The 102,903-nt window shown below is 71.4% G+C and carries 104 protein-coding genes and 1 pseudogene (1 of these 105 cut by a window edge); 36 read left to right on the top strand and 69 right to left on the bottom strand.

Translation table 11 applies throughout. From position 1 onward, the window contains the following. Nucleotides 1–161: 161 nt before the first annotated feature. From EFL26_RS08310 to EFL26_RS08235, 15 genes are all read right to left on the bottom strand, one after another. Nucleotides 162–932, bottom strand: a complete 771-nt coding sequence (locus tag EFL26_RS08310; RefSeq protein ID WP_123222387.1) for a glucose 1-dehydrogenase — start codon at nucleotides 930–932, stop codon at nucleotides 162–164. Between the two features lie 44 nt (nucleotides 933–976). Then, nucleotides 977–1,900, bottom strand: coding sequence for a 3-oxoacyl-ACP reductase (locus EFL26_RS08305; protein ID WP_123222386.1), 924 nt, complete (start codon nucleotides 1,898–1,900; stop codon nucleotides 977–979). Nucleotides 1,901–1,949: 49 nt separating this feature from the next. Then, nucleotides 1,950–2,147, bottom strand: a complete 198-nt coding sequence (locus tag EFL26_RS08300) for a ferredoxin (protein ID WP_123222385.1) — start codon at nucleotides 2,145–2,147, stop codon at nucleotides 1,950–1,952. Between the two features lie 41 nt (nucleotides 2,148–2,188). Then, the gene (locus tag EFL26_RS08295; RefSeq protein WP_123222384.1) at nucleotides 2,189–2,662 is read right to left on the bottom strand and encodes a pyridoxamine 5'-phosphate oxidase family protein; all 474 of its coding nucleotides are present in this window, start codon (nucleotides 2,660–2,662) and stop codon (nucleotides 2,189–2,191) included. Further along, the gene (locus EFL26_RS08290; RefSeq protein WP_246000084.1) at nucleotides 2,659–3,648 is read right to left on the bottom strand and encodes an NAD(P)/FAD-dependent oxidoreductase; all 990 of its coding nucleotides are present in this window, start codon (nucleotides 3,646–3,648) and stop codon (nucleotides 2,659–2,661) included. The genes EFL26_RS08295 and EFL26_RS08290 overlap by 4 nt, the downstream gene beginning before the upstream one ends. Nucleotides 3,649–3,687: 39 nt before the next feature. Further along, nucleotides 3,688–4,497, bottom strand: coding sequence for a hypothetical protein (locus EFL26_RS24145; protein ID WP_183408088.1), 810 nt, complete (start codon nucleotides 4,495–4,497; stop codon nucleotides 3,688–3,690). Further along, the gene (locus tag EFL26_RS08275) at nucleotides 4,494–5,078 is read right to left on the bottom strand and encodes a hypothetical protein (RefSeq protein WP_123222382.1); all 585 of its coding nucleotides are present in this window, start codon (nucleotides 5,076–5,078) and stop codon (nucleotides 4,494–4,496) included. The genes EFL26_RS24145 and EFL26_RS08275 overlap by 4 nt, the downstream gene beginning before the upstream one ends. Further along, nucleotides 5,075–6,310 (bottom strand): MCE family protein, encoded by a 1,236-nt coding sequence (locus tag EFL26_RS08270; protein WP_123222381.1) that lies wholly within the window; start codon nucleotides 6,308–6,310, stop codon nucleotides 5,075–5,077. Before EFL26_RS08270 ends, EFL26_RS08275 begins: the two co-directional genes overlap by 4 nt. After that, nucleotides 6,307–7,611, bottom strand: coding sequence for an MCE family protein (locus EFL26_RS08265; protein WP_123222380.1), 1,305 nt, complete (start codon nucleotides 7,609–7,611; stop codon nucleotides 6,307–6,309). The genes EFL26_RS08270 and EFL26_RS08265 overlap by 4 nt, the downstream gene beginning before the upstream one ends. Further along, nucleotides 7,608–8,816: an MCE family protein gene (locus EFL26_RS08260; protein WP_183408087.1), complete on the bottom strand. Its 1,209-nt coding sequence runs from the start codon at nucleotides 8,814–8,816 to the stop codon at nucleotides 7,608–7,610. Before EFL26_RS08260 ends, EFL26_RS08265 begins: the two co-directional genes overlap by 4 nt. Nucleotides 8,817–8,821: 5 nt before the next feature. After that, on the bottom strand, nucleotides 8,822–9,796 hold the full coding sequence (locus tag EFL26_RS08255) for an MCE family protein (protein WP_123222378.1): 975 nt from the start codon (nucleotides 9,794–9,796) through the stop codon (nucleotides 8,822–8,824). After that, nucleotides 9,796–10,923, bottom strand: a complete 1,128-nt coding sequence (locus tag EFL26_RS08250) for an MCE family protein (RefSeq protein ID WP_123222377.1) — start codon at nucleotides 10,921–10,923, stop codon at nucleotides 9,796–9,798. Before EFL26_RS08250 ends, EFL26_RS08255 begins: the two co-directional genes overlap by 1 nt. Before the next feature lie 2 nt (nucleotides 10,924–10,925). Then, on the bottom strand, nucleotides 10,926–12,053 hold the full coding sequence (locus EFL26_RS08245; RefSeq protein WP_123222376.1) for an MCE family protein: 1,128 nt from the start codon (nucleotides 12,051–12,053) through the stop codon (nucleotides 10,926–10,928). 170 nt (nucleotides 12,054–12,223) lie between these two features. Continuing rightward, nucleotides 12,224–13,063: an MlaE family ABC transporter permease gene (locus EFL26_RS08240; RefSeq protein WP_123222464.1), complete on the bottom strand. Its 840-nt coding sequence runs from the start codon at nucleotides 13,061–13,063 to the stop codon at nucleotides 12,224–12,226. Between the two features lie 5 nt (nucleotides 13,064–13,068). Further along, nucleotides 13,069–13,842, bottom strand: a complete 774-nt coding sequence (locus EFL26_RS08235; protein ID WP_246000083.1) for an MlaE family ABC transporter permease — start codon at nucleotides 13,840–13,842, stop codon at nucleotides 13,069–13,071. 187 nt (nucleotides 13,843–14,029) lie between these two features. Between EFL26_RS08235 and EFL26_RS08230 the strand changes: the two genes are divergently transcribed. Next, nucleotides 14,030–14,707 (top strand): ion channel, encoded by a 678-nt coding sequence (locus EFL26_RS08230; RefSeq protein WP_246000082.1) that lies wholly within the window; start codon nucleotides 14,030–14,032, stop codon nucleotides 14,705–14,707. Between the two features lie 15 nt (nucleotides 14,708–14,722). Here the strand turns inward: EFL26_RS08230 and EFL26_RS08225 are convergent, their stop codons facing one another. The 4 genes from EFL26_RS08225 to uvrB all read right to left on the bottom strand — a co-directional run bounded on the left by EFL26_RS08225 (nucleotide 14,723) and on the right by uvrB (nucleotide 18,183). Next, on the bottom strand, nucleotides 14,723–15,184 hold the full coding sequence (locus tag EFL26_RS08225; RefSeq protein WP_123222374.1) for a VOC family protein: 462 nt from the start codon (nucleotides 15,182–15,184) through the stop codon (nucleotides 14,723–14,725). Continuing rightward, a complete protein-coding gene (locus tag EFL26_RS08220) occupies nucleotides 15,181–15,585 on the bottom strand; it encodes an MmcQ/YjbR family DNA-binding protein (protein WP_123222373.1) in 405 nt (134 codons plus the stop codon). Before EFL26_RS08220 ends, EFL26_RS08225 begins: the two co-directional genes overlap by 4 nt. Further along, nucleotides 15,585–15,899, bottom strand: coding sequence for a DivIVA domain-containing protein (locus EFL26_RS08215; protein ID WP_123222372.1), 315 nt, complete (start codon nucleotides 15,897–15,899; stop codon nucleotides 15,585–15,587). Before EFL26_RS08215 ends, EFL26_RS08220 begins: the two co-directional genes overlap by 1 nt. Nucleotides 15,900–16,056: 157 nt before the next feature. Continuing rightward, nucleotides 16,057–18,183 carry an excinuclease ABC subunit UvrB gene (gene uvrB, locus EFL26_RS08210; protein ID WP_123222371.1) on the bottom strand — a complete coding sequence of 709 codons (2,127 nt, stop codon included), beginning with the start codon at nucleotides 18,181–18,183 and terminating at the stop codon, nucleotides 16,057–16,059. 86 nt (nucleotides 18,184–18,269) lie between these two features. Here uvrB and EFL26_RS08205 point away from each other — a divergent pair, with 86 nt between their 5' ends. Then, the gene (locus tag EFL26_RS08205; protein ID WP_246000081.1) at nucleotides 18,270–19,529 is read left to right on the top strand and encodes a phospholipase D-like domain-containing protein; all 1,260 of its coding nucleotides are present in this window, start codon (nucleotides 18,270–18,272) and stop codon (nucleotides 19,527–19,529) included. Here the strand turns inward: EFL26_RS08205 and EFL26_RS08200 are convergent. The 3 genes from EFL26_RS08200 to EFL26_RS08190 form a co-directional block, all read right to left on the bottom strand. After that, the gene (locus EFL26_RS08200; RefSeq protein WP_221176873.1) at nucleotides 19,489–21,579 is read right to left on the bottom strand and encodes a spermine/spermidine synthase domain-containing protein; all 2,091 of its coding nucleotides are present in this window, start codon (nucleotides 21,577–21,579) and stop codon (nucleotides 19,489–19,491) included. The genes EFL26_RS08205 and EFL26_RS08200 overlap by 41 nt on opposite strands. Nucleotides 21,580–21,732: 153 nt before the next feature. After that, nucleotides 21,733–22,215 (bottom strand): hypothetical protein, encoded by a 483-nt coding sequence (locus EFL26_RS08195; RefSeq protein WP_123222370.1) that lies wholly within the window; start codon nucleotides 22,213–22,215, stop codon nucleotides 21,733–21,735. Next, nucleotides 22,212–24,023, bottom strand: a complete 1,812-nt coding sequence (locus EFL26_RS08190; protein WP_123222369.1) for a sialidase family protein — start codon at nucleotides 24,021–24,023, stop codon at nucleotides 22,212–22,214. Before EFL26_RS08190 ends, EFL26_RS08195 begins: the two co-directional genes overlap by 4 nt. A 120-nt stretch (nucleotides 24,024–24,143) precedes the next feature. Between EFL26_RS08190 and EFL26_RS24655 the strand changes: the two genes are divergently transcribed. From EFL26_RS24655 to EFL26_RS08180, 3 genes are read left to right on the top strand one after another with little or no spacing between them, the layout of a single operon-like run. Next, nucleotides 24,144–24,704, top strand: a complete 561-nt coding sequence (locus EFL26_RS24655) for an SDR family NAD(P)-dependent oxidoreductase (RefSeq protein ID WP_246000080.1) — start codon at nucleotides 24,144–24,146, stop codon at nucleotides 24,702–24,704. Further along, a complete protein-coding gene (locus tag EFL26_RS24650; RefSeq protein ID WP_246000079.1) occupies nucleotides 24,665–25,024 on the top strand; it encodes a Rossmann-fold NAD(P)-binding domain-containing protein in 360 nt (119 codons plus the stop codon). Before EFL26_RS24655 ends, EFL26_RS24650 begins: the two co-directional genes overlap by 40 nt. Beyond that, the gene (locus EFL26_RS08180; protein ID WP_123222368.1) at nucleotides 25,021–25,569 is read left to right on the top strand and encodes a carboxymuconolactone decarboxylase family protein; all 549 of its coding nucleotides are present in this window, start codon (nucleotides 25,021–25,023) and stop codon (nucleotides 25,567–25,569) included. Before EFL26_RS24650 ends, EFL26_RS08180 begins: the two co-directional genes overlap by 4 nt. Nucleotides 25,570–25,583: 14 nt before the next feature. On the opposite strand, the gene EFL26_RS08175 is transcribed toward EFL26_RS08180, so the two are convergent. The 9 genes from EFL26_RS08175 to EFL26_RS08135 all read right to left on the bottom strand — a co-directional run bounded on the left by EFL26_RS08175 (nucleotide 25,584) and on the right by EFL26_RS08135 (nucleotide 34,899). Further along, the gene (locus tag EFL26_RS08175) at nucleotides 25,584–26,735 is read right to left on the bottom strand and encodes an MCE family protein (protein ID WP_123222367.1); all 1,152 of its coding nucleotides are present in this window, start codon (nucleotides 26,733–26,735) and stop codon (nucleotides 25,584–25,586) included. Beyond that, complete coding sequence (locus EFL26_RS08170; RefSeq protein ID WP_183408086.1) at nucleotides 26,732–27,883, bottom strand: MCE family protein; 1,152 nt, start codon at nucleotides 27,881–27,883, stop codon at nucleotides 26,732–26,734. Before EFL26_RS08170 ends, EFL26_RS08175 begins: the two co-directional genes overlap by 4 nt. Next, on the bottom strand, nucleotides 27,880–28,944 hold the full coding sequence (locus EFL26_RS08165) for an MCE family protein (protein ID WP_123222365.1): 1,065 nt from the start codon (nucleotides 28,942–28,944) through the stop codon (nucleotides 27,880–27,882). The genes EFL26_RS08170 and EFL26_RS08165 overlap by 4 nt, the downstream gene beginning before the upstream one ends. Further along, nucleotides 28,944–29,912 carry an MCE family protein gene (locus EFL26_RS08160; protein ID WP_123222364.1) on the bottom strand — a complete coding sequence of 323 codons (969 nt, stop codon included), beginning with the start codon at nucleotides 29,910–29,912 and terminating at the stop codon, nucleotides 28,944–28,946. The genes EFL26_RS08165 and EFL26_RS08160 overlap by 1 nt, the downstream gene beginning before the upstream one ends. Next, nucleotides 29,909–30,925, bottom strand: coding sequence for an MCE family protein (locus EFL26_RS08155; protein ID WP_123222363.1), 1,017 nt, complete (start codon nucleotides 30,923–30,925; stop codon nucleotides 29,909–29,911). The genes EFL26_RS08160 and EFL26_RS08155 overlap by 4 nt, the downstream gene beginning before the upstream one ends. Then, the gene (locus tag EFL26_RS08150) at nucleotides 30,922–32,025 is read right to left on the bottom strand and encodes an MCE family protein (RefSeq protein WP_123222362.1); all 1,104 of its coding nucleotides are present in this window, start codon (nucleotides 32,023–32,025) and stop codon (nucleotides 30,922–30,924) included. Before EFL26_RS08150 ends, EFL26_RS08155 begins: the two co-directional genes overlap by 4 nt. 7 nt (nucleotides 32,026–32,032) lie before the next feature. Continuing rightward, nucleotides 32,033–32,893 (bottom strand): MlaE family ABC transporter permease, encoded by an 861-nt coding sequence (locus tag EFL26_RS08145; RefSeq protein WP_123222361.1) that lies wholly within the window; start codon nucleotides 32,891–32,893, stop codon nucleotides 32,033–32,035. Next, nucleotides 32,893–33,726, bottom strand: coding sequence for an MlaE family ABC transporter permease (locus EFL26_RS08140; protein WP_123222360.1), 834 nt, complete (start codon nucleotides 33,724–33,726; stop codon nucleotides 32,893–32,895). Before EFL26_RS08140 ends, EFL26_RS08145 begins: the two co-directional genes overlap by 1 nt. Nucleotides 33,727–33,975: 249 nt before the next feature. After that, a complete protein-coding gene (locus EFL26_RS08135) occupies nucleotides 33,976–34,899 on the bottom strand; it encodes a DNA-3-methyladenine glycosylase family protein (RefSeq protein ID WP_123222460.1) in 924 nt (307 codons plus the stop codon). A 156-nt stretch (nucleotides 34,900–35,055) separates the two neighbouring features. Between EFL26_RS08135 and EFL26_RS08130 the strand changes: the two genes are divergently transcribed. Further along, the gene (locus tag EFL26_RS08130; protein WP_123222359.1) at nucleotides 35,056–36,576 is read left to right on the top strand and encodes an ATP-dependent DNA ligase; all 1,521 of its coding nucleotides are present in this window, start codon (nucleotides 35,056–35,058) and stop codon (nucleotides 36,574–36,576) included. A gap of 25 nt (nucleotides 36,577–36,601) precedes the next feature. Next, nucleotides 36,602–37,336 carry a TetR/AcrR family transcriptional regulator gene (locus EFL26_RS08125; RefSeq protein WP_123222358.1) on the top strand — a complete coding sequence of 245 codons (735 nt, stop codon included), beginning with the start codon at nucleotides 36,602–36,604 and terminating at the stop codon, nucleotides 37,334–37,336. A gap of 58 nt (nucleotides 37,337–37,394) precedes the next feature. Here EFL26_RS08125 and EFL26_RS24645 read toward each other — a convergent pair whose 3' ends face one another. The 3 genes and pseudogenes from EFL26_RS24645 to EFL26_RS08115 form a co-directional block, all read right to left on the bottom strand. Then, nucleotides 37,395–37,787 (bottom strand): hypothetical protein, encoded by a 393-nt coding sequence (locus EFL26_RS24645; protein ID WP_246000078.1) that lies wholly within the window; start codon nucleotides 37,785–37,787, stop codon nucleotides 37,395–37,397. A 414-nt stretch (nucleotides 37,788–38,201) separates the two neighbouring features. Continuing rightward, nucleotides 38,202–38,336, bottom strand: a pseudogene (locus tag EFL26_RS24970) (type IV toxin-antitoxin system AbiEi family antitoxin domain-containing protein); the annotation flags it as partial. 159 nt (nucleotides 38,337–38,495) lie between these two features. Continuing rightward, nucleotides 38,496–39,776: an acetyl-CoA C-acetyltransferase gene (locus tag EFL26_RS08115; RefSeq protein WP_123222356.1), complete on the bottom strand. Its 1,281-nt coding sequence runs from the start codon at nucleotides 39,774–39,776 to the stop codon at nucleotides 38,496–38,498. 218 nt (nucleotides 39,777–39,994) lie between these two features. On the opposite strand from EFL26_RS08115, the gene EFL26_RS08110 reads away from it, so the two are divergent. Beyond that, complete coding sequence (locus EFL26_RS08110; RefSeq protein ID WP_123222355.1) at nucleotides 39,995–41,332, top strand: 3-oxoacyl-ACP reductase; 1,338 nt, start codon at nucleotides 39,995–39,997, stop codon at nucleotides 41,330–41,332. Between the two features lie 22 nt (nucleotides 41,333–41,354). Continuing rightward, the gene (locus EFL26_RS08105; protein WP_183408085.1) at nucleotides 41,355–42,239 is read left to right on the top strand and encodes a MaoC family dehydratase; all 885 of its coding nucleotides are present in this window, start codon (nucleotides 41,355–41,357) and stop codon (nucleotides 42,237–42,239) included. A gap of 19 nt (nucleotides 42,240–42,258) precedes the next feature. Here EFL26_RS08105 and EFL26_RS08100 read toward each other — a convergent pair whose 3' ends face one another. The 8 genes from EFL26_RS08100 to EFL26_RS08065 form a co-directional block, all read right to left on the bottom strand. Next, nucleotides 42,259–42,711: a universal stress protein gene (locus EFL26_RS08100; RefSeq protein WP_123222354.1), complete on the bottom strand. Its 453-nt coding sequence runs from the start codon at nucleotides 42,709–42,711 to the stop codon at nucleotides 42,259–42,261. A gap of 89 nt (nucleotides 42,712–42,800) precedes the next feature. After that, nucleotides 42,801–43,664, bottom strand: coding sequence for an acyl-CoA thioesterase (locus tag EFL26_RS08095; RefSeq protein WP_123222353.1), 864 nt, complete (start codon nucleotides 43,662–43,664; stop codon nucleotides 42,801–42,803). Nucleotides 43,665–43,680: 16 nt separating this feature from the next. After that, nucleotides 43,681–44,631, bottom strand: coding sequence for a proteasome assembly chaperone family protein (locus EFL26_RS08090; RefSeq protein WP_221176872.1), 951 nt, complete (start codon nucleotides 44,629–44,631; stop codon nucleotides 43,681–43,683). A gap of 195 nt (nucleotides 44,632–44,826) precedes the next feature. After that, nucleotides 44,827–46,098, bottom strand: a complete 1,272-nt coding sequence (locus EFL26_RS08085; protein ID WP_123222352.1) for a hypothetical protein — start codon at nucleotides 46,096–46,098, stop codon at nucleotides 44,827–44,829. A 10-nt stretch (nucleotides 46,099–46,108) separates the two neighbouring features. Then, nucleotides 46,109–48,013 carry a 1-deoxy-D-xylulose-5-phosphate synthase gene (dxs, locus tag EFL26_RS08080; RefSeq protein WP_123222351.1) on the bottom strand — a complete coding sequence of 635 codons (1,905 nt, stop codon included), beginning with the start codon at nucleotides 48,011–48,013 and terminating at the stop codon, nucleotides 46,109–46,111. A 73-nt stretch (nucleotides 48,014–48,086) separates the two neighbouring features. Then, a complete protein-coding gene (locus EFL26_RS08075) occupies nucleotides 48,087–49,001 on the bottom strand; it encodes an SMP-30/gluconolactonase/LRE family protein (protein ID WP_246000077.1) in 915 nt (304 codons plus the stop codon). Further along, nucleotides 48,998–49,435, bottom strand: coding sequence for an NUDIX domain-containing protein (locus EFL26_RS08070; protein ID WP_123222350.1), 438 nt, complete (start codon nucleotides 49,433–49,435; stop codon nucleotides 48,998–49,000). Before EFL26_RS08070 ends, EFL26_RS08075 begins: the two co-directional genes overlap by 4 nt. 28 nt (nucleotides 49,436–49,463) lie before the next feature. After that, nucleotides 49,464–49,886 carry a hypothetical protein gene (locus tag EFL26_RS08065; protein ID WP_221176871.1) on the bottom strand — a complete coding sequence of 141 codons (423 nt, stop codon included), beginning with the start codon at nucleotides 49,884–49,886 and terminating at the stop codon, nucleotides 49,464–49,466. Between the two features lie 244 nt (nucleotides 49,887–50,130). Between EFL26_RS08065 and EFL26_RS08060 the strand changes: the two genes are divergently transcribed. Then, nucleotides 50,131–50,544, top strand: coding sequence for an SsgA family sporulation/cell division regulator (locus EFL26_RS08060; protein ID WP_123222348.1), 414 nt, complete (start codon nucleotides 50,131–50,133; stop codon nucleotides 50,542–50,544). A gap of 4 nt (nucleotides 50,545–50,548) precedes the next feature. Here EFL26_RS08060 and EFL26_RS08055 read toward each other — a convergent pair whose 3' ends face one another. The 5 genes from EFL26_RS08055 to EFL26_RS08035 all read right to left on the bottom strand — a co-directional run bounded on the left by EFL26_RS08055 (nucleotide 50,549) and on the right by EFL26_RS08035 (nucleotide 57,040). Then, the gene (locus tag EFL26_RS08055) at nucleotides 50,549–50,854 is read right to left on the bottom strand and encodes an MTH1187 family thiamine-binding protein (RefSeq protein ID WP_123222347.1); all 306 of its coding nucleotides are present in this window, start codon (nucleotides 50,852–50,854) and stop codon (nucleotides 50,549–50,551) included. A 98-nt stretch (nucleotides 50,855–50,952) separates the two neighbouring features. Beyond that, on the bottom strand, nucleotides 50,953–53,763 hold the full coding sequence (locus tag EFL26_RS08050) for an aconitate hydratase (protein ID WP_123222346.1): 2,811 nt from the start codon (nucleotides 53,761–53,763) through the stop codon (nucleotides 50,953–50,955). A 144-nt stretch (nucleotides 53,764–53,907) separates the two neighbouring features. Continuing rightward, complete coding sequence (locus tag EFL26_RS08045; protein WP_123222345.1) at nucleotides 53,908–54,795, bottom strand: LLM class flavin-dependent oxidoreductase; 888 nt, start codon at nucleotides 54,793–54,795, stop codon at nucleotides 53,908–53,910. Nucleotides 54,796–55,331: 536 nt separating this feature from the next. Then, complete coding sequence (locus tag EFL26_RS08040; RefSeq protein WP_123222344.1) at nucleotides 55,332–56,144, bottom strand: ABC-2 transporter permease; 813 nt, start codon at nucleotides 56,142–56,144, stop codon at nucleotides 55,332–55,334. Beyond that, on the bottom strand, nucleotides 56,141–57,040 hold the full coding sequence (locus EFL26_RS08035; protein ID WP_123222343.1) for an ABC transporter ATP-binding protein: 900 nt from the start codon (nucleotides 57,038–57,040) through the stop codon (nucleotides 56,141–56,143). Before EFL26_RS08035 ends, EFL26_RS08040 begins: the two co-directional genes overlap by 4 nt. Before the next feature lie 131 nt (nucleotides 57,041–57,171). Between EFL26_RS08035 and EFL26_RS08030 the strand changes: the two genes are divergently transcribed. Together EFL26_RS08030 and EFL26_RS08025 are read left to right on the top strand one after the other, a co-directional pair. Beyond that, entirely contained in the window at nucleotides 57,172–58,317 is a 1,146-nt protein-coding gene (locus EFL26_RS08030) for a sensor histidine kinase (protein WP_123222342.1), read from the top strand. Continuing rightward, on the top strand, nucleotides 58,314–58,970 hold the full coding sequence (locus EFL26_RS08025; protein ID WP_123222341.1) for a response regulator: 657 nt from the start codon (nucleotides 58,314–58,316) through the stop codon (nucleotides 58,968–58,970). The genes EFL26_RS08030 and EFL26_RS08025 overlap by 4 nt, the downstream gene beginning before the upstream one ends. Before the next feature lie 77 nt (nucleotides 58,971–59,047). Here EFL26_RS08025 and EFL26_RS08020 read toward each other — a convergent pair whose 3' ends face one another. Beyond that, entirely contained in the window at nucleotides 59,048–60,211 is a 1,164-nt protein-coding gene (locus tag EFL26_RS08020; protein WP_123222340.1) for a class I SAM-dependent RNA methyltransferase, read from the bottom strand. After that, nucleotides 60,208–62,229, bottom strand: coding sequence for an APC family permease (locus tag EFL26_RS08015; RefSeq protein ID WP_123222456.1), 2,022 nt, complete (start codon nucleotides 62,227–62,229; stop codon nucleotides 60,208–60,210). The genes EFL26_RS08020 and EFL26_RS08015 overlap by 4 nt, the downstream gene beginning before the upstream one ends. Before the next feature lie 107 nt (nucleotides 62,230–62,336). On the opposite strand from EFL26_RS08015, the gene EFL26_RS08010 reads away from it, so the two are divergent. Then, nucleotides 62,337–62,999 (top strand): potassium channel family protein, encoded by a 663-nt coding sequence (locus EFL26_RS08010; protein ID WP_123222339.1) that lies wholly within the window; start codon nucleotides 62,337–62,339, stop codon nucleotides 62,997–62,999. A 7-nt stretch (nucleotides 63,000–63,006) separates the two neighbouring features. After that, nucleotides 63,007–63,675, top strand: a complete 669-nt coding sequence (locus EFL26_RS08005; protein WP_123222338.1) for a potassium channel family protein — start codon at nucleotides 63,007–63,009, stop codon at nucleotides 63,673–63,675. A gap of 9 nt (nucleotides 63,676–63,684) precedes the next feature. Here EFL26_RS08005 and EFL26_RS08000 read toward each other — a convergent pair whose 3' ends face one another. Genes EFL26_RS08000 through dut form a run of 4 tightly spaced genes read right to left on the bottom strand, consistent with a single transcriptional unit; the run spans nucleotide 63,685 to nucleotide 65,923 of the window. Beyond that, nucleotides 63,685–64,383: a DUF3159 domain-containing protein gene (locus EFL26_RS08000; RefSeq protein ID WP_246000076.1), complete on the bottom strand. Its 699-nt coding sequence runs from the start codon at nucleotides 64,381–64,383 to the stop codon at nucleotides 63,685–63,687. Nucleotides 64,384–64,400: 17 nt separating this feature from the next. Beyond that, nucleotides 64,401–64,766 carry an OB-fold nucleic acid binding domain-containing protein gene (locus EFL26_RS07995; protein WP_123222337.1) on the bottom strand — a complete coding sequence of 122 codons (366 nt, stop codon included), beginning with the start codon at nucleotides 64,764–64,766 and terminating at the stop codon, nucleotides 64,401–64,403. Nucleotides 64,767–64,775: 9 nt separating this feature from the next. Continuing rightward, nucleotides 64,776–65,453, bottom strand: coding sequence for a DUF3710 domain-containing protein (locus tag EFL26_RS07990; protein ID WP_123222336.1), 678 nt, complete (start codon nucleotides 65,451–65,453; stop codon nucleotides 64,776–64,778). After that, nucleotides 65,450–65,923 (bottom strand): dUTP diphosphatase, encoded by a 474-nt coding sequence (gene dut, locus EFL26_RS07985; RefSeq protein WP_221176870.1) that lies wholly within the window; start codon nucleotides 65,921–65,923, stop codon nucleotides 65,450–65,452. Before dut ends, EFL26_RS07990 begins: the two co-directional genes overlap by 4 nt. A gap of 52 nt (nucleotides 65,924–65,975) precedes the next feature. On the opposite strand from dut, the gene EFL26_RS07980 reads away from it, so the two are divergent. After that, nucleotides 65,976–66,494, top strand: coding sequence for a DUF3093 domain-containing protein (locus EFL26_RS07980; protein WP_123222335.1), 519 nt, complete (start codon nucleotides 65,976–65,978; stop codon nucleotides 66,492–66,494). Nucleotides 66,495–66,576: 82 nt separating this feature from the next. Beyond that, entirely contained in the window at nucleotides 66,577–66,879 is a 303-nt protein-coding gene (locus tag EFL26_RS07975; protein WP_123222334.1) for a DUF4235 domain-containing protein, read from the top strand. Between the two features lie 107 nt (nucleotides 66,880–66,986). Here the strand turns inward: EFL26_RS07975 and EFL26_RS07970 are convergent, their stop codons facing one another. The 3 genes from EFL26_RS07970 to EFL26_RS07960 form a co-directional block, all read right to left on the bottom strand. Next, nucleotides 66,987–67,277, bottom strand: coding sequence for a DUF4193 domain-containing protein (locus EFL26_RS07970; RefSeq protein ID WP_123222333.1), 291 nt, complete (start codon nucleotides 67,275–67,277; stop codon nucleotides 66,987–66,989). Nucleotides 67,278–67,457: 180 nt separating this feature from the next. Then, on the bottom strand, nucleotides 67,458–68,312 hold the full coding sequence (locus EFL26_RS07965; RefSeq protein WP_246000075.1) for an inositol monophosphatase family protein: 855 nt from the start codon (nucleotides 68,310–68,312) through the stop codon (nucleotides 67,458–67,460). Then, the gene (locus tag EFL26_RS07960; RefSeq protein WP_123222332.1) at nucleotides 68,312–69,397 is read right to left on the bottom strand and encodes a ferrochelatase; all 1,086 of its coding nucleotides are present in this window, start codon (nucleotides 69,395–69,397) and stop codon (nucleotides 68,312–68,314) included. The genes EFL26_RS07965 and EFL26_RS07960 overlap by 1 nt, the downstream gene beginning before the upstream one ends. Before the next feature lie 70 nt (nucleotides 69,398–69,467). On the opposite strand from EFL26_RS07960, the gene EFL26_RS07955 reads away from it, so the two are divergent. Both EFL26_RS07955 and EFL26_RS07950 read left to right on the top strand, forming a co-directional pair. Further along, entirely contained in the window at nucleotides 69,468–70,673 is a 1,206-nt protein-coding gene (locus EFL26_RS07955) for an MFS transporter (protein ID WP_123222331.1), read from the top strand. After that, nucleotides 70,670–71,965: a D-arabinono-1,4-lactone oxidase gene (locus EFL26_RS07950; RefSeq protein WP_123222330.1), complete on the top strand. Its 1,296-nt coding sequence runs from the start codon at nucleotides 70,670–70,672 to the stop codon at nucleotides 71,963–71,965. Before EFL26_RS07955 ends, EFL26_RS07950 begins: the two co-directional genes overlap by 4 nt. A 35-nt stretch (nucleotides 71,966–72,000) precedes the next feature. On the opposite strand, the gene EFL26_RS07945 is transcribed toward EFL26_RS07950, so the two are convergent. Continuing rightward, nucleotides 72,001–72,630, bottom strand: coding sequence for a trimeric intracellular cation channel family protein (locus EFL26_RS07945; RefSeq protein ID WP_123222329.1), 630 nt, complete (start codon nucleotides 72,628–72,630; stop codon nucleotides 72,001–72,003). Nucleotides 72,631–72,742: 112 nt separating this feature from the next. Here EFL26_RS07945 and sepH point away from each other — a divergent pair, with 112 nt between their 5' ends. The 4 genes from sepH (at nucleotide 72,743) to EFL26_RS07925 (ending at nucleotide 76,484) form a co-directional block, all read left to right on the top strand. After that, nucleotides 72,743–73,756 carry a septation protein SepH gene (gene sepH, locus EFL26_RS07940; RefSeq protein WP_123222328.1) on the top strand — a complete coding sequence of 338 codons (1,014 nt, stop codon included), beginning with the start codon at nucleotides 72,743–72,745 and terminating at the stop codon, nucleotides 73,754–73,756. Between the two features lie 231 nt (nucleotides 73,757–73,987). Next, nucleotides 73,988–76,003 (top strand): SDR family oxidoreductase, encoded by a 2,016-nt coding sequence (locus EFL26_RS07935; protein WP_123222327.1) that lies wholly within the window; start codon nucleotides 73,988–73,990, stop codon nucleotides 76,001–76,003. A gap of 74 nt (nucleotides 76,004–76,077) precedes the next feature. Continuing rightward, nucleotides 76,078–76,263 carry a hypothetical protein gene (locus EFL26_RS07930; protein ID WP_123222326.1) on the top strand — a complete coding sequence of 62 codons (186 nt, stop codon included), beginning with the start codon at nucleotides 76,078–76,080 and terminating at the stop codon, nucleotides 76,261–76,263. A gap of 8 nt (nucleotides 76,264–76,271) precedes the next feature. Next, nucleotides 76,272–76,484 (top strand): hypothetical protein, encoded by a 213-nt coding sequence (locus tag EFL26_RS07925; protein WP_123222325.1) that lies wholly within the window; start codon nucleotides 76,272–76,274, stop codon nucleotides 76,482–76,484. 7 nt (nucleotides 76,485–76,491) lie between these two features. Here the strand turns inward: EFL26_RS07925 and EFL26_RS07920 are convergent, their stop codons facing one another. Beyond that, entirely contained in the window at nucleotides 76,492–77,307 is an 816-nt protein-coding gene (locus EFL26_RS07920) for a sulfurtransferase (protein WP_123222324.1), read from the bottom strand. A gap of 16 nt (nucleotides 77,308–77,323) precedes the next feature. On the opposite strand from EFL26_RS07920, the gene EFL26_RS07915 reads away from it, so the two are divergent. After that, entirely contained in the window at nucleotides 77,324–77,977 is a 654-nt protein-coding gene (locus EFL26_RS07915; protein WP_123222323.1) for a thymidine kinase, read from the top strand. Nucleotides 77,978–78,118: 141 nt separating this feature from the next. Here the strand turns inward: EFL26_RS07915 and EFL26_RS07910 are convergent, their stop codons facing one another. From EFL26_RS07910 to EFL26_RS07895, 4 genes are read right to left on the bottom strand one after another with little or no spacing between them, the layout of a single operon-like run. After that, nucleotides 78,119–79,258: an alkaline phosphatase family protein gene (locus EFL26_RS07910; RefSeq protein ID WP_123222322.1), complete on the bottom strand. Its 1,140-nt coding sequence runs from the start codon at nucleotides 79,256–79,258 to the stop codon at nucleotides 78,119–78,121. A gap of 10 nt (nucleotides 79,259–79,268) precedes the next feature. Continuing rightward, on the bottom strand, nucleotides 79,269–79,856 hold the full coding sequence (locus tag EFL26_RS07905; protein WP_123222321.1) for a DUF5998 family protein: 588 nt from the start codon (nucleotides 79,854–79,856) through the stop codon (nucleotides 79,269–79,271). 42 nt (nucleotides 79,857–79,898) lie between these two features. Further along, on the bottom strand, nucleotides 79,899–82,610 hold the full coding sequence (locus tag EFL26_RS07900) for a bifunctional acetate--CoA ligase family protein/GNAT family N-acetyltransferase (protein ID WP_123222320.1): 2,712 nt from the start codon (nucleotides 82,608–82,610) through the stop codon (nucleotides 79,899–79,901). Between the two features lie 48 nt (nucleotides 82,611–82,658). Further along, nucleotides 82,659–83,270, bottom strand: coding sequence for a dihydrofolate reductase family protein (locus tag EFL26_RS07895; RefSeq protein WP_123222319.1), 612 nt, complete (start codon nucleotides 83,268–83,270; stop codon nucleotides 82,659–82,661). A 149-nt stretch (nucleotides 83,271–83,419) separates the two neighbouring features. On the opposite strand from EFL26_RS07895, the gene EFL26_RS07890 reads away from it, so the two are divergent. The 5 genes from EFL26_RS07890 (at nucleotide 83,420) to EFL26_RS07870 (ending at nucleotide 89,933) form a co-directional block, all read left to right on the top strand. Further along, a complete protein-coding gene (locus tag EFL26_RS07890) occupies nucleotides 83,420–85,912 on the top strand; it encodes a DNA gyrase/topoisomerase IV subunit A (protein WP_123222318.1) in 2,493 nt (830 codons plus the stop codon). Nucleotides 85,913–85,943: 31 nt separating this feature from the next. Then, entirely contained in the window at nucleotides 85,944–87,722 is a 1,779-nt protein-coding gene (locus EFL26_RS07885) for an MFS transporter (RefSeq protein ID WP_123222452.1), read from the top strand. Nucleotides 87,723–87,756: 34 nt separating this feature from the next. Then, on the top strand, nucleotides 87,757–88,452 hold the full coding sequence (locus EFL26_RS07880; RefSeq protein ID WP_123222317.1) for an LppX_LprAFG lipoprotein: 696 nt from the start codon (nucleotides 87,757–87,759) through the stop codon (nucleotides 88,450–88,452). Between the two features lie 10 nt (nucleotides 88,453–88,462). Then, nucleotides 88,463–89,356: a ferredoxin family protein gene (locus EFL26_RS07875; protein ID WP_123222316.1), complete on the top strand. Its 894-nt coding sequence runs from the start codon at nucleotides 88,463–88,465 to the stop codon at nucleotides 89,354–89,356. Between the two features lie 79 nt (nucleotides 89,357–89,435). Next, nucleotides 89,436–89,933 (top strand): beta-class carbonic anhydrase, encoded by a 498-nt coding sequence (locus tag EFL26_RS07870; protein ID WP_123222315.1) that lies wholly within the window; start codon nucleotides 89,436–89,438, stop codon nucleotides 89,931–89,933. A gap of 23 nt (nucleotides 89,934–89,956) precedes the next feature. Here EFL26_RS07870 and EFL26_RS07865 read toward each other — a convergent pair whose 3' ends face one another. Both EFL26_RS07865 and EFL26_RS07860 read right to left on the bottom strand, forming a co-directional pair. Further along, complete coding sequence (locus EFL26_RS07865; RefSeq protein ID WP_123222314.1) at nucleotides 89,957–90,796, bottom strand: alpha/beta hydrolase; 840 nt, start codon at nucleotides 90,794–90,796, stop codon at nucleotides 89,957–89,959. After that, nucleotides 90,793–92,889 carry a DNA gyrase/topoisomerase IV subunit B gene (locus EFL26_RS07860; protein WP_123222451.1) on the bottom strand — a complete coding sequence of 699 codons (2,097 nt, stop codon included), beginning with the start codon at nucleotides 92,887–92,889 and terminating at the stop codon, nucleotides 90,793–90,795. The genes EFL26_RS07865 and EFL26_RS07860 overlap by 4 nt, the downstream gene beginning before the upstream one ends. 423 nt (nucleotides 92,890–93,312) lie before the next feature. Here EFL26_RS07860 and EFL26_RS07855 point away from each other — a divergent pair, with 423 nt between their 5' ends. From EFL26_RS07855 to EFL26_RS07835, 5 genes are all read left to right on the top strand, one after another. Continuing rightward, nucleotides 93,313–93,549, top strand: coding sequence for a DUF7455 domain-containing protein (locus EFL26_RS07855; protein ID WP_123222313.1), 237 nt, complete (start codon nucleotides 93,313–93,315; stop codon nucleotides 93,547–93,549). 105 nt (nucleotides 93,550–93,654) lie between these two features. Next, nucleotides 93,655–94,128 carry a DUF456 domain-containing protein gene (locus tag EFL26_RS07850; RefSeq protein ID WP_123222312.1) on the top strand — a complete coding sequence of 158 codons (474 nt, stop codon included), beginning with the start codon at nucleotides 93,655–93,657 and terminating at the stop codon, nucleotides 94,126–94,128. Beyond that, nucleotides 94,128–94,982, top strand: a complete 855-nt coding sequence (locus EFL26_RS07845) for an EamA family transporter (RefSeq protein WP_123222311.1) — start codon at nucleotides 94,128–94,130, stop codon at nucleotides 94,980–94,982. The genes EFL26_RS07850 and EFL26_RS07845 overlap by 1 nt, the downstream gene beginning before the upstream one ends. 83 nt (nucleotides 94,983–95,065) lie before the next feature. Further along, the gene (locus tag EFL26_RS07840) at nucleotides 95,066–95,851 is read left to right on the top strand and encodes an enoyl-CoA hydratase/isomerase family protein (RefSeq protein ID WP_123222310.1); all 786 of its coding nucleotides are present in this window, start codon (nucleotides 95,066–95,068) and stop codon (nucleotides 95,849–95,851) included. A 63-nt stretch (nucleotides 95,852–95,914) separates the two neighbouring features. After that, nucleotides 95,915–97,123: an MFS transporter gene (locus tag EFL26_RS07835; protein ID WP_123222309.1), complete on the top strand. Its 1,209-nt coding sequence runs from the start codon at nucleotides 95,915–95,917 to the stop codon at nucleotides 97,121–97,123. A gap of 24 nt (nucleotides 97,124–97,147) precedes the next feature. Here the strand turns inward: EFL26_RS07835 and EFL26_RS07830 are convergent, their stop codons facing one another. From EFL26_RS07830 to EFL26_RS07820, 3 genes are all read right to left on the bottom strand, one after another. Then, nucleotides 97,148–97,885 carry a hypothetical protein gene (locus EFL26_RS07830; RefSeq protein ID WP_148046663.1) on the bottom strand — a complete coding sequence of 246 codons (738 nt, stop codon included), beginning with the start codon at nucleotides 97,883–97,885 and terminating at the stop codon, nucleotides 97,148–97,150. A gap of 82 nt (nucleotides 97,886–97,967) precedes the next feature. Beyond that, complete coding sequence (locus EFL26_RS07825) at nucleotides 97,968–98,192, bottom strand: DUF2188 domain-containing protein (protein WP_123222307.1); 225 nt, start codon at nucleotides 98,190–98,192, stop codon at nucleotides 97,968–97,970. A 92-nt stretch (nucleotides 98,193–98,284) separates the two neighbouring features. Further along, nucleotides 98,285–99,568 (bottom strand): RNA polymerase sigma factor, encoded by a 1,284-nt coding sequence (locus EFL26_RS07820; protein WP_123222306.1) that lies wholly within the window; start codon nucleotides 99,566–99,568, stop codon nucleotides 98,285–98,287. A 343-nt stretch (nucleotides 99,569–99,911) separates the two neighbouring features. Here EFL26_RS07820 and EFL26_RS23865 point away from each other — a divergent pair, with 343 nt between their 5' ends. Next, the gene (locus EFL26_RS23865) at nucleotides 99,912–100,319 is read left to right on the top strand and encodes a hypothetical protein (protein ID WP_148046662.1); all 408 of its coding nucleotides are present in this window, start codon (nucleotides 99,912–99,914) and stop codon (nucleotides 100,317–100,319) included. Here EFL26_RS23865 and EFL26_RS07815 read toward each other — a convergent pair. After that, on the bottom strand, nucleotides 100,276–100,854 hold the full coding sequence (locus tag EFL26_RS07815; protein ID WP_123222305.1) for an HhH-GPD-type base excision DNA repair protein: 579 nt from the start codon (nucleotides 100,852–100,854) through the stop codon (nucleotides 100,276–100,278). The genes EFL26_RS23865 and EFL26_RS07815 overlap by 44 nt on opposite strands. Nucleotides 100,855–100,931: 77 nt before the next feature. On the opposite strand from EFL26_RS07815, the gene EFL26_RS07810 reads away from it, so the two are divergent. Together EFL26_RS07810 and EFL26_RS07805 are read left to right on the top strand one after the other, a co-directional pair. After that, a complete protein-coding gene (locus EFL26_RS07810; protein WP_123222304.1) occupies nucleotides 100,932–101,390 on the top strand; it encodes a hypothetical protein in 459 nt (152 codons plus the stop codon). A gap of 95 nt (nucleotides 101,391–101,485) precedes the next feature. After that, nucleotides 101,486–102,463 carry an IS481 family transposase gene (locus EFL26_RS07805; RefSeq protein ID WP_123222303.1) on the top strand — a complete coding sequence of 326 codons (978 nt, stop codon included), beginning with the start codon at nucleotides 101,486–101,488 and terminating at the stop codon, nucleotides 102,461–102,463. Nucleotides 102,464–102,472: 9 nt separating this feature from the next. On the opposite strand, the gene EFL26_RS07800 is transcribed toward EFL26_RS07805, so the two are convergent. Continuing rightward, a protein-coding gene (locus EFL26_RS07800; RefSeq protein WP_123222302.1) for a glutamate-cysteine ligase family protein crosses the window boundary here: on the bottom strand, nucleotides 102,473–102,903 show its 3' portion. It continues 1,051 nt past the right edge of the window; 431 of the gene's 1,482 nt are visible here — the last part of the coding sequence; the start codon falls outside the window, past its right edge; its stop codon occupies nucleotides 102,473–102,475.

Below are 102,903 nucleotides of genomic sequence, written 5' to 3'. Positions count from 1 at the left end.
CCGATGGTTGAGGTGCGAGCGCAAGCGAGCCTCGAAACCACCCGTCCACCGATGGTTGAGGTGCGAGCGCAAGCGAGCCTCGAAACCACCCGTCCACCGATGGTTGAGGTGCGAGCGCAAGCGAGCCTCGAAACCACTCGACCCCCGAGGTCGGCCGTCCGTCATCCCCCGAAGGCGTGGGTTGCCGTGACGCCGCCGTCGACGGCGAGCTCGGCGCCGTTCATGTAGCCGGACTCGTCGCTGGCCAGGAAGACGTAGACCGGGGCGATGTCCTCGGGGTGGCCCACGCGCCGCATCGGCACCTTAGACGCACCGAACTCCATCGCCACGTCACCGCCGTGCACCCGCGTCATCGGGGTGTCGATCATGCCGGGGTGCACGGAGTTGACCCGGATGCCCTGGCCGCCGAGCTCCATCGCCGCGCACTTGGTCATGCCGCGGATGGCCCACTTGGTCGCCGCGTACCCGGTGCAGTTCGCCATGCCCGCGAGTCCCTCGACCGAGGAGGCGTTGATGATCGAGCCGCCGCCGTTGGCCCGCATCGTGGGGACCACGGCGCGCATCCCCAGGAAGACGCCCATCTGGTTCACGCGCCACATCAGCTCGACGTCGTCGAGGCTGCCGGTCGCGATCTCGCCGAACCGCAGGATGCCGGCGTTGTTGGCCAGCACGCTGACCGGTCCGAACAGCTCGGCGGTCTCCGCGACCAGGGACGTCCAGGACGCCTCGTCGCTGACGTCGTGGTGCCGGAAGACGGCGTCGTCGCCCCCAGAGATCCGGCACAGCTCCTTGGCGAGGAGCTCGCCGGGCTCGACGGCGACGTCGGCGATGACGACCTTCGCGCCCTCCTCGACGAAGGCACGGCTGATGCCCGCCCCCTGTCCCTGGGCGCCGCCGGTGACGATCGCGACCTTGCCGGCCAGTCTGTTCATGGGTGGGTCCTTCTTTCCTGCGGTGACGAGAGGGCGGAGCGCGCTCAGACGCTCAGCTGCATGACGGAGTCGGCGGCGAAGCACCGGGACGGGTCCCGGTCGCCGAAGTAGGCGCCGACGGTCTTGTCCAGCTCGGCGAGGTCGAAGACGTCGCCGGCGGTGTCGAAGCGCTGCTCCACGACCGGGGCGCCCACGAGTGCGACCATGCCGCCGTACACCACGAAGAGCTGGCCGTTGATCCGGTCGGCGGCCGGGGAGGCCAGGTAGGCCACCAGCGGCGCCACGTGCTCGGCGGAGTACGGGTCGACGGCCTTGCCCGAGGTGTCCTCGCCGAAGACCGCGGCGGTCATCGCCGTGCGCGCCCGGGGGGCGATCGCGTTCGCCCGGACGCCCATCTTGCCCAGCCCTCGCGCCGTCGAGAGCGTCAGCGCGGTGATGCCGGCCTTCGCGGCGGCGTAGTTGGCCTGGCCCGGAGACCCGCCGAGGGACGCCTCGGACGCGGTGTTCACGACCCGGCCGTACACCTGCTCCCCGGTCTCCTTGTGCTTCGCCCGCCAGTACGCCGCGGCGTTGCGCGAGAGCAGGAAGTGGCCGCGGAGGTGGATCCGCACGACGAGGTCGAACTCCTCGTCGCTCATGTTGAACAGCATCTTGTCGCGGGTGACGCCGGCGTTGTTGACCACGATGTCGAGGCCGCCGAGCGCCAGCGCCGCCTCGGTCATCGCGTCGGCGGTCGCGCGCTCCCCCACGTCGCCGGCGACCACGGAGGCGGTGCCGCCGAGTCCTCGGATCTCCTCCGCGGTCTCCTCACCTGCTCCGGGCAGGTCGTTGACCACGACGGCGGCACCGGCCCGCGCCAGGGCGACGGCCTCGGCGCGGCCCAGGCCGGCTCCGGCACCGGTGACGATCGCGACCCGACCGTCGAGCGACAGCGGGTCGCCGAGGGACGCGGCGGTGTTCTCAGGCATGCGGAAACAGGGCTCCTCGTGAGGCGGTGAGACGTCGGGCGGCGGGCGGTCAGTCGTCGACGACGCTGATCGCCGACTTCGGGCAGGCCGCGACGGCCTGCATCACCGCGTCGCGGTTCTCGTCGGTGACGTTCTCGTCGAGGATCTGCAGGAAGTCGTCGTCGTCGACCTGGAAGTTCTGCGGCGCGAGCGCCTCGCACAGGGCATTCGATTCACACAGGTCGAAATCCACCACGATCTTTGCCACAGCGTTTCACCTTTCGTAAAGCAAGAAATGAGCTCGAACTGTCACTGACCGGGACCCAGCCCCGGCATTTTTCGGTGGTCCCAGGTCGCGATCTTGTCGGGCTCGACGATCACGCCGACCCGCTTGTGCGCCTGCTGGGAGACGATCTGGTCGCCGAGCTCACCGAGGTCGGCGCCACCGGCCATCCGGCGCGCGACCCGGCCACCGAGCTCGACGAGCTCGTCGTAGTCCTCGAGCAGGCGCGCCTTGCCGAAGATCGTGGCCCCGCGCAGCTCGAAGTAGTCGACGCCGTCCTCGACGAGGCAGGTGATCCGGGGGTCGCGACGGAGGTTCTGGATCTTCTGGGAGCGGCCGTAGGTCCAGAAGAACATCTGACCGTCGACCATCACGTAGAACAGCGTGGTCAGGTGCGGCTGGCCGTCGGGCCCGACGGTGGCGACCTGGACCTTCATGTTCGCGTCGAGGAACTCCGTGAGCTCCTCCTCGGTCATCTTGACTGCGTCGCGGCTGCTCATGAACCCTCGCTGGAGTGGCCGGGGAAGACGCCCTGGTCGGGGAAGACCAGGGGTGCGGCGTTGTTGATCGCGGTGGCGACCTCGCCGAAGCCGACCGCGATCAGCCGGACCTTGCCGTCGTACTCGGTGATGTCCCCGGCGGCGAACACGCGCGGCAGGTTCGTGCGCATCGCGGTGTCGACCTTGATCTGACGCTTCTCGAACTCCACGCCCCAGTCCTTCATCGCGCTGAGGTCGGCGATGAAGCCGAGCGCCGCGACGACGGCCTGGGCCGGACGGACGAGCACCTCGCCGTCGTTGGTGGTGATCTCGACCTTCTCGACCCGATCGTCGCCGAGGAGGGCGGTGACCTGCGCCTTGGTGATCACCTCGGTGCGGCCGGCGAGCACCGCGTCGACGGTCGCCTGGTGCGCACGGAAGGCGTCGCGGCGGTGGACCAGCGTGACGGAGGCCGCGATCGGCTCGAGGTGGTGCGCCCAGTCGAAGGCGCTGTCGCCGCCGCCGACGATCACGACGTCCTTGCCGACGTACGGGTCGAAGTCGGGCACGAAGAAGACCAGGCCCTTGTCCTCCCAGCCGTCGCCGGCCGGCAGCGGGCGCGGGGTGAACTTGCCGATGCCGGCAGTGATCACGACGACCTTCGCGTGCACCTCGGTGCCGTCGTCGAGCCCCATCACGACGCCGTCCTCGGTCGCCGTGAGCGCGTTCGCGGTCCGGTCCAGCAGGTACGTCGGGTTCGCGCTCGACGCCTGCTCGATCAGCGCGTGGACGAGCTCGCGCCCCTTGATCACGGGGAAGCCGGCGACGTCCAGGATCGCCTTCTCCGGGTACAGCGCGGAGATCTGCCCGCCGATCTCGGGCAGGGAGTCGACGAGGGTCACCGACATGCCTCGGAAGCCGGCGTAGTAGGCCCCGAAGAGCCCCGCGGGCCCGGCGCCGACGATGAGCACGTCCGTCTCGTGGACCACCTCAGTGGTTGGGGGCACCTCGTCGTCCTTCCGGGAACTGAAACCTGTTCTAGTTTATCAGAACGCATCCATCTTGGACACGGTCCAGTCGCCATCGTTGCGCGTCATGGTCAGCACCAGCCGGCTCTGCTGGAACTGCTGGTGCTGGGAGCCCTCCCGGGTCGTGCTGGTGTCGACGAACACCAGCAGCTTGGCCTCGTGCTCCTTCACCGAGATCGTCCCCACCGAGAGCACCGTGGCCTTGAGGGTGATCTTCGTGGACGCGACCTTGGCGGCCACCTCGTCCATCGCCTTCTTGTACTCGGTGGCGGCCTTGCCCGTGACCAGGCCCTCGCCGCGCTTCCGGTCGGCGTCGAAGGTCTGGTAGCTGTACGACAGGATCTTCGCGGCGTCCTCCGACGCCGCGCTCATCGCGGCGTTGCGGAACGAGCTCTGCGTGACCTGGCCGTTCGGCGCGGTCGCGAGGCGCGGGTGCTCCGCCCGGTGGACGAGGAACCACAGCGCCCCTCCGAGGAGCAGGCAGAGCACCAGGAGCGCGGCCAGCAGGCGCGTGCCGGTGCGGCCGCGACCGACGTCGTGCGAGCCGGACAGGAGCAGGCTCGGCTCGGGATGCGGCTCGGGATGCGGCTCGGAGTGCGGCTCGGAGCGCGGCTCGAGCTCCGGCTCCGGCTCACGCTCCGGCTCGGCCTTCTCCAGGACCACGGTCGTGTCGCGGTCCGGCCCCTCGGCCGGGCCGGCGTCCGGCTCACCCGTGAGGTCGGACTGGCAGTACCGGCACTTCACCGCGGCGGCCTTGATCGTCTCCGCGCAGTAGGGGCAGAGCTTCTCGTCGGGGGCGAGCCCGGCTCCGGCGTCGCGGCTGGTCACGAGATCCCCTGCAGGTCGCTGAGCAGCCAGCGATCACCGACCTTGGACATGGTCATCTGGAAGCGGTAGTAGCGGCGCCCGTCGGCGGTCTGGCCCTGCGCCTTCTCCTTCTCGATGGAGGTGTTGGAGACCTTGGAGTCCGCGGCGACGTACACGACCGCGGTGTCGGAGTCGATGTCGCCGACACCGACCCGCACGACCGCGCCGGTGGCCACGGTCCTGGCTGCCTGCACCTGGGACTTCAGGTCGGCGGCCGCGGTCTTGTACTGGTTCTTGAAGGCACCGGTGGACAGGCTCAGCACCTTGTTCACGCGCGGGTCCATGTTCTTGTAGTCGACGTCGAGGAACGCCTTCATCACCTGGGTGGCGGCGCTCTGCACGGCGACCGTGCGGTCGTCGGCCTTCTCCGCGGCGGACTTCCCGGGCACCGCCGTCGGCCAGATCAGCACGACCACGCAGGCGAGGGCGAGCAGCACGGACAGGACGCCCAGCACGACCACGGACAGCCGCTGGACGCGCCCGTGTCGACGCGCCGGAGCAGGACCGGGCACGTCCCCGGTCATCGTGTTCTCGATGGTCATTGCTGCTCGGTCGGACCCACCAGGATCGACTGCCAGCTGCTGTCACCGAACACCGTGTGCCTCCCCAGGGTCAGGTTGTCGTCGACCTGACCGGTGCGTGCATCGTACGGCGCGACCCGGTACGCCGTCCCGGACGCCGCTCCGACCGCCGGCGCGTACTTCGAGCCACGCTGGTTGATCGGCGGGCCGGACAGGCACTTCGCCGGGTAGGCGGGCGGATCGCTCATGTCGGTGCCGGGCAGCCACTGCGACGACGGCTTGTAGCCCGCCGTGCACGGGGGCGTCGTGTAGTCCATCTGCAGGTTGATGTGGCCGTAGCCGTCGCCCGGCGTGCCGGTGAAGCCCGACGAGATCACCCGCGGGAAGGTCACCAGGGTCTGCTCGACGGCAGGCAGGCGCGCGGTGAGCACCTGGTTCACCGTGACGAGGTTGCCGATGAAGACCGGCAGCGTGGGCTCCAGGCCCTCGAGCAGCGACTGGACCTCCTTCAGCGCCGGCGTGCCGCCCTGCAGCACGGTGCGCAGGTCGGCGTCGCTGCCCTTGAGGCCGGCGGTGAACGAGGCCAGCCCGTGGGCGAAGGTGCGGATGTTCTCGGCGTTCGCCTGCTGCGTGGCCAGCACGGTCTGGCCGCTGTGGAGCAGGTCGATCGTCTGCTGCTGGTTGGCCTTCGCAGCCTCGACGAACGTCGTGCCGGAGTCGACCAGGCGCGACAGCGGGTCGGCGGTGCCCCGGAACATGTTGCCCATCTCGGTGACGGCGGTGGAGAGCTGGTTGCGGTCCACCGAGCTGACCAGGGAGTTCATGCTGAGGATCAGGTCGTCGGTCGACTCGGGCAGGCTGGTGGCGTCGCCGCGGATGGTGTCGCCCGGGCCGGCGTACGGACCGGCCTTGGAGGCGGGCTCGAAGTCGAGGTACTGCTCCCCCACCGCGGACAGGTCGTGCACGTAGACCGACGACGACCGCGGGATCCTGGTGCCCTCCTGCAGCGCCAGGTCCACCCGTACGCCGCTCGGGATCACGTCCATCCGGGAGACCTTGCCGACCTTCACGCCGCGGTAGGTCACCTCGCTGCCGACGAAGAGGCCACCCGAGGCCGGCAGCGTCGCGTGGATGGTCAGGCCCCGGCCGAGCAGCCGGTCGACGAAGCCCAGGTAGCTGCCGGCGACGTAGACGATCCCGACCGCGCTCAGCACGAGGAACGCGATCAGCCGGGTCTTCACACCGCGCGTCATGACCCTCCTCCCAGGAGGCCGACCATGCCGCTGCTGGACGACCGCTGCGTCGAGGAGCCCGTGGTCGTACCGCCGCCGAGCAGACCGCCCAGCAGGTTGTTCAGGTTGCCGCCCAGCGTGCCGGGCAGGCCGGGGATCGTGCCACCGTTCCCGCTGTTGGGGCAGAGCGGGTTGGACGGCATCAGCGAGCACAGCTGCTTGATCAGGGTGTCGTTCAGGGTCTGGCAGACCGGCGCGAACGGCGTCGCCATGCAGATCTCGACCGGGTTCGGGATGTTGGAGCTGTTGCCGAAGCTGCCGGAGCCGAAGAGCTTGTTCAGGTCGAACTTCATGAAGAACAGGGCGTTGGCGTAGTCGCCCATGGCGAGGTTCGCCGCCTCCTTCGGGAAGGGGAAGCTCGCCAGGAGCCCCAGCCCGCGCGGGAGCGACATGCCGGCGTCGGAGAGCTCGCGCAGCGTCGGCTCCAGGTGCCGCAGCGTGGCGACCAGGTTCTCCCGGCTCCCCCGGATCACGCGCGTGCCAACCTGGCCCAGCTTGTCCAGCTCGGAGAGCATGGTCACCAGCGCCCGGTGCTGCTGGTTGAGCACCTTGACCGCGGGCCCGATCGCGTCGATGGCGGCGCCGACGCTCCGGCTCTCCTTGTTCAGCGTCGCGCTGAGCCGGTCGATCGCCGACATCGCGGTGATGATGTCGTCCTTCTGGCCGTCCAGGGTGCTGACCAGGGTGTTGATCCGGTCGAGCACGTTGCGCATCTCGTCGGTGCGCCCGTTCATCATCTTGTTCAGCTCGGTGCTGATCGTGTGCAGCTGCCCGATGCCGCCGCCGCTGAGCACGAAGGACAGCGCGCCGAGCACCTCCTCCACCTCGGGGTTCCGGGAGGTCGCGGACAGCGGGATGTCGGCACCGTTGGCGAGGCGGCCCGTGGGCGGCGTGCCGACGGGGTCGACGAGGGCGACGTACTTCTCCCCGAGCAGGCTGGTCTGCCGGATCTCCGCCGCGGTGTTGGCGGGCAGCACGAGGTCCTTGCGGATCTGCATGGTGATCTTCGCGTGCCAGCCGACGCGATCGACCTGCGAGACCTGCCCGACCGGCACGTCGTCGACCATCACCGCGGTCCGCGGCACGACGTTGAGCGCGTCGGTGAACTCGGCGGTGACCGTGATCGCGTCGCCCGACTTCACCGCCTTGCCGCCCGGGAGCGGGAGGTCGTAGGCGCCGTCGAAGCGGCACGACGACAGCACGAACGCCAGGGCGACGACCAGGAACAGGCCGACGGGTCGCCGGCGGAGCAGCGCGCTCATCCCTGACCACCTCCGAGGAGGCCGGCCAGCGAGGTGGACCGGCTGCTGGTCCCGATCTGCGGGCTCGAGGTCGCCGTGCGCTGCTGCCCCGCGGAAGCGCTCTTGCTGACCGCCAGCAGGTTCGTGATCTTCTTGAGCACGTCGCAGATCGCGGAGGCGTTGGCGGTGCCGGAGTTCACGACCACCTGGCAGAGCACGGTGCCGATCACCGGCGGGGTGGGCAGGCACGGCATGTGCTGGCCGCAGGCGTCGCCGAACTGCACCCGCGCGCCGATCGTCCCGGTCTTGATGTCGAAGGCGGTCGCGAGGTTGCCCAGGCCCAGCGGTCCGAGCTGCACCGCGGTGCCCAGGGCGTCCTTCTCCTTGGCCAGCGCTCCGAGGACCTGGGTCAGGTCCTCGATGTCGGAGGTGACCAGGGACTTGTTGTCGTGCACGAAGGACCGCACGGTGCCGACGGCTCGCGCCAGCGCGGCGAGCGCGGCCTGCAGGTCGTCGCGCTCGCCGGCGAGCTGGCTCGACGCCCCGGCCAGGTCGCCCATGAACTGGTTGACGAACTGGTCGTTGGCCGCGAGGACCTGGGTCAGCTGGGCGAGCTGGCGCACCGAGCTGAACAGCGCCCCGCTGTTGTTCCCGAAGACGTCCGCGGCGCCGGCCATGTTGTTGATCGTCTGGTTCGCGAGGTCGCCCTGGCCACGCAGCGCGTTGGCGCCCGACGAGATCAGCGCGTCCAGCGCGCCGGTCTTGTTGGCGCCGTTCGGGCCGAGCGCGTTGCTCAGGTCGGCCAGGCTCTTGTAGATCCGGTCGATCTCGACGGGGGACCCGGTCCGGTCGAGGGGGATGTCGGCGCCGTCGGCGAGCTGCCGCCCCTTGGTGTACGCCGGGGTGATCTGCACGAAGCGGTCGGCGACGAGGGTCGGGGTGATGATGACCGCCTTGGCTCCCGCCGGCAGCGGGTAGCGCGCGTCGTAGGTCATCTCGACCCGCACGCTGTCGCCCTCGGGCACGACCGCGTCGACCGTGCCGATCCGCACGCCCATCAGGCGCACCTCGGAACCCTTGTAGATCGCGACGGCGCGGGAGAAGTGGGCCGTGAGCGTGCGCTGCTGGTTGCCGCCGGTGAAGACGAAGAACGTGGCCGTGAGCAGCAGCGCGGCGACGACGGCCGCGAGGAGGCGACCGCTGAGCCGGTTGAGCAACGTGTTCACCCGGCTCACCTCTTCCCCGGGACGAACTCGCCGGTGGTCATGCCGACCAGGTTCGGGACGTAGGCGTCGAACCAGGGACCCGTGCCGATGACGTTGATCAGGACGGAGGCGTACGGACCGAGGTTGTGGATGGTCGCCTCGATCGCTGCCTTCTGCCGCCGCAGGTTGCTGGTCACCTCGTGCAGGTCGGCGAGCGCCGACCCGATCTCGCCCTGGTTGTCCTTGGCGATCCCCCTGAGCGTGTCGGCCAGCACGCGGGCGCTGACCAGCAGCCGGTGGATCGAGTCCTTGCGGGCCTGGAGCTCCTGGAAGACGAGGTCGGCCTGCTTCATGAGCGTGACCAGGTCGTCCTTCCGGTTGGCGAGCAGCTTGGTCACCTGGTCGGCGTGCTGGAGCAGCGCCGTGACCTCGCTGTTGCGGGAGGCGATCGACGCGCTGAGCCGCGAGATGCCCGTGAAGGTCTGGTGCACCTCGGGTGCCGAGGCGTCGATCGTGCCGGCCAGCGTCTTGAGCGCGGTGGCGAGCTGGTCGGTGTCGAGCTGCTCGGTGCTCGTGGTGAGCTGGGTGAGCGTGCTGACCACGTCGTACGTCGTGTGCGTGCGGTTCTCCGGGATCGTCGAACCGGCGTCCATCTGTCCCGGTCCGGCCGGGGTGAGGTTGAGGTACTTGGTGCCGAGCAGGTTGAGGACCTCGACGGACGCCCGGGTCTGGGTGCCGAACGCGGCACCGTGCACGTCGAAGTCGACCGTCACGTGGTCACGGTGGATCTCGATGTCGTTGACCCGGCCGACGCGCACGCCGCCGATCTGCACCATGTCACCGCGCGACAGGCCGTTGGCGTCGGTGAAGTCGGCGTGGTAGCCGGTGCCGCGGAATCCGGGGAACTTCTGCAGGTTGAACGCGGCGGCCATCACCAGCAGGAGGACGGCGAGCGAGATCGCCCCGTAGCGGAGGATCGTGTGGTCGGTACGGCGGGCCATCAGTCGCACCTCGCCGCGGTGCTGTGGAAGCTGAGGCTGTTCAGCTTGCTCTGGATCTGGTCGTAGAGCGCACGGGTGATCCCGAGCTTGTCGAGCGCCGCACCGACCGAGCTGACCCCGAGCACGCCGGTCAGCGTCGAGAGCTTCGGCAGGATGATCTGGCCGTCGAAGTCGCAGAGGTAGTAGTTGTACCAGGAGCCGTAGCTGCCGATCCGGACCTGCTTGCGGAACATGTCGGGCAGCCGGGCGAGGGCCTCGTTGACGATCGCCTTGGACTCGGGCTTCTTCATGATGGCGGCGAGCCGGTGGATCTGGTGCACGTCGCCCTTGATCGCGGGCCGGCTCTGGACCAGCAGCGTGGCCAGCTCGTCGGCGAGAGTCGAGACGTTCTGCACCGACTGCCCGATGACGTTGCGGTCGCGGGACAGGTTGGTCATCCAGTCCTTGAGCTGCACGACGAGCGTGTCGAGCTGCTGGTGGTGCGCGTCGACGGTCTGCAGCATGCCGGACAGGTTGGTGATCACCTGTCCGATCAGCTGGTCGCGGTCGGCCAGGCTGTTGGTCAGCGACGCCGTCCGGGCGAGCAGGCTCTGGATCGTGCCGCCCTCGCCCTGGAGCACCTTCACCAGGTTCAGCGAGAGGTCGTTGATCTCCTTGGGGTCGAGCGCGGTGAAGAGGGGCTGGAACCCGTTGAACAGCGCGGTGAGGTCGAGCGCGGGGGTCGTCCGCGACATCGGGATGGTCGCGTGCGCGGGGAGCCGGGCCGCGCCCGGTTCTCCCTGGGACAGCGCCAGGTAGCGGTCGCCGACCAGGTTGAGGAACCGGATGTCCGCGTGGCTCGCGGTCGTCAGCGGCACGTCGCTCTTGACCGCGAACGTCACCAGGGCGTGGTTGCGGTCGTGGATCTGGACGTTCTTCACCGAGCCCACGACCAGGCCGGCGACCCTGACGTCGTCACCCTTGCTGAGCAGGCTGGCACTGCTGAAGACCGCCTTGTACTGGGTGGTCGAGCCGAACCCGAAGTTGCCCATGATCATCGCCAGCACGGTGGTGACGACGACGGAGACCAGGGTGAAGATGCCGAGCTTGATGCCGGCCATCGTGGTGACGGTGTTCCGCGAGGACATGGTCAGTGCCTCCCCGGTTCGTCGAGGTGCGTGCCGTTGCGCAGCGGCAGGAATCCGGACGGGACCGCCGGGTTGGGGAGGCCCAGGCACCACGGTCCGTGGCCGATCTCGCCGTACTGCGGGCGATCGGCGGTCGTGTAGGCCCGGCGCTGGGCGGCGTCCCACGACATCGACTGCCGCACCCGGTTGCCCTTGAAGATCTCGGCCAGCCGGCCGGTGTACCGGTCGGCGCCCTGCAGCAGGCAGGTGTACTCCGGGGAGTAGGTGTCGAGCAGCTTCATCAGCGGCGCGGCGACCTGGCCCTCCTGGATGATCCCCTTCTCGTTCGTCGTGAGGATCCTGGTCGAGACCTGCGACAGACTGGTCATCGAGGAGAAGAACCCGCTGAGCACGTGCTGCTCCTGGACCACGGTGCGCGCGGTCGTGGTGGCGTTCTTGAGCAGGTCGACGAGGTCCGGAGCGGCGAGCGCGTAGGTCTGGCTCACGGAGGCCAGGGACTGGAGGTCCTTGCGCAGCGTCGGCAGCTGGACGTTCATCGCCGCGAGGTAGGAGTCGAGGTCGTCCACGGTCCGGCCGAGCTGGTCTCCACGGCCCTGCAGCGCCGTCGCGAGCGCGTAGAGCGTGGAGTTGATGTCACCGGGACGGATCGAGCGCAGCAGGGGGAACAGGGTCGCGAGGACGTGCTGCAGCTCGACGCTCGTCGTGACGCGGGACGCCGGGATCACCGCGCCGTCGCGCAGCGGCGTCGAGGACGGCTGCGGCGGATCCACGAAGGAGACGTACTTCTGCCCGAACAGCGTGGTCGGGCGGATCTCGACCGTGACGTTGTCGGGGATCCTGCGCGCCTCACTCGGGTCGAGGCCGAGCTTGATCACGGCCTGGTGGCCGTCCTGGCTGACCGAGCGCACCTGGCCGACGAGGACGCCGTGGATGCGGACGTCGCCGAACTTCGGCAGCTGGAGGCCGGCCCGGTCGGCCTTGACGGTGACCATGGTCACCGGGGTGAACACCTTCTGGTAGATCGCGATCGACCCGGCGATCAGGAGCGCGACGGCCGTCATGAACCCGATGCCGGCGTACACGAGCCGCCGGTGCTCGGCCCGTGTGTCGTGGTGGATGTTGACCAGCATCAGGTCATGCCTCCCACGTCGCTGCCGTCGCGAGCGTCGCGAGACGCGGTGCACGGCAAGGCGGACGAAGGGAGCGGCCCGGGGTTGGCCGCTGACTGAGGACAACGCAGCCAGGCGCCGTGTAGCGCGGCGCGTAGCAGGCAGTGGGCGTGGGAGTCATGGCCTGGCCCTCACCCGGTGATCCGCACGGTCGTGGTGGAGCCCCAGATCGCAAAGCTCAGGAAGAAGTCCGCGACCACGACGGTGACGATCGACGTACGGATCGCCTTGCCGACCGCGACGCCCACGCCGGCCGGCCCGCCGGACGCGGTGTAGCCGTAGTAGCAGTGGATGAGGATGATCGCGACGGCCAGGACGATCAGCTTCGCGAACGACCAGAGCATGTCGATCGGCGGCAGGAACTGGATGAAGTAGTGGTCGTAGGTGCCGGGCGACTGGTGGTAGATCAGCGTCGTGATCAGCCGCGGGGACAGGTACGACGCGCACAGGGCGACGATGTAGAGCGGGATCACCGCGAGGAAGCCGGCGATCATCCGGGTGGTCACCAGGAACGGCAGCGACGGCACGCCCATCACCTCGAGGGCGTCGATCTCCTCGGAGATCCGCATCGCCCCGAGCCGGGCGGTGTAGCCGCACCCGACCGTGGCCGCAAGGGCGATCGAGGACACCAGCGGAGCCACCTCGCGCGTGTTGAAGTACGCCGAGATGAACGCGGTGAACTTCGCGACGCCGATCTGGCTCAGGGACGCGTAGCCCTGGATGCCGACCTCGGTGCCGGCGAAGAAGGCCATGAAGGCGATCACGCCGACGGTGCCCGCGATCACGGACAGGCCACCCACCCCGAACGCGACCTCGGCCAGCGTGTTCATGATCTCGCGCTTGTAGCGACCCACGGCGCGGGGCGTCCAGGCGAGCGCCTTGACGTAGAACAGCAGCTGGTCGCCACGCTCCTCGACGCGCGCGCGGCGTTCGCGGAGGAACTCGGTGCCGATCTCGGCGAGCTGGGCCACCGCGATCACATCCCGTTCTGGGGGACGATCTGGAAGTAGATCGCCGTGATGATGGAGTTCAGCGCGAACAGCACCATGAACGCGATGATCACGGACTCGTTGACGGCTCGTCCGACGCCGCTCGGCCCGCCGCCGGCGTTCAGCCCCTTGTAGGCGCCGACGATCGAGGCGAGGTAGCCGAAGAGCACCGCCTTGACCATGCTGATGTAGAGGTCGGGCAGCGACGCGAGGGCCGTGAAGGAGGAGAGGAACGCGCCGGCGGAGCCGCCCTGGACGATCACGGTGAAGAAGTAGCCGCCGCCGATGCCGGTCGCGATGACGATGCCGTTGATCATCGCCGACACGAAGACGGTGGCCAGGACGCGGGGCACGACCAGTCGCTGGATCGGGTCGACGCCGAGGACCTCCATGGCGTCGATCTCCTCGCGGATCTTGCGTGCGCCCATGTCGGAGCAGATCGCCGACCCGGCGGCTCCGGCGATGATCAGCGCGGCCGCGATCGGGGCAGCCTCCCGGACGACCGCGAGCACGGCGCTGGCTCCGGCGAACGACTGGGCGCCCAGCTGGCCGGTCAGGTTGCCCACCTGGAGGGCGATCACCGCACCGAACGGGATCGAGACCAGGATCGTGGGCATCAGCGTGACGCTGGTGATGAACCAGGCCTGCTCGATGAACTCCCGCGTCTGGAAGCGGCTGGTGAAGACGGCCTTGGTGACGTCGACGACCATCGCGGCGATCTCACCGGGTCCGCGGACCACGGACGCAACCGAGACCGCCACGTCACACCTCCCTTGATCCGCCCAGTCACCTTCACAGGGGCGCGAGCACGTGAACGACAAACCTAGAACACGTTCTCGTTTGCCGCAACCGGCGCCCCCGACCTGTACGAAATCAACGAGTTCGTCCGACTTTGGTTATGTCGCGGCGTGGGCCGCCGCCGGGCCGCCGGCTCCTAGACTGCGTCGGATGGACCCAGGACCGATGGCCCGGGAGGTGCGCCGGGTGCGCGAGCACCCGTCGGCGGTGCTGCTGGTCTGCCAGCTGCTCGCGGTGCTCCTCTACCCGTTCCTCTCCGACTCCTGGGAGGGCCGGGCGGTGCTCGGCGTGGTCAGCATGGTCGTGGTCGGCCTGGCCCTCTGGGCGGTGCGCCGTACGCCGGCGCTCAACCTGGTGGCGTTCTCCCTCGGCCTGCCCGCCCTGGTCTTCACGGTGCTCGACGCGGCACTCCCGCACAACGACGCGATCGGGCTGACCAGCGCGCTGCTGCACGCGCCGTTCTACTTCTACGTCTCCTACGCCATGATCCGGTACCTCTTCCACGACGACCACGTCACCCACGACGAGCTCTTCGCCACCGGCGCCGCGTTCACGGTGGTCGCCTGGGGTTTCACCTACGTCTTCGCGGCCGTCCAGATCGTCTGGCCGGGCTCGTTCGCCACGCCGGGCGGCGCCAGCGACCCCCGCGGATGGTTCGAGCTGCTCTACCTGTCGTTCACGACCCTGACGAGTGTCGGCCTGTCCGACGTGGCGCCGACGTTGGCGCACGCCCGCTCGGTGGTGATGCTGGAGCAGCTCGCCGGAGTGATGTACATCGCCCTGGTGGTCGCCCGGCTGGTCGGGCTCACGGTGCGCCGCGACCGCTGACGCGTCCTCGGTCAGTCAGTCGAGGCAGAACTCGTTGCCCTCGGGATCGCTCATGACGATGAAGCCGCCGCTCATCTCCTCGCCCGGCTCGAACCGGCCCGTCTCGCGGGCGCCGAGCGCGACCAGCCGGTCGCGCGCCTCTCCGAGCCGCTGCATCCGGGCCTCGCCCTCGAGCCCGGGTGCGGCCCGTACGTCGAGGTGCACGCGGTTCTTCGCGGTCTTGCCCTCCGGCACGCGCTGGAAGAACACGCGCGGGCCGCTCGCGCCCTCGGGCGGCACGATCGCGGACCGGTCGTTGCGCCGGTCCGCCGGAACGCCGAGGGAGTCGAGCGCGGCGTCCCAGGTGTCGAAGCCCGGAGGCGGCGGCTGCAGCCGGTAGCCGAGAGCGGCCGCCCAGAACTCCGCCTGGGCACCGGGGTCGGCGCAGTCGAAGGTGATCTGCACCTCGCGGACGGTGTCGCCGGTCGGGTCGGTCATCGGTCCTCCTGGTCCGGGTCGGCGGCCTCGCCGGCGACGGTCTCCCAGCCGGCCGGCCGATGCTTCTTCGGCAGGCCCTCGACGACGAGCCGGTAGGAGTCCTCCACGGCTTCGACCAGCTCGTCGTCCGGGATCGTGCCGCTCAGGGAGAGGGAGTTCCAGCCGGACCGGCCGATGTAGGCCATCACGGACGCGTCGTCGGGGTAGCGGTCGAGCCAGGCGTCGGCGACCTCGCGGCTCCGCCCGGCCTTCACGCCGACGGTGTCGGCTCCGAGGAAGGCGAAGATCTTGCCCCGCTCACCCTCCCCGACCTTGATCACGGGGTGGTCGTGCTCCCACGGGTTGTCCGGCCACGCGCCGGGCAGCGCGAGGCAGTGCTCCTGCAGGGCCTGCACGTCCATCAACCGGCGCCGGGCTCGCGCACCGTGCTCGACCGCTGCGGAGGGATGGCGGGCGCCTCGGGCGAGGGCGCCGAGCGGCGCACCACCTCGAGGAAGGCGTCCACCTCGCCGATGTCGTAGCCCTCGCGCAGGCGCACGTGTGCCAGCCGCGCCTCGTCCAGGACGGGGCCGACCGGCTCGCCGCGACCGAGCGCGGCCACGACCCGGTCGAGCAGGGCGTCGACGCCGGCCATGTCGTAGCCCTCGCGCACCCGGACCGGTCGGAAGGTCGCGTTCGTGATCGCCTCGACGAGGTCGCCGTACGCCTGGGTCATGGCCGCCTCCAGCGTGCGTGCCGGGCGGCGCTCATGAAGTGAGCGTCGTCCCGCGCGTGCGATGGCAAGGCGGACGAGGGAAGGCGGCCTGGTGCGGAGCGCAGCGGAGCGGCCGTCGACCGAGGACAACGCAGCCAGCGTGCGTGCGCGGCGGCGCTCACCGGGTGGCCTCCATCATCTGGCGCAACTCCTTCTTGAGCTCGGAGATCTCGTCGCGGAGCCGGGCGGCGACCTCGAACTGCAGCTCGGCGGCGGCGGCGTGCATCTGCTCGGTGAGCTGCTGGACCAGCTCGGCGAGGTCGCTGGAGGGCAGCCCGGCGGTGTCCGGCAGGCGGTCGTGCATGCGGGAGAGGCCGGGCACGGGCGCCTTCTTGCTCTTGTCGCCCCGGGCTCCGGTGCCCTGCCAGGTGGCCAGCAGCTCCTGGGTGCTCTCGTCCTCGCGGGCGAGCATCTCGGTGATGTCGGCGATCTTCTTGCGCAGCGGCTGCGGGTCGACACCGTGCGCGGTGTTGTAGGCGACCTGCTTGGCCCGGCGCCGGTTGGTCTCCTCGATGGCCTTCTCCATCGACGGGGTGATCTTGTCGGCGTACATGTGCACCTGGCCGGACACGTTGCGGGCCGCGCGCCCGATCGTCTGGATCAGGGACTTGTCCGAGCGCAGGAAGCCCTCCTTGTCGGCGTCGAGGATCGCGACCAGCGACACCTCCGGCAGGTCGAGGCCCTCGCGGAGGAGGTTGATGCCGACGAGCACGTCGTACTCCCCCAGCCGCAGGTCGCGGAGCAGCTCGATCCGCTTGAGCGTGTCGACCTCGGAGTGCAGGTAGCGCGTGCGGACGCCGTTCTCGAGGAGGTAGTCGGTGAGGTCCTCGGACATCTTCTTGGTCAGCGTCGTGACCAGGACGCGCTCGTTGCGCTCGACCCTGGCGTTGATCTCGCCGATCAGGTCGTCGATCTGGCCCTTGGTCGGCTTGATGATCACCTCGGGGTCGATCAGCCCGGTCGGCCGGATGATCTGCTCGACCACCTGCGGGACGCCGTCGGAGCCCGTGACCCGCGACAGCTCGTAGTCACCCGGGGTCGCCGAGAGGTAGATGGTCTGGCCGATCCGGTCGAGGAACTCCTCCCACTTCAGCGGTCGGTTGTCCATCGCGCTCGGCAGCCGGAACCCGTGGTCGACGAGGTTGCGCTTCCGCGACATGTCGCCCTCGTACATGCCGCCGATCTGCGGGACGGCGACGTGCGACTCGTCGACCACCAGCACGAAGTCCTCGGGGAAGTAGTCCAGCAGGCAGTTGGGGGCGCTGCCGCGGCTGCGGCCGTCGATGTGCATCGAGTAGTTCTCGATGCCGGAGCACGAGCCCACCTGCCGCATCATCTCGACGTCGTACGACGTGCGCATCCGCAGGCGCTGTGCCTCGAGGAGCTTGCCCTGCCGCTCGAAGAACGCCACCTGCTCCTCGAGCTCGGCCTCGATGCCGGCGATCGCGCGCTCCATGCGCTCCGGGCCGGCGACGTAGTGGGTCGCCGGGAACACGTAGAGCTCGGGGTCCTCGGTGAGCACCTCGCCGGTGACCGGGTGGAGCGTCATCAACCGCTCGATCTCGTCACCGAAGAACTCCACCCGGACGGCCATCTCCTCGTAGACCGGGAAGATCTCCAGGGTGTCGCCCCGCACGCGGAACGTGCCGCGGGTGAAGGACAGGTCGTTGCGGGTGTACTGGATCTGGACGAGCCGGCGCAGCACCTCGTCGCGGTCCATCTCCAGGCCGACCCGGAGCCGCAGCATCCGGTCGACGTACTCCTGCGGGGTGCCGAGGCCGTAGATGCACGACACCGTGGAGACCACGATCACGTCGCGCCGGGTGAGCAGCGAGTTGGTCGCGGAGTGCCGCAGCCGCTCCACCTCCTCGTTGATCGAGGAGTCCTTCTCGATGTAGGTGTCGGTCTGCGGGACGTAGGCCTCGGGCTGGTAGTAGTCGTAGTAGGAGACGAAGTACTCGATCGCGTTGTTCGGCATCAGCTGGCGCAGCTCGTTGGCGAACTGGGCCGCGAGCGTCTTGTTCGGCTGCATCACGAGCATCGGGCGCTGCAGCCGCTCCGCGGCCCAGGCCACGGTCGCGGTCTTGCCGGTGCCGGTGGCACCCAGCAGCACGACGTCCTTCTCCCCCGCGTTGATCCGCTGGTCGATCTCCTCGATCGCGGTCGGCTGGTCACCGGAGGGCACGTAGTCGGAGATCACCTCGAACGGCGCGACGCGGCGCTCGAGATCGGTGACGGGGCGCATGCTCCGAGCCTACGTGCCCGCGCCGACAGTCTCGTGGCCGCGCGGCGGTCGGCGTCGGCTGCCGGGCCGACCGCTAGATTTCGGACGTGAGCAGGCGCAGGCGGGCAGTCCGGTTCGCCGGCCGGGAGATCTGGCCGGTCGTGCGCCGCACGCTGCTCACGATCGTCGGCGTCCAGTTCCTGCTCGCGCTGGGTCTGACCCTGGTCGACTCCTGGCGGCGCCGCGGAAAGAAGCCGCAGCCGTTCACGACGCTGCCGCCCCAGGACGTGCAGATCGGGGACGGCACCGTCACGACGTACACCTACGGGCAGGACCTCTTCGAGGACATGCTGGCTGCGATCGAGTCGGCCCGGCAGATGGTGCTGTTCGAGACCTACATCTGGAAGGGCGACGCGATCGGCGAGCGGTTCAAGCGCGCGCTCGTGGCCGCCGCCGAGCGCGGGGTCGAGGTCTACGTCATCTACGACGCCTTCGCCAACATCGTGGTCGACCCGCGGTTCAAGACGTTCCCGCCCGTGCTCCGGGTGCTCCGCTACCCCGTCTACAACGCCGGCTGGCGGCCCTTCGACCTGCGCCGCTACGGGCGCGACCACCGCAAGGTCCTGGTCGTGGACGACGACGTCGCCTTCGTCGGCGGGTTCAACATCGGCTCGGCGTACGCGACGGAGTGGCGCGACACCCATGTGCGGATCACGGGGCCCGCCGTCTGGGACCTCAAGCGCTCGTTCGCCGACTTCTGGAACGACCACCGGCGCGGCCGCCGGCCGCTGCTGCTCGAGACCGCCGACCCGGCGTGGGAGCCCAGGATCCGGCTGCATCGCAACCTCCCCCGCCACTGGATGTTCCCGATCCGCGGCATGTACCTCGAGGCGATCAACCGGGCCCGCCGCAACATCTGGATGACGCACGCGTACTTCATCCCCGACCCCGACTTCGTCGAGGCGCTCAGCGCCGCGGCGGCGCGGGGCGTCGACGTGAAGATCCTCGTCCCCCGCACCTCGAACCACGTCGTGGCGGACTGGATCTCGCGCGGCTACTTCGGCCAGCTCCAGGCCGCGGGCGTGCAGATCCACCGCTTCGAGGGGGCGATGGTGCACGCCAAGACCGCCACCGTCGACGGCAACTGGTCGACCGTGGGCACCGCGAACATCGACCGGCTGAGCATGACCGGCAACTACGAGATCAACGTCGAGTTCATCGACCCGGGCATGGCCAAGGTGATGGAGGCCGTCTTCGTCTCCGACCTCGACCAGTCCTCCCACCTCTCCCCGCGCGACTGGAACGCGCGCGGCCTCCACCGCCGCTTCACCGAGGGCCTGCTCCGGCCGCTGCGGCACCTGCTCTGAGCCCGGACGCGGTCCCCGACCGGGCGTCGGACGGCTTGAGCAGGAACGCCAGCAGGTAGAGCCCCGCGACCACGACCAGCAGGTTGCGGTACCCGGTGAGCAGCGCGGCGTACTCGAGACAACCGCCCAGGATCGCGCCGAGCAGGTTGACGCCGAACGCCGCACGGGAGCTGTCCGACTCGGCGAAGCGCTTCGCGAAGGCGATGTTGGCCACGAAGATCGGCACGAACGCCTCCACGACCGCGACGACCAGCCGGGGCCAGAACGACAGTTGGAGCATCCACTCCGGCTTGACGAGGTAGGCGAGGGCCAGCCCGACCGCGACCAGCAGGAAGAGCACCCGCAGCGGCGGCGTGGGCAGTCGCCGAGTCGCCTCCACGGCGGCCAGCACGCTGAGCAGCACGCCTGCGAAGACCATGGCGTTGACGATCCAGGTGGTGCCGAACAGGTTGGCGAAGGTCGCGATGTTCTTGGTCTCCAGGAGCAGGAAGGCGGCTCCCATGCAGAACAGGTCGGCGTACGGACGCATCTGCCGGAAGGGGCCACCGACGGCGCGCACGAGGACCAGCGAGATCAGCAGGATGCCGCCCAGCGCCCACAGGTAGATGGCCGGCACCATGCCGCCGTCGTAGTACAGGAACGGTGCGTTGTCGTGCACCGGTGCCGGGTAGGACGCGGGCAGCAGGTGGTTGCCCGCCGTGCAGCGCTGGTCACGCGGGTCTCGCGCGACGGACACGACGGCCGTCGCCCCGGAGACCGTGTCGATGCACGGCGCGTGACCGAACGCCGCAGCCGCGGTGCCACCGAGCCGGTCGATCAGCCAGCTCTCGCGGTAGTAGTTGTACATCGCGAAGACGCCGTGGGCGGTCAGGTGGTCGCGCGCCGAGCGGAGCGCCTCCTCGGTGAACAGGAACGACTCGAGCCGGATCTGGGAGGCGCCGCTGACCAGCGCGAGGGAGTCCGGCAGGGCGAACAGGATCAGGTCGTACCGGTGGTCGGTGTTCTCGAGGAACGCGCGTCCGTCGTTGACGTGCCGGGTCACCCGCGGGTCCTGGTAGGCGTGGTCGGGGTTGCCCTTGACCCCGATCTCGACCAGGCGCGGGTCGATGTCGACCGCGTCGACGTGTCGGGCCCCTTCGGCCAGGGCGATCGCGACGTCGGAGCCTGACCCGGCGCCGACCACCAGGACGTTGCCGAGCGGCACGCTCTGGTCCCGGTGGGCGTACGGCGCACCGTAGATCGCCGAGGAGCGGGTGAGCTTCCACGACGCCGGCGACATGGACTGGTGGGGGACCCCGTTGACCGAGATGAAGACCCGGGTCACGCCGCCGCTCGTGTCGGTGCGCGTGGTGATCTTGTAGTACGGCGACCACGAGACGCCCGACGCGGTGCTCTCGGCCAGCAGGGCGCCGACGACGACCACGGCAGCCACCACGGCGAGCGGGCGGGCCCGGGCGCCGGCCAGAACGACGAGAGCCCCGGCGACCAGCACACCCCAGACCACCGACGGCGCCCAGACGAAGGACAGCAGCGTGAACAGCCCGATCCCGAGCAGCGAGCCGATCAGGTCCCAGCGGTAGGCGGTCAACGGGTCGAGGTCGGCGAAGCAGCGACCGACCGCCTCGGCCGGACCGGCCAGGATCGCGGCCGTGAGGAGGAAGACGATCGGCAGCACCAGCCACGCCGGAGGACCGGTCGTCCGGAGCGAGGTGAAGTAGATGACGTCGCTGCCGGCGCGGTCGATCGAGACGGGGAAGGCCCGCACGCCCGCCACCAGGACGGCGAGCAGTACCGCGGTCCAGGGGAGGATCGACCACGCCTCCCGCGCGATCAGGAAGCCGAGCCCGATGCCGAGGAACGAGCCGAGCAGCACGAAGTTCGTGAAGTACGAGAGGTGCACGATGTTGGCGCCCAGCCACCGGATCAGCGCGAGCTCGAGGAACAGCATCAGGCAGCTGGCGAGGACGAGCCGGGCGACCACCGGGCGCCGCTCCGGTCCGAGCGCTCCGGCGGCGGACCGCTCGGGGGCCGACTCCAGCCTGACGTCCACCCCGCGCTCCTTCCGCCCGCCCGGCCAGGAGACCGTTCTCGACGTCGTCGTGCGGACTCGCGCTGTCGGTCGAGGCGACGACGGCGGCTGATGCAGCCGCAGCCAACGTGGCACGGCGTGCCACGCGGTGGCAACCCTCCCGGGAGCCCGCGGTCAGCTCGACGACGTCGCGGCGACCACCTGGATCACGGTCTCGCCCGGGCACGAGGCCGACTCGCGGATCGCCCAGCGTCCGCGGTGGCCGTTGCCCTGCCACTCCGCCTCGGCGTCGTGGGCCTCGGTCTCGCCCGACTCGACCCGGAAGCCGCGGCCGACCACGTCGTGGTTCAGGAAGTCGAGGATCGACCGGAACGGAGAGGTCGAGATCGCCGTGACGATCGTGCCCTGGGCGCCGCGGTCCTCGACGTGGTAGACGGTCGTGCCCGGCGGGAACGGCCAGGCGTCGGGGAACTGCCCGCCGTACGGCGTCGCGACGGCGTGGGCGTCGGCGGCGCAGGTGGTGCGGTCGGCGGCCTTCTCGAGACCGTGCTCGCCCGACGTGCGCGTGCCCGACGCCCCGGACTGTCCCGCGCACGCGGACACGAGGAGGAGGGCGGCCGCCCCCCAGGGCGCGGCCGCCCGCAGATCCGGCCTCATCGCAGCTTCTTGGTCTTCTTGGTGGCCGTCGTGACCACCGGGTCGAAGGTCGAGAGCAGGGTCAGCCCCGAGCTCTGCCGCGCGATCGTCGGGTACGCCGTGCGCGTGTTCGTCCCGCCGGTCACGCACGAGCCGGTGCACCCGTCGGCGAACGCGACCTCGACCCGGCCGTGGTCGTCCATGGTCACGTCGATGAAGTCGAGCAGGTTCCGGTCGGCGCCGCAGGTCGTGCCGCCGGTGCAGATCGAGCCGACCTGGACCGGGTCGTTCGGGGTCGCGTCGGAGGTCACCCACGTCTGGCCACCGTCGTACGTGGTCGCGACGTACAGGTGCCAGACACCGTGGAAGTTGTTGATGTCCTGGTAGTTGCCGGCCGTCGTGGTGCCGAGGAAGGCGAACGCGGCCCGGTTGTCGTCGCCGGCGACCACGGTCGGGAACACCGCGTTCTTGATGCCCAGGTCGGTGCCGACCTGCTGGCCGTGGGCCCAGGTTTTGCCCTGGTCGGTGCTGGTCGCCACCGCCGGCACGCCGTCCGAGCCGACGCTGCCGAAGTACACGGTGCCGTTGGCGCCGATGCCGACCGAGGGGTCCGCGTCGCTGGCCGACGTGCCGGGCACGTTGCGCACGGTCCAGGAGGTGCCGTTGTCGGTGCTGACCGCGACCGCTGCAGTCGCTCCGCAGGACCGGTTCGGCAGGTAGGCGGTGCCGTCCGGGGCGACCTTGACGTGGCCGTGGATGCCGCCGCAGTCGAGCAGGCTGTACGTCGGCACGCCGGCGCCGAACGTCACGCCGCCGTCACGCGAGACGGCGCAGAACGCGGTCGCGATGTCCTGGCTGCAGTAGTAGACGGCGTTCGGGTACGTCGAGGTCGGCAGCGCTCCGACGCCGTTCGGGGAGTAGGGCCCGCCGCCGATCGTCTGGTGGTCGACGCCGCTCGGGATGCCGCCACCCTGCGAGGGAGACCAGCTGGCGCCGTCGTTGTCGGTGTAGCAGGTCAGCGAGTCGGCCCCGGAGAGCTGGGACTCCCAGGTGCGGCCGGTGGCCCGGTCGGTGAACAGGATCGGGTCGAGGCTGGTGGTGCTGCCCTGGGGGCAGCCGGTCGCCGCCTTCGCGGACACGTCGGACCACGAGGCCCTCGCGGGCGAGGTGGTGTCGTCGAAGGTGGCCTTCAGCGTCGCGAGCCCCGCCTGGTACAGCGTCGCGCCGGTCCTGGTGTCGAAGCCGATCGACGGCTCACCGGCGCCGTTCGGGTCGGCGATCGCCGGGTCGGCCGGGTAGTCGGTGAAGCCCGGCGGCGTGGCGGTGCCCGGGGCGGGGTTCACCGGCTTGGCCACCATCGACGCGGTCGCGCTGTAGGACTGGCCCAGGGGCGCGAACGGCACCACCCGGACGACGTAGTCGCCCGTGTTCGGCGGGACCGTGATCGTCTCGGGATCGGCGCTGCTGGCCGCCGTGGCCGCCAGGTTGCCGGCGGCGTCGTACAGGTAGACGTCGAAGTCGGCGGCGGTGTTGCTCCAGCCGACCTTGACCTGCACGTTGTGGCCCGTGTCGTAGCCCGCCGGCGCCGACACGTGGAGCGCGAAGTCGTCGCACGAGCCCGGGGCCGTGCAGTCGGGCTGGCCGGACGCCTGGGCCGTGACGTTCGCGGTCACGAAGGGCCCGCCGGTCCAGGTGACCGGGGCGCTCGTGTCGCTGAGCGTGCCGGAGTTCGGCGTGGCCGCCTCGGCGGTACCCAGACCGATCGCCCCGGCGACCAGGGCCGCCGTCGCGACGAGGGCCGTCATGATGCGCTTGCGTCGTACGGACATGTTCCCGAGTTCCTCTCGCCGACCGAGTGTGGCAAGCGGCTCAACGAATCTGCCGGCCGTGACGTTACGCACCAGTAACGGCACCTTCCGGTTCCGCTCGATGTCGCTAGGGTGCCTGCCATGTTCCGCGCACCCGTCCGTGACCTGCGTGGCAAGCGGGTCTTCCTGACCGGGGCGGCGAGCGGCATCGGGCGGGCCACCGCGCTCGCCGCCGCCCGCGAGGGCGCCCTGCTCCACCTGACCGACGTGGACGAGCCGCGCCTGATGGACGTGGTCGAGGAGCTCTGGGACGCCGGGGCGGAGGTCGCGTACGCCGCGCCCGTCGACGTCGCCGACCACGACGCGGTCCGGGCCATGGCGGCGGAGATCACCGACCGGCACGGCGCGATGGACGTGGTCATGAACATCGCCGGGATCGCCTCGTGGGGGACGATCCAGGCGATGCCGCACCGCACGTGGGAGCGGGTCCTCGACGTCAACCTGGTCGGGCCGATCACGGTGCTGGAGTACCTGGTCCCGCCGATGATCGCCGCGAGGCGCGGGGGCCAGGTGGTCAACGTGTCGTCGGCGGCCGGCATCATCGGGATGCCGTGGCACGCGGCGTACTCGGCGAGCAAGTTCGGCCTGCGCGGCGTCCCGAGGTGCTGCGCTTCGACCTCGCCCCGCACCGGATCGGCGTGACGCTGGTCTGCCCAGGTGGCGTCGACACCGGGCTCACCGAGACCGTGCAGATCGCCGGCGTGGACAACACCAGCACGCAGTTCCGGCGGTTGCAGGCGCAGTTCCGGCGGCGCGCGGTGTCCCCGGAGCACGCCGCCGAGGCGATCCTGCGCGGCGTGAAGCGCAACCGCTACTGGGTCTACACCTCCCCCGACATCCGGGTGGTCCACCTGCTCCAGCGGTGGTTCCCGCCTGCCTACGTGCTGGCGATGACCGTGATGAACCGGGTCGCGAACCGGGCGCTCCCGCAGGTGGGGCGTGCCGTGCGGGACGACGCGTGACGCCGGCGGGTGGTCCGCGGATCGCCCCCGGGACGCGTCGCGAGCTCGGGCTGCCGATCTGGCTGCTCAGCCGGCTCGCCGGCCGCGCCACCCGCACGCGGCCGCCCGCGATCTTCACCACGCTCGGCCGCGGTCGCGGCCTGTTCTGGGGCTGGCTGCACTTCGCCGGCCGGCTGATGCCCGGCGGCCGGTTGCCGCGCCGGGAGACCGAGCTGGTGATCCTGCGGGTCGCGACCGTGCGGGGCTGCGCCTACGAGCGCGAGCACCACGTGCGCCTCGGCGCCCGGGCGGGCGTCTCGGCGGCCGACCTCGCCAGGGTGGAGGTCGGAGCGACGGCGGCCGGCTGGACGGACCGCGAGCGGCTCCTGATGCGGGTGACCGACGAGCTGCTCACCACGCGCGACCTGTCCGACGACACGTGGACGACCCTGCGGGCGACGTACGACGAGCGCAGCGTGATCGAGCTGCTGCTGCTCGTGGGCCACTACGACATGCTCGCCACGACGCTGACCACCCTGCGGCTCCGCCCGGACCCCCACCGCTAGGTCCGCGGCGGTCGCTACTGCACCGGGCCCGGCGCGTGCGCAGCGCCCCGCTGCAGGTTCTCCTCCGAGGCGGAGCACTGACCCGTCGTCACCAGCGGGCGGCGCACGGGGTCCTTGGGGTTGCGGCGAGGAGTGCCGTAGTCGCACCGGGTGCTGCGCTGCGGGATCCCCTCGATCAGCAGCTGGCCGTCGTGGACCGCCTCACCGAGCACGCCGATCCCGGGACCGTAGGTCGACAGGATGCCGCCGAGGTGGGGGGCGTAGGGCCGGAAGAGGTCGGTGAACCGCACCGCCGTGCCCAGGAAGCCGGGGGCGAGCTCCTCGGCGTCGGCGAGCAGCTGCTGGAGCTGGTCGATCTGGTGGGGCGCCGCCTTCAGGGTGGCGCGGAGCTCGGGGTCGTAGTCCTTGAGGAAGGCGGCGAACGCGCGCGACGACCGCGCGAGCACGCGCAGGTCGTCGGCCTGCGCGGGCGCGATGTCGAGCACCGGGCCGCTGTTGTCGATCAGCCGGTTGGTCTGGGGCCACAGCCGGTCGAGCTCGGCCAGCAGCGCGGCGCCCTGGTCGACGAGCCGGCCGACGTCCTGGCCGGTGCCGGCCAGTCCGGTCGCGAGCTGCGACAGCAGCGTGTGCAGCTTCTGGTCGTCGACCTGGCCGAGCAGCCGGTTGACGCTGATCACCGTCGACGCGAGCGTCTTGGGGAGGTCGGTGGCGGTCGCGGGCACGACGGACCCGTCACGCAGGTAGGGCCCGGACCGGGTCTGCGGCTGGAAGTCGAGGTACTGCTCCCCGACCGGCGAGAGGCTGCGCACCTTCGCGACCGACCGGACCGGGATCGGGTCGGAGGAGGTCAGCGAGACCATCGCCACCACCCCGCGGGGCGTGAGGTCGATGGAGCGGACCTTGCCGACCTTGACCCCGCGGTAGGTGACCGCCGAGCCCTCGAAGAGCCCGCCGGTGGAGGCCAGCTCGACTCTCACGGTCTTCGTCCGGTGCAGCAGCGGCGTGTCGAGCACGGAGCCGAAGAGGTACGCGAGGGTGAGCGCGAAGACCGCGGCCACGCCGAACAGGCTCTGCCAGAGGCGGTCACGCAGGACGTCCCCGACGGTGGTGTGCCGCACCTTCTGGGTGCGGGGGCGGCCGACGGGTCCGGGCTCCGGGGCGCTCACTTGCCACCTCCGAGGAGGTCGAGCAGCCCCGTCAGCGGGCTGGTCGTGGTTGCCGCGGACGGGGAGGTGGAGGTCTTGGTCGTGGAGGTGCCGCCGAACAGTCCACCGAGCAGCCCGCCCAGGCCGCCGGAGCCGCCGCCGGTGGTGCCGGTGCCCGGGTCGGCCACGCTGCCGGGTGCGCCGAGGAGCGTGGGCAGGGTGACCTTGTCCAGCTGCATCTCCAGCTTCATGTTCGCGTAGTCACCGGGGATCGCGGCGTTGAGGTTGTCGCTCAGCGACACCAGCGCGTCGAGCGAGGGCCGGAGGGTGTCGCGGTTCGCGAGGAACTCGTCGAGCACCGGCGAGACCTGCTGCAGCATCTGCAGGATCTGGGCGCGGGTCGCGCCCACCACGCCGTTCGCAGTGCTGGAGAACTCGTCCAGCTTGGCGAGCAGCCGGGTGAGCCCGGGCGTGTTGCGACGCAGCACGCGCGCCGCCGGCCGGATGTCGGTCATCGCGGCGTCGATCGTCGCCCGGTTGGCGCGCAGCACCTGCGAGACGGTGGCGAGCGCGGTCAGGGCGCGGTCGACGTCGGCCGTCGTGGCGTTCGCCTCGCCGAGGAAGGTGTCCGCGCGCTGCATCAGCTGGCGCACCGTGTCCTCGCGGCCGCCGAACGCGGTGTTGAGCTCCTCGGTGACGGTCTGGAGCTGGTTCAGTCCCCCGCCGTTGACCAGCAGCGACGCCGAGGCGAGGGCGTCCTCGACCGTCGGAGCGGTGCTGGACCGGTCGACCGCGAGCGTGGCGCCGTCGTGCAGGAGAGGGCCCTGATCGGGGTTGGTGACGTCGACGAACAGCTCGCCCAGCGGGGTGGTGTACCGGAGCCGTGCGCTGGCCGTGGCGCGCATCTGCGCGGACCGGCGTACGTCGAGCACGGCGATCGCCTTGAAGTCCTTGGCCGAGACCGACCTGACCTTGCCGGAGCTGACTCCGTTGATCCGCACCTGCGCGCCGCGGGCGAGGTTGAGCGCCTCGTCGAACTGGACCTTGACCTCGATCGTGTCGCCGTGGACGCCCGAGCCGGGGAGCGGCAGGTCGGACATCGTCGGTCCGCAGCCGCTCAGCACCACGGAGCCGACGACCACCGCCGCCGCGGCGGCCAGGCGCCTCACTTCTTGCCCCCGGTGAGCAGCGAGAGCAGGTTCTGCAGGTTCAGCAGCGACGGGCCGAACTGCGCGCAGTAGTCGGTCGCCGACCGGCTGCACGCGGCGTTGATCGCGCCACCGAGCGGCGTGATCACCATGGGGTCGACCCGCACGCGCAGGCGTCCGTGGTGGAGGATCGCCCGCAGGTTCTGCAGAGTCAGCGGCATCACCCGCAGGATCTCGGTGAGGTCGCCGCGCTTGCCGAGCATCGAGCTCATCACCGCGGTGCTGCGGTCCAGCGACGTGGCCAGCTCCTGACGGTTGCGGTGCGCGAAGTCCGCGACCAGCGCCACCGCTCGGCTCAGCGCCCGGAGCGCTGCCCGGAAGTTGGTGCGCTCGTCGGCCAGGAGCCGGCTGGCGCGGCTCACCTGGGTGACGAAGTCCCGCACCAGCTGCTGGTTGGCGGCGATCGTGCCGGTGAGCGTGTCGAGGGACGTCACGGTGCCGCCGATGTTCTCGCGCTGCCCGGAGATCGAGCTCACCGCTGCCGAGAGCGACGTGATCGCGCGGTTGAACAGCACGCCCTTGCCGTCGACGGCCTTCGAGCCGGAGTCGAGGATGCTCGCGATCGCGCCGCGGGTGCCCTTGGCTCCGGCGATGCCGGTCGCGAAGGAGTTGAGCGCCGCGAGCACCTCGTCGAAGTCGACGGGCGTGCGGGTCAGCGGCTCCGGGATCACCGCTCCGTCGGCGAGACGGGGGCCCGAGTGGTAGACCGGCGTCAGCTCGACGTACCGGTCGGTGGCGACGGACCGGGCGACCACGACCGCGCCGACGCCGGCGGGCAGCGGCTGGCTGCGGTCGACGGTCATGGTGACGCGCACGTGGGTGCCCTCGGGACGGATCGACGTCACCTTCCCCACCGGTACGCCGAGCACACCCACGTCGTTGCCGACGAAGAGCCCGGCCGAGTCGGACATCAGCGCGGTGACCGTGATCCGGTTGCCCGGGAGGGGCGTGCACCCGGAGAGCCCGACCAGGGTGACGAGCACCAGGGCGAGCCGGAGGAGCGTGCGCAGCGGCCGGGACATCAGCAGGCCCCCAACCGACAGGTGACGTCGTCCGGCGGGAGCGCCGGGTCCTTCAGCCAGAGGTCGCCCCACGCCCCGTTGCCGGTGGCGTTGGCGAAGTAGCGCACCGTGGGGGCGATCTTGTCGAGCACGTCCTTGAGCACGGCGTCCTCGTCGCGGAGCGTGCCGAGCACGGCGTTGAGCTGGCGCAGCGCCGGCCCCATGTCGTCATTGGTCTGCTGCACGATGCCGGCCAGGTTGTCGGAGAGCGTGGTGGTCTCGGTCAGGAGCGTGTGGATCGCGGCACGCCGGCGGGTGATCTCGTCGATGACCAGGTTCGCCTGCTTCATCAGCCCGACCACGTCCGTGCTGCTCGCGGCGAGCTGGCCGGTCACCTGCCGCGCCGCCGCGAGGAGGGCCCCGGTCTGGTCGCTCCTGCTCTGGACGAGCTCGGAGAGCCGGGCGATGCCGGTGAGCGCCGGACCGATCTGGTCGCTGCTGGCGGACAGCGTGCGGCTCGCCTCCGTGAGCGCCTTGGCGAGCAGCTCGGGATCGAGCTGCTCGAGCTTCGCGGTGCCCTTCTCGAGCACGTCCTGCAGGTTGAACGGCACCGAGGTGCGGGACAGCGGGATCCGCTCCAGCTGCCCCGAGCCGGCCGGCGTGACCGCGAGGTAGTGCGTGCCGAGCAGGGTGGCGACCTTCACCGCAGCGGTGGTGCGGTCGCCGAGGTCGATGCCCTTGTCCACGACGAACCGCACCAGGACGGTGTCGCCGTCGAGCCGGATGGACTTCACCTCGCCCTTCGGCACGCCGTACACCTCGACGTCCTCGCCGACGCGGAGACCGGCCGTCTGGGCGAGCACCGCGGTGTAGCTGCGCGCGCCGAAGGGCACGAACGTCACCAGCACGACCAGGAGACCGACGACGAGGCCGCCGGCGATCGCCACCAGGCCGATCCGGAACGGGTCCCGGGCTCCGAGCGCCTTCATCGGCAGACCTCCGACCAGGGACCGTTCGCGGTGCCGTTCAGGTTGAGCTTCAGGCTGCCGACGTCGGTGATCACCGAGCAGAAGTAGATGTTCACGGCGTTCTCGTAGGAGCTGGCCCGGCCGAGCGCGGCGAGCGTCGTCCCGAAGGAGCCGACCGCCGCGACGAACTGCTGCTTGCTGGCCAGGAACAGGTTCATCACGGCCAGGAACCGCTTGACGGCCCGCACGGTGGGCATCCGGGCCTGCTGGAGGAGGTCGGAGGTCGAGCCGATCAGCTGGCTCATGCCGTCGATCGACGCCCCGATCGACCTCCGGTCGCGGGCCAGGCCGGTCATGAGGGCGCGCAGCTCCTTGACGGTGTCCTGCAGCTGGGCGCCCCGCCCGGCGAGGTCGGTGAGCACCGGGGTCAGGTTGTCCAGCACCTGCCCGAAGACCTGGTCACGGTCGGCGAGGAAGTTGGTCAGCCGCCCGGTCTGGGCGAGCAGCGACTCGACCGTGCCGCCCTCGCCCTGGAGCACCTTGACCAGCGACGTCGCGAGCGCGTTCACGTCGTCGGGGCGCAGCGCCTCGAACAGCGGCCGGAAGCCGTTGAGCAGCTCGGTGAGGTCGAAGCCGGGACTGGTCCGTGCGAGCGGGATCGTGGCACCGGCCGGCAGCCGCGGGCCGCGGTCGGCGTCCTGGACCAGCGCGAGGTACCGCTGGCCGAGGAGGTTCTGGTAGCGCATCACCAGCTTGGTGGTGGTCAGCAGCGGCTGGTCGGTGGTGACCTGGAAGGCCACCTCGGCGCCCCCGTGGGCGACCGCGATGCTCTGCACCCGGCCGACCCGTACGCCGGCCACCCGGACGTCGTCGCCCACCCGGAGGCCCGCCACGTCGGTGAACTCCGCGCGGTAGGCGTTCGTGCGGCCGCTCACCCCGTTGACCATCGTGTTGAACAGCACGACCGCGAGCAGCACGCTGACGAGGGCGAAGACGGCGAACTTCACCACGATCCAGCGGAACCCGGCGATCATCGGCCACCTCCCGTCGTGCGGGCAGCGCCCGGGCAGTTGTCCCCGTGGGCCGGGCCGACCCTCGGGCAGTCGGCTGCGGTGTAGTACGGCGGCACGTCGAGCAGGAACGTCGTGACCGCGTTGATGTAGCCGTGCTGGACGATCGTGGCCACCTTGGCGGCGAGCTCGGTGTTCGTCCGGATCGCGCCGGTGATGCCGGCCTGCCGGTTGGTGTGCACGACGTCGAGCAGCAGGGCTGCGTTGTCGATGAAGCGGATCAGGTCCGCGCGGTGCGCCTGCAGGAACGCCGTCGCCCGGGTGGAGAGGTTGGTGGCACCGTCGAGGAGCCCGGCGATCGCCTCGCGCTGCTGCACGACCGTGCGGGCGGTGGTGAGCGCGTCGGCGGTGGCGGCGAGCAGGTCGGGGGCGATCTCGGCGACCAGCTCGAGGTTGGCGGCGAGCTTGCGCAGGTCGGCGCGGACGACCGGCATCTTCGGGTTGAGCCGCGCCAGGTACGCCGAGGCCCGGTCGATCGTCGTGCCGATCTGGGCGCCACGGCCGTCGAGGGCCTGCGCGACCGAGCCGATCGCCGACGCCAGGTCGGCCGGCCCCACCGCCTTGACCAGCCGGTCGATGTCGTCGAGGGCCTGCTGCAGCTCGAGCGTGCCCTGGGTGCGGTCGGCGGGGATCACGGCGCCTTCGCGAAGGGCCTGCGTGGAGGGGGTCCCGTGGGTCGCGAGGTCGACGTAGGACGTGCCGAAGACGGTGGCCGGCAGGATGCGGGCGACCACGTTCTGCGGCACCTCGTCGAGCCGATGACCGCGGAAGGCGATCCGCACTCGCACTCCCCCGTCGGGGCCGCGGCTGATGTCGTCGACCGAGCCGACGATCACGCCGCGGACCTTCACGTCCGCGCCGGCGCCGAGCGAGCCGCCGGCGTCGGCGAGCTGGGCGGAGACGTGCGCCGGCCCGCCGTACGCGCCGGAGGAGTGCAGCCACACCAGGACGAGCAGCAGCGCGCCGGCCACGACGACGACCACGCCGCGCCGGGCGTAGTCCGAGCGCCGCAGGTCGCGACGCGGGCGGCCGCCGCCGCGCGGGAGGGCTCGTGCTCCGGTCATCGGACGCTCACCCCGAGATCCGGAAGCCGGAGTCGCCGCCCCAGAAGAGCAGCGTCATGACCATGTCCAGCACGACGACCACCACGATGCTGGCCCGGATCGCCCGCCCGGTCGCCTCGCCCACGGCCTGCGGTCCGCCGCCGACGCGCATGCCGTACCAGCTGTGGATCAGGGTGATCGCGGTGGCGAAGACCAGGATCTTCACCACCGATAGGAACACGTCGCGGCCGAGGATGAAGGTCGAGAAGTAGTGGTCGTACTGGCCCGGCGACTGCCCGAAGATCACGACCACCGACAGCATCGAGGCGATGTAGGAGCCGATCAGGCCGATCAGGTACAGCGGGACGATCGCGATGCCGCAGGCCAGCACGCGGGTGGTGACCAGGTAGCGCATCGGCTGGACCGCCATCACCTCCAGCGCGTCGACCTCCTCGTGGATCTTCATCGAGCCGAGCTGCGCAGTGAACCGGCAGCCCACCTGCGACGCGAGCGCCAGGGCGGCGATCAGCGGCGCCAGCTCGCGGGTGTTGGCGCTGGCGGAGACGAAGCCGGTGAGCGGCGCCAGCCCGACGATCTCCAGGCCGTTGAAGCCCTCGATGCCCAGCGACGTACCGGCGGAGAGCGCGAGCAGCACCATCACGCCGATGGTGCCGCCGCCCACGATCAGGGCCCCGCTGCCCCAGGCGATGTCCTTGAGCTGCCGCAGCACCTCGCGGTGGTAGAGCCGCACGGTGACCGGGACGGACGCCAGGGTGCGCGCGGCGAACGTCGCGAAGTCACCGACCTGGGCGAGCACACCGACGGCTCCGTCGACGGTGCGCACCACCGCGTCGGAGGCCTGCTGCCGGGCACTGGTCTGGAGGCTCATCACGCGATCCCCTGCGGCAGCAGCATCACGTAGGCCTGGGTGATCGCGACGTTGGCGAGCGCCAGCAGGATCACGCTCAGGACCACCGCCTGGTTGACCGCGTCGGCGACGCCCTTCGGCCCACCCGATGCGCTCAGGCCCTTGTGCGCCGCCACGATCGTGGCGATGAAGCCGAAGACGAGGGCCTTGAACTCCGCCAGCGCAAGGTCGGTCGGCTGGCTGAACGCGACGAACGAGTCCTGGTAGGCGCCGGCGCTGACGGTGCCCCCGCCGACGTTGAGCACGTACGCCGTGACCATCGCCGTCATCGAGACGACCACCGTGAGCAGGAGGGCCACGACCAGGGCCGCGAGCACCCGGGGAGCGACCAGCCGCTGGACCGGCGAGATGCCCATGACCTTGAGCGCGTCGATCTCCTCGCGCACCGTGCGCGCGCCGAGGTCGGAGCAGATCGCCGAGCCGACCGCCCCGGCGATCATCAGCGAGGTGACCAGCGGCGCTGCCTGGCGCAGGATGCCGATGCCGTTGACCGCGCCCATGAACGACGTCGCCCCGACCTGGCTGGCGACCGCCCCGATCTGGACCGAGATGATCACGCCGAAGGGGATCGCCACGAGGATCGTCGGCAGCAGCGAGACCCGGGTCATGAACCAGGCCTGGAGCATGAACTCGGTCCAGGAGAACCGGCCGCGCACGATGTCGACCACTGCCGCCGACACCGACTCGACGGCCAGGACGACCAGCTTGCCGGCGGTCTCCACGCCGGCCCGGGACCGCGACTGCAGCGACCCCAGCACGAGACCGGCCCTGCCGGCGACCGCCGTCGAGCTCACGCTGCCTCCCGGGTCGGGTTCTCGGGGTGATGGTGCGGGGATGTGACTGCGCAACGTCGCAAGCGACGTGGGAGTTACGCGAGTCACACCAAATGTGTCAGCGCGACTGTGCCAGTAATGCTGTCAGTTTCACAAGGTCCGGCCCTGAAACGCGGGCCGGGCGCTCGACGTGGCCCGGAGGAGCACGACCGACCGTTCGCGTCACGCAGACTGTCACACGCGTTTACATTCCGCCAGACCCTACGGGGCTCAGCGGTGCGCGCGCCCCGGGAGGTGGCTGCGCGGCGCCATCCGCGGGCCCCGCCGCGGTCGTCCGAGACGGGCCGCCTCGACGAGGTGCTGGATCCGGTGCCGGTGCGGCCGGTAGGGCTCGAGCAGCTCGGCGAGCGCGTCGTCGTCGACCGCCTCCCCCACGAGCGCCCAGCCGATGTCCTTGGCGACGTGGTAGTCACCGAAGCTGACCGCGTCGGCGTCGCCGAGCGCCCGGGACCGGACCTCGGCGCTCGTCCACACGCCGATCCTCGGGAGGGTGCGCAGCCGCCGGTCGAACTCGGCGTGGGACAGGGCCCCGGCGCGCTCCAGTGCCGGAGCGACCGCGGCGGCCGCGAGCAGCGGCCGCGACCGGCCTCCGTCGACCGGCAGCCGCAGCCACTCCCACGACGGGACCTGGCGCAGCGTCGCCGCGTCGGGCTGGATCCACAGGCCCAGCTCGGGGCCGGGTGCGGGCTCGCCGTACCGGCGCACCAGCCGGCGGAACCCGGCGAACGCCTCCTGGCCGGTGACCTTCTGCTCGATGATCGTCGGCACGAGGGACTCCATCACCAGCCCGGTGGTGCCCAGTCGCCAGTGCCGGTGGCGGTGCCACGTCGACGCCAGCGCCTCCGGGGGCTCGAAGCCGTCGACGTCGTCGTCGGCACCGAGCATCCGGGGCAGCCGCTCGAGCGCCCACTCCGCGCCCGGCCCCCAGGCCCGCCCGACCACGCACCCACGCTCCGCGTCCGCGGCGACCGCGAGGGTCACCGGCCCCTCGGGCGTGCGGATGCCGCGCGCGTGCGACCCGTCGGCGAGCACGCGGTACGTCGGGTCGCCGGCCCCGCGACGGTGCACCCCGAGGACCTGCCCGACCGGGCACGGCCAGTCCGGCCGCCAGGTGCGGGTCCGCGGGGAGCTCACGAGGCACACCCTAGGCGCCCGACCCGACCACCCCGGAGGTCGAGGTGCGAGCGACCCTGGTGGTTGAGGTGCGAGCGCCAGCGAGCCTCGAAACCACCCCCGGCCGCCCACCGAGGCACCACCGGACCGTCGGAGGCCTCCGGCAGGATGGAGGCCATGGAGCTGGCCCGCCTCGTCTCGGTCTCCCAGGAGGTGGCGGCGACGCGCGCCCGCACGACCAAGCGGGCGCTCATCGCCGGGCTGCTTGCGCAGGCACCGCCCGGCGAGGTGGAGATCGTCACGGCGTACCTGTCGGGCACGCTCCGCCAGCGCCGCACGGGCCTCGGCTGGCGCGGGCTCGCCGACCTCCCCGAGCCCGCGCCCGAGGCGAGCGTCTCGGTCGGAGAGGTCGACTCCGCACTCGAGCAGATCTCCGCCGTGTCCGGCGAGGGCTCCGGCACGGCGCGGCGCGCCGCGGTCGCCGACCTCTTCGGCCGGCTGACCGCCGACGAGCAGCGCTACCTGCGCGGCCTGGTGACCGGCGAGGTCCGGCAGGGAGCCCTCGACTCGGTCGTGCTCGACGCGATCGCGGAGGCCGCGGGCGTGCCGGTCGCGAGCGTCCGCCGGGCCGCGATGTTCAGCGCGCTCACCGGTCCGGTCGCGGTGGCCGCGCTCACCGGCGGCGAGGAGGCGCTGGCGGCGTTCGACCTCGAGGTGGGCCGACCGGTCCGGCCGATGCTGGCCTCCTCGGCCCCCGACGTGCCCGCCGGCGTCGCCAAGATCGGGTCCGACGGTCCACTCGTGGTCGACACCAAGCTCGACGGCATCCGGATCCAGGTGCACCGACGCGGGCGCGAGGTGCTGGTCTTCACCCGCAGCCTCGAGGAGATCGGCCCCCGCCTGCCCGACGTCGTCGAGGCGACGCTCGCGCTGCCCGGCGGCGACCTGGTGCTCGACGGCGAGGCGATCACGCTCGCCGACGACGGCACGCCCCGGCCGTTCCAGGAGACCGCCTCCCGCACCTCCGCGAGCGGCCGCGACGACCGGGTGCACCCGTTCTTCTTCGACCTGCTCGCCCACGAGGGCGCGTCGCTCGTCCACGAGCCGGCCCGGGTGCGCCTCGAGCGTCTCGACGCGGTCGTGCCCGCGGACCTGCGCACTGCTCGGCTCGAGACCGACGACCCGGACGTCGTGGCCGACTTCTTCTCCGACGCCGTCGCCGGCGGCCAGGAGGGCGTGATCCTCAAGCGCCTCGACGCGCCGTACGACGCGGGCCGGCGCGGCTCCGCCTGGGTCAAGGTCAAGCCCCGCCACACGCTCGACCTCGTGGTCCTCGCCGTGGAGTGGGGCAGCGGCCGGCGACGGGGCTGGCTCTCGAACATCTGGCTCGGCGCCCGCGACGCCTCGGGCGACGGCTTCGTGATGCTCGGCAAGACCTTCAAGGGCATGACCGACGAGATGCTGGCCTGGCAGACCGAGCGGTTCCTCTCCCTCGAGACCCGTCGCGACGGCCACGTCGTGCACCTCCGGCCGGAGCAGGTCGTGGAGATCGCCTTCGACGGCCTCCAGCGCTCGACCCGCTACCCCGGCGGCCTCGCCCTCCGTTTCGCCCGGGTGCTCCGCTACCGCGACGACAAGACCGCGGAGGAGGCGGACACGATCGACACCGTCCGGGCGCTGGCCGGTACACGTGTGTAAACCGGAGTTGCACTAACATCGGGACATGAGCTCAGCCGGGGCCGACGACGTCGGCGAGGAGTCCGCAGCGGACACCTCGCCAGTTGTCCGTACGCCGAGCCGGCAGTCCGCCGCGGCGGCGCGCCGCCGTGCCCGCGAGCAGCAGATCCTCGCCGCGACCCGCCGGCTCTTCGACGAGTCGGCCGTGCGCGACGCCCAGATCGACGACATCGCCAAGGCCGTGGGCATCAACCGGGCGATCATCTACCGGCACTTCAGCGGCAAGGAGGAGCTCTTCGCGCTGGCCGTGGAGTCCTACCTCGAGGAGCTCCGAGGCCGCCTCGAGGAGGCCGCCGCCGCGCACGCCGACGACCCCGAGGCCCGACTCGGCGCGGTCGTCGGAGCCTTCGTCGACTACGGCCTGGAGTACCCCGCCTTCATCGACTGCGCCCAGACGCTCATGCGCCGACCGGGCCCGGAGCTGCTCGAGCAGGTCAGCGAGGGCGCCCTCCTCCGCCTCGGCCGCGCCATCGCCACGTGCCTGCGCACGCTGACCGACACGCTCGACGCCGGCGTCGCGTCCGGCGCCTTCCAGAAGGGCGACACCGTCCTGCTGGCGAACTACATGTACGCCACCGGCCTCGGCGCGATGCAGCTGGCCCGGATCGGCATGGTGGTCAAGGAGAGCGCACCCGGCATGCCGGCGATCTCCCGGATCTCCGGCGACCAGGTCCGCGACTTCCTGGTCAGCACCGCGGTCTCGCTGGCGAAGCGCCGCTGACGTTCGACGCAATCAGCGCCGCGCCGCGGTGCCAGCAGGTGACACCGCAGGACGGCGTTCACTCGATCGCGCACGACGGCCCGCACGGTTGAGGCTCCAGGTCGACGCCTCGCAGTCGCATCACGACGGCGAGCTTCATCGCAGTGGAGCACGGCCGGTCGAACACCTGGCCCCACCCCAGGCGCAGCGATGCCCGTCCGTCGACCGCGGCGTCCAGATCACGCTCCAGGTCGCGGTCCCGCGCGAGGGCCGAGTCGTGGAACAGCCGCCCATCGAGTTCCACGAGCACGGGACCGTAGTCGGCGTCGCGATAGACCAACCCCTGCGATGACCGGTCCGGGCGCTGACGTTCGGCCCGAGGCAGGCGGTGCGGGCGTTCGACCCGGCTCAGGAACCCGTGTTCGAGGACCGAGCACGTGCCGGCTCCGAGGTCGGCCAGGACGTCGGACATCCAGCGACGACGCGGGACCCGCCTCCGGCGGGACAGGGCCAGGATCAACCGGTCGGAGGTGGTCCACCGACGCTGGATGCACGTGGAAAGGACCGCCACTGCCTCGACCTCCGAGGCCGACATCGCGGCATCGAGCGCTGCCTCCTCGACGCGAGTGCGCGGCGGGTTCGCGTTCCAGAGGACAGCCGTGTCGAGGCGTCCAGCATGGTGGACGATCACGCCCGGCGGGGGCCGCAACCCACTCCGGTGTCGGTTCACCACCACGTGCAGCGGCTCCGGAGACGTCGGCGCCGCGGGACGCTCGAGAGCTGCGAGCGATGTCCGGCCCCACAACGCAGCCGGCCAGGCCCACAGCACTGCCGCCCACGCCCGTTGGCTCCACGTCAGAGGGCCGGTGTGCGCGATGTAGACGCCCGGGTGGACCGTCACCCAGTCCCGCCGTCGCAGCAGACGACGCACATCGTGCGGCGCCAGCCCGCTCGCGAGCGCCTGCTGGCGGGAGACCACGCCGTCCTGCTGATCGAGAAGGGTCCGGATGTCCGCTGCCACTCGGCGATGGTCGCCACGGCGCCGCCCCCGGCCGAGCGCGCTGGAGCGACGTGGGGAGCCAGGCTCGCAGCCCCACACCTGTGCGTGCGAGCTGGCTGCGCCGTGCTGCGGTGCCAGCCATCGACACCACAGCACGGCGCACGCGTCAGACGAGCGGGCTCAGCGCTCCAGGATCGCGACGACGCCCTGGCCGCCGGCGGCGCAGATCGAGATCAGCGCGCGGCCCTGGCCCTTCTCGGCCAGCAGCTTCGCCGCGTTCGCGACGATCCGGCCACCGGTCGCGGCGAACGGGTGCGCGGCCGCGAGCGAGGAGCCCTTCACGTTGAGCTTCGCGCGGTCGATCGAGCCGAGCGGCGCGTCGAGACCCAGGCGCTCCTTGCAGAACACCGGGTCCTCCCACGCTGCGAGCGTGGAGAGCACCTGCGAGGCGAACGCCTCGTGGATCTCGTAGAAGTCGAAGTCCTGCAGGGTCAGGCCGGCCCGCTCGAGCATCCGCGGCACGGCGTACGCCGGGGCCATCAGCAGGCCCTCCCCGCCGTGCACGTAGTCGACGGCGGCCGTCTCGTACTCGGTGAAGTAGGCCAGCGGCTCCAGGCCGTGCGCCTGCGCCCACTCCTCCGAGGCGAGCAGCACCGCGGAGGCACCGTCGCTGAGCGGCGTGGAGTTGCCGGCGGTCATCGTGGCCGCCGCGCCCTTGCCGAACACCGGCTTGAGCGTGGCCAGCTTCTCCAGCGACGAGTCGGCGCGCATGTTGTTGTCGCGCTCGACGCCGCGGAACGGCGTGACCAGGTCGGCCTGCCAGCCCTCCTCGTAGGACTTCGCGAGGTTGTGGTGCGAGGCGACGGCCAGCTCGTCCTGGGCCTCGCGCGTGATCTGCCACTCCAGCGCGGTCAGGGCGGCGTGCTCACCCATCGACAGGCCGGTGCGCGGCTCGCCGTTCTGCGGGATCTCCAGCCCGATGTCACCGGGGCGGATCGCGCCGAGCGCCCTGAGCTTGCCCGCGGTGTCCTTGGCCGCGTTGACCTTCATCAGCTTCTTGCGCAGCTTGTCCGAGATCGCCACCGGAGCGTCCGAGGTGGTGTCGGTGCCGCCCGCGATGCCGACGTCGATCTGGCCGAGCGCGATCTTGTTGGCAACGTAGATGGCCGCCTGGAGGCCGGTGCCGCAGGCCTGCTGGATGTCGGTGGCCGGGGTGTCCGCGGCCAGGCGCGAGCCGAGCACCGACTCGCGGGTGAGGTTGAAGTCGCGGGCGTGCTTCAGCACGGCACCCGCGACCACCTCGCCGACGCGCTCGCCCTCGAGGCCGAAGCGGGCCACCAGCCCGTCGATCGCGGCGGTGAGCATCTCCTGGTTGGAGACGCCCGAGTAGACGGTGTTCGAGCGTGCGAACGGGATCCGGTTGCCGCCGAGGACGGCGACGCGACGGGTGGTCTCCTGCATGCGAGGGTCTCCTGATCGGGACGGACGGGCGCCGGGGATCGGCCCGGCGGTACCGCTCAATACTGGCGCGTAACATCGGGAAAGCAAACGTTGTGAGGGGCAGATCACCTTTCTTGGACACCGAGTTACACCGGTAGTTACATTTCAGGACGGAGCCCCTCCGGAGCGCCCGACCGGGCCTGCTCCTGCACCGAGACCCGACGCGAGGAAGTACCCCGATGACCGACCGCTACCAGTCCTTCACGTCCAGCCCGCTCGGGCAGATGTTCGTCAAGAACCTCGGCCTGCCCAACCCGGTGAAGCTCGACCGCTACACGCCCGGAGCGCCGCTCGTCGACGGCACCGTCGTGGTCGGCGGCAGTGGCCGGCTGGTGGACGTGGTGACCGCGTCCCTGGACAACCTCGGCATCGCGACCACCGCGGCCGCCGCCGAGGGCGAGAAGTACAAGGGCATCGTCTTCGACGCCACCGGCATCACCACCGCCGAGGGCCTGGTCGCGATCCAGCAGTTCTTCACGCCGCTGCTGCGCAGCCTCAAGGCCTGCGCGCACGTCGTGGTCCTCGGCACGAACCCGAGCCAGGCCGAGAGCCTCGAGGAGCGGATCGCCCAACGTGCGCTGGAGGGCGTCACCCGGTCGCTGGGCAAGGAGATCGGCAAGGGCAGCACGGTCAACCTCGTGTACGTCGCCCCGGGCGCCGAGGCGACCGTCGAGTCGACCCTGGCCTTCTTCCTCTCCCCCAAGTCCGCCTACGTCTCCGGCCAGGTCGCCCGGCTCGGGCTGACCGGCACCAAGAAGGCCGCCAAGGTGGCCGACCAGGGCCGCCCGCTCGAGGGCAAGGTCGCGATCGTGACCGGCGCCTCCCGCGGCATCGGCGAGCAGATCGCCCGTGTCCTCCACCGCGACGGCGCGACCGTGCTCGGCATCGACGTACCGCAGGCGGCCAGCGAGCTGGTGACCCTGATGAAGGAGCTCGGCGGCGACCAGCTCACCCTCGACATCACCGGCAAGGACGCCCCGCAGCGGATCGCCCACCACGTCAAGGAGAAGTTCGGCGGCGTCGACATCGTCGTGCACAACGCCGGCATCACCCGTGACCGCAAGCTGGCCAACATGGCCGAGGACCGCTGGAGCTCGGTGGTGGCGGTGAACCTGGTCGCCCCGGAGCGGATCACCCGCGAGCTCCTCGACCAGGGCCTGATCAACCGGAACGGCCGGATCATCGGCGTCTCCTCGATCGCAGGCATCGCCGGCAACGTCGGGCAGACCAACTACGCGGCCTCCAAGGCCGGCGTGATCGGATTCGTCGACGCGCTCGCCGGCGAGCTGAAGAACGACATCACCGTGAACGCCGTGGCGCCGGGCTTCATCATCACCCAGATGACCGCGGCGGTGCCGTTCGCGACCCGCGAGGTCGGCCAGCGGATGAACGCGATGTCCCAGGGCGGGCTCCCGGTCGACGTGGCCGAGGCGATCGCCTGGTTCGCCAGCCCCGGCTCGACCGCCGTCAACGGCAACGTCGTGCGCGTCTGCGGCCAGATGATGCTGGGCGCCTGAGACCTCGGAGAGGAGCAGCGCGATGACCACCGAACGCACCGTCGAGGGCACGCCGTCGGCCCTTCCCACCATGCTCAAGGCGGCGCTGCCGGCGCTGCCGGGCGTGAACCTCATCCCGGGCCTGGCCAAGAAGGGTGGGCCGCTCCCCGACCTGCGGCTGAACCGCCCCGGCGTCGAGATCGACCCCGAGCACGTCGCGGCGTACGCCGGGGTCTGCGGGTTCGCGCCGAGCGAGGCCCTTCCGCTCACCTATCCGCACATGCTCGCGTTCCCGCTGCACATGGCGATCATGACCGACGGGTCGTTCCCCTACCCCGCAATCGGCACCGTGCACCTGCGCAACGCGATCACCCGGCACCGCCCGATCGCCCCGACCGAGCTGCTCGACGTGAGCGCCACGGCGACCAACCTGCGCGGGCACGCCAAGGGCAAGGTGTTCGACCTGGTCACCATGATCACCAGCGCCGACGAGCTCGTCTGGGAGTCGACGTCGACCTACCTGCGGGTCGGCAAGGGCGACCGGGACGCCGCGTCGGAGGGCACCCCGTTCGGCGTGGTCCCGAGCAACGGCGTCGAGTGGCGACTGGCGGGCAACCTGGGCCGCCGGTACGCCGCGGTGTCCGGTGACCACAACCCGATCCACCTCTACCCACTGACCGCCAAGGCGTTCGGCTTCCCGCGCCAGATCGCCCACGGGATGTGGAGCAAGGCGCGCTGCGTCGCCGCGATCGCGAACCGCCTCCCCGACGAGGTGACCGTCGAGGTGGAGTTCAAGAAGCCGATCCTGCTCCCCGGCACGGTCGCCTTCGGCTCGCGCGTCGTCGACGACGGCGCCCACCGCGGGATCGACTTCTCACTGACCAACCCGAAGTCCGGCGCCCCCCACCTGGTCGGCCGCAGCCGGTAGCGGGCGAGAGACGGCCCGCTCACAACGACGGGCCCGCGTTGCCTTCGACATGGGTCACGGGCACGTCGGCCACGCCGGCGATGCGGTGCGGCAGGTCCCAGAACAGCCACCGCGAGAGCCGGCGCGGCAAGGTCGAGACGACCACGCCGTCGACGTGCTCCGCCTGGAGCAGCTGCTGAGCCCGGTCGACCGGCAGGGCGTCCACGACCTCGCCGCTGGCCTCGATCCCCGCGCGCCGCAGCCGGGCGAGCTCGTGCTCGAGCCGGGCCTCGGCCAGCACCCTGGCGATCCGGTGCGCGTCCGGGATGAGCCGGTCGACCGGTGGGTAGTCCCACTGGTGTGTCCCCTCCGTATCGGTGACCGGGACCAGGAAACGGAACGTGGTGGGGCCGGCGCTGGCGAGCTCGTCCAGCCTGGCGGTCAGCTGCTCGCCGCCGATCGTCTGGTTGGCCACGATGAGGTAGACGGCCATGTGTCGCTCCCAGGATTGCCCGCCGCCGACCCGTGGGGTTCGGGGCCGGAGCGTGCTACGAGTCTAGGCCCGATCGCCGTGCTGCAGAGTCAGTCGCGGACCCGGATCAGCCCCTCCTGGGCCACGCTGGCCACCAGCCGGCCGTCCTGGGTGAACACGCTGGCGAAGATCAGGCCACGGCCGCCGGACGCCGAGGGGCTGTGCTGGTCGTAGAGCCACCACTGGTCGGCGCGGAACGGCCGGTGGAACCAGATCGAGTGGTCGAGGGACGCCGCCTGCATCTTCGGGGAGGAGATGTGCGTGCCGTGCGGGACGAGCGAGGCGCCGAGCAGGGTCATGTCGCTGGCGTAGGTGAAGGCCGCGGTGTGCTGGAGCGGGTCGTTGGGCAGCTCGCCGTTCGCCCGGATCCACAGCCGCGCGCGAGCGGGTTGACCGGGAAGGTCGATCTCGCCCCCGGGCCGGGAGTTGCCGGCGTACCGCACGTCGAGCGCGGCCCACTCACGCACCCACGCCTCGGACGCGCCGCCGTCGTCGCGGCGGGCGAACACGTCGGTGAGCGTCGGGCAGTCCTCCGGCCCGGGCACGTCGGGCATCGCGTCCTGGTGCTCGAGGCCGTCCTCGGGCACCTGGTAGTTCAGCGTCATCGCGAAGATCGGCCGGCCGTGCTGGCGGGCCAGCACGCGCCGGCTCGCGAACGAGCGGCCCTCGCGCAGGTTGTCGACGTCGTAGACGATCGGCACGGCGGTGTCGCCCGGGCGCAGGAAGTAGGAGTGCAGCGAGTGCACGACGTACTGCTCGGGCACCGTGCGCGACGCCGCGACCAGCGCGTGCGCCGCGACCTGGCCGCCGAACACGCGCTGCATGCGCGTGTCCGGCTGCTTGCCGCGGAAGAGGTTGTCCTCGATGACCTCGAGGTCGAGCAGGTCCACCAGCTCGTCGACGGATGCAGGCACTACGCGGTCCCGCCTTCTACTCGTCGTCGGACTGGTCGAGGCCGGCCAGGAACTGCTCGAACTGGGCGCCGAGCTCCTCGCCGGTGGGCAGGTCGGCGGAGTCCGGGAGCGATCCGTCCTCGGCCTCGAGCATGTTCGGGCCGCCCCCGTAGCCGGAGTCGTCACGGTGGAAGGCGTCGTACTGCTGCTCGAGCCCCGCGACGACCGCCCGGACCTCGTCGGAGTCCTCGACCTGGCCCGCGATCTCCGCCTGGCGCTGCGCGGCGGCGGCGTCGAGCTCGGCGGTGTCCCACTGCAACCCGGTGACCGCACCGACCTGGCGCAGCATCGCGGCGGACGCCTCCGGGTAGCCGAACTGGGCGACGTAGTGCGGGATGTGCGCGACGAAGCCGGTGGCGTCGTGCCCCCACTCGCCGAGCCGGAGCTCCAGCAGCGACTGGGCGCTGGAGGGGATCCGGATCTCGCCCTGCCAGACGTTCTCCGAGACCAGCAGCCGCTTGGCGGTGGCGTGGTTGGTCACCTGCACCGGGCGGGTGTGCGGCACCGCCATCGGCACCGAGCCCATCGAGACGGTCAGGCGCACGGCGAAGTGCTCGACGACGGCACGCACGGCCTCGGCGAAGGCCTCCCACCGCACGTCCGGCTCCGGTCCGGTCAGGAGCAGGTACGGCGCGCGGCGGTCGTCACGCATCAGCCGCACGACCAGGCGCGGCGCCTCGTAGTCGCTGTAGTGGTCCTGGACGAAGGACATCGGTGGCCGCCGGGCGCGGTAGTCGTAGAACTCGTCGACCTCGAAGCTGGCCACCACGCGACCCGGGGACGACTCCAGCAGGTGCGCGATCGCGAGCCCCGCGGCGCTCCCGGCATCGAGGAAGCCGTCGAGCGCGGTCACCATGACCGGGCCGTCAGCGAGACCCTCGAGCTCGGGGACCTCGTCGACGATGTGCACGAAACGTGCCTGGGTCACGGATGCTCCTGTCGGGTCGTTGCTCTGGCCAGCCTAGTGGTGGACAACGCCCGGGCGGCCGTCGATATGCCCGAGATCACGTGAGGCGCTACGGCGTCAACCGTCCTTGGTTTCGGCACGCTCGGTCTCGGCTTCGTCCCTCAGCCGAGCTCGCTGCTCAACCACCGGCGATCAAGTCCGCTGGCGCGTCCTTGATCAGCCGTAGATCCGCAGGATCCGCTGGGCCGCGTGCTGGGCCAGCTCCTGACCGTCGAGACCGAGCACGGTCTCCAGGACGGCGTCCTGCTGCTCGTCGGTGGTGCCTGCGCCGCCGGCGTGCAAGGCGTCCATCAGCCGCCACAGGGCCGGCTCCCCGCGAGTCGCCGCGATGAAGTCGCAGGCCATCCAGCTCAGCGCGTAGTGCCAGGCCTGGTCGGCACCGTTGAAGCCGCGCGAGGCCGGCAGGCCGTCGACGCCCTGGCGCGCCTTCACGAGCGCCACGCTGGCGATCCGGCGCTGGTCCTGCGGGATCTCGCGGGCGCCCATGTACTCCGCGATCCCCTCCGCGAACCAGGTCGGTACGCCGTCGTCGCGGTCGCCGAGGGCGACGTGGGTGAGCTCGTGACGGACGATCCGCCCGAGGAAGGTGGGCCCGGCCCGCAGCGAGCTCGGCAGCAGGGTGAACCGGATGCCCGCGACGGCGGGCTGGCCGAGGACGGCGTACATCGGGAAGGTCATCGCGCCGAGGTGCTTGATGTTGCCGCCCGGCACTCCCTCGAAGCTGTTCAGCACGGCGGGTCGGCTGAAGACGTAGACCACGGCGCGGCCGTCCCACGGGAACGGGACCGCGCTGCGCACGTCTGCGATGCCCGAGGCCAGGGCGCCGGCGACCGTCGCGGACTGCTTCCACGTGCCGTCGTCGTAGAGCTGGAGCGTGTCCTGGTCACTGCGCACGTGGATGCGGACGAGGTCCCAGGGAGCGGGGTTCGAGCCGGGGAACTGCTTGCCCGCTCCGGTGAGCTCGGAGACGATCACCGTGCGTCCCGCCCTGCGCGCGAACGCGAAGCCGGTCACCCGCTGCACCGGCACCGTGTCGAAGCCGCTCAGCTGCGTGGCCACGCGCACCTGCGGCACGGCCACGTCACTGCCCCACTGCGGAGACCTCAGGCCTGCCGGCCAGTCGGACTTCAGCACGGTGTAGCGCAGCGACTGGATCGGGAGCTGCCGGAGGTTGGCGAAGTACCGTCGCTGCCGCGCCACCAGCCTCGCGTCGGACGTGTCGACGGTGGCCAGGAACGCGTCGAGGTTGCCCTCGCCGATCGCTGCCGCGCGCCGGTCGAGCAGCGCCTGCTCGTCGGGCGCCGACACGGGCTGGTGGGCACCGAGCAGGCCGGCGTCGTGCCCGGAGGAGCACGCGGAAGCGATCGCGCCGAGTGCCGTGAGCACGACCAGCAGTACGGCGGAGGTGGCGCGCCGTGTCGACCGCACCCGGGTCCTCTCAGTCGATGGGGATGTCGACCAGAGAACGACCGGAGTCGAGCGCGGTCACGTCCTCGACGATCCTGCGGGCCAGCGTCTGCGGGGTGAGGCCGATCCGCTCGAGGATCGCCTCGCGCTTGGCGTGCGGCAGGAACTCCTGCGGGATGCCGTGCAGCCGGAACGGGGTGCGCACGCCCTCGTCGTTGAGCAGCGCCAGCAGGTTGGCACCGAAGCCACCGACGCGGCCGTTGTCCTCGATGCTCACCACGAGGCGGTGCGCCGCGGCGAGCGGGACGAGAGCCGGGTCGATCGGCTTGACCCAGCGCGGGTCGACGACCGTGACCCCGATGCCCTGGTCGGTGAGTCGCCGGCCGACCTCGACCGCCGTCGCCGCCATGGCTCCCGGGGCGACGATCAGCACGTCGCGGCCGCCTCGGCGCACGAGCACGTCGCAGCTGCCGGCCCGGTCGACGGCGGGGATGTCCTCGGCCGGGGGCGCGCCCTTGGGCAGCCGCACCATCGTGGGGGCGTCCTCGACGGCGACGGCCTCGCGCAGCAGCTCGCGCACGCGGGCGCCGTCACGCGGTGCGGCCAGCCGCAGCCCCGGGACGACCTGGAACACCGACATGTCCCACATGCCGTTGTGGCTGGCGCCGTCGTCGCCCGTGACTCCCGCGCGGTCGGTCACGAAGGTCACGCCGCACTCGTGCAGCGCGACGTCCATGAGCACCTGGTCGAAGGCGCGGTTCATGAAGGTGGCGTAGATCGCGACCACCGGGTGCAGCCCGCCCATGGCCAGGCCGGCGGCACTGGTCACGGCGTGCTGCTCGGCGATGCCGACGTCGAAGGTGCGCTCGGGGAACCGGGCCGCGAACCGGTCCAGCCCGACCGGGTAGAGCATCGCGGCGGTGATCGCCACGACGTCCTTGCGCTCCTCGCCGATCGCGACGATCTCGTCGGAGAAGAAGTCGGTCCAGATCCGCCCCTTCGGCGAGCCCACGCCGGTCTCGACGTCGAACGGCCCGATCTGGTGGAACTGGTCGGCCTCGTGGCGCTCGGCCGGGTCGTAGCCGAAGCCCTTCTGGGTGATCACGTGCACGATCACGGGTCCGCCGAAGCGCTTCGCCTGGGCGAGCGCCTGCTCGACAGCGACCCGGTCGTGCCCGTCGATCGGGCCGACGTACTTCAGGCCGAGGTCCTCGAAGAGGCCCTGTGGAGCGAGCGCGTCCTTCATGCCCTTCTTCATCGCGTGCAGCGCGTCGTACACCGCGGGGCCGACCCCGCGGACGCCGTTGAGCCGCCGCTTGACCTGGTCGAGCACCTGCTCGTAGCGGGGGTTGGTGCGCAGCGTGGTCAGGTGCTTGGCGAGGCCGCCGACGGTCGGCATGTAGGACCGTCCGTTGTCGTTGACCACCATGACCAGCCGCCGGTCGTCGCCCACCGCGATGTTGTTCAGCGCCTCCCAGGCCATGCCGCCGGTCAGGGCGCCGTCGCCGATCACGGCGACGACGTGACGGTCCTCGCCCCGGATCGCGTAGGCCTTGGCGAGCCCGTCGGCGTAGGACAGCGACGTGGAGGCGTGGGAGTTCTCCACGAGGTCGTGCTCGGACTCAGCCCGGCTCGGGTAGCCGGAGATCCCGCCCTCGGTGCGCAGCGAGTCGAACTGGCCCGCCCTGCCGGTGAGCATCTTGTGGACATAGGCCTGGTGGCCGGTGTCGAAGACGATCCTGTCCCGCGGCGAGTCGAAGACCCGGTGGAGCGCCAGGGTCAGCTCGACGACGCCGAGGTTGGGACCCAGGTGCCCGCCGCGCGGCGCGCAGGTGCGCACCAGCTCGTCGCGGATCTCCGCCGCGAGGTCGACGAGCTGGCGCTCGTCGAGGTCACGGAGGTCCTGCGGCCCCGAGATCGACTCCAACAGCCCCATGCTGTCCCGCCTGCCTCTCGTGCCTGGTGCTCGTGCCGTGCGCCCGTCCCGGAACCGTAGAAGTCTACAGACCTCACACGGCGATCACGGCCACCGCCGGCTCGTGCAGGCTGCCCAGCCAGAGCCGGCCGTCGTGCTCGCGGACCCCCGTCACCATGTGGTAGCCGGACGCATCCCCGCTCACGTCGTGCACCAGCGTGCCGGCGTCGTCGAAGGCCATCGCCCGCACGGTCCGCTTCGGCTTCGGCTGGAGCCGCTCCGGGATCCGCGTGACCACCTTGCGCAGCGGCATCGGAGCGTGGTGGAGCATCTCCACGACAGGGTCGCGCGGCGAGGCGATCGTCACCCAGATCAGCCCGTCGGAGCCGCGCGCGATGTTGTCGGGGTAGCCGGGCAGGTCCGAGCACAGCAGGTCGCGCTGGCCGGCCCGGTCACCGGTCAGCCACAGCCGTACGACGGTCCGCGCGGCCGTCTCCGCGACCGCCACGTAGGACTCGTCGGCCGCGAGCGCGACGCCGTTGGCGAAGGCCAGGCCGTCCAGCTGCTGCTCGACGGTCCCGTCGGCGCGGCGGCAGGCCAGGCGGCCGGTGTGGGTGTCCTGGACGAAGTCGTCCTTCCACCGCTCGATGCCGTAGAGGGCGGAGCTGTCCGAGAACCAGATGTCGCCGTTGCGGGCGACCGCCGCGTTGTTGCAGAACACCATCCGGCGCCCGTTCACGGTGTCGACCAGCCGCTCGACCGCGCCGGTGGCGGTCTCCATGGCGAGGAGTCCCTGGCGCGCGTCCGCGACCAGCAGCCGGCCGTCGGGCAGCAGCTCGAGGCCCAGCGGGCGGCCGCCGGTGTGGCCGACGACGTCGACCCGGCTGCCGTCGGGCCGGAGCCTGAAGACGCTGCCGTCCTCCGTGCCGGTGTACACGAGCCCGTCGTCGGCGACGACGACGTCCTCGGCGCCCATGGCCGGGACGGGGTGGACGGTGACGGGTCTCACGAAGCCCTCCTGAAGGAGCGGTACAGGTCGGAGGCCAGGAAGTCGGGCACGAAGTGCCGGGTCGACTCGGCCAGGTCGAGGGTGGGGATCACGGCCGGCTCCACGAACACGATCTGACGGCCCTCGCCGACGACGATGTCCGCGTCGGTGAGGTCCACCCCCGCGGCGTACAGGTGGTAGCGGCCACGGAAGCCGTCGTCGTAGGCGAACTGCGCGTCCTGCCAGAGCCGCAGCGTGCCCGCAGGCAGCGCCACCCCGGTCTCCTCGAGCAGCTCGCGGTAGGCCGCCGGCTCGAACTCCTCGCCGTCCTCGACGTGACCGCCGACCATCCCCCACTGGTTCGCGGCGCGCGGTGCTCCCTCGTCGCGTTCCTGCAGCAACACCCAGCCGCGGGGGTCGACGAGCAGCACGACGGCGAGCGGCACGGGATCCATGGGCCCACCCTAGGGGGACGCGCACCGGTCACATGCGAGCGACGTACCGCCGGCCGCGGAGCGCCTCCTCGACGAGCCCGACCGCACGTCGTACGCCGATCAGCCGGGCGGCCTCCCGGTGCCACGTGTCGATCGCCGCGGCGATCTCGACCTCGTCGGCCACGTCGCGCAGCACCCCGCGCGCCTCGCTCAGCCCGCGGTTGACCGCCGCCTGGCTCGCCTCCACGTGCAGCACCGCGAAGCGGGCGAGCACGAGCGGGTGCCGCCGCAAGCCCGGGTAGCCGCGGTAGTCCGGCGGGCAGACGTCCAGCAGCCAGCTCACCGCGGTCGGCTCCCACCCCGGGACTCCCGGCGCCCGGACCCCGGGCGGCCACCCGGGCGGCGCGTACGGCGGCGCCCCGGGAGGGGCCGTCCGGGGCACCGGGTCGGGCTCGCGTCGTGGCGTGAACACGCTCCGATTTTCGCACACTTGTTCGAGCGACGTCACCGCCCGGACCCCTGAAGCGCGTCAGGACCGCGTGCGCGGACCGCCCAGAGGGTGCCCGGCCCGGCCGGGTCCTTTGGTCCGAAATGTCCGAGTGATCTGGACCACTTCGCCGTTTTCCTAGACCAGTTCGGCGAAATCGTGTCATGAACCTTCAGCAACCGCGTTTCTCTGCCGAACCGCCCACCAGGGCCCACAGACAGGGAAGCCGATGGACAGCAAGCTCACCACCACCTCGACCACCGCGGTGCAGATCGCCACGGTGGACGCCGAGGTCGACCACACCCTGGTCGCTGAGTTCGTCTACGACCCCACCGACGCGTGCGCGGTCACGATGGTGCTGCAGACGCAGTCCGGTCCGGTCCACTGGACCTTCGCCCGCGAGCTGCTCGTCGACGGACAGTACGAGCCGTCCGGCGACGGTGACGTCCACATCTGGCCGTGCCTGAGCGCGTGCGGCGAGGCCGTCGTCATCGTCGAGCTCTGCTCCCCCGCCGGCGAGACCCTCCTGCAGTTCCCCAGCCGGGCGGTCCAGGACTTCGTCTACTCCTCGCTCGACGCGGTCCCGCTGGGTCGCGAGAAGGTCGACGTCGACGGCTGGCTCGAGCAGCTGCTCGCCGGCTGACCGCTCACCCGTCCCGCAACCGCTCCTCGACCCGCTCCACCTTCGCCGCCAGCTGCCCGGTCTCGAAGCCACGGCGGAGGTCCGCCTTGAGCACGAGGCCGACCCGCGGGGACGTCTCCGCCACCCGGAACACCGCCTCCTTCACCACCGCCATCACCTCGTCCCACTCGCCCTCGATGTTGGTGAACATCGCGTTGGTCTCGTTCGGCAGGCCGGACTCCCGGATCACCCGTACGGCGTCCGCGACCGCGTCGCTGACTCCCCCGGTCTCGTCGGCTCCGGACGGACTGATGCTGATGGCCACGATCATGGGGCGAGGCTAGCGAGCCGGCCGTCCCGGAACAGCACGACGTCCCGCGGACCGGCCGTCTGGGCGACCCGTCCGCAGGACGTCTGCGCGAAGAAGGCTCAGCTGCGGCGGAGGTTCCGCAGCACGTACTGCATGATGCCGCCGTTGCGGTAGTAGTTCGCCTCGCCCGGGGTGTCGATCCGGACGACCGCGTCGAACTCCAGGTCGCCGGCCTTCACCTTCACGGTCCGCGGCGTGGTGCCGTCGTTGAGCTCCGTGACACCGGTGATCGAGAAGGTCTCCTCACCGGTCAGGCCGAGCGACTCCGCGTTCTGGCCCTCGGGGAACTGCAGCGGCAGCACGCCCATCCCGATCAGGTTGGAGCGGTGGATCCGCTCGTAGGACTCCGCGATCACGGCCTTCACGCCGAGCAGCGCGGTGCCCTTGGCGGCCCAGTCGCGCGAGGAGCCCGAGCCGTACTCCTTGCCGGCGAGCACGACCAGCGGTGTGCCGGCGGCGACGTACTTCTCCGAGGCCTCGAAGACCGTGGTCACCGGACCCTCGGGGTCGGTGAAGTCGCGGGTGAAGCCGCCCTCGGTGCCCGGTGCGAGCTGGTTGCGCAGCCGGATGTTGGCGAACGTGCCGCGGATCATCACCTCGTGGTTGCCACGGCGCGAGCCGTAGGAGTTGAAGTCGCGCTGCTCCACGCCGTGCTCGGAGAGGTACGTCCCCGCCGGCGAGTCCTTCTTGATCGCACCGGCCGGCGAGATGTGGTCGGTGGTGACGGAGTCGCCGAGCTTGAGCAGCACCCGGGCGCCCTCGATGTCGGTGACCGGGGTGGGCTCGTCGGGCATGCCGTCGAAGTACGGCGCACGGCGCACGTACGTCGAGTCCGGGTCCCAGGCGAACGTGTTTCCCTCGGGCGTCGGCAGCGACTGCCAGCGCTCGTCACCGGCGAACACGTCGGCGTAGTCGTTCGTGAACATCTCGGCCGTGATGGCTCCGGCGATGGTCTCCTCGACCTCGGCCGGCGAGGGCCAGATGTCCTCGAGGAACACGTCGTTGCCGTCGGTGTCCTGGCCGAGCGGCTCGGTGTAGATGTCGACGTCCATCGTGCCGGCCAGGGCGTAGGCGACCACCAGCGGCGGCGACGCGAGGTAGTTCATCTTGATGTCCGGGTTGATCCGGCCCTCGAAGTTGCGGTTGCCCGACAGCACCGAGACCACCGCGAGGTCCTTCTCGTTGACCGCGGCCGAGACCTCGGGGATCAGCGGCCCGGAGTTGCCGATGCACGTGGTGCAGCCGTAGCCGACGAGGTTGAAGCCGAGCTTGTCGAGGTACGGCGTCAGGCCGGCGCGCTCGTAGTAGTCGGAGACCACCTTCGAGCCGGGGGCCAGCGTGGTCTTGACCCACGGCTTGCGCTGCAGGCCCTTCTCCACGGCCTTCTTGGCGAGCAGGGCCGCGCCGATCATCACCGAGGGGTTCGAGGTGTTCGTGCACGACGTGATCGCCGCGATCGTCACCGCGCCGTGGTCGAGGGTGAACCGCGTGCCGTCGGCGAGCGTCACCTCGACCGGGTTGCTCGGGCGGCCACCGTCCTTCGGCGCCGCGGAGAGGTGGTCGCTCGGGGCCGCCTCGCCGTGACCGTTGGAGGGCGAGTCGGAGGCCGGGAAGGACTCGGCGACCGCCTCGTCGTACCCCTCCTCGTCGCCGCCCTCGGCCGGCGTCACGTAGTCGGCGAGCGCGCCGCGGAAGGACTGCTTGGCGTCGGTGACCTGGATGCGGTCCTGCGGCCGCTTCGGCCCGGCGATCGACGGCACGACGGTCGCGAGGTCGAGCTCGAGGCGCTCGGAGAACCGCGGCTCGGCGGCCGGGTCGTGCCAGAGGCCCTGCTCCTTGGCGTAGGCCTCGACCAGCGCGAGCTGCTCCTCGGAGCGGCCGGTCAGGCGGAGGTACTTCACCGTCTCCTCGTCGACCGGGAAGACCGCGATCGTCGAGCCGAACTCCGGGCTCATGTTGCCGATCGTGGCGCGGTTGGCCAGCGGCAGCGCGGAGACGCCCTCGCCGTAGAACTCCACGAACTTGCCGACCACGCCGTGCTTGCGCAACATCTCGGTGATGGTCAGCACGAGGTCGGTGGCGGTGGAGCCGGCCGGCAGCTCTCCGGAGAGCTTGAAGCCGACGACCCGCGGGATCAGCATCGACACCGGCTGGCCGAGCATGGCCGCCTCGGCCTCGATGCCGCCGACGCCCCAGCCGACCACGCCGATGCCGTTGACCATCGTGGTGTGCGAGTCGGTGCCGACACAGGTGTCGGGGTACGCGACGCCGTCACGCACCATCACGACGCGCGCGAGGTGCTCGATGTTGACCTGGTGGACGATGCCGGTGCCCGGCGGCACGACCTTGAAGTCGTCGAAGGCGCCCTGGCCCCAGCGCAGGAACTGGTAGCGCTCGCGGTTGCGCTCGTACTCGATCTCGACGTTGCGCTCGAACGACTCCGGCGTGCCGAACACGTCCGCGATCACGGAGTGGTCGATGACCATCTCGGCCGGCGCGAGCGGGTTGATCTTGGTGGCGTCGCCGCCCAGGTCGGCCATCGCCTCGCGCATGGTGGCGAGGTCGACCACGCACGGCACGCCGGTGAAGTCCTGCATGATCACGCGGGCCGGGGTGAACTGGATCTCCTTGTCCGGCTGGGCGTTCTCGTCCCAGCCGGCCAGGGCGCGGATGTCGTCGGCGGTGATGTCGGCGCCGTCCTCGGTGCGCAGGAGGTTCTCCAGCAGCACCTTCAGCGAGAACGGCAGCGAGTCGACGTCGAGCCCGTCACCCTTCACGGCGTCGAGCCGGTAGATCTCGTACGACGCGTCGCCGACCTCGAGGGTGCTCTTCGCACCGAAGCTGTCCTTGCTCGTTCCCGCGCTCGCCATCGACGTCTCCTCAAGTCCGGGTGCCTGCGGTGCTGACCCTGGGGCCATCCTCCGGCCCATCTTGCCCACCCCGCGCGACGCGGTGGAAGGCGGTCTCACCGAAACCACATTATCTTGATATCAAGATACACGAGGTCGACACGTCTACGACACCGGGCCCCGGCCGCGGACCCGCTGGATCGCGTCGGCGTGGACCTGCGGGTCGGAGGCGAACTGCTCCCCGGGCGCGTGCGGACCGTAGACCACGATCTCGTCGAACCCCAGTGCCAGCGCCCGCTCGACCGCCTCCTCGTACGCCGGGACGCTGCGGGTCGGCCGGGCCGCGCCGTACCCGACGAGCAGCGAGCGCCGCAGGGTGGCCGGGTCCCGGTCCTCCGCCTCACAGGCGGCCGTCATCCCGGCGGCCTGGGCGGCCACCGCCTCCCAGTACTCCTCGACCGACGACAGGCTGGACCCCGGGCCGCCGTAGGTGTTCCACGCGTCCGCGTGGCGCGCCGCGAGCCGGAGCGTCCGCGGACCGTGCGCGGCGAGCATCAGGTAGGGCTTCCGCGCGCCGGGCGGCAACGGCGTGGTCTCCAGGCCCGCGAACGACCGCGTCCGTCCGGCCCACTCGGTCGCGCCGTCGAGGACGGCGGCCAGCCCCTCGACCACGTCGACCAGCCGCTGGTGCATCTCCCGCGGCGTGGGGTCCTCACCGCGGTCGGCGACCGAACACCGCGGGGAGCCCGCGCCGAGCCCGAGCACGAGCCGGCCGGCCGCGACGTCGTCGACGGTGGCCGCCAGCCGCGCGAGTGCCACCGGCGAGTGCAGGGTCGCCGAGGCGACCAGCGTGCCGAGCCCGATGCCGGTGGTGACCCCGGCAGCGGCAGCCAGGGTGGTGAACCCGTCACCCAGCCAGCCCCCGGCCGCCGTGGGATGGGTCAGGTGGTCGTAGACGTAGGCCACGTCGTAGCCGACGTCCTCGGCCCAGCGGAAGTCGTCGGCGAGCTCTCGCCAAGGACGGGTCTGCGGGAACACCACACCGAGTCGCACGGCACCATCCTGCCCCCCCGCTCACGGCGCCGAGGACTCCTCGTCGTCACCGGCGGGCAGCAGGAGCGCGACGCACTCGACGTGGTGGGTCATCGGGAAGACGCACATGGCCCTGAGCGTGACGGCGAGGCTTTGCGATCGACAGCGGTCACCAGGCGAATTGAGTCCCTGACCTGCGGCGATGCCGGTTGATGACCTTGATGGCGTCGGCCCGCCTCTGCGGCCGCCTGCGATCCGAAGAGGGCCCAAACCGAGCCCGCGCACAACCCGCCTCCGCTCGTCACAAACAAGCACAGGCGCATGTCGCCGGCCGCATGCGCGGCCAGGCGCCGACACGGCACACTCGAGCAGGCTCCTAGACGGCAGCATCACGAGTGCCGACGCGCTCGGGGCCCGCTCAAGCTCTCCTGGCCCTCTGATCACTTCTTGGCGTAGAGATGATCTTGCAGTTCCCACGCGCGGAGTTTCGTCAGGGCACCAATGGTCTCCGCAAGAGCCGTTCGATTGGTTCCGGACACCGCCCGTCTACGTGTCGGCTACTTGACCTCGGAGCGGCGCAGGGACAGCAGCCCGGGGACGAGGGGAAGGACGATCCAGATCATCGTGGTCGAGCCGAGCATCGCCCACTCCTTGACAGTGTTCGTGGCGCCATCGAGGAGCGCCACCTGCGTGTAGTGCCAGTCGATCCACGGCTGCAGGTCCTCGAACCACGAACGCACCTGAGCCAGGAGCGCGAGAATGCCGGGCATGACTAGTGAAGCGACGAAGTAGCCCACGATCGCGGCCGCGGAGTTGCGCAGCACGACACCGAGTGCGAAGCCGAAGGCCATGCCCACCAGGTTGTAGAGCACCATCTGGAGTGCCATGGACAACGAAATGTCCCACGCGGTGTCGACGCCTGCGAGTGCTGACCCGGCCACGTTGCCGAGGGCGCCAACCGCAAAGGCGACGGAGACGGCGCCGAGGCCCACCAGGAGGGTCGCGATCGCCTTGGCGCCGATCACGCGTTCGCGGCTCGGCACCAGCGTGAACGTGGTGAGCCCACTTCGCTGGCTCCACTCACCCGTGACGGCCAGGATCGCGATGATCGGCAAGATCACTGACATCGGGAACCCGCTCGCCCTCACGAAGTTCTGGTAGGTGACGTCGCTGTTGACGCCGAGGACGAGGAGCGACCCGGCCGAGATGGGCGACAGGGCGCCGATGCTGATGAGCATCCAGAATCCCGAGCGGGTGTTGAACATCTTGCGCAGCTCGACCTTGACGAGTCGGGTGGCCGGGATGGGTTGGGCGGTCCGTCGGGCCGGCTCGGCCTCGATGGTGTCGGGAGGGATGATCGTGGCGGTCATGCCGCAACTCCTTCGCGTTGGGTGTCGGCGGTGAGCGAGAGGAACATGTCTTCGAGCCCGGTGCCCTCGGCGGACCGGAGCTCGGTCAGCGGGATCCCGGCGGTCAGGGCCACGGATCCGACCCGAGCGGGGTCAGCGTCCGTGCGGACCGAGCCGTCTCCTGCGAGTGTGCTGGGGATCCCTGCCTGTTCGAGGGCGTGAGCGAGGTCGCGCGGTGACGTCGAGCGGGCGAGCGTCCCGGCCGCGGCCAGCAGCTCTTCCTTGGTGCCGGCCGCGACGATCTTGCCGTTGCCGATCACGACCAGGTCGTCGGCGATGACCTCGATCTCGTGGAGCAGGTGTGAGGACAACAGGACGGTGCCGCCCTGGTTGGCGAAGTCCGTGAGCAGGTCGCGCATCCACCGGATCCCCGCGGGGTCGAGCCCGTTGGCGGGCTCGTCGAGGATCAGCACCCGGGGGTCGCCGAGCAGTGCGGTGCCGATGCCCAGTCGCTGACGCATGCCGAGGGAGTAGTTGCGCACCCGGCGCTTGGCCTCCGAGGATGTCAGGCTGACGAGCTCGAGCATCTCGTCGACGCGGCGGCGGGGCAGACCCATGGTGGCGGCGGCGATCGTGAGGATCTCGTGTCCGGTGCGGCCGGCGTGCTGGGCGGAGGCGTCCAGGAGGACGCCCACCTCGAGGCCGGGGTTGGGGAGGTCAGCGAACCGGACGCCGTCGATGGTGGCCGAGCCGGACGTCGGCGCGGTCAGACCCACCATGACGCGCATCGTGGTGGACTTGCCGGCGCCGTTCGGGCCGAGGAAGCCGGTGACGCGACCGGGCAGGGCGGTGAAGGAGACGTTGTCGACGGCGGTGAAGCCGGCGTACCTCCGGGTCAGTGACTCAACAGTGATCATGTGACAACCCTCGCCGCGTCGCGGCGTGAGCACATCGGCGTCGAGGCCGGACCCGCCTCGGCCGCTGGGAGGAGCGGCGTCTCGTTCTTTTGGCCGGTCCCCGACGCCTGGGCGGTCCCTAGGCTGGGTGTGTGATCACCAACGCCCTGCGCTCGCTGTGGGCGGAACCCCGCGCTGCCGACGCCCCCGAACGGGGGTGGCGCGACTGGGTGCTGGTCGGTGTGCTGGTGACGGCGGCGCTGCTGGAGGGAGTCCTCCGGGAGGACGTCGCCTGGCGACCAATCGCGATGATCTTGGCGGTTGGCCTCGCGGCGGTGCTTCTGTGGCGGCGTACCCGGCCGTTGGCCTGTGTCGTGGTGGGTTTCGGCACCGCGATGGTGTTGGGGTTGGCGACCCTGGCGGGCGGGGCCCCCAATGTCGGCCTCGACACGATGGTCTACGTCGTCCTGGTTCTCGTCTATGCGCTGGTCCGCTGGGGCTCAGGGCGGGAGATCGTGATCGGGCTGGCGGTGGTGGGGGTCGCTGCGGTCATCGGTATGGTCGCCGACGCCACCGGGCCTGGCGAGATCATCGGTGGCTTCGGCATCCTGACCGCGGCGGCGGCGGGCGGAGCGGCGTTCCGCTACCGCGCCGAGAGCTGGCGTCGGGCGTTGGACCAGGTCCGCAACCACGAGCGGGTCGGCCTCGCGCGCGAGCTGCACGACATGGTCGCCCACCATGTCTCGGCCATCGCGGTCCAGGCGCAGGCCGGCCGGGCGATGGCCGGGCAGCGACCTGAGGCGGCGCTCGAGGCGCTGACGGCCATCGAAGGTGAGGCGTCGCGGACGCTGGCGGAGATGCGGGCGATGGTCCGGGTACTGCGTGACGGGGCGCCGGCGGAGTACAACCCCCAGCCTGGCGTTGCCGACCTGGTGTCCCTCGCCCGCCGGGACCCGGTCCCGGTCGTCGACGTGGAGCTGCCCGATGACCTCGACCCACTCCCGCAACCAGTCGACGCGGCGGTCTATCGGCTGGCGCAAGAGGCGCTGACCAACGCCCTGCGACACGCCCGCAACCCCTCGCGAGTTGAGATCCGGGTCGTCCAGGCTGAAGGCAGCCTGCGGCTGCGCGTGACCGACGACGGACAGATCGATCCGGCGCGGCCGGTGAGCAACGGCTTCGGGCTGCTGGGGATGACCGAGCGCGTGCACCTGCTCGGCGGCACGCTCCGCGCCGGACCGGCGCCCGCAGGCGGGTGGACCGTCGACGCCGATCTGCCGACTGAGGTAGGCCGATGACGGTGCGCGTGCTGGTGGCCGACGACCAAGATCTCGTGCGGACCGGCCTGTCCATGATCCTGGACGCCCAGCCCGACATCGAGGTCGTCGGCCAAGCCGCCGACGGCAACGTCGCGGTCGAGCTGGCTCGTCAGCTCCACCCCGACGTGTGCCTGGTCGACATCCGGATGCCCGGGCTCGACGGAATCGAGGTGACCGAGCTCCTGGCCGGGCGGAACGTCCCGGACCCGATCGCGGTGGTGGTGATCACGACTTTCGACCTCGACGAGTACGTCCACGGCGCGCTTCGGGCCGGCGCCCGAGGCTTTCTACTCAAGGACGCCGGGCCGGAACTGCTCGTCCAGGCCGTGCATGCCGCCGCGGTCGGCGATGCCCTGATCGCTCCGAACATCACCCGAAGGCTGCTGTCCACCCTGGCTGCCAGGGAACCCTCGCGCCGAAGTACCCAACCGATCGAGCCCCTCACCGACCGCGAAGAAGAGGTGCTCGCGCTGGTCGCCCGCGGCCGTACCAACGCCGAGATCGCCGCCGACCTCTTCATCGGCCTGACGACCGCCAAAACCCACGTCGCAAGCCTGCTGACCAAGATCGGCGCCCGCAACCGGGTCGAGATCGCGATGTGGGCCTACGACACCGGCCGGATGGAGGACTGAAGCCGCCGTCCAAGGACTCGGCGAAGCCGTTGCGCCGTATATGACGCGGCGGCCGGCCGAGGGGGTGCCGCACGTGCTCACCTCTTCACGAGATGCGCAACGCACTCCACATGGGAAGTCATCGGGAACAGGTCGAACGCCCGCAGGTCGTCGAGCCGGTAGCCGGCGTCGCGGAAGTACGCCACGTCCCGGGCCAGCGCCGCCGGGTCGCAGGCGACGTAGGCGACCGCACGCGGGCGCAGCGCGGCGACGGCCTCGACCACCTTCCGCTTGGCGCCCTCCCGCGGCGGGTCGAGGACCACGAGGTCGATCCCGCGCGTGGTCGACCCGAAGCCTCGGGCCAGCACCTGGTCGACGCGACCGGTCCGCGTCGCGGCCTGGGGAAGGTCGGCGAGGTTCTCGCCGGCCAGCTCGCTCGCCCGACGGCTGCCCTCGACGCTGACCACTCCCCCGGCGCGGCCGACGGCGTCGGCGAGGAACACGGAGAACAGCCCCACGCCGGCGTACAGGTCCAGGGCGCGCTCGCCGGGACGCGGCCCCAGCATCGCGAGCACCGTCTCGACCAGCACGCGCGGTGCCTGCGGGTGGACCTGCCAGAACCCGTCCGCCTCCACGCGGAATTCACGCCCGAGCACGCGCTCGACGACCACGCCGTCGTCCTGGCCGGCGACCCTGGCGTCGGGGGCCGCGATCAGGCAGCGCTCGACGGCGACGACGTCGTGCGACCGGTGCTTGCGCAGGCCGCGGCCACCGCCCGGGAGCTCGACGTACTGCATCCGCGTGCGCCAGCCGAGGCCGTCGTCGGGCGCGTCGTCGGTCACCGGGACGGGTTCGACGACGACGTCGCGCTCGATGCCCGCGAGCCGCCGGAGCTGCTCGGCGACGACCTGGGCCTTGAGGCGCCGCTGCGCCGGGACCGCGACGTGCTGGAAGTCGCACCCGCCGCAGCCGCCCGGATGGGCCAGCGGGCAGGGCGCGTCGACCCGGTCGGGCGAGGCCTCGAGGACCTCCACGGCGTCACCGCGGAGGAAGGTCTTGTCGACCTCGGTGATCTCGACGACGACGCGCTCGTCGGGCAGCGCATGCCGGACGAACACCACCACGTCACGGGTCTCGGCAGGCTCGACCGCCGTAACAGGAGGTCGCAGCCGCGCGACCACGTGGCCGCCGTGCGCGACCGGACCCGTGCGGGCCTCGATCCGGTCACCGACGGCGAAGGGCCCAGGAGCGGGGGCGCTCACCGGCCGGTGCGCCCGCGGCGGACGTCACCCGGACGGAGCCGGGTGAGCTCCCAGTCCTCGCGCTCCTTGGCGATCTCCGAGCCCCGGAGCTGGTAGGGCACCGAGATGACCATGACGCCCGGGGTGAACAGCAGCCGGCCCTTGAGGCGCAGCGGGGTCTGGTTGTGCAGCAGCTGCTCCCACCACCGGCCCACGACGTACTCGGGGATGAACACCGCGACGACGCCGCGCGGGTTGTGCTGCCGGATCTCCATCGCGTACTGCACGATCGGCCGGATGATCTCGCGGTACGGCGAGTAGAGGACCTTGAGCGGCACGTCGATGTGGCGCTGGTCCCACTCCTCCATGAGCCGGTCGGACTGGTCCTGGTCGGAGGCGACGAACACCGCCTCCAGCACGTTCGGGCGGGTCGCCTTGGCGAACGCGAGGGCGCGCATGGTCGGCTTGTGCAGCTTGGAGACCAGCACCATCGCGTGCACCCGGGTCGGCAGCACCGGGTCCTCGTCGCCGACCACGAGCTCGTCGGCGACCCGGTCGTAGTGACGGCGGATGCTCTTCATGATCGCGAAGAAGACCACCATCGCCAGGATCGCGATCCAGGCACCGGCGAGGAACTTGGTGATCAGCACGATCACGAAGACGACCGCGGTCATCGCCAGGCCGAAGGTGTTGATCGCCCGCGAGCGGAACATCCGCCGGCGCGCGGCGGGATCGGTCTCGGTGCGCAGGTGGCGCGTCCAGTGCCGGATCATCCCCAGCTGGCTGAGGTTGAAGGACACGAAGACCCCGACGATGTAGAGCTGGATCAGCCGGGTCGGCTCGGCGTGGAAGGCGATGATCAGCACGACCGCCAGGCCGGCGAGGAAGAGGATCCCGTTGCTGTAGGCGAGCCGGTCGCCCCGCGAGCCGAGCTGGCGCGGCGCGAAGCCGTCCTTGGCCAGGATCGAGCCGAGCACGGGGAAGCCGTTGAACGCCGTGTTGGCGGCGAGGATCAGGATGATCCCGGTCATCGCGACGACGAAGTAGAAGCCGGGCGGGAAGTCGCTGAACACGGCCCTGGAGATCTGGGCGATCACGGTGTGCTCGTCGAACCCCTTGTGCAGCGGGCTGCCGTCGGGGTTGCGCAGGCGCTCGAGGTCGGCGGGGTCGACGTACTTCAGCCCCATCTGGCGGGCCAGCACGATGATGCTCAGCAGCATCGTGATCGCGATGCCGCCGAGAAGCAGCAGGGTCGTGGCGGCGTTCTTGCTCTTCGGCTTGCGGAACGCGGGCACGCCGTTGGAGATCGCCTCGACACCGGTCAGCGCGGCACAGCCGGAGGAGAAAGCCCGGGCGAGGAGGAACACCATCGCCGCGGTGCCGATGCTGCCGCCGTAGCCCGGTGCCGGGTGCAGCTGCAGCTTCGCGCTCTCGACGTCGGGAAGGGTGCCTGCCGTGGCGCGGATCGCGGCGTACACCGCCATCCCGATGACGCCGAGCATGAACCCGTACGTCGGGACCGCGAACCACGCACCCGACTCGCGCACGCCGCGCAGGTTCATCGCGGCCAGCGCGACCACGAGGATGCAGGCCCACTCCGTCTCGTGGTGGTTGATGAACGGCACCGCCGAGGCGGCGTTCTGCACACCCGAGGAGACCGACACCGCCACGGTGAGCACGTAGTCGACCAGCAGCGCGCTCGCGACGGTCACGCCCGCGGTCTGACCGAGGTTGACCGTCGCCACCTCGTAGTCGCCGCCGCCGCTGGGGTAGGCGTGCACGTTCTGGCGGTACGACGCGACCACGGTCAGCATCACCAGCGCGACCGCGATGCCGATCTTCCACGACCAGACGTACGTCGAGGCTCCGGCCACCGAGAGCATGATGAACACCTCGTCGGGCGCGTAGGCGACCGACGAGAGCGCGTCGCTGGCGAAGACGGGCAGCGCGATCCGCTTCGGCAGCAAGGTCTCCCCCAGCTGCGAGCTGCGGAGCTTGCGACCGACCAGGATCCGCTTGGAGAGACCACCGACGCCCACGAGCGTCAAGGCTAGGCCATCCCGGACGATTCGCCCGCGGCGCGGTCGCGGGGCCGCGGCGCCGTGCCCGGCAGGACCGGGAGCACCGGTGCAGTAGCGTTCCCCACGTGCACGTCGTGATCATGGGCTGTGGCCGCGTGGGGTCGACCCTGGCGCGGTCCCTGGAGGACCGCAACCACACCGTCAGCGTCATCGACAGCAACCCCGACGCGTTCCGGCGCCTCGGTCCGTCCTTCAACGGGCTGAAGGTCACCGGCTACGGGTTCGACCAGAAGGTGCTCGCCGACGCCGGCATCGAGCGGGCGGACGCCTTCGCCGCGGTCAGCAGCGGCGACAACTCGAACATCATCGCCGCGCGCGTGGCGCGCGAGACCTTCGGCATCCAGCAGGTCGTTGCCCGGATCTACGACCCCGGCCGCGCCGAGGTCTACCAGCGGCTCGGCATCACCACGGTCGCCACGGTGAAGTGGACGGCCGACCAGGTCCTGCGCCGGCTGCTTCCCGCCGGCGCCGAGCCGGACTTCCGCGACCCCTCGGGCACGATCCGGCTCGACCAGATCCCGGCCACCGAGCCGTGGATCGGCCACCGGACCGTGCAGTTCCAGGAGCAGTCGCTGTGCCGGATCGCCTGGATCGACCGGCTCGGCGAGGGCATGCTCCCGCAGCGGGACTCGGTGATCCAGGAGGGCGACCTGCTCCACGTGGTGATCCGCGAGGAGAACGCCGCGCACGCCTACCACACGATCGAGCACGGACCCGAGGAGGAGTGAGCACCCCATGCGCGTAGCCATCGCCGGAGCCGGTGCCGTCGGCCGGTCCATCGCCCGTGAGCTGATCACCAACGGTCACCAGGTGCTGCTGATCGACAAGGAGCCCGACTCCATCAAGCCGGAGCGGGTGCCCGACGCCGAGTGGCTGCTGGCCGACTCCTGCGAGCTCTCCTCTCTGGAGGAGGCGCGTCTGGAGCACTGCGACGTGGTGATCGCCGCGACCGGCGACGACAAGGCCAACCTGGTCACGTCGCTGCTGGCGAAGACGGAGTTCGGCGTGCCCCGCACCGTCGGTCGGGTGAACCACCCCAACAACGAGTGGCTCTTCACCGAGGCCTGGGGCGTGGACGTGAACGTCTCGACGCCCCGGATCATGTCGGCCCTGGTCGAGGAGGCGGTCACCGTCGGCGACCTCGTCCGGCTGTTCACCTTCCGCCAGGGCAACGCCAACCTGGTGGAGATGACGCTGCCCGCGGGCTCGCCGTACGTCGGCAAGCCGTCGGGCCTGATCCCGTTCCCGGAGAACGTCGCGCTCGTGACGATCCTGCGCGACGGCCTGGTCTACACGCCCGACCCCGAGCAGCCGGTCGAGGCGGGCGACGAGCTGCTGTTCGTCTGCCAGGCGGACTCCGAGGAGGAGCTCGAGCAGCTGCTCGCCCCGCGCGCCCACGACTGAGCCGCGGGCTCAGGCCTGCGAGTCGGCCGGCGTCTTGTTGCGGCTGAGCAGCCAGACCATCGCGGCCAGCGCGGCCACCTGGAGCGGCCAGCCCATCGCGAGCTTGGCGACGCCTAGCGTCGCGACGGCCGAGCTCTCGTCCCACCAGCCGTTGCGTCCGGCCAGGTAGACGGGCGCCTGCACGGCGACCCGGACGACGCAGGGCAGCACCAGCAGCCAGGTCAGCCGGCTGCACAGCCGGACCACGGCACGGTCCTGGCGCCACCCGGTCGGGTCGCCGGTCACTCCCCCGACCATGAAGCCGACGACGGGCCACCGGACGACGATGGTGAGCACCATCACCACCGAGTAGGCCGCGTTGTAGAGGATGCCGGGCAGGAAGTAGGCCAGCGCCTGGTCGTTCGCGTCGCCACCGCCGCGGGCCGCCCGGTAGGCGAACAGGCCGCCGATCCCGATGCCCACGAGGCTGTTGAGCACGAACTGGGGCGTGCTGCGCTGGACGATCCGCACCACCAGCAGCACCGCCGCGCACGCGATCGCGATCGCGAGCGAGGTCCGCAGGTGGTGGGTGGTCACGAAGAGCAGGGTGAAGGCGGCGGTCGGGACCGCGGCCTCCAGCATGCCCCGGCGACCGCCGAGGGCCGTCGCCAGCTGGCCGCGCACCACTTCCTCCACGGTGCCGACACTCGTGCCGGTGAGCTGCTCCACGCCCGTCCTCGTCTCGCTCAGTAGCGCAGGTCGTAGCGCGGGTTGTAGATCACCCGGGCACCCCCGTGGACACCGATCCGGCCGGTGACCCGGATCGAGCGACCGGGGAAGATCCCGGCGATCCTGCGGCGGCCCAGCCAGAGCACCGTGAGCGTGCCGGTGCCGTCGTAGAGCTCCGCCTCGAGGGCCGGTACGCCGCCACGCGGCCGCAGCGTCACGGTGCGCAGGCTGCCCTGCACGGTGACCAGCTCGCGGTCGGGGGCCTCGCTGATCGGCACGCACCCCGAGCGCACGGCGTGGCCGTGCAGCTCGACGGCCTCGGCGTGCGCCTGGTTCGCCCAGTCGCGCAGGCCGGTCCGGAGCCGTCCCTTGGTGAGTGACATGTGCTCAGCCTATTCCGCGGGGTCGCCCACGGCGGCGCCGTCGGCGTCGATCTGGGTCGCCTGCGGCGGCATCCGCAGCGGCAGGGCCTCACCGGGGGGCATCGCCTCGTTGCCCCGGCGGACGGCGAGCGTGCGCAGGGCGTGCTCGAAGGGTGCGGCGTACTCCGCGTCGACGGCGGGCCGTCCCGCCAGGGTCGCCCGGAGGAACCAGCGCGGACCGGTGTGACCGATCACCCGCGAGGGCTGCATCAGGGACTCACCGTTCGGTCCGGTCACCGGCACCTCGCAGAACAGCTCCGGGCCGAAGTCGCCCTCCTGCTCGGTGGCCGTCCCGCCGCGACGCGCGGTGTCCGCCGCGATCTCACGGCGCGCGTCGGCCCAGAGGTCGCCGCCGCGGGCGGAGGCGAACGCCCGGACCTCCAGGACGCCCTCCTCGGAGACCAGCAGCACCGTCATCACCGTGCCGCTCTGCTCGTCGACCTGCAGCCGCAGGTCGAGTCCGTCGGGCGGCTGCACGAGCAGGCTGCCCAGGTCGATGTAGGTGGCGTCCGGGTCGACCTCGCTGACGTCGAGCGGGCCGGTCGGGCTCACCGCGGCGGCCTCGGTCCCACCATCGCCCTCCGCCGAGCCGTCCACCGCGGCGAGGCCCTCGTGGTCGTCCGTGGCCTTCCTGCGTCCCAGCCTCATGCGAATCCTCCCGTCGATCCGTGACCCCCGGTGCCGCGCGCCGAGTCGGGCAGCTCGTCGACCTCGACGAAGTCGGCGGTCTCCACGCGCTGCACGACCAGCTGCGCGATGCGGTCACCGCGCTTCAGCTCGATCGGCGTCGCCCGGTCGAGGTTGACCAGGCACACCTGCACCTCCCCACGGTAGCCCGCATCGATGGTGCCGGGCGCATTGACGATCGAGAGCCCGGCGCGATGGGCCAGGCCGGAGCGCGGATGCACCAGGCCGACGTACCCGTCGGGCAGCGCGAGGGCGATGCCGGTGGGCACCAGGCGCCGCTCGCCCGGAGCCAGGCTGACGTCCTCGCGCGTGCACAGGTCGGCGCCGGCGTCGCCGGGGTGGGCGTACGCCGGCACCGGGAGCTCGGGGTCGAGCCGGACGATGCCGATCCGCACGCTCGCGCCGGTCTCGGGACCACGTCGCTCGCTCACGGGGTGCGACCCTACCTGCGTGGTCCGGGTGGCCTGATGTCAGGCTTTGCCCATGCCTGCCAGGGACCGGATCGCGCACGGCGCCGACCCGGCCGCCACGTACCGCGAGCGGCTGCACGTCCCGTTGCGCTGGTGGGTGCAGGCCACGATGTTCCTGGCCACGGCGTGGCTCGCGCTGATCGTGGCGCTGCCCGGCTGGCTGGCCTGGACCGCGTCGGGCGCGCTGCTCGCCCTCGTCTACGGGGTCTTCTGGTGGCTGGGCTCGGCGCAGGTGGAGGTGCGCGACGGCGTCCTGCACGCCGGCCAGGCGCAGGTCCCGCTCGCCCTCCTCGGCGCAGCGGAGGCCCTCGACAAGGACGCCACGCGCCTGGTCCACGGGGTCGAGGCGGACGCCCGGGCCTACCTGGTCACCCGGCCCTACATCTCGCGCTCGGTGCGGGTGCGGATCGAGGACCCGCGCGACCCGACGCCGTACTGGCTGATCTCCTCGCGCCACCCGCGCCAGCTCGCCGCGGCCCTGGGTGGGCCCGCCGAGGGTCCTCCGCATGGCGGCCCGCCGACCGGGCACTAGATCCTCGTCCAGCAATGCGCTCACCCCACCGCGGTCGGTGGACCGACGCTAAGGTTTGAGCCACCCGAACCGAGAGGCAACCATGTCGAAGGACGCCGGCAAGAAGGACAGCTCGAAGGTCTGGGGCATCTTCTCGCTGATCGCGGCCCTGGTCGCCGCGACCACGGCCCGCAAGGCGTTGAACGCCTCGTGGCGAGCCGCGACCGGGAAGCCGCCGCCGGCCAACCCGGCCTCGCCCGACGTCGAGATGCGCGAGGCGCTGCTGTGGGCCGCCGCGAGCGGCACCATCGTCGCGGTCGCGCGCATGCTGGCGACGCGGCGCGCGGCGCAGTACTACGCCCGCTCCACCGGGCACCTGCCGCCGGGCGTCGCCGACGACGCCTGAGCCACCGACGGCCCCCGACGACAGAACGGCCGCCTCCCCCAGAGGGGAGGCGGCCGTCGGTTCGTGTGCCGGCAGTCAGCCGGTCAGCATGGGTGGAGCATCGCCGGTCAGGCGCAGTCGCGACAGATCATCTTCTTCTCGTCGGCGAGCTGGCTGCGGTGGTGCACCAGGAAGCAGCTCATGCAGGTGAACTCGTCGTCCTGACGGGGCATCACCTCGACCGCCAGCTCCTCGTGGCTCAGGTCGGCCCCGGGCAGCTCGAACGACTCGGCCGCCTCGGCCTCGTCCTCGTCGACCTTGCCGGAGTTCTTGTCGTGACGCCGCGCCTTGAGCTCTTCGAGGCTGTCCTCGTTCTGCTCTTCCTCGGTCTTGCGTGGTGCGTCGTAGTCGGTCGCCATCGTCCCTCTCCTACCCTCCGGCCCTCGTGCTCGTCGGCACCGCCGGAGCGGTTCGTCCACGCCGTCCGCTTTGTGACGGCGCGCAGATTGTGCACCACAACGGGCGGAAGTGCACATCCATTCCGCGGTGTGTCCGCGGACTGGCACAACGCACGGGCCCGGGCACTTGTTCCCCGTCCCTCAGGCCCCATGCGCCGTGAACCCGCAGGACGTCACCAGACCCAGGAACTCCGCGTACGACGGGCCGGGCGCGGCCACCACCAACCGCCGTCCCGAGGCACCGGTGAGGATCTCGACGACCGCACCGGCTTCCTCGGCGACCAGGCCCCCGGCGGCGTAGTCCCAGGGGTTGCAGCCCTCCTCGACGTAACCGTCGAGCTGGCCCGCCGCGACCGCGCAGAGGTCCAGCGCACACGACCCGAGGCGTCGGACATCGGCGATCCTCACCACCAGCGAGGCCACCGCCTGGGCCTGGCGCGCGCGGATCGGGAGCTCGTAGTTGTAGCCGGTCGCGACCACGGCGTGCTCCAGCGCGACGCGCGCGGCCGCCCGGATCGGTCGGCCGTTCCGGTGGGCGCCCCGGCCTCGCACGGCGGTGAACTCGTCGCCGGTGGCGGCATTGAGGACCACCCCGACCTGGACCCGGCCGTCGACCTCGACGCCGATCGACACGGCGTACTGGTCGAGGCCGTGGAGGTAGTTCACGGTGCCGTCGATCGGGTCGACCACCCAGCGCACGCCGGTGGTCCCGGTCGAGTCGCTCCCCTCCTCGCCGAGGAGGCCGTCACCGGGCCGCGCCGACAGCACCCGGGTGCGGATCAGCTCCTCGCTGTCGCGGTCGGCCTGGGTGACGACGTCGGTGATGCTGCTCTTGGTCGCGGCGACCTGCACGCCCTCCTCGCGGCGCGTGCGGACCAGCGCGGCGGCCTCGCGGGCGACCCGGAGCGCCAGGTCGAGCAGCTCGTCCAGGAGCTCGTCGGCGGGCTCCGTCGAGAGGTCGTCGGTCGCGGGCCCCGGTCGCGCGTCGGCGGGCACTAGTCGGAGCCGCACAGGGCCGGGCGCGGACCGCGCGGATTGGCGCAGCAGCCGGCCGCGCACACGTCCCAGGCGGGAGGAATCGTTCCGACGACCGCGCGCGGCGGGTCCGCGCCGCGCTCGACGGCCGCGCGCTCGAGGAGAAGGTCGCGCGCCATCGCCACGAAGCGCGGGTCGACGCCGGCGGTCGCGGCGCGCTCGCAGGCCAGCCCGAGCTCACGGGCGGTGGCCATCGCCTCGGTGTCGAGGTCGTAGACCACCTCCATGTGGTCGGAGACGAAGCCGATCGGGATCAGGACCGCGGCCGGCACGTCACGGGCGTGCAGCGCGCGCAGGTGGTCGTTGACGTCGGGCTCGAGCCACGGCACCGCGGGCGGTCCGGAGCGCGAGCAGTACACCAGCGCGGACGGGTAGCGGTGCCCGGTCTCCTCGCGGACCCGGTCGTTGATCTCGTCCATCACGCTGCGGTGCTGGTGGACGTAGGCGTCGCCGATCGGACCGCTCGCGGCGTTCATGCCCAGCGGGATCGAGTGCGTGACGAAGACGAGGTGGGCCTCCCGGCGTACGGCGTCGGGCAGGGCGGCCAGCGCGGCCAGGGTGGCGTCGACGTTCGGCTCCACGAAGCCGGGGTGGTTGAAGTACGCGCGCAGCCGGTCGAGGCGCGGTGCGCCGGGCACGGACGCGTGGGCGTCGGCGAGGTTCTCGCGGTACTGCCGGCACCCGGAGTAGGAGGAGTACGCCGAAGTCAGCAGGCACGCGGCCCTGGTGACGCCGTCGGCGGTCATCTTGGCGAGCGTGTCGGCCAGGTAGGGGTCCCAGTTGCGGTTGCCCCAGTAGACCGGGACGTCGATCCCGTTGGAGACGAAGTCCTCCCGGACCGCGGCGACGAGCACGCGGTTCTGGTCGTTGATCGGGCTGCGGCCGCCGAAGAGGTCGTAGTGCGCACCGACCTCGACCAGGCGCTCGTCGGGGATGTCCTTGCCCGCGGTCACGTTGCGCAGGAACGGCACGACGTCCTCGGGGCGCTCGGGGCCACCGAACGAGACCAGCAGCAGCGCGTCGAACGGGTCCACACCAGGAGGCATGCCTGCATCCTAGGACTCGGGCGTTAACCCTTGGCCGGGTCTGCGACGCGCCCTCTAGAGTCACCGGGCCATGCTCGATGCCTACCGTGCCGTCTTCGCCCACCCGGGCGCGCGGGCGTTCTCCGCCACCGGCATGCTGGCGCGCCTGCCGATCTCGATGATGACCCTCGGCATCGTCCTGCTGGTCAGCACCGTGACGGGCTCCTACACGCTGGCCGGTCAGGTGTCGGCGGCGTACGTCATCGGCAACGCGGTGGTCGCGATCCCGCACGGCCGACTCGCCGACCGGTTCGGCCAGACGGTCGTCCTGTACGTCGACGCGGTGCTGTTCGCCCTGACGACCGGCCTCCTGGTGCAGGCAGCCACGCACCAGTGGCCGACGCCCTGGCCGCACGTGTGGGCCGCGCTCTCCGGTGCCACGCTCCCGCAGGTCGGCTCGATGGTGCGCGCCCGGTGGGCCCACCTCGTGACCTCGGACCGCGAGCGGCACACGGCATTCGCCGTCGAGGCGGTCGGCGACGAGGTCGTGTTCGTCACCGGGCCTGCGCTGGTGACGTTCCTCTCCACTCTCTACGCGCCGCAGACGGGGCTGGTCGCCGCGCTCGTCGTCGGCACCGCCGGCCCGCTCCTGCTGGCACTCCAGCGCAAGACCGCACCACCGGCGCACCCGGTCGACCGCAGCAGGCCGACGGTCCCCCTGCCGTGGGTGCGGCTGCTTCCGATCGCTGCCGCCGCCGTGGCGCTCGGGTGCCTGTTCGGTGCCCTGGAGGTGGCGACCGTCGCGACCGCCCAGCACGCCGGCCACAAGCCCGCGTCGGGCGCCCTGCTGGCGGTCTTCTCGCTCGGCAGCATGGTCTCCGGCGTCGTCGCGGGTGCCCTGCACTGGCGCACCCCCGATCACCGCCGCTTCCAGGTCGGGGTCGCGCTCCTCGCCGCAGCGATGCTGGCGCTGCCGTTCCTCGACGACCTGGTGGTCCTCGGCGTGCTCCTCTTCCTCATCGGACTCACGCTGGCGCCGAGCCTGATCGCGGTCGTGTCCCTGCTCGAGGCGTCCACGCCGCGCTCCAGGCTCACCGAGGCGATGGCCGTCTTCCAGACCGGGATCTCGGCCGGCATCGCGCCGGGCGCCTACCTCGCCGGGGTCGTCGCCGACCACACCGGCGGCGCGGCGTCGTACTGGGTGTGCGTGGGGTCGGGAGCGCTGACCCTCGCGACGGCGCTGCTCTGCCGCCCGGCGCCCGCACCCACCGAGGCGACAACTAGCCTTCCGGCATGACGAGCTGGCGCAACTGGGCGGGCCTGGTCTCCGCGAGCCCGACCGAGGTCCGCACCCCGCGCGACACCGACGACGTCGTCGCCGCCGTCGAGCGGGCCCGCGAGCGGCGTACGACGGTGAAGATGCCGGGCACCGGCCACTCGTTCACCGGCATCGCGGCCCCCGAGGGGATCATGCTGAGCCCGGGTCAGCTGTCCGGCATCGTCGCCGTCGATCGGGAGCAGATGACCGCGACGGCCCTCGCCGGCACGCCCCTGCGGGTGCTCAACGCGAGCCTGGAGACGCTCGGTCTCTCGCTGCACAACATGGGCGACATCGCCGAGCAGACCCTCGCCGGCGCGACGTCCACCGGCACCCACGGCACCGGCGGTCTGGTCGGCTCGCTCAGCGCGCAGATCGCCGGGCTGGAGCTGGTCACCGGCACCGGCGAGGTGGTGCAGGCCTCGCCGACCGAGCACCCCGAGGTGTTCGCCGCGGCCCGGGTCGGCCTCGGCGCCCTGGGCATCCTGACCTCGCTCACCTTCCGCGTCGAGCCGATGTTCACCCTCGAGGCGCACGAGTTCCCGATGCGCTGGGACGAGGCGCTGCAGCGGTTCGACGAGCTGGTCGAGAGCAACCACCACTTCGAGATGTTCTGGTTCCCGCACTCCGAGTGCGTGCAGGCGAAGGCCAACAACCGCACCGTCGACGACGCCGAGCCGCTCAGCGCGTTCCGACGCTGGCTCGACGACGAGTTCCTCTCCAACACCGTCTTCGGGCTCGCGAACAAGGTCGGCAACCGCTGGAGCGGAGCGATACCCCGCATCAACCGGCTCTCCGGCCGGGCCCTGTCGGAACGCACCTACTCCGACGTGCCGCACAAGGTGTTCACCTCCCCGCGCACGGTGGTCTTCCGCGAGATGGAGTACGCCGTGCCGCGCGAGGCCGGACTCTCCGCACTCCGCGCGGTGCGCCGCTGGATCGACGCGTGCGGGATCAACATCAGCTTCCCGATCGAGGTGCGCACGACGCCGGCCGACGACATCGCACTCTCGACGGCGTCGGGCCGCGACTCGCTCTACCTCGCGTTCCACATGAACGCCCAGACCGACCACGCGGCGTACTTCCGGGGCGTCGAGGACATCCTGCGCGAGTACGACGGCCGACCGCACTGGGGCAAGCTGCACACCCGCACCGCCGCGGACCTCGAGCCGGCCTACCCGAGGTGGGCCGAGTTCCAGGCGATCCGGGACCGCCTCGACCCGGACCGGATCTTCAGCAACGACTACCTGCGCCGCGTGTTGGGTCCGTAGTCACTCTGCGCGCACCTCACCAGGTTTCGGCACGCTCAGACCGAGGCCGGGCCGCTGGGCACCGGCGCCCGCCAGTTGCGCATGATCGCCAGCACCCGCCAGCCGAAGCACACGGCGACACCCGGCAGCGCGACCACCCACACGTCCCAGCCCTGCCGCTGCGCCAGCACCGCCCAGGCCGCGCCGGCGAGCGCCGGGGTGGCGTAGAGCTCGCTGGAGAACACCACCGGGACGCGACCGGCGAGCAGGTCGCGGGCCATGCCGCCGCCGATGCCCGTGACCATGCCCATCAGCGCGGCCGGCACCGGGCCCAGGCCGTGGTCGAGAGCCTTGAGCGCCCCGGTCACGCAGAACAGACCCAGTCCGGCCGCGTCGAAGATGTTCACCAGCCGCTCCATCCGGCCCAGGGTCGGGTGGAACCGGAACGTGGTCAGGCCGGCGGCCACGGGGACGAGCAGGTAGCGCCAGTCCGCCAGCGCGGTCGGCGGGGTCGCGTCGATCAGCACGTCGCGCAGGAAGCCCCCGCCGAGGCCCGTCGTACCGGCCAGGACGAGCACCCCGAAGATGTCCAGGTGCTTGCGCACGGCGACCAGCCCCCCGGACAGGGCGAAGACGAAGATCCCGACCAGCTCGAGCACCAGCAGGAGCGGCGAGTCGGCAGGCATGGCAGGAGCCTAGGGGCCACGAGCCGGGCACGGCGCGCACCCGGCAACGTCCCTCGGAGAGACGGTCCCGAAAGGTAGGCTCGGTCCACGCGGATCGAAGGAGTCGGCAACGATGCAGCACCTCACCCCGGTGGGGCTGAGCAAGGACGGCAAGAGCCTCGTCCTGGTCAGCAACTCCGGCGAGGAGTTCGCCGTACCCGTCGACCACAAGCTTCGCGCGGCCCTCCGGGGCGACCATGCTCGACTCGGCCAGTTGGAGATGAAGATGGAAAGCGCTCTCCGTCCCCGTGACATCCAGGCCCGGATCCGCGGGGGCGAGTCGGCCGAGGAGGTCGCGGCCGCGGCGCAGACGACCGTCGACGCGATCATGGGCTTCGCCGCGCCGGTCCTCGCCGAGCGCGCCCACGTCGCCGAGAACGCCCAGAAGTCCTCGATCCGCCGCCGCTCCACCGACGCCACCACGGCCGCGGGCACGCTCGACCAGGCCTCGCGCACCCACCTGAGCACGATCGGCGTGCGCGCCGACGACGTCGCGTGGGACGCCTGGCGGCGCGAGGACGGCCGCTGGACCCTGATCGCGCAGTACGCCGTCGCCGGCAGCCCGCGCCGTGCCGAGTTCACCTACGACCAGCCCGGCCGCTACGTCGTCGCGGACAACGAGGAGGCGCGGCTGCTCACCGGCGAGGCAGTGCCGGCGCCCGCTGCGGGGGCTGCTCCGCGCCGGCTCTCCTCCGTGCCGTCCCGCGACCAGCGCGCCGACGACGAGCTGCCGCTCGGAGACGACGCCATCGAGCTGGTCCGTGACCGCGCGCTCGATCCCGCCGCCGACCACGGCGACGCCGACTGGATCGCGGAGCAACCTGCGGAGACCCACGGGCAGGAGCCGGCCGAGGCCGACGCCGAGCCCGACGACGCAGATTCCTCCGACGCGGAGGACACCACCGGTCTCGACACGGGCCAGGTCCCGGACCGGCCCGCGGACGAGCCGTCCGTCGGCCCGGCCGGGGCTCCCGAGGACGACGAGACGCCGGCCGCGGCCCGCCCGTCGGGCCGCGCGCAGAAGAAGGGCCGTTCCTCGGTGCCGAGCTGGGACGAGATCATGTTCGGCGGCGGCAAGGGCGACTGAGGCCTGCCCCGTCCGCCGGCACGGTCGACGACCGGACCGGACCGGCTCGTCGTCCGGTTGGACGCAGACACCTACTCCTCAGTAACATCCGGTCCGCGAGAAGTCAGGACCACCGCGTGACGCCGTGCTGCGTTGCGAGTTGAATGGGCACACCGTGAGCCGGCTCACACCGTGCACCCGAACCGGGCTCACTCGTACCCGGCACACTCAGCACCAGCGGGAAGGGACGCGATGTCCTACTTCGTCACCGGCGCCACCGGCTTCATCGGCCGCTACCTGGTCCAGGAGCTCCTCGACAACCGCGAGGGCGAGATCCACCTGCTCTGCCGGGAGGGCTCCCGGGCCCGCCTGGACGCCCTGATCACCCAGCAGTGGGGCGGCAGCGCGCGCCTGGTGCCGGTGGTCGGCGACCTGCGCGCGGACCGGCTCGGCGTCGATCCCTCCTGGATCGAGGAGCACCGCGGAACGATCGACCACTTCTTCCACCTCGCCGCGATCTACGACATGACCGCGAGCGAGGAGCTGAACGAGACGCTGAACGTGGGCGGCACCCGCGCGGCCCTGTCGCTGGCCGGCGACCTCAAGGCCGGGATCTTCCACCAGGTGTCCTCGGTCGCCGCGTCGGGCGACTACCACGGGCTGTTCGACGAGTCGATGTTCGACGAGGGCCAGCGGCTGCCGTCGGCGTACCACCGCACGAAGTTCGAGTCGGAGAAGATCGTCCGCGAGGAGTCGCCGGTCCCGTGGCGGGTCTACCGCCCCGCCGTGGTCGTCGGCCACTCCGAGACCGGGGCGATGGACAAGATCGACGGGCCCTACTACTTCTTCCCGCTGTTCAAGCGGATGCGCGACACGCTCCCGTCCTGGCTGCCCCTCGTCGGGATCGACCTGGGCGACACCAACGTCGTCCCGGTGGACTACGTCGCGAAGGCGATGGACCACCTCGCCCACCTGCCCGGCCGCGACGGCGAGGCGTTCCACCTGGTCAACCCCGAGCCGCAGAACACCGTCGAGCTGGTGAACACCTTCGCGGCCGCCGCGAAGGCGCCGCAGTTCGCCGTACCGATCGACCGGAGCGTCACCAACCGGCTGCCCACCGCTCTCCTCCCCCGCCAGCTGCGCCCGGGCGCACTGCTCGGCGCCGTGCTGCGCACCCCTCCGGCCCACCTCGCCCTGGACCAGACGCTCGGCCGGTTCGGCATCCCGCCCGAGGTGCTCGAGCACATCTCGTTCCCGACCGTCTACGCCTCGGCCTCCACCCAGAAGGCGCTCGCCGGCTCCGGCATCGCCGTGCCCGACCTCGAGTCGTACGCCGCGACGCTGTGGTCGTACTGGGAGGACATGCTCGACGACTCGATCACCCACGACAAGGCCGCCGTCGCGGCGCTCAAGGGCAAGACCGTCGTGATCACCGGCGCGTCGTCCGGCATCGGCCTGGTCACCGCGGTGCAGGTCGCGAAGGCCGGCGCGGTGCCGATCCTCATCGCGCGCGGCAAGGACAAGCTCGAGGCGACCAAGGCCCTCATCGAGAGCCAGGGCGGCAAGGCCTACGCCTACGGCTGCGACCTCTCCGACCTGCAGGCGATCGACGCGCTCACCGAGCAGCTTTCCGGCGACTTCGAGCGGATCGACTCCGTCGTGAACAACGCCGGTCGCTCGATCCGGCGGTCGCTGAAGCTCAGCGAGGACCGGTTCCACGACTTCGAGCGCACCATGCAGCTGAACTACTTCGGCGCGATCCGGCTCGTGATGGGCCTGCTGCCGAAGATGCGGGAGCAGAAGTCCGGGCACATCGTGAACATCTCCTCGATCGGCGTGCTCACCAACCCGCCGCGGTTCAGCGCGTACGTCGCGTCCAAGGCCGCGCTCGACGCGTGGAGCAACGTCGTCTCCAGCGAGCTCGTCGGCGATGGCGTCTCCTTCACCAGCATCCACATGCCGCTGGTCCGCACGCCGATGATCGCGCCGACCAAGATGTACGACCGGTTCCCCACGATCAGCCCGGCCCAGGCCGCGGCCAAGGTGGTCACGGCCCTGGTCGACAAGCCGCACGAGATCAACACCCTCACCGGCAACCTGGGTGCGCTCGCCCACACGCTCGCGCCCAAGGCGGCGTTCCGGATCCTGCACCTGGCCTACCAGGTCTTCCCGGACTCCGCCGCTGCGCGCGGCGACGCGCCCACGCCCGCGGCGCGGGAGAACGAGCAGCAGATGCTCGCCCGCGTTCTCAAGGGCGTGCACTGGTGACAGCCGGCTCGGGCAATTCCGGCTACGCCGCGCCCGTCGCGGCGTAGCCTCGGCACATCCGGGAGGAGCCGCACATGGACACCTGGGCCTGGCTCACCGTCGCCGGCGTCGTCGCCGTCATCCTCGCCCTGGCGTGGTGGTCCTCCGGACGAGCGTCCCTGCGTGGCCACGGACCGGAGAGCTCGCTGACGCCGGAGCAGCGCGAGAGCATCGACGTCTTCGAGATCCGGAAGAGCAACGTCCCCGGATCGATCGGCTAGGCGGCCGGGTGGACACGTGGGCCTGGGTCGTCCTTGGCGCCGCTGCGGCGGCCGCGCTCGTCGCGCTGGTCTGGTGGTCGTCGGGCCGGTCCCCGCTGCGAGGACGCGGGCCGGGCTCCACGCTCACGCCGACCCAGGCGCAGCAGCTCGACCAGACACGGCTGCAGCACGACCTGAGACCGGGCAACAACACGTTCCCGAACAACCCCGGCGGGCGGTAGCCGTCGCTCAGCCGGTCTCGACCGGGCGGCTCGGGTCGGCGACCCACTCGCTCCACGACCCGGGGTACAACGCGGAGTCGATCCCGGCGACCGCCATCGCGAGGATGTCGTGCGCCGCGGTGACACCGGATCCGCAGTACGCCGCGACGGGGCCGCCGTCGCGGACGACCCCGCCGTAGAGGTCCCGGAGCTGGTCAGCGGTGCGGAAGGTGCCCTCCGAGCCGACGTTGCGACCGGTCGGCACGTTGACCGCGCCGGGGATCCGTCCGGCGACCGGGTCGACCGGCTCCACCTCACCGCGGTAGCGCTCGGGGTTGCGCGCGTCGACCAGGGTGCCGGTCGCGGCGAGGGCGAGCACGCCGTCGGCGTCGACCACCGAAAGGTGGCCGGGATCGGCCGTGAACGAGCCCGCCGTCGTCTCCACGGTTCCCGTCTCGACCGGGCCGTCCGCCCGGGTCCAGGCAGCCAAGCCACCGTCGAGCACGCGCACGTCGGGATGGCCGTGGTGGCGCAGCAGCCACCAGCACCGGGCCGCGGCCCGGCCCTCCCAGTCGTCGTAGACCACGACCGGCCGGTCGCCGCTGACCCCGGCGCGTCGCATCGCCGCCTCGAAGACCGCGACGTCGGGCAGGGGATGCCGCCCCCGCGGGCCGGGCGGGTCGGCCAGAGTGGTGTCCAGGTCGACGTACGCCGCGCCGGGCACGTGCCCGGCGGTGTACTCCTCGGGGCCACCCGGACCGCCCATCCGGTAGCGCACGTCGAGCACGGTGACGTCGGGAAGGAGGCGAGCGAGCTCGGCGGCCGAGATCAAGGGGTCACGCATGGCATGATCCTGCCCGATGGCTGAACTCCAATTCTTCACGGGCACCATGGACTCCGGGAAGAGCACGCTCGCGCTGCAGACCAACCACAACCACGCGGCGCGCGGCAGGGTCGGCCGGATCTTCACCACCCACGACCGCGCCGGCGAGGCGACCCTGTCCTCCCGGCTCGGGCTCGAGCACGCCGCGGTCGAGGTGACCGACGACTTCGACTTCTGGCGGTACGTCGTCGACGCACTCACTCACGGCGCGCGCATCGACTACCTGATCTGCGACGAGGCCCAGTTCTACCGGGCCGAGCAGATCGACCAGCTCGCCCGGATCGTCGACGAGCTGCAGATCGACGTGTTCGCGTTCGGCATCCTCAGCGACTTCCGCACGGAGCTCTTCCCCGGCTCACGCCGGCTCGTCGAGCTCGCCGACCGCACGCAGGTGCTCCAGGTCGAAGCCCTCTGCTGGTGCGGCAAGCGGGCCACCCACAACGCCCGCACCGAGAACGGCGAGATGGTCACCGAGGGCGAGGTGATCGTGGTCGGCGACGTCGAGGACGCGCTCCACGAACCCGCGGAGGTCGCCTACGAGGTGCTCTGCCGCCAGCACCACCGCCGCCGCATGACCGCCGCCCGCGCCCGCGCGGTCTCGATGGTCAGCGAGCCGCTCCCCTTCACCTGACCCACCCGTTGAGTGGGCAGTTCGTTCCCGTTGAGTGGGGAGTTCGTCCCCGTTGAGTCGGCGGTTCGTTCCGTTGACTCGAGTCACGGGCGGCACCAACCCCGAACTCGACGGGTACGAACCCCCAACTCGACAGAGCGGTCAGAAGGTCAGGATCGGGATCTGCATCTCCGCGGCGGTCAGCGAGCCGTGCAGTCCGACCAGGAGGTTCTCGTACGGGAAGTCTGCCGTGCTCACCACCGCGTGATCACCACGGGAAGCGACGACGACGTCGCCGAGACGCGGGCGCACCTGGGGCACGACCGGTCCGAACCAGCCACGCTCGATGGCCTCGTCGCGGCTGAGCACGTCGGCGCGGTCGCCGAGGCGCTCGCGCCAGGTGGCCAGCACGTCGTCGACGGCGCCGCTCGCGCAGTACAGGTGGCGGAACCGCGCCTCTCCCCCCAGCAGCCGCACGCCCTCGCGGAGCTCGAGGTTGGTGTCGACGTCGATGCGGGACTCGGGAGCGCTGTCGATCATGCCGTGGTCGGCCACGAGCACGATCCGCACACCCGGGTCGAGCGCCTCGCGCAGCTGCTCCACGCTGGCGTCGATCGCGGCGAGCTGGGCGCGCCACTGCGGTGAGTCGACGCCGTAGCGGTGGCCGGTCCAGTCGAGGTCGCCGTCGTAGACGTAGGTGATGCTCGGCTCCTCGACCGAGGCCGCGACCACCCCGGCGATCCGCTCCCCGACCTTGTCGCCGCCGACGAACTCCGACCCACGGAAGCCGCACAGGGTCAGGCCCGTGTCGACGAACTCCCGCTTGCTCACCACGGTGGCCTGCACGCCGGCCGCACGGAGCCGTGCGAACCCGCTGTCGTGGGGCTGCCACTCGAAGGGGTCGACCTGCTTGTCCCACATCAGCGCGTTCAGCAGGCGGTCGGTGCCGGGAATGCGGGAGGTGTAGCCGACCAGGCCGTGCTGGCCGGGAGTGAGCGACGTGCCGAGCGAGGTGATGCTGGTCGCGGTCGTCGACGGCACCCCCGCCATCCCCGGCTCGGCGAGCAGGGCGTGCAGGTACGGCGCGTGCTCCTGGTGTGCTGCCAGCAGCTGGTGGCCCAGCCCGTCGACGAGGAAGACCACGTAGCGCCGCGCCGGAGGAAGGACCAGCGTGGTGTCGTGGAAGCCGACGTCGACGCCGAGTGCTCGCGCGACCGCGGGCAGGACGTCGCCGAGCGAGCGGCCGCCGTACCCGGGCTCGACGAAGGGCTCGCTCGTGGCGATGCCGGGGAGGGTGCTCATCAGGCGGGGCTCAGACCTGGGTGCTCGCGGAGAGCGTCTCCGCGAAGGCGAGCAGCCGGTCGACGGCCGCCTGACCGTCGGCTGCCGAGCTCACCCGCAGGGAGAAGTCGTCGGAGGCGACCACGCCGGTGTAGCCGTGGTCGGCCTCGCAGTCCGGGTCGGAGCACGTGGCCGGCTCGAGGTCGATCCGGTCGATCCCGCCCCAGCCGATCGTGAGCACCGCCTCCGCAGGCGCGGGGACCGGCGTGCTGGTGATCTCCGCGGGGTTGGCCACCATCCGGTTCACCACCACCGAGCGGACCTGGTCGAGCTTGATCGCCTCGGTCGAGGTGGACGTGTAGGGCTGCGGCAGCAGGTCGTCGGGGGCGTGCTCGTCGGTGTGGCACAGGATCAGGCGCGTCGGGGTGAGCACGACCACGGAGATGTGGCGGCGCACCTCGTCGCGGTCGATGGTCGGCTCGTGGTGCACCAGGAAGGACACCACGCGCTCGCCGGCCACGGCGGACTCGACGCCGGCGCGGACGACGGCCGGGTAGTACCCCGTCTGCTCGATCGCGGCACCGAGCTCGGCGGCCTGGTCCTCGGAGGTCACGTGCATGAGCGCCAGTCTGTCACGCGACTTCGGTGGCCCGAGAGCGGATCACCCGGGAAGCGTGTCACCCGGGTGCACGTTGAGCCGGCGCGTGAACCAGTCCGAGCGGGGGTCGATGACCGGGGCGACCCGGATCTCGGCGTCGAGCACCTTGACCCCCTGCGCCGTCGCGTGCACGAGGCTGAGGTCGATCGCGCACACCTGCTGCAGGTCGTGCTTGAGGGCCGCCACCCGCCGGAACAGGTCCTCCACGGAGGCGACGTCGACGGCCTCGCTGCCCCGGTGGCCGAAGAGCAGCGGAGCCGCCTTGATCGAGCGCACCGCCTCGAACGCGTCGAGGCCGGTGATCGGCGGGATCAGGTACGCCTGGTCGCCGACCAGCTCGGTGATCGCGCCGGAGATGGAGAAGGACACGGCCGGTCCGAAGAGCGGGTCCTCGAGTCCCTCGATCCGCACGGGTACGCCGGGCGGCGCGGTCTTCTGCACCACGAACCCGGCGTCCTCGACCGAGGTGATGATCCCGGTCAGCTGGTGATAGGCGTGCCGCATCTCGTCGGCGTCCTCGATGTTGCGCCACACGTGGGCCAGGTCGGGCCGCTGCCGGAGCGGCTCGGCGGTGGCCTTGAGGACGACGTCCCAGCCGAGCTGCTCGGCGGCCGCGACGGCCTCCTCGGCGGTCGTCACCGGGATCCGGTCCCACAGGTCGATGCCGTAGTGACCGAGGAGCTCCTGGCACTCCGCGTAGCTGAGGTCACGACCGTCCGGCGCCTCGATCAGGAGCCCGACCAGCATCTTGGTCGCCGAGTCGTGGTCGATGCGGCTCAGCACCTCCTCCTCGTCGGGCTGGCGATCGAGCCACGCGGCGTACTCGACGACGCGAGCGAGGGCCCGCACGGCCTGCTCGACCGCGGGGTACGACGGCACCGAGCCGCGGCCCGCCGTGCTGCCGGCGAGGTCGGGCACCCGCAGCAGCTCGGGCACGCCCTCGCGACCGAGGAAGCTGGAGACCATCGGCTTGTCGGACTGCTCGGCGACGGCCGCAAGGGCGTTGGCCACCTCGGCGCCACCGGCGTTGAGCGGCGGGATGTAGATCGCCACCACGCCGTCGACGTCCGGGTCGTCGATGACCGCGTCGAGCGCGTCCTCGAAGTCGTCCGCGGTGGCCTCGGCGCCCAGCGCGATCGATCGGGTGACGCCCAGGCCGCTCGCGGCGGCGGCGTCGGCGGCCAGCAGGCCGAGCGCGTCGGAGTTGCCCACGACCGCGACCCGGGCGCCCGCCGGGAGCGGCTGGTGCGCCAGCAGCTGGGCGACGTCGAACATCTCGTCGAGGGTGTCGACCTGGATCACCCCGGCCTGCCGGAACATCGCGTCCACCGCGGCCGGAGGCGCCTCGATCGAGCGCACGGCGTGGCCCATGGGCACGCCCTGCGTCGTACGCCCGGAGCGGACCGCGATCACCGGCTTGCTGCGTGACACCCGGCGGGCGATCCGCGAGAACTTGCGCGGGTTTCCGATCGACTCGAGGTAGAGCAGCACGACCTCGGTGGTCTCGTCCTCCTCCCAGTACTGCAGGAGGTCGTTGCCGGACACGTCGGCACGGTTGCCCGCGCTGACGAACGTCGAGAGGCCGAGCCCGCGGTTGCGGACCTTCTCGAGGATCGCGGACCCCAGCGCGCCGGACTGGCAGAAGAACCCGGCGCGGCCGCGCGGCGGCATGATCGGCGAGAGCGACGCGTTGAGCGAGATGTCCACCGCGGTGTTGATCACGCCGAGCGCGTTGGGGCCGATCAGCCGCAGCCCGTAGGAGCGGGCGAGCCCGACGAGCCGACGCTGCCGCTGGCGGCCCTCCTCACCGGTCTCGGCGAAGCCCGAGGAGATCACGATCAGCCCGTGCACGCCCTTGGCGGCGCAGTCGAGGACGACGTCCTGGACGGCCTCCGCGGGCACCGCGACGATCGCGACGTCGACGTCGCCTGGGATGTCGCCGACCCTCGCGTACGACGGCATGCCGGCCACCGCGTCGGCGGCAGGGTTCACGACGTACACCCGTCCGGCGTAGTCGCCGAGCACGAGGTTGCGCACCAGCGCGGCGCCGATCGTGTCGGAGCGCCGCGAGGCGCCGATCACCGCGACGCTCTTGGCACTGAGGAAGGCGTCGATCGACGCCGCCTCGGCCCGGTGCTCGCGGGCAGCCATCACGCCGAGCGCGGTGTCGGTCGGGTCGATGTTGAACTCGAGGTGCATGGTGCCCTCGCCCCACCCACCGGTGACCTCGTAGCCGGCCTCGTGGAAGACCTGGAGCATGCGCTGGTTGTCGGGCAGCACCTCGGCGACGAACCGGTGCACCCCGCGCTCGCGGGCCGCCTGCGCGAGGTGCTCGAGCAGCAGCTGGCCGATGCCCCGGCCCTGGTGGGCGTCCTGCACGAGGAAGGCGACCTCGGCCTCACCGGGCTTGATCAGCTCGTAGCTGGCGATCGCCAGGATCTTCTCCGCGACGGTGAGCACGAACGCGACCCGGTCGTGGTGGTCGACGTGGGTGAACCGGCGTACGTCCTTCTCCGACAGCTGCGGCATCGGGGCGAAGAAGCGGAAGTACTTCGACTGGTCGGAGACCTCGGCGTAGAAGGCGACGAGTCCCTCGGCGTCCTCCGGGGTGATCGGCCGCACGTGCCCGGTGCGGCCATCACGCAGCACGACGTCGGCCTCCCAGTGCTCGGGGTACTCCCGTGCCGTGGGGTGCGTCGGGTCCGCTGCGGTCACGCCTGGAAATCTACCGGTTCCAGGTGACGCCCAGATGTCGGAACCGCATCAGCGGCGCACGCGGTGACGCAGGTGGAGCACGCGGTCGCCCCGGATCACCACGTCGGGGTCCTCGAGAAGGGTCTCGGGGACCACTGCCTCGCCGAAGTAGCGCTTGCCCTCCCCGAGCAGCACCGGCGCGATGTCCATCGCGATCTCGTCGACGAGGCCCGCCGCGACCGCCTGGCCGGCGACGTCGCCCGCGCACACCGCGACGACACGGTCGCCGGCGAGGTCGCAGGCCCGGGCGATCACGTCCTCGACGCCGGTCGTCACGAAGGTGAACGGCGCGTCTTCGGCGCTGAGGCTGTCACTCGGCACCCAGTCGGTCGGTGCCTCGTGCGTCAGCACGAAGACCCGGTCGCCGACCGACGGGACGCCGTTCCAGCCGTTGGTCAGGTCGAAGAGGCGGCGCCCCATCACGATCGCGCCGCAGGCGTCCCACCACGGCTGGCAGTACTCCGCCGAGGTCCGGGAGACGTGGAAGGTCCACTGGCCCTGGCCACCGACGAGCACGGTGTCGCCGTTCTCGTACCAGTCGAAGAGCGGCCCGACGGAGTCGTCGGGCCGGGCGATGAACCCGTCGAGCGAGACGACGGCGTGGGTGACGACGGTGGCCATGGGTCCTCCCGGGATCGGTAGTCAACCAGATGGTTGAACAATCGTGCTCACAAGTGCGGGACCCTGTCAACCGACAGGTTGACGAAGCGCACAGCCCCGGCGGCGTGCCCCGCCCCTCGATCGTCGGCCCGGCTTGGAACAATGCGCCCATGGCCCGCCGCACCCCCGCACCCCCCGACGACTTCGAGGAACACATCGTCGACATCGACGTCGGCGACGAGATGCGGACCAGCTACCTCGAGTACGCCTACTCCGTCATCTACTCCCGCGCCCTGCCCGACGCGCGCGACGGCCTCAAGCCGGTGCAGCGCCGGATCCTCTACTCGATGTACGACATGGGCCTTCGTCCCGACCGCGGGCACGTGAAGTCCTCGCGCGTGGTCGGCGAGACCATGGGCCGGTTCCACCCGCACGGCGACACCGCGATCTACGACGCCCTGGTTCGCATGGCCCAGCCGTGGGCGATGCTGGTGCCCACCGTCGACGGGCACGGCAACTTCGGTTCGCCCGACGACCCGCCCGCCGCGATGCGGTACACCGAGTGCCGGATGGCCCCGGCGGCCGTCGCGATGACCGCGACGCTCGACGAGGACACCGTCGACTTCCGGCCCAACTACGACGGCCGGGAGGTCGAGCCCTCGGTCCTCCCTGCGGCGATCCCCCACCTGGTGGTCAACGGCGCCAGCGGCATCGCGGTCGGCATGGCGACCAACATAGCTCCGCACAACCTCGTCGAGGTCGTCCAGGCCCTCCGCCACCTGATCACCCACCCCAAGGCCGACCTCGACGCGCTGATGCGGTTCATCCCGGGACCGGATCTCCCCACGGGCGGCAAGATCATCGGCCTCGAGGGCGTCCGCGACGCCTACGAGACCGGACGCGGTTCGTTCAAGATGCGCGCCACGGCGCGGATCGAGTCGGTGACGCCGCGACGCAAGGGCATCGTCGTGACCGAGCTCCCGTACGGCGTGGGCACCGAGCGGGTCAAGGAGGCGATCAAGAAGCTCGTGCAGACCAAGAAGCTGCAGGGCATCTCCGACGTCGTCGAGCTCACCGACCGGCACCACGGCCTGCGCCTGGTCATCGAGGTCAAGAACGGCTTCAACCCCGAGGCGCTCCTCGAGCAGCTCTACCGCAGCACGCCGATGGAGGACTCCTTCGGGATCAACGCGGTGGCCCTCGTCGACGGCCAGCCGCGCACGCTCGGGTTGAAGGAGATGCTCCAGGTCTTCCTCGACCACCGGTTCGACGTGGTCCGGCGGCGCTCGGCGTACCGACGCGGCAAGGCCGCCGACCGGCTGCACCTCGTCGAGGGTCTCCTGCTGGCGATCCTCGACATCGACGAGGTGATCCAGCTGATCCGCAGCAGCGACAACGCCGAGCAGGCGCGCGAGCGGCTGATGTCGGTCTTCGACCTCAGCGAGATCCAGGCCAACTACATCCTCGACATGCCGCTGCGTCGGCTCACCAGGTTCTCCAAGATCGAGCTGGACAAGGAGCGTGAGGACCTGCTCGCCACGATCGCCGGGCTCGACGAGATCCTCGGCGACGAGTCGCGGCTGCGGAAGGTGGTCTCCGACGAGCTGGCCGAGGTGGCCAAGACGTACGGCACCCCGCGGCGGACCGTGCTGCTCGAGTCCTCGGGGGTGGCGACCGCGACCGCGACGCCGCTCGAGGTGGCCGACGACCCCTGCTTCGTCTACCTCTCCTCGAGCGGGCTCCTCGCCCGGACCACCGACGCCGAGGCTCCCGGCACCGGCGGCGGCCGCACCCGCCACGACGTGATCGTGTCGGCCGTGCGCGCCACCGCACGTGGTGAGGTGGGGGTGGTGACCTCGGCGGGCCGGGTCCGGAAGCTGGGCGTGCTCGACCTGCCGACGCTGCCGTCCACCGCGAACCAGCCCAACCTCCAGGGCGGAGCGCCGGTCGGGGAGTTCCTCACCCTCGACCCCGGCGAGCGGGTCCTTGCACTGACCACCTTCGCTCCTGCGAAGGACGGCCAGTCGTCCGGCCTGGCGCTCGGCACCGCGCAGGGAGTGGTGAAGCGGGTCAACCCCGAGTACCTCTCCAACCGCGACGAGTGGGAGGTGATCGCGCTCAGGGACGGTGACTCGGTCGTGGGGGCGGTCGAGCTGACCACCGGCGAGGAGACGCTCTGCTTCATCACCGACGACGCCCAGCTGCTCCACTTCGGCGCCACCCACGTGCGCCCGCAGGGCCGCGGGGGCGGGGGCATCGCCGGCATCAAGCTCGCTGCCGGTGCTCGGGCGACCTGGTTCGGTGCCCTGACCCCGACGCACGACGACGACGCCGTGGTGGTGACGATCTCCGGCTCCAGCAGCGCGCTCCCCGGCACCGAGGCGGGCTCGGTCAAGGTGACCCCGTTCGCCGAGTACCCCGGCAAGGGGCGCGCCACCGGCGGGGTCCGGTGCCACCGGTTCCTCAAGGGCGAGGACACCCTCGTCTTCGCGTGGGCCGGACCCGCGCCGGCGCTGGCGGCCGCCGCGAGCGGGGCGCCGGTCGACCTCCCGGAGGCGCACGGACGCCGCGACGGGTCCGGCGTTCCCGGCAGCCAGCCGGTCGTCGGGTGCGCTCCCCCGGTCGCCACGGTGCTCGCGGCCGAGGGTGTCGCCGCCCCGTGAGGCAACCGGTGACGCGACCCGCGAGCGACTGGTGAGCACGACCGGGGAGACCGGCGCGCAGCTCGACCCCGTCGGGCGGCTGCTGCTCGGCCTCGCCGCGGTCGCGGTCGCCTTCGCCGCGGCGGACACCTACGTCGTGGTGCTCGCCCTGCCGGAGATGATGGCGGCCTCGGGGCTGTCCGCCGAGCAGCTGCAGGAAGGCGCGCCGATCATCTCCGGCTTCCTGCTCGGCTACGTCGGCGTGCTGCCGCTGGTCGGCCGGATCGCCGACCTGCGGGGCCGGCTGCCCGTGCTGGTCGGCTCGCTGGTGGTCTTCGCTGTCGGCTCGATGGTCACCGCCTCGGCGTACGACCTCGGCTCGATGGTCGCCGGCCGGGTGCTGCAGGGCATCGGCGGCGGCGGCCTGGTGCCGGCGACGCTCGCACTCGTCGCCGACCTCTACCCACCGCGGCGCCGGGGCATCCCGCTCGGCATCGTCAACGGCGTCCAGGAGTTCGGCAACGTCGTCGGCCCGTTGTACGGCGCCGTCGTGCTCGCGGTCGGCACCTGGCGCGACATCTTCTGGATCAACCTCGCCGTCGGTCTGGTCCTGGCCGCCGTCATCCGCCGGCGCGGCCGCGACGCCCGCACGCTGGGCATCGAGCGGCGACAGGTCGACTGGTGGGGTGCGCTGCTGGCGGTGCTGGCACTCGCCTGCGTGCTGCTGGTCATGCTGCAGCCCGGCTGGATCGCGCAGGACGTCACGTTCGGCACCCTCCTGCTCCCCCTGGTCGGCAGCAGCCGCTGGCTGTCTCCGCTGGCAGTGGCGGCCCTTCTCCTGGCCATGCTCCTCGTGCTGCGCTGCCTCAGCGCGAGCGCGCCGCTGCTCGACCTGCGGGGATGGCGTCGACTGCTCCGCCGGGTCGACGTGCTCGGTGCCGCGCTGCTCGCCCTGGCGCTCGCCGGGGTCATCGTGGCCTTCGCGACGGCCGACCCCGCGGTGCAGCTGTTCTCGCCGGCCGGGCCGTGGCTGCTGCTCGGCAGCGCCGTCGCGGCGTACGCGTTCTGGCGCCGCAACGCCGCGGTCGACAACCCGCTCGTGCCGGCCGGGACCCTGCGGTCCACCCCGGCCTGGGGCGCGATGCTGGTCAGCTTCTTCGCCGGCAGCGCGCTCATCGCTGCCCTCGTCGACGTGCCGATCTTCGCCCGGATCACGATCTACGGCGAGTCCCAGCTGCTGGCCGCGCTCGTGCTGGTCCGGTTCCTCGTCGGGCTCCCGATCGGCGCCCTCCTCGGCGGCTGGTGGACCCACCACGCACCCGCCGGTGTCGTCGCAGCCGCCGGCATGGCCCTGTCGTGCGGCGGCTTCCTGCTGATGACCCGGTGGGGCCTCGACACGCTGCACAACCCGTGGGCGACGGTCCCGCTGCTGATGGCCGGCACCGGCATCGGGCTCGCCATCCCCCCGGTCAACGCCGCCCTCCTCTCCTCCACCCACGGCGACGTCCACGGGGTCGCCAGCGCCCTCCTCATCGTGGCGCGGACGGTCGGCAAGCTCGTCGGGATCAGCGCGCTGACCACGATCGGACTGCGCGTCTACTACCGCAAGCAGGCCGATCTCCCCGCACCGCAGGACGTGTGCCCGGGCGGCCGGAGCCGGTGCGAGGAGTTCGCGCACCTGCTGCGGGTCAACGGGCTGGTCGAGCTGCACACCATCTTCCTCGGGGCGGCCGTCTGCTGCGTCGTCGCCGGCCTCGCAGCTCTGGTGGTCTTCCGCACCGCCGACACGCGCGAGGTCGAGACACACGCCTTCGAGGGCGGGATCGGCTGACCCGACCAGGACCGGGCATGGGAGGCTGAGCGCCATGATCCGTCGTACCGCCGCCCTGTCGGTCGTGCTCACCGTGTTGCTCGCTCTCACCGGCTGCGGTGGTGGCTCGACCGCTGCGACCAAGGGGAAGAGCACGCACCAGGTGCTCGCGCTGGCGAAGCAGAAGTTCGACAAGGCCAAGAGCGTGCACCTCCAGCTCGCCACCCAGGACAAGCCGACCAAGGGCGACGCCGTGCTCGGCGCGGACGGCACACTCACCCACCAGCCCGCCTTCGAGGGCAAGGTGACGGTGGTCCTCGGCGGCTTCAACGCCGAGGTCCCGGTGGTGTCGATCGGCGGCAAGGTCTTCGCGAAGCTCCCGCTCACGCCGAAGTACGTCGCGATCGATCCCAGCGAGTACGGCTCGCCCGACCCCGCGGACTTCGCCGACCCGTCCAAGGGGATCTCCGGCCTGCTGCTGCGGCTCCAGGGCGCGAAGAAGTCCGGCCAGAAGAGGGACGGCGACCAGGTGCTGACCACCTACACCGGTACGCTCACCGGCGACCTCGTCCAGCCGATCATCCCCAGCGCGGACAAGGCCCGCAGCTACGCGACCACGGTCGGCATCGACCAGGACGGTCGGATCAGCACGCTGCGGATCGTCGGCGGGTTCTTCGCCCACGACGGCGACGTGACCTACGACGTGACGTTCACCGACTACGACAAGAACGTGAAGATCTCCGCACCGTGACGCGCCACTGATGCTCGGACCGACCTGCAGCGGAGCGTCCGCGGCCGCCGGAGAGCCGCTGATCGGATCGGCTCCCGCGGCGGCCGGATGGGTGTGCCTCGAGCAGGACGGCCCGTGGGGAGCGAAGGCGTGGACGTCGTCGCACCTCGACCCGGCGCTCGGCGCGGCCATCGAGCAGGCGGCCGCCGCGCACGGCGTCCGGCCCTCGCTCGTCCGACGCCCGGGCCGGCACGCCGACGACCACGTCTCCACCTCCCGCCGCGTCCTGGTCGCGCACACGCGGCCCGGGGCTTCCTGGCTGCTTGCGGGGTCGGTGACCGACCCGCATGCGCTGCTCGACCTCGACTGGAAGGCCGTCGCGACGGGCGACCGCGACGCGGTGGGGCGCTCGCTGCCCAGCCTCACCACCGCTCCGCCGCAGCTGCTCGTCTGCACCAACGGCACCCGCGACACCTGCTGCGCGCGGCTGGGACGCCCGGTCGCGGCCGCCGCAGCGGCCCACCACCCCGACCGGGTCTGGGAGGTCACGCACACCTCCGGGCACCGGTTCGCGCCGACCACCGTGCTGCTCCCCTCCGGCTCCCTGCACGGCCGGGTGCTCGACGCCGCGTCCCTGCTCGCCGCGGAGAGCGAGGGCCGCGTCGAGCTGGCCGGGTTCCGCGGTCGCTCCACGTGGCCGCCGGCGGGCCAGGTGGCCGAGGAGCACGTCCGCCGGCGCTTCGACGTCACCGGGCTCGACGACCTCCGGGTCGCCGGCGACGACGGCTCCTGGCAGGTGTCGCACCGCGACGGCCGGCGCTGGACGGTCACCGTCACGGCGTACGACGAGGGCGAGCGGCCGGAATCCTGCGGCAAGGAGAGCAAGCCGGTGACCCGCTTCCACGCCGAGATCCTGGAGTCGTGAGCAGCGCGCCGGGGCGGCACCGTCCCGGTGTGCGCGACGTCACGGCGCCCGAGGCGCGGCCTGCACTAGCCTCGGCCGGGTGACTGCCGACTTCGACGACCTGCTGGCCGCCAACCGCGAGTTCGCCAAGGACTTCGCCCTCTCCGGGTTCGACGGTGTCGCCCATGCCGGCATCGCCCTGGTGACCTGCATGGACTCCCGGATCGACCCCCTGGGCATGCTCGGGCTGAAGCCTGGTGACGCCAAGATCTTCCGCAACCCGGGCGGCCGGGTCACCGAGCAGGCCCTCGAGGCGCTGGTGCTGGGCGTGCACCTGCTCAACGTGCGCCGGATCCTCGTCGTCCCCCACACCCGGTGCGCGATGGCCAGCGCGACGCTCGAGGAGGTCCGCGCGCGGGTCGCGGCGTCGGCCGGGCAGGACGCCTCGTGGCAGACGTTCAGCATGGTCGCCGACCAGGAGGCCGCCCTGCGCGACGACGTCCACAAGGTGCGGACGCACCCGCTGATCCCCGACACGGTCGCGGTCGGCGGCTTCCTGTACGACGTCGACACGGGCCTGCTCGAGCAGCTGGCCTGAGCCACTCGTCCCGCAGCTGACGGTCAGGCCGCGAGGTGCCGGCCGAGGAAGGTGAGCTCGGGACCCGCCACCTTCCGCCAGTACGCCGAGTCGTGACCGCCGGCGCCGAAGCTGCTCGTCGGCGGCGGCTGCACGCGGCTCACGAAACGACGCGACGCGACGTAGAACGGGTCCGAGCGACCGCAGTCGACACGCAGCGGCACGCCGTCGAGCAGCTCCGGGCGGCCGAAGACGTCGTTGCGGAGGTAGTCGGCGGCATCGTCGTACGCGCCGGGCGGGGTGTTGCCGGCAGCGGTGAACAGGGCCGGGCTGGCCACCGCGACGGCCCGCACCTCGAGTCGGCGGCGACCTGCGAGCAGCAGCGCGCCGTACCCGCCCATCGACCAGCCGTGCAGCCCCAGCCTGGTGGTGTCGAGGCCGCGACGCCCCAGCAGCGGAACCAGCTCGTCGGTCACCATGGCGCCGGCATCGGTGCCGTCGGCCCGGGCGTGCCAGTACCCGTGGTCACCCCCGTCCACCGACGCGACGGCGAAGGGCGCCACGCCCGAGCCGACGACGTCGTCGAGCACGCGGTCGAGGTGGAGCGCGGAGAAGGCCGTGCTGTGACTGGCGCCCCGGCCGTGCAGGCTCACCACGACCGGAAGAGCGGCGTGCGTGCCCTGTCCGGACGGGTACGCGACCGTGTAGCCGACCGCGCGGCCGCGCATCCGGGCCGAGCGGAACGAGCCGCTCACCAGGGTCGCGCCCCCGTGGTCGCCACCGGTCAGCGGGGTCGCGCAGCCTGCCAGCGCCAGCAGGCCACCGGCCAGCACGGTCCGGCGCGCCGGCATCGGGCGATCGCGCGACCGCCCTTCGGCGCTCATGCGTCGATGCTGTCCTGGTCGACCTCGTAGGCGCCCGCCACGATGAACTCCTTCCGCGGAGCCACGTCCGCACCCATGAGCAGCTCGAAGACCTCCGCGGCGGCGGCCGCGTCGTCGACGGTGAGCTTGCGCAGGGTGCGGTGGCGGGGGTCCATCGTGGTCTCCGCCAGCTGGTCGGCGTCCATCTCACCGAGACCCTTGTAGCGCTGGATCGGGTCCTTCCAGCGGATGCCCTTCTTGGTCAGCTCCGCCAGCTTCCGCTGCAGCTCGGGGTCGGAGTAGGTGTAGACGTACTTGTCCATCCCCTTCTTGGGGTTGGTCAGCTCGATCCGGTGCAGCGGCGGCACCGCGGTGAACACCCGGCCCTCGGCGACCAGGTCGGGCATGTACTTGAAGAACAACGTCGCCAGCAGGCAGCGGATGTGGGCGCCGTCGGAGTCCGCGTCGGCCATGAAGATGATCCGTCCGTAGCGGGCCGCGTCGAGGTCGAACGTGCGCCCCGAACCGGCCCCCACCACCTGGATGATCGACGCGCACTCGGCGTTCTTCAGCACGTCGGCCACCTGGGCCTTCTGGACGTTGAGGATCTTGCCGCGGATCGGCAGCAGCGCCTGGAACTCGGAGTTCCGGGCCAGCTTGGCGGTGCCCAGCGCCGAGTCGCCCTCGACGATGAACAGCTCCGAGCGCTCGACGTCGTTGGAGCGGCAGTCGGCCAGTTTCGCCGGCAACGCAGAGGACTCCAGGGCGTTCTTGCGGCGCTGGGTGTCGCGGTGCTGGCGCGCGACCAGACGGGTCTTCGCCGCTCCGGCGACCTTCTCCATGAGCAGCTTCGCCTGGGCCTTCTCGGCCCGCTTGGTCGAGGTGAGGAACGACTTGAGCTCCCCGGCGACGACCTTGCGCACTGCACCTCGTACGGCGGGCGTGCCGAGGATCTCCTTGGTCTGGCCCTCGAACTGCGGCTCGGCGAGCCGGACCGTCACGATCGCGGTCAGCCCCTCGAGGATGTCCTCCTTCACGACGTCGGCGTCGTTGACCTTGAGCACCCGCCCGGCCCGCATCGCGTCGTTGAAGGTCTTGGTGAGCGCCGCCTCGAAGCCCGCGACGTGGGTGCCGCCCTTGGGAGTGGCGATCACGTTGACGTAGGAGCGCAGCTCGGTGTCGTAGCCGGTGTCCCACCGGACCGCGACGTCGACGGTCAGCTCACGCTCGACGTCCTGCGGCGTCATGTGCCCCTTGCCGTCGAGCATCGGGACCGTCTCGGTGAACACGTCGGTCCCCTGCAGCCGCAGCACCTCGGTGACCGGCTCGCCGTGGCTGAGGAACGCGCAGAACTCCGAGATGCCGCCGTCGTGCTTGAAGGTCTCCGTGACCGGCGCCTCACCACGCAGGTCGGTGATCTGCAGCTCGAGCCCCGGCACGATGTAGGAGGTCTGCCGCAGCCGGGTGACGACGTCGTCGAACGGGAACGTCGCGTCCTTGGTGAAGATCTGCCGGTCGGGCCAGAAGCGGATGCGGGTGCCGGTCACGCCCTTCTTGACGCGAGCACCCTTGTGCAGCCCCGACTCGGGCTTGAAGTCGACGTCGGGACCGTCGCCCTTGAAGACGCCGGGGGCACCGCGCTGGAAGGACATGTGCCAGGTCGCCGGCGAGCGGTCGACCTCGACGTCCAGGCGCGCGGACAGGGCGTTGACCACCGAGGAACCGACGCCGTGGAGGCCACCGGTCGCGGCGTACGAGCCGCCGCCGAACTTGCCTCCGGCGTGCAGCTTGGTGAACACGACCTCCACGCCGGAGAGCCCGGTCTTGGGCTCCTTGTCGACCGGGATGCCGCGACCGTTGTCGTGCACCTCGGCCGACCCGTCCGGGTGGAGGGTCACGTCGACGCGCGTGCAGACCCCTGCCAGCGCCTCGTCGACGGCGTTGTCGATGATCTCCCACAGGCAGTGGACCAGCCCACGGGAGTCGGTGGAGCCGATGTACATGCCCGGCCGCTTGCGGACCGCCTCCAGGCCCTCGAGGACGAGCAGGTGCTGGGCGTTGTAGGTGTTGTCGACGATGGGAGTTCCTCGGTCGGTCGTGCGGTGCTCGGGCAGCGCCCGGTGCCGGCCAGGACGGGCCGACAGCAGAAATCTACTCAACCCCACCCCCGGCTCCGCCGCCGACGCGCAGGTCCGCGCCCGGAGGCGCCCCCGCAGGAGGCCAGGAGCGCCCACGAGCCCGTTTCGGGACCCTCGGCGGCTCTGCGAGAGGGGCCGAAAGCCGCGTCATGGACGGCCCTTCGCCCCGTCTTCTGTCACGAACGTGCAAATTCGACGCAACACCAGCCCGTCGCTGCCGATGATGGGGCATGGGCTGAGTCACACTCGATACATCGTTCGTCTCACGGCTGGGTAATTGGGGCGGGCGGGAAGAATCAGCCGTGATTGGATGTTGTGCCCGGTGACACCTGGGGGTTGGTGGAACTTCTCTCCAACTCCCGCGTTGATCCAGGTAGTGCACCAGAGAGAGAGGCCAACGTGACCACTGCGACAGCCACGAGCGCGACCCCGCTGACCGCGGTCGACCGCTGCGACCGCTGCGGTGCCCAGGCGTACCTGCGGGTGTCGCTCCAGGGCGGCGGCGAGCTCCTCTTCTGCGCGCACCACGCCCGCGAGCACGGCGACAAGCTGCGCGAGATCGCGGCCTACGTCCACGACGAGACCGACAGGCTCGCCGACAGCCCCGTCCTGAGCGACGACACCGACGAGCGCTGAGGCGCCGACCGACAGAGCTGCTGCGACGCCCCGGTCCTGTGGACCGGGGCGTCGTGCTTTCCGGCGCCGGTCGCCCCCGGTGCACCTGCTGAGAGGATCACGGGCATGAGCGGGCTGGAGGTCCTGGTCGCCCTGGCGATCGCTGTCGGTCTCGCGGGAGTGCTCGTGCCGGTGCTCCCGGGCACGTTGCTGGTCGGCGCCGCGATCCTCCTCTGGGCCGTCGAGCGCGGCGGGGCCGCCTGGATCGTCCTGGTCGTGGCGCTGGCCCTGCTCGCGACCGGATCCGTCGTGAAGTACCTCGTGCCGGGTCGCCGGCTGCGCCGGGCCGGCGTACCGGCCTCCACGCTGCTGGCCGGTGCGGCCGTCGGGGTGGTGGGGTTCTTCGTGGTGCCCGTGGTGGGCCTGGTGCTGGGCTTCGTGCTCGGCGTCTACCTCGTGGAGCTGCGCCGGCTGGGGCACACGCAGGCGTGGCCCGCGACGGTGAGCGCGCTGAAGGCGGTCGGCCTCGGCGTCGCGATCGAGCTGACCTTCGCGGTCCTGGCCGCGGCCACCTGGGCGGTCGGGGTCGTGGTGACCTGATGGTCGTGCTGTTCGCGCTGGGCTCTGCGATCCTGTACGGCGTCTCGGACTTCATCGGCGGCCTCGCCTCGCGCCGGCTGTCGGTCTGGCCGGTGGGACTGCTGGCCTGCACCGGGGCCCTGGTCGGGTCCGTCCTCATCGCCCTCAGCCGGCCCGGCGAACCGACCGCCCAGGACCTCGGGTGGGGGCTCGCGGCCGGCGTCGGCAGCGGCTCGGGCACGGCCTTCCTCTACCGCGGGCTGGCGCTCGGCCGGATGGGGGTGGTCGCGCCGGTCTCCGCGGTCGGAGCGGTGCTCGTACCGCTGCTGGTCGGCCTGCTCACCGGCGAGCGGCCCGACCTGCTCGCCTGGGTCGGCATCGTCGTGGCGCTGCCCGGGATCTGGCTGGTCTCGCGAGCCGAAGGCCCGGTCGACGGGTCGGTGGACGGCTCAGGACGCGCCGGGACCGTCGAGGGCTTCGTCGACGGCCTGCTCGCCGGCCTCGGTTTCGGCGTGCTCTTCGCCTGCCTCGGCCAGGTGCCGGACACCGCCGGCTACTGGCCGCTCGTGGCGAACCAGGTGATGTCCGTGCTGGCGATGGCCCTGGCCGCCTGGGTCCTCGGCGGCAACCCGGTCCCCCGGCGGCCGGCCGAGGCGCTCGGCCTCGTCCCGGGGGTGCTGGCCGCCCTCGCCGTGCTGCTGTTCATCCAGGCGACCCACCACGGCATGCTCAGCCTGTCCGCCCTGATCAGCTCGCTCTACCCGGCGTTCACGGTGCTGCTCGCCGTGGTCGTCCTCCGCGAGCGCGTGCACCGCGGCCAGGCGCTCGGCCTGGCGCTGTGCGCCGCGACCATCGTGTGCATCTCGCTGTCGTGACCGGCGCGAGGTGGCGTGACCCGACCCGCCTCCGGTCGGTGAGATCCCGCGAGCCGAACTGAAACGTGTTCTAGCATTCCGGCATGGGTCTCCTCATCGCCGACGACGCGCGCGTGCGCACGCTCACCCTCGACCGTCCCGACGCGTTGAACGCCTTCAACGAGGCGCTGTACGACGCCACCACCGAGGCGCTCCTCGACGCCGCGGCGGATCCGACGGTGGCCGTCGTCGTGCTCACCGGCAACGGTCGCGCGTTCAGCGCCGGGACCGACCTCCTCGAGATGCACCGGATGGCGACGGACCCCGCCTTCCAGCGCGGCAAGCACGGCTTCCTGGGCCTGGTCGACGCTCTGGCCGCCTTTCCCAAGCCCCTGGTCTGCGCGGTCAACGGCGTCGGCCTCGGCATCGGCGCCACGGTGCTGGGCTTCGCCGACCTGGCCTTCATGTCGACGACCGCCCGCCTGAAGTGCCCCTTCACCAGCCTCGGCGTGGCACCCGAAGCGGCCTCCAGCTATCTCCTCCCCCGGCTGATGGGACGCCAGAACGCCGCCTGGATGCTGCTCTCGGCGGAATGGATCGGCGCCCAGGAGGCCCTGGAGAGCGGCCTGGTCTGGAAGGTCTGCGAGCCGGACGACCTGCTTCCCACCGCGCGCCGGTACGCCGAGACCCTGGCGTCACGGCCGATCTCCAGCCTGGTCGCGGTCAAGGAGACGATGACGGCGCCGCTGCGCGCCGAGATCGCCGCCGCGCGCGAGCGCGAGAACGCCTGCTTCGCCGAGCTGATGGGCGGACCGGCGAACCTGGAGGCGCTGAGCGCGTTCGCCGAGGGCCGCGAGCCCGACTTCACGGGGCTTCCTGCCGGCTGGTGACCGGGCGCCGGACCTGCCCGAAAACCGGTACCCGCGACCGGTCGGTCGTGATTGGTTGGCCCGATGGGCCTCGCGACGTACGCCGACCTCGCACGCAACCCCGTCGTGCGGCGGATCCTCGTGCTCGCGATGCTGATCAGGATCCCGTTGTGGGCCGCGGGCGTGGTCCTGACGCTGCACGTCGTCACGCACCTGGACCGGTCCTACACCGAGGCGGGCGTCGTCGAGATGGTGCTCGCCGGAGCGCTCGCGGTCAGTGGGCCGTGGCGAGGTCGGCGCCTCGACCGGATCGGGCTGCGCCGCACCGTGACGCCGTCGCTGGTGGTCCTCTCGGTGACCTGGTCGATCGCTCCGTGGGTCGACTACTGGCCGCTGGTCGCATTCGTGGGTCTGGCCGGGCTCTTCGTCGTGCCGTCGTTCTCGATCGTGCGACAGGTCCTGCTCGCCGCCGTGCCCCTGGAGCAACGCACCGCGGCGCTCTCCGTCGACTCGGTGGCCGTCGAGCTGTCGTTCATGATCGGCCCGGTCCTGGGCGTTCTCGCCGCGACGTACCTGCCGACGCCGATCGCCCTGACGATCTGCCAGCTCACCGCGGTCCTCGGAGCGCTCGTCCTCTGGGTCGCCGACCCTCCCCTGGGCCGCGACCACGCGGACGTCACGGAGAAGCAGCGCGTGCGCGACTGGCTGTCGCCCGCGGTGGTCATGGTGCTCGCGCTCTGCGTCGCCGCCACGGTGATCCTCACCGGCGAGGACCTCGGCGCGGTCGCCGCGATGCGAGCGATGGGGCACACCACCTCGATCGGCTGGGTGCTGGCCCTCTGGGGACTGGGATCGGCGGTCGGCGGGATCGTGTACGGCGCGCTGCGCCGGCACCCGCCCGCGTCGGTCCTGCTGGTCCTGCTCGGGTCGTCCACCCTCGCCGTCACCGTCGCCGACGGCCGCACGGCCTTCACCGTGCTGCTGTTCCTCTCCGGGCTCTTCTGCGCACCCACGATCACCGCCACCATCGACGACCTCAGCCGGGCGGTGCCGGCCAACGTCCGTGGCGAGGCGATGGGCTGGCACGGCTCGGCCCTGACCCTCGGCGGCGCCGTCGGTGCGCCCGTGGTCGGGTGGGCGATCGACCACGGCGGCTGGGACGGCGGGTTCGAGCTCGCCGGCGCCCTCGGCCTCACGATCGCGCTGCTCGGGTTGGCGGTGCAGGGAATCCACCGGCGCAACCTCGCGGCCCGACCCGACGAGGCCGGTACGACGGCGGTCCCCGCCGCCTGACGCCCCAGCGTCCCGGGCCACCGCTCAGACCGGCTCGAGGCCCCGCGTCAAGGCGTGGGTCACGGCCCACTGCCGGTCGTCCCCGCTCCACCGGGGGAAGCCGCCGGTGGCGAAGACGCGCTGCAGGTACGTGACGAACGACATCGCGACCTCGGTGACGACGAGCGCGTCAGCGCAGGCGTCCGGAAGGACGAGGCCGTACGGTGCGCCACCGCTGACGTTGTTCTTGTGCAAGTGGTCCGGCGCGACGGGGAGCCGGAACGGTCTGCCCTCCCGGTCCTCGCGCCACTGCTCGAACTCGTCGAGCAAGGACGGGCGCACGTCCTCCCCCGGGTAGCGCAAGCCGGCCACCTCGACGACGAGCGGGTCCGCCGCGGCAGAGGTCTCCCACTCGGGGTGGGTGCCGACCATCCACACGTCCCCGACGATGCGCACCCACGACGACAACACCATCGGCACCGGGCCGAAGGTCTTCTCGAGCCAGTCGACGAACGCCTCCGCGTCCGGCCCCGGTGCGGCCAGGGGTGGTACGGGCGTGCCGGCGTCGTCGTTCGCGTGAAAGCGATAGCCCTGCTCGAGCAGCCGCTCGATGAGCACGTCGATGTTGCGGCGCGCCCGGCGAGCCATCTCGTCACAGACCGCTTGAGCCTCGCCGGCGAACGCCGGGTCGCGCACGTGAGCGCCGAGCTGGCGCAGCTCGTGCCACACGAGGTCCCTCTCGCCGTCGAGGTAGCGAGAAAGCCAGCGGGGGTGTTCCGTCACGAGAAGGACTGTGCAGGACCGTCGACGCTGCGGCAATCCGCCGCCCGCGCCACCTCACCGGAATCGTGACGGAGCGCCCCGGTCAGCCCCGGACGTCCCGCGGGTCGTCGCCGTAGGTGTTGCGCTCGGCGATCGTGCCGTCCTCGTTCTTGATGATGTGCTCGGAGCGGCGCTCCCGGGCCAGGTCCCGTCCCGCGGCCACGGCCCGGTCCTTGGTCTGGAAGTAGTGCTCGGTGTGGTGCTCACCCTCGATGAGGTTGCCCCACATCCCGTCGCGGTGGACGGTCTCGACGTCGCCCTTCGGCATGGTGTCTCCTCTGCGGTCGTCGCACGGACACCCTCCCCGTGGCCCCGGTGCCCACAACGGACGAAGGCATGAGGCCGCAGGGCCCCCGAGACTCAGTCCAGGTAGTCGCGCAGCACCTGCGAGCGGCTCGGGTGCCGCAGCTTCGACATCGTCTTCGACTCGATCTGGCGGATCCGCTCACGCGTGACGCCGTACACCTTGCCGATCTCGTCGAGCGTCTTCGGCTGCCCGTCGGTGAGGCCGAACCGCATGCTCACCACGCCGGCCTCGCGCTCGGACAGCGTGTCGAGCACCGCGTGCAGCTGCTCCTGGAGGAGCGTGAACGAGACGGCGTCGGCCGGCACGATCGCCTCGGAGTCCTCGATGAGGTCGCCGAACTCCGAGTCGCCGTCCTCGCCGAGCGGGGTGTGCAGGGAGATCGGCTCGCGGCCGTACTTCTGCACCTCGATGACCTTCTCGGGGGTCATGTCGAGCTCCTTGGCGAGCTCCTCCGGCGTGGGCTCCCGACCGAGGTCCTGCAGCATCTGGCGCTGGACGCGGGCGAGCTTGTTGATCACCTCGACCATGTGCACCGGGATGCGGATCGTGCGGGCCTGGTCGGCCATCGCACGCGTGATCGCCTGCCGGATCCACCAGGTGGCGTACGTCGAGAACTTGTAGCCCTTGGTGTAGTCGAACTTCTCGACCGCACGGATCAGGCCGAGGTTCCCCTCCTGGATCAGGTCGAGGAACAGCATGCCGCGGCCGGTGTAGCGCTTGGCCAGCGAGACGACGAGGCGGAGGTTCGCCTCGAGCAGGTGGTTCTTGGCCCGCTTGCCGTCCTCGGCGATCCACTCGAGCTCTTCGCGCATCTTGTCGGAGATCTTGCCGCCCTTGCCGAGCTTCTCCTCGGAGAACAGGCCCGCCTCGATCCGCTTGGCGAGCTCGACCTCCATCTCCGCGTTCAGCAGCGGGACCTTGCCGATCTGCTTGAGGTAGTCCTTCACGGGGTCGGCGGTCGCGCCGGCCACCATCACCTGCTGCTCGGGCTCGTCGGTCTCGTCGGCAGCGGAGACGGTGAAGGCCTGCTTCTCGTCCTCGACGATCGTCGGGTCGGCCTCGAGGTCGGCCTCGAACTGCTCGTCGGGCACGTCGACCAGGAGCTTCTTGCCGTCAGGCCCGACGGCCTGGACCGATGCCTGCAGCTCCTCGGCGGTCGCCTTGGCGGCCGCCTTCTTCGCCGGAGCCTTCTTCGCCGCGGTCTTCTTGGCCGGAGCGCTCTTGGCCGGCGCCTTCTCGGCTGCCTTCGCGGCCTTGGCAGGAGCCTTCTTGGCGGCGGCCTTCGCAGGCTGCGTGGGGGACTTCCGGGCGGCCGTGGTGGACGAGCTCGAGGACACGAACTACCTCTCGGTCAGACGTGGGGGCACTTCTCGGGCGCGGCAAAGCCCGTACCTGTCAACAGCCGCGCCCCCATTCTGGCACGCCCGACCACATGGTCGCGTCCGGGGCCGACGCGTGGCGCACGCTCTGTCGGTGGCCGGCCGCCCGCCGGCCCTCGGACCTGCGGCCCGGGTGCGGCGCCACGAACAGCGCACGAGTCCTCCGTGGCGGGTTCAGGCTGGCCGTTTCCGGGTATTCCGGAACCATGGATTCCCTGTGTGGGGCAGGGCAAGGTCTCGGATCTCGGCTCGCCGGCAACGCGCGTGGCGGTGGCGCGACCCGTCGAGTCGGCGAGCACGCGTGGTGCGGACCCGAGCGATGACCGGCCACGACGAGCGCCCGGACGACCCGCGCTGGGAGCTGACCCTGGAGATCGCCGGGAAGCTCTGGCTCTACGGCGAGCACGTCATCGAGATCGACCCGGTCCCGGCCCAGGAGTTCGTCGACGTGCAGTGGGCGGCGCGCCAGGCCGGACGACTGATCGGCGTCAGGACCGAGCTGGACATCGTGCCCACGGGCGGGGGCTCGTCGACCGTCGTCGTACGGATCACCTACTCCGACCCGGACGGGCGGGGACTGATCCGGGCCCAGGACGGGCTCGACGCGCTGGTGCGGTCGGTGCGCGAGCAGCAGGCGGCACGGGACTCGCTGTCCCGCGGGCGGGTCAGGTCGAAGCGGCCCTGGCCGCCGCCTTCTTCTCCTTCTTGAACGCGCGCACGCGTGCGAGCGACGACTCGTCGACCACGTCCGCGACCGACCGATGCCCCTCGAGGCTGTAGTCCCCGACGGCACGCTCCCAGCCCTCGGGACGCACGCCGAGCTGCTTGGCCAGGAGGGCGGTGAAGATCTGGGCCTTCTGCTTGCCGAACCCCGGCAGCGCCATCACGCGCGCCACCAGGTCCGCACCGGTGGCCGCCTCGGTCCAGAGCCGGGCGGTGTCGCCGTCGTAGGTGTCGACGACCGCGGCGGCGACCGCCTGGATCCGGGTCGCCATCGACCCGGGGAACCGGTGCACGGCGGGCGGGGTCGCGCACAGGGCGGCGAACTCCTCGGGGTCGGCGGCGGCGACCTTCGCCGGATCGAGCGTGCCGAACCGGTCGAGGATCTTCGCCGGCCCCCGGAACGCGTGCTCCATCGGGTACTGCTGGTCGAGCAGCATGCCGAGCAGCAGGGCGAAGGGGTCCTCGCTGAGGACGCGGTCGGCGGTCTCGTCACCGGTGAGGTGGAGCGTGGGAGCGGCCATGGCGCCAGTGTGCCGCACCGGCGCGCGCCTGTGGATCCCGCGGGCGGAGGGGGCCGTCGACCGTGCAGGCTGGGTCGATGGAGGACATCGACGCGCTGCCGCTGGCGGGGCAGCTGAGGGTGGCGCTGTGCGACTTCGTGAGCGCGGCCGGCACGCGTCGGTTGCTGCCGACGCTCTTCCACGTGGGCACGCCGGGTGGTGACCGGATCACGCTGCCGCACGACGCCTCCTTCGACGCCGGGCTTCGCGCCGACCTCGTCGAGCGGGTGCTCGACGGGCTGGACGGGCAGGCCGCCGAGCGCCCCGTCCCCTGGCTCACCCGGACGGGCGACCTCACCCCGACCGACGCCGACTTCGCGTGGTTCACGGCCGCACGCGAGGCCTTCGGAAGGCACGCGCTGGAGCTGCCCGGCTTCTTCGTGATGACGCGCTACGGCTGGCTCAACCTCGCCAACGAGGACCTCATCCGGTGGCGGCGGGTCCGGCCACGGCGGGCCGACGGCTCGAGCCGACGGCGCGACCAGAGCCCCGCCTAGCTGTAGTGCCCATGGACGTTGTTGACGTCTTGACGTGAGGGAGGACCTCCGGGCGGATTGGTGATTGCCGTCTCCAACCGTTTCCGGAGGTCCTCATGTTCAACGCTAGAGCCTGTTCGAAGCCGCGGTTGACGCCGTGGTCGCGTCAGCTGCTGGTGCAGCGGGTGCTCGCTGGTCGTCCAGCTGCCCATGTCGCCGCTGAGATGGGTGTCTCCCGGGCGACCGCCTACAAGTGGTTGGCCAGGTATCGCGCCGAAGGTGCGGCCGGGCTGCTCGACCGCTCGAGCCGGCCCCACCACAGCCCGCTGCGCACCGATCCGCTCCTCGAGGCCCAGATCCTGGCGTTGCGACGTGACCGACGGCTGGGCCCGGCGAGGATCGCGGCGGTGCTAGGTCTAGCACCCTCAACCGTGCACCGAGTCCTGACCCGGCACGGCATGCCGCGGCTGGCCTGGCTGGATCGGCCCACCGGTGCGCCGATCCGCCGCTACGAGCGGGCCCGGCCCGGCGAGCTGATCCATGTCGATGTGAAGAAGATCGGCCGACTCCGCCCCGGTGGCGGCTGGCGGGTCCATGGGCGCGACAGCCTGGAACGCCGCCGTGCCCGCTCCGCGCCACGTGTGGGCTATGAGTACGTGCACGCCGCGATCGACGACCACACCCGGCTGGCCTACGCCGAGATCCATCCTGACGAGCGCGCCGAGACCTGCGCAGCATTCCTGCGCCGCGCGGCCGCCTGGTTCGCCGACCACGGCATCACGATCGAACGCGTGATGACCGACAACGCCATGGCCTACCGACGCAGCCGAGCCTGGCGCGAAGCTCTCGACGACATCAGCGCCGAGGCCCGGTTCACCCGCCGCTACCGACCCCAGACCAACGGCAAAGCAGAGCGCCTGAACCGCACCATGATCGAAGAATGGGCCTACGCCCAAGTCTTCGACTCCGGCGAGCAGCGAGCTGCCGCGCTGCCAGACTGGCTCCACACCTACAACCACCATCGCGGCCACACCGCCCTCGGCGGCCAACCACCCATCAGCCGCGTCAACGACCTACCGGTGCACTACACCTAGCTGGCCGCCTCAGCCTGTGGGCAGGCTCCAGGTGTGCACCGGCTCGTTGCTGTGCATCCGCTCGCGGTACTCCTGGAGCGTCAGCCGCACCGCCTCGTCCCGTGCGGTCGCCTGGTGCTCCCAGGCATGGACCCGGTCGCGGAACCAGCTCGCGCCGTTCTGCCCGCTGCTGCAGCGGGCCTCGATGATGCCGAGGAGGCGGCTGGTCTCGTCGCTGTCGGCACCCCACCCGTCGAGACCCTGCTGCGCCATCGGGAGCAGGCGGCGCAGGACGAGCTCGGTGGCCGACACCTGCCCGATGCCGGGCCAGTAGACCTGCGTGTCGATGCCGTCCCGGGCGGCCACGTGGAAGTTCTCCTCCGCCGCGGAGAACGACATCTGGGACCACAGCGGCCGTTCGTCCTCGGCGAGGGACCGGACCAGACCGAAGTGGAACGCGG

Source organism: Nocardioides pocheonensis (assembly GCF_003725535.1).
GTDB lineage: Bacteria > Actinomycetota > Actinomycetes > Propionibacteriales > Nocardioidaceae > Marmoricola > Marmoricola pocheonensis.
This window is presented reverse-complemented; position numbering and strand designations above follow the sequence as displayed.

Coding starts and splice junctions, on each gene's coding strand:
- EFL26_RS08310 (WP_123222387.1), bottom strand. CDS start 932: ATGAACAGACTGGCCGGCAAGGTCGCGATCGTCACCGGCGGCGCCCAG.
- EFL26_RS08305 (WP_123222386.1), bottom strand. CDS start 1,900: ATGCCTGAGAACACCGCCGCGTCCCTCGGCGACCCGCTGTCGCTCGAC.
- EFL26_RS08295 (WP_123222384.1), bottom strand. CDS start 2,662: ATGAGCAGCCGCGACGCAGTCAAGATGACCGAGGAGGAGCTCACGGAG.
- EFL26_RS08275 (WP_123222382.1), bottom strand. CDS start 5,078: ATGACCATCGAGAACACGATGACCGGGGACGTGCCCGGTCCTGCTCCG.
- EFL26_RS08270 (WP_123222381.1), bottom strand. CDS start 6,310: ATGACGCGCGGTGTGAAGACCCGGCTGATCGCGTTCCTCGTGCTGAGC.
- EFL26_RS08265 (WP_123222380.1), bottom strand. CDS start 7,611: ATGAGCGCGCTGCTCCGCCGGCGACCCGTCGGCCTGTTCCTGGTCGTC.
- EFL26_RS08255 (WP_123222378.1), bottom strand. CDS start 9,796: ATGGCCCGCCGTACCGACCACACGATCCTCCGCTACGGGGCGATCTCG.
- EFL26_RS08250 (WP_123222377.1), bottom strand. CDS start 10,923: ATGTCCTCGCGGAACACCGTCACCACGATGGCCGGCATCAAGCTCGGC.
- EFL26_RS08245 (WP_123222376.1), bottom strand. CDS start 12,053: ATGCTGGTCAACATCCACCACGACACACGGGCCGAGCACCGGCGGCTC.
- EFL26_RS08230 (WP_246000082.1), top strand. CDS start 14,030: ATGGACCCAGGACCGATGGCCCGGGAGGTGCGCCGGGTGCGCGAGCAC.
- EFL26_RS08225 (WP_123222374.1), bottom strand. CDS start 15,184: ATGACCGACCCGACCGGCGACACCGTCCGCGAGGTGCAGATCACCTTC.
- EFL26_RS08220 (WP_123222373.1), bottom strand. CDS start 15,585: ATGGACGTGCAGGCCCTGCAGGAGCACTGCCTCGCGCTGCCCGGCGCG.
- EFL26_RS08215 (WP_123222372.1), bottom strand. CDS start 15,899: ATGACCCAGGCGTACGGCGACCTCGTCGAGGCGATCACGAACGCGACC.
- uvrB (WP_123222371.1), bottom strand. CDS start 18,183: ATGCGCCCCGTCACCGATCTCGAGCGCCGCGTCGCGCCGTTCGAGGTG.
- EFL26_RS08195 (WP_123222370.1), bottom strand. CDS start 22,215: ATGAGGCCGGATCTGCGGGCGGCCGCGCCCTGGGGGGCGGCCGCCCTC.
- EFL26_RS08190 (WP_123222369.1), bottom strand. CDS start 24,023: ATGTCCGTACGACGCAAGCGCATCATGACGGCCCTCGTCGCGACGGCG.
- EFL26_RS24655 (WP_246000080.1), top strand. CDS start 24,144: ATGTTCCGCGCACCCGTCCGTGACCTGCGTGGCAAGCGGGTCTTCCTG.
- EFL26_RS08165 (WP_123222365.1), bottom strand. CDS start 28,944: ATGTCCCGGCCGCTGCGCACGCTCCTCCGGCTCGCCCTGGTGCTCGTC.
- EFL26_RS08160 (WP_123222364.1), bottom strand. CDS start 29,912: ATGAAGGCGCTCGGAGCCCGGGACCCGTTCCGGATCGGCCTGGTGGCG.
- EFL26_RS08155 (WP_123222363.1), bottom strand. CDS start 30,925: ATGATCGCCGGGTTCCGCTGGATCGTGGTGAAGTTCGCCGTCTTCGCC.
- EFL26_RS08150 (WP_123222362.1), bottom strand. CDS start 32,025: ATGACCGGAGCACGAGCCCTCCCGCGCGGCGGCGGCCGCCCGCGTCGC.
- EFL26_RS08145 (WP_123222361.1), bottom strand. CDS start 32,893: ATGAGCCTCCAGACCAGTGCCCGGCAGCAGGCCTCCGACGCGGTGGTG.
- EFL26_RS08130 (WP_123222359.1), top strand. CDS start 35,056: ATGGAGCTGGCCCGCCTCGTCTCGGTCTCCCAGGAGGTGGCGGCGACG.
- EFL26_RS08125 (WP_123222358.1), top strand. CDS start 36,602: ATGAGCTCAGCCGGGGCCGACGACGTCGGCGAGGAGTCCGCAGCGGAC.
- EFL26_RS24645 (WP_246000078.1), bottom strand. CDS start 37,787: ATGTCCGACGTCCTGGCCGACCTCGGAGCCGGCACGTGCTCGGTCCTC.
- EFL26_RS08115 (WP_123222356.1), bottom strand. CDS start 39,776: ATGCAGGAGACCACCCGTCGCGTCGCCGTCCTCGGCGGCAACCGGATC.
- EFL26_RS08110 (WP_123222355.1), top strand. CDS start 39,995: ATGACCGACCGCTACCAGTCCTTCACGTCCAGCCCGCTCGGGCAGATG.
- EFL26_RS08105 (WP_183408085.1), top strand. CDS start 41,355: ATGACCACCGAACGCACCGTCGAGGGCACGCCGTCGGCCCTTCCCACC.
- EFL26_RS08100 (WP_123222354.1), bottom strand. CDS start 42,711: ATGGCCGTCTACCTCATCGTGGCCAACCAGACGATCGGCGGCGAGCAG.
- dxs (WP_123222351.1), bottom strand. CDS start 48,013: ATGGGGCTGTTGGAGTCGATCTCGGGGCCGCAGGACCTCCGTGACCTC.
- EFL26_RS08070 (WP_123222350.1), bottom strand. CDS start 49,435: ATGGATCCCGTGCCGCTCGCCGTCGTGCTGCTCGTCGACCCCCGCGGC.
- EFL26_RS08060 (WP_123222348.1), top strand. CDS start 50,131: ATGGACAGCAAGCTCACCACCACCTCGACCACCGCGGTGCAGATCGCC.
- EFL26_RS08055 (WP_123222347.1), bottom strand. CDS start 50,854: ATGATCGTGGCCATCAGCATCAGTCCGTCCGGAGCCGACGAGACCGGG.
- EFL26_RS08050 (WP_123222346.1), bottom strand. CDS start 53,763: ATGGCGAGCGCGGGAACGAGCAAGGACAGCTTCGGTGCGAAGAGCACC.
- EFL26_RS08040 (WP_123222344.1), bottom strand. CDS start 56,144: ATGACCGCCACGATCATCCCTCCCGACACCATCGAGGCCGAGCCGGCC.
- EFL26_RS08035 (WP_123222343.1), bottom strand. CDS start 57,040: ATGATCACTGTTGAGTCACTGACCCGGAGGTACGCCGGCTTCACCGCC.
- EFL26_RS08025 (WP_123222341.1), top strand. CDS start 58,314: ATGACGGTGCGCGTGCTGGTGGCCGACGACCAAGATCTCGTGCGGACC.
- EFL26_RS08005 (WP_123222338.1), top strand. CDS start 63,007: ATGCGCGTAGCCATCGCCGGAGCCGGTGCCGTCGGCCGGTCCATCGCC.
- EFL26_RS07995 (WP_123222337.1), bottom strand. CDS start 64,766: ATGTCACTCACCAAGGGACGGCTCCGGACCGGCCTGCGCGACTGGGCG.
- EFL26_RS07990 (WP_123222336.1), bottom strand. CDS start 65,453: ATGAGGCTGGGACGCAGGAAGGCCACGGACGACCACGAGGGCCTCGCC.
- EFL26_RS07980 (WP_123222335.1), top strand. CDS start 65,976: ATGCCTGCCAGGGACCGGATCGCGCACGGCGCCGACCCGGCCGCCACG.
- EFL26_RS07975 (WP_123222334.1), top strand. CDS start 66,577: ATGTCGAAGGACGCCGGCAAGAAGGACAGCTCGAAGGTCTGGGGCATC.
- EFL26_RS07970 (WP_123222333.1), bottom strand. CDS start 67,277: ATGGCGACCGACTACGACGCACCACGCAAGACCGAGGAAGAGCAGAAC.
- EFL26_RS07960 (WP_123222332.1), bottom strand. CDS start 69,397: ATGCCTCCTGGTGTGGACCCGTTCGACGCGCTGCTGCTGGTCTCGTTC.
- EFL26_RS07955 (WP_123222331.1), top strand. CDS start 69,468: ATGCTCGATGCCTACCGTGCCGTCTTCGCCCACCCGGGCGCGCGGGCG.
- EFL26_RS07950 (WP_123222330.1), top strand. CDS start 70,670: ATGACGAGCTGGCGCAACTGGGCGGGCCTGGTCTCCGCGAGCCCGACC.
- EFL26_RS07945 (WP_123222329.1), bottom strand. CDS start 72,630: ATGCCTGCCGACTCGCCGCTCCTGCTGGTGCTCGAGCTGGTCGGGATC.
- sepH (WP_123222328.1), top strand. CDS start 72,743: ATGCAGCACCTCACCCCGGTGGGGCTGAGCAAGGACGGCAAGAGCCTC.
- EFL26_RS07935 (WP_123222327.1), top strand. CDS start 73,988: ATGTCCTACTTCGTCACCGGCGCCACCGGCTTCATCGGCCGCTACCTG.
- EFL26_RS07930 (WP_123222326.1), top strand. CDS start 76,078: ATGGACACCTGGGCCTGGCTCACCGTCGCCGGCGTCGTCGCCGTCATC.
- EFL26_RS07920 (WP_123222324.1), bottom strand. CDS start 77,307: ATGCGTGACCCCTTGATCTCGGCCGCCGAGCTCGCTCGCCTCCTTCCC.
- EFL26_RS07915 (WP_123222323.1), top strand. CDS start 77,324: ATGGCTGAACTCCAATTCTTCACGGGCACCATGGACTCCGGGAAGAGC.
- EFL26_RS07910 (WP_123222322.1), bottom strand. CDS start 79,258: ATGAGCACCCTCCCCGGCATCGCCACGAGCGAGCCCTTCGTCGAGCCC.
- EFL26_RS07905 (WP_123222321.1), bottom strand. CDS start 79,856: ATGCACGTGACCTCCGAGGACCAGGCCGCCGAGCTCGGTGCCGCGATC.
- EFL26_RS07895 (WP_123222319.1), bottom strand. CDS start 83,270: ATGGCCACCGTCGTCACCCACGCCGTCGTCTCGCTCGACGGGTTCATC.
- EFL26_RS07890 (WP_123222318.1), top strand. CDS start 83,420: ATGGCCCGCCGCACCCCCGCACCCCCCGACGACTTCGAGGAACACATC.
- EFL26_RS07880 (WP_123222317.1), top strand. CDS start 87,757: ATGATCCGTCGTACCGCCGCCCTGTCGGTCGTGCTCACCGTGTTGCTC.
- EFL26_RS07875 (WP_123222316.1), top strand. CDS start 88,463: ATGCTCGGACCGACCTGCAGCGGAGCGTCCGCGGCCGCCGGAGAGCCG.
- EFL26_RS07865 (WP_123222314.1), bottom strand. CDS start 90,796: ATGAGCGCCGAAGGGCGGTCGCGCGATCGCCCGATGCCGGCGCGCCGG.
- EFL26_RS07850 (WP_123222312.1), top strand. CDS start 93,655: ATGAGCGGGCTGGAGGTCCTGGTCGCCCTGGCGATCGCTGTCGGTCTC.
- EFL26_RS07845 (WP_123222311.1), top strand. CDS start 94,128: ATGGTCGTGCTGTTCGCGCTGGGCTCTGCGATCCTGTACGGCGTCTCG.
- EFL26_RS07840 (WP_123222310.1), top strand. CDS start 95,066: ATGGGTCTCCTCATCGCCGACGACGCGCGCGTGCGCACGCTCACCCTC.
- EFL26_RS07835 (WP_123222309.1), top strand. CDS start 95,915: ATGGGCCTCGCGACGTACGCCGACCTCGCACGCAACCCCGTCGTGCGG.
- EFL26_RS07825 (WP_123222307.1), bottom strand. CDS start 98,192: ATGCCGAAGGGCGACGTCGAGACCGTCCACCGCGACGGGATGTGGGGC.
- EFL26_RS07815 (WP_123222305.1), bottom strand. CDS start 100,854: ATGGCCGCTCCCACGCTCCACCTCACCGGTGACGAGACCGCCGACCGC.
- EFL26_RS07810 (WP_123222304.1), top strand. CDS start 100,932: ATGGAGGACATCGACGCGCTGCCGCTGGCGGGGCAGCTGAGGGTGGCG.
- EFL26_RS07805 (WP_123222303.1), top strand. CDS start 101,486: ATGTTCAACGCTAGAGCCTGTTCGAAGCCGCGGTTGACGCCGTGGTCG.